Raw genomic sequence first — 86085 nt, 5'->3', positions numbered from 1 at the left:
ATATTGACCCCGGCGGCCACCGCCTGGCGGATGGCGAGGATGCCCGAGTGGAAGTAGGTACCGTCGCCCATGTTGGCGAAGAGGTGGCGCTCTTCGGTGAAAGGGGCTTGACCGACCCAGGGGACGCCCTCTCCGCCCATGTGGGTGAACGTGGCCGTGCGTCGTTCGGGCATCCAGGTGACCATGTAATGACAGCCGATACCGGCCAGCGCCCGGCTTCCTTCTGGCACGTGCGTGGAGGTGTTGTGCGGGCATCCGGGGCAGAAAGTGGGGATGCGCTCAGCGACGGGAGGGCGAACGGTGAGGGCGCGTTCGCTCGCGTCGAGGAAGGCCAGGCGCTCGCGGATGTGCTCGGAGGTGTAGAAACGCGCGATGCGCTGGGCGATCACCCGGGCGATCTGCGACGGGTTGAGCTCCCCCGCGGCAGGCAACAGCCACTGACCGTGGTCCACTTTGCCATCGGGGCGCAGGATGTGCGCCCATTCACCTTTTTCGTCGAATTTGCCGATCACTCGCGGGCGCACGTCCTCACGCCAGTTGTAGAGTTCTTCCTTGAGCTGGTATTCGATGAGCTGGCGTTTCTCCTCGACGACGAGGATCTCCTCGAGCCCTTCGGCGAAGCGGCGCACGCCTTCGGCCTCGAGTGGCCAGACCATGCCGACTTTGTAGACACGAATGCCGATTCGGGCGGCGAGCTCCTCGTCGATGCCCAGATCGTCGAGCGCCTGGCGCACGTCCAGATAGGCTTTTCCGGAGGTGATGATGCCCAGGCGCGGCTGCGGCGAATCGATGACCACGTGATTGAGCCCGTTGGCGCGGCAGTAGGCGAGTGCGGCGTAGAGCTTGTGGTGCAGCAGCCGTTTCTCCTGCACCAGCGGCGGATCGGGCCAGCGGATGTTGAGCCCGTCGGGCGGCAGGGGGAAGTCCTCGGGGATGCGTGTTTCGATGCGGAAGGGATCGACGTCAATCGAGGCCGAGGTTTCCACCGTGTCGGCGAGAGCCTTGAAGGCCACCCAGCAGCCGCAGTAGCGCGACAGGGCGTAACCGTGGATGCCCAGGTCGAGGTATTCCTGCACGCCGGCCGGGGCGAGCACTGGCATCATCAGCGCCTTGAAGACGTGGTCGGTCTGGTGCGGTAGTGTGGAGGACTTGGCGGCATGGTCGTCGCCAGCCACGGCAAGCACGCCACCGAAGCGCGAAGTGCCGGCGGCATTGGCATGGCGGAAGACGTCGCCGCAGCGATCGACCCCCGGTCCCTTGCCGTACCACATGGCGAAGACGCCGTCGTATTTGGCTCCGGGAAAGAGCCCCACTTGCTGGGTGCCCCAGACGGCGGTGGCGGCGAGATCTTCATTGACGCCGGGCTGGAAGACGACGTGATGCGAGCGTAGATGCTCCTTGGCGCGCCACAAAGTCTGATCGAGTCCGCCGAGCGGCGAGCCCCGGTAGCCGGAGACGAAACCGGCCGTGTTGAGCCCGGCGGCTTCGTCGCGCTCGCGCTGGATGAGCAGCAGGCGCACGAGTGCCTGGTAGCCGGTGAGATAGACGCGTCCAGTGACGCGATAGCGGTCGTCGAGCGACGCAAGGGGGGTGGCCACGGCGGGCGTGGTGGCAGGGGTGCTGGCCATCGGTGTCTCCTCCGTTCATCCGCCGGGTTCGCTCGTGGCGAGTCGGCGGGGGTCCATGCGATCGGGCGCGCGGGTAGGCGCCCCTTTGCATTTCAGCTTAGTCGAGGAGTAAGCCTAGTGTCAAATGGTCGATGACGGCAGTCGGGTAAACCCTGAAGGGTTCATTCGCGATGATAGGGATGACCGGTCGTCAGACTCCAGGCACGATAGAGCGCCTCGATCAGGACGACACGGGCGAGCGCGTGTGGCAGCGTCAAGCTGGAGAGACGCACCGTTTCGTCGGCGCTCTGCAAGAGCGTGGGATCGAGCCCGTCGGGGCCGCCGATGAGGAGCGCCACGTCACGCCCGTCGTGGCGCCAGGACTGGAGCCGATCGGCGAGCTGCTTCGTGTTGAGGTCGACACCGCGCTCGTCGAGCGCGACGAGGCGTGCCCCGGTAGGGATCTGCGCGCGCAGGCGCTCGGCTTCGCGGCGCTTGAGCTCGGACACCGATTTGCCGCCGGTGCGCGGCTCGGTCTTGACTTCGACGATCGTCAGTGGCAAATCCGGGGGAAAACGCCGCGCGTATTCAGTGCAGGCCGTCTCGGCCCAAGCGGGCAGGCGCGTGCCCACCGCGAGCAGGGTGAGCTTCATCGTGCGTCGGTCAGGTGCCTTGGCGGGCAGTGGCGCCGTGCTGCCACAGGTCTTCGAGGCGATAGTAGGCGCGCACGGCCGGCTGCATGACGTGTACGACGACCGATCCGAGATCGACGAGCACCCATTCGCCCAGAGCCTCGCCCTCGACGCCGACGATGGGGATGCCGGCCTCCTTGGCGCGCTGGATCACGCGTTGGGCGAGCGCCTTCGTCTGGCGTGTAGACTGGGCGCTGGCGACGACGACGCGATCGAAGAGCGGCGAGAGCGCTCGCGTGTCGAACACGCGGATGTCCTCGCCCTTGACGTCTTCGAGGGCTTCGACGGACAGGGCGGCGATGGCTTCGGCATCGAGCAGGGTGTCGGTGGTGGTCATGGGTTTTTAGGGTCTCCTTGGTACAGTGAATGGGTGGTGATGTAGCGCAGCACCGCCTCCGGCAAGAGATAGCGGGCGCTGCGTCCCTCGTACAGCAGCCGGCGGATCGTGGTGGCCGAGATGGCGAGCGGCGTGTTGCGGAAGAATCCGACGAGGCCGGCCGGCGTTTCGGCCAGCCGCGCGAGTTTGGGCGCGCGCCGCTCAGCGAGCACGTCCTGCAAGGCCGGCGGTAGCCCCGCGCCGGGCTCGGGCGGATCGTCTTCGGGCGGTTCGCTGCCCCAGGGCGGCGGAAAATCTGGCCGCATGGCGACGAGCACGTGGGCCAGTTCGAAGAGCCGCTGCCACTGGTGCCACGAGGGTAGGCCGAAGAAGGCGTCGGCGCCGAGGATCAGCACGAGAGATCGGCGTGGACCGTAGCGGCGCCGCAAGGTTTCCAGGGTGATGACGGTGTAGCTCTTGCCGCTGCGGCGCAACTCCAGATCGTCGGCACGAAAGGCGGCATGGCCACGGAGGGCGCAGCGGACCATGCCGAGCCGATGGACGGCTGGGGTGCCCGGCGCGGGGCGATGCGGCGGGTCGCCTGCCGGGATGAAGAGCACGCGCTCGAGCGCGAGCGCCTCGCGCGCCTCTTCGGCGAGCCGCAGGTGGCCGTAGTGGATCGGGTCGAACGTGCCGCCGAGTATGCCGATCGGCCGCAGTGAGGCGTTAGCGGGGACCGAAGACATCGCGTACTTGCAGGTAGAGCCCGGCGAAGAGCGTCGGCACGAGTACCAGCGGCAGCAGGAACAGAGCGATGCCGAGCACGTAGGGATGGATGAGCGCGGCCAGAAAGGATAACACGAGCACCAGGGCGAAAACGACGGCAGCAATACCTAACGCATATACGAGCAAGGCGCGCCAGTTGCGTAGGGTGGCATAGAAACTGAAAAAGAGCGCCTTGGGCCAAGGTTGCCGGTGCCAGGCGACCAGGGCCGGGGCGAACCAGTAGGCCATGGTCACCGGCAGCGCTATCGCGAGCCAGACGAGCAACGGCCACAGGAGCTGGGGCTCGCTCTCGAGCGAGGCGGGATCGATCGTACCGCGATACAGCCCGAGCATCAGGCCGCCGTCGACGAGGATCGTGGCGAGTACGGCGAGCAGGTTTCCCGCCAGCTGAAAAGCACCCAGCGCGGCGAGCGAGCGCCACGGCCCACGAAAACCGGTGAAGAGCACTTCTGGTCCCGGACGGCGCCCGCCCTCGGCAGCCGCCATGCCCTCGAGCACGCCGATCGAAAGGATGGGCATGAGCAGTGCTGCGAGAAACTGACCGAGGTAGGGCAGGCTCGAGGCGAGCAACAGCAGCAGGACGTAGGCAAAGCTCACGTAACTCGTGAGCGCGGGGGCGCGGCGCCACAGCGCGAACCCTTCGGTGATCCAGCGCCAGCCGTGCGAATATCCAAGGATGTGGGCGTGCATGCGAAGCCGGCGCTCACCAGGACTTGATGATCCACATCGGTACGGAGAGCTCGGGCGTGCCGTCGAATCGCTCCATCACGCCATTGCCGGTACGATCGATCAGATAGTACGGTGTGCCCCCATGGGCCGGTACGACCTTGATCATATAGACGCGCCCTCCGATGCGGTATTCGGTGACTTCGTCTTCCCCTTCCTTGCGAATCGTCACTTGAGGCTCGAGCAGATCCTCTTCGGTGATGGGTCCGGGCAAGGGCGGTGGTTCGGGGATGGGTTCCAGCGGAGGGCGCGCAGTTTGCCCCCAGGCCGAACTGGCCGCGAGCAGTACGGTGAATAGCAATGGGCGAATGCTGGATTTCATGGGTGCGATTCCGGCGGCAAAGCTTCCTGTCGGCATTCTACCTTAGCGGCGGGCAGCCACGCGCTTTTCTTCGATGTTTTCAGAGGTTGAGCATCAGCTCGCGTTCGGTCGGCAGGGGTTCGAAACCGCGGCTCTCGTAGTATCGGAAGATTGCCGCGACGATCTCGTCGGGATCCTCGATGATCTGCACGATGTCGAGATCGCCCGGGTCGATCATGCCTTCTCCCACGAGCCGCTCGCGTGCCCACTCGAGCAACCCTTCCCAGAATGGGCGGTGTACCAGGATCAGAGGGATGCGCCGGCTCTTGCCGGTCTGGATGAGCGTCATGGCCTCGAAAAGTTCATCGAGGGTACCGAATCCACCTGGCAATACGACGTAGGCCGAGGCGAACTTCACGAACATGTATTTGCGCGCGAAGAAGTGCCGGAACGTCTGCGAAATGTCCTGATAGGGGTTGGCGTGCTGTTCGTGCGGCAACTGGATGTTGAGCCCCACCGAAGGGCTCTTGCCGAAGTAGGCGCCTTTGTTGGCCGCCTCCATCACTCCGGGGCCGCCGCCGGAGATGACGGTGAACCCGGCGTCCGAGAGCTTGCGCGCGATGCGCTCGGCGAGCAGATAATAAGGATGGTCCGGCACGACACGGGCGCTGCCGAAGATGCTCACCGCCGGGCGGATGGCGGCGAGCCGCTCGGTGCCCTCGACGAATTCGGCCATGATGCCGAAGATGCGCCAGGATTCGCGCCCGTTGTATTGAATGTCCTTGGGGTCGACGACCGGATTGGGGAGTTTGTCGTTCAACGGCATGGTCTTCCTTTCATCGTGCGCCGAACCGCGGTATAGTTGCCCGTTTGCAAGCCTCTGTGAGAGACGCCATGACGACGCGTCTGCTGCTCGTCGACGGTTCGAGCTATCTTTATCGAGCGTATCACGCTTTGCCCGATCTTCGTACTTCCCGGGGAGAGCCCACGGGCGCCATCCGCGGGGTGCTGTCGATGCTGCGGCGCCTGACGCAGGAATTCCCCGCGCCGTATCGGGCCTGCGTGTTCGATGCACCGGGCAAGACCTTTCGCGACGAGTGGTACCCGCAGTACAAGGCGCAGCGCCCCGAGATGCCCGAGGACCTCGCAGCGCAGATTCCCGTGCTGCACGAGGCGATCGAGGCCGAGGGCTGGCCGCTCCTGGTGATTCCGGGAGTGGAGGCCGACGACGTGATCGGCACGCTCACCCGCCAGGCGCTGGCGCGAGGCTGGGAAGTGGTGATCTCCACCGGCGACAAGGACCTCACCCAACTCGTTGGACCGGGGGTCTTGTGGGTCGACACCATGCGCGGCGAGAAGCTCGACGCCCAGGGCGTGGAGGAGAAATTCGGCGTTCCGCCCGAGCGCATCGTCGATTACCTGGCGCTGGTGGGAGACACGGTCGACAACGTCCCCGGCGTGGCGGGCTGCGGCCCCAAGACGGCAGCGAAATGGCTGCGGCAATACGGTTCGCTCGATGCCTTGCTGGCGCACGCCGACGAGATTAAGGGGCAGGTGGGGGAAAACTTGCGTGCGGCACGCGATTTTCTGCCGCTGGCAAGAAAGCTCCTGACCGTGCGCTGTGACCTCGAACTGCCGGTGCGGCTGGAAGATCTGCAGGCGCGGCCGCCTCAGCGCGAGAAACTCCTCGCGCTCTATGAACGGCTCGAATTCCGCACCTGGTTGAATGAACTGCGGGCACAGGGAGTCGAGGCGGCGGCCGAGTCGAGCGGCGATGACGGGTTCGAATCGCCGGCGCAAGCCGCGGCGCGGCGTTCGGCCTACGCCTGCCTCACCGACTGGGACGAATTCGAGCGCTGGCTCGGTGAAATCGAGCAGGGCGCCCGCGTGGCGTTCGATACCGAAACGACCAGCCTGGACGCGCGCAAGGCTTCCCTCGTCGGCATCTCCTTCGCCGTGGGGCCAGGTCGGGCGTGCTACATTCCGCTCGCGCATCGTGGGCTCGAAGTCGGGCCGCAGCTGCCGCGCGAAGAAGTGCTGCGCCGGCTCGCACCCTGGTTCGCCGCAGCCGAGGGCAAGGTGGCGCAGAACGCGAAGTACGACTGGCACGTGCTCGCGGCGCACGGGGCCGAGCCGGGCGGGATCATCGACGACACGATGTTGATGTCCTACGTGCTCGAGAGCGACGCCCAGCACGACCTCGACCGGCTCAGCCGCCGCTGGCTCTCGCTCGAACCGCTCACGTATGCCGAGGTATGCGGCAGCGGCAAGAAACAGATCGGCTTCGACGAGGTGCCGCCGGCGCGCGCGGCAGCCTATGCCGCCGAGGATGCGGACCTCACCTGGCGGCTTTTCGACGTGCTCTCGGCCAAGCTCGCCGCCGAACCCAAGCTCGAACGCGTCTATCGCGACATCGAGCGTCCGCTCGTGCCGGTGCTGGTGGCCATGGAGCGCGCCGGCGTGGCGATCGACCCCAAGGTACTCGCGGCGCAGTCCCGGGAATTCGAGACCCAGCTGCGCGCGCTCGAGCAAAAAGCCCATGAGCTTGCGGGGCGATCGTTCAACCTCGCCTCGCCCAAGCAGGTCGCCGAACTCCTGTTTGGCGAGCTGGGCCTGAAAGCGGCCAAAAAAACCGCCGGCGGGCAGGCTTCGACCAGCGAGGAAGTGCTCGAGCGCCTGGCACACGAGCATCCCATCGTCGAAGTGCTGCTGCAGCACCGGCAGATCTCGAAACTGAAGAACACCTATCTCGACAAGCTGCCGAAGATGATCGATCCGCGCACGGGGCGGGTGCACACCACCTTTTCCCAGAGCGTGGTGGTCACGGGGCGCTTGTCCTCGAGCGAGCCGAACCTGCAGAACATTCCGATACGTACGGCGGAGGGGCGGCGCATCCGCTCGGCCTTCGTCGCCCCGCCCGGCTGTCTCCTGCTGTCGGCGGATTATTCCCAGATCGAGCTGCGCATCATGGCGCACCTCTCGGGCGACGCGACCCTGGTGGCGGCCTTCCTGCACGGCGAGGACATCCACAAGCACACCGCTGCCGAGATCTTCGCGGTGCCTCTCGATGCGGTCACGCCCGAACAGCGGCGCGTGGCCAAGACCATCAACTTCGGTCTCATCTACGGCATGAGCGCGCATGGCCTGGCGCGCAGCCTGGGGATCGACCGCGCTGCGGCGCAGGAGTACATCGACCGCTATTTCGCACGTTATCCGGGCGTGGCGGCCTACATGGAGCAGGCGCGAAAGACTGCTTATGAGCAGGGCTACGTCGAGACCCTCTACGGCCGCCGGGTGTGGCTGCGCCACATCCGCTCGCGCAACCCGGCCCAACGCCAGGCCGACGAGCGGGCGGCGATCAACGCGCCGATGCAGGGCACCGCGGCCGATCTCATCAAACTCGCGATGATCGGCGTGCATCGTGCCTTGCAGGAGCAAGGCCGCGCGGCGAGGCTCGTCCTGCAGGTGCACGACGAGCTGGTGCTGGAAGTCCCGGAAGCGGAGATAGAGGCCGTGCGTACCCTCGTCACCGACCAGATGCAGAACGTCGCCGAGCTGCGCGTGCCGCTCGTGGTCGACGTCGGCGTGGGGAAAAACTGGGACGAGGCACACTGATGGAACGGAGCATGGATTCTTCCTGGGTGCTCTATCGCCGGCTGTGGGGTTATGTGCGTCCCTATCGTGCGGCCTTTGCCACGGCCCTGCTCGGCTACATGATTTTCGCCAGCGGCCAGCCGATGATGATGGGTGCGCTGAAGTATTTCGTCGATGGCCTGACCGACCCGGCGCGGGCACAGCTGCTGGTGCCGGGCTGGGGGGTAGTCGACACGCTCTATCTCGTGCCGGCGGCCCTGATGTTGGTGGCCCTCTGGCAAGGGATCGGCTCGTTTCTCGGCGCTTATTCCATGTCCAAGGTGTCCGTCGGACTCATCCACGATTTGCGGGCGGCGCTCTTCGCTCACGGGTTGAGGCTCCCTACGGCCTATTACGACAGCCAGGATTCGGGCCGGATCGTCTCTCGGCTCACCTTCGACGTGACCATGACCACGGGCGCCGTGACCGAGGCGGTGCGCGTCGTCGTGCGCGAGGGGCTGACGGTGGTCGCCCTCTTTGGCTATCTGCTGTGGTCGAACTGGAAACTCACGCTGATGTTGGCGGTTCTGCTTCCGGTGCTCGGAGTGATGATGCGCAGTGCTGGACGCAAGCTTCGCTCAGCGTCTCGACGCCTCCAAGAATCGATGGGACGCATCACCACGCTCGCCACCGAGGTGGTGATGGCGCAGCGCGTCATCAAAGCCTTTGGCGGCGAACGGCGGGAACTGGAGCGCTTCACCCGGGCCAACGACGAAGATTTTCAGCGGCAGCTGCGCTTGGCGCGCATCGGAGCAAGAAATAGCTCGACGATACAGCTCGTCACCTTCGTGGCGATCGGCGCTCTGCTGTGGCTCGTGTTGTGGTTGCGCGGAGACGCCACGGCCGGCGACCTGGTGGCTTATGTCACGGCGGCCGGGCTTTTGCCCAAACCGATCCGGCAGCTGACCGAAGTCAATGCCCGTATCGCCCGAGGTTTGGCCGGAGCGGAGAGTATCTTCTCGCTGCTCGACGTGCCACCGGAGCGCGACGAGGGGAGCTTTGCCCTCGAGCGCGCCCGCGGCGAGATCGCCTACGAGGGTGTGCGCTTCCGCTACCCGAATGCTCAAGACTGGGCGCTCGACGGGTTGGATCTACGCATCGAGCCGGGCGCGATCGTCGCCTTGGTCGGCCCTTCGGGCAGCGGCAAGTCGACCATGGCCCAGCTGCTGTTGCGCTTCTACGATCCCACCGAAGGCTGCATCCGGCTCGACGGTGTCCCCTTGCCGCAATGGCGGCTCGCGGCGCTGCGCCGTCAGATCGCCTACGTCGGGCAACAAGTGGTGCTGTTCGACGCGACCGTGGCGGAGAACATCGCCTACGGCGCGGGCGAGCGGCAGGTGTCGCGCGAGGAGATCATTGCGGCGGCGCGAGCGGCGCACGCACTGGAGTTCATCGAGCGCCTGCCGCACGGCTTCGATACCCCCATCGGCGAGAACGGGGCACTGCTCTCCGGCGGCCAGCGCCAGCGCCTGGCGATCGCCCGCGCCCTCCTGAAAGACGCGCCGGTGCTGGTGCTCGACGAGGCTACCTCGGCTCTGGACAACGAGTCCGAGCGCGCGGTGCAAGCCGCGCTGGAGACCCTCATGCAGGGGCGCACGACGCTCGTGATCGCACACCGTCTCACGACGGTAGAGCGGGCCGATCGCATCGTGGTGATGGAGCGCGGGCGCATCGTCGAGAGCGGCACGCACGCACAGCTGCTCGCCGCGGGGGGGCGCTATGCCCAGCTGTACCGGGAGGATTTGGCGGCATGAAGGCCAGCGTGCCCTCTAGGGAGACGCTGAAGAAATGAGCGAGCGGGATGAAGCGCAAGGCGCACGGAGCGCAGCGACCGAGACATATCGAGTGGATAGGCGAGGGAGCGAGCACCGCGCAACGCAGCGATTCGCCCGCGCAGCCAATTATTCAGCGTCTCCCTAGACTTCGGAGATAGACCTCGGCTATTGTGCCGGTGGCAGCTGAACCGCTGGCGGCGCTGGTTTACGCTCGATTGAACCACCGCAGCATGCTCCCCCAGGGCTCGAGGTCGATGCGTGTGGATTGGGCACAACCGAAGTCGAGGGCGAGCCAACGCTCTCGCGGCAGCCCGAGCAGGTGCCCGGCGAGCACACGCAAGGGGCCGCCGTGGGCGACGATCACGATCGCTTCCTCGTCCTGGTGGCGTTCGCGTGTCTCCTGCCACCATTCGAGCACGCGCATGGCCATTTCGGCGGCCGACTCACCCCCCGGCGGCTGAAAACCGAAGGGATTTTTCGCCCAGAGTTCCAGGGCTTCGCCCAGGGACTCGAACGGCTGCAGCTCCCATTGGCCGAAGTGCATTTCCTTGAGACGCTCGTCGAGGATGGGCTGTCCCAGAGACTGGGCCAGCGCGTGTGCTCGGCTCGAAGGGCTGGAGAAGAGGCGAAAGCGCTCTGGCAGCCAGGGGAACAGGCGCTCGGCGGCTTCCTCTGCGGGTTCGGCGAGCGGTACGTCGCTGTGGCCGTAGCACAAGCCCGGGTCGACGGCCACGCGCGGATGTCGGATCAGATGAATTTCCATGCAGCCAAGATTCCTAGCAAAAAGGTGATTTCGCCCGTTTGTTGGACGGCACCGAGCACGTCGCCGGTGTAGCCGCCCAGCCGGCGGGCGCACAGCCGGGTCCATGCGGCGGCGGCGGCCGCGGCGGCGACGAGCCCCGCGAGCGCGACCGGCGGCGGGAGACAGGCTAGCGGCGCGAGTACCCCGGCCGTGGCGGTGAGCTTCGCCGCCTTGTCCAGCCCTGCAACCAGCGGTTTGGCGCGGCTCGTGGTGTCTTCGGCGCGCGCATAGGGCAACACCAGCGTGGGGAATAGTACGGCGCCGCGCGAGACCGCATGCGCCGCCATGAGCGCAGCGAACAGCGATCCCGCTCCGAGCTCGCTGGCGAGCGTGGCGGTGAGCGCCACCCGTGCCCCCAGTGCCAGGATGAGGGCGGTGGCCCCGTAATTGCCCAGCCGTGCGTCCTTCATGATGGCGAGGATGTGCATTCTATCCCAGCCGGCACCGAAGCCGTCGACAGCATCGCTCAGGCCATCCTCGTGCATGGCCCCGGTGAGCAGGACCACGAACGCCACGGCGAGCACCGCGGCGACGGTCGGGGGCCACAGCCAGAGCGCCAACGACAACACCGCGGCCTCGAGGAGCCCGACGACGAGTCCCGCCCAGGGGAAAAAGCCGATGGCACCGCTCTGATGGAACGGTACTTGGGGCAAGTCGCGCGGCAGCGGCAGCCGGGTGAAGAACTGCAGCGCTGCGACGAACCGCCAGAAAAGGGTACGGATCATGGTGGAGCGCGCAGGCGTGGTCGTGCCACCGCTTCAGCTGCCCGAGGCCACGCCGGCGGCCGAGAAACTGGCCATCTCGCGCAGGAAGGCGGCGGCGGAGACGACGAGCGGATAGGCGAGCGCCGCGCCGGTACCCTCGCCCAGGCGCAGGTCGAGTTCGAGGAGCGCTTCGGCGCCGAGGTGTGCGAGCTGCAGGCGGTGCCCCGGCTCCTGCGAGCGGTGCGAGAAGATGCAGTAGTCGAGTACGGCCGGCTCCAGGGCATGGGCGACGAGGAGCGCGGCGGTGACGATGAAGCCGTCGACGAGGATGACGAGACGGCGTTCGGCCGCGGCGAGCATCGCCCCGGCGATCTGTCCGATCTCGAGTCCGCCGTATTCGGCGAGCACGTCGATCGGATCGGCGGGTACGCCGCCGCGCGCGAGCGCCGTCTCGAGCAGCTGGCGTTTCTTCGCCAGTCCCTCGTCGTCGAGCCCCGTGCCGCGGCCAGTGATCGCCGCGAGCGGGGCGCCGGTGAAGCAGTGGGTGAGCAGCGTCGCCGAAGCCGTGTTGCCGATGCCCATCTCGCCCAGCAGCAGGCAGTCGGTCTCGGGTGCCAGGCGGCGCACCAGCTCGGCGCCGGTGGCGAGGCAGCGCACGGCCAATTCCCGGCCGAGCGCGGGCGCCTGGAGATAGTCGTTGCTGCCGAAAGCGAGTTTGGCGTCGATCAGGCCGGGGTGCGGCGCGAACACGTGATCCACGCCGGCGTCGACCACGGCGAGCGGGATGCCGTGCTGCCGGCAGAAGACGTTGATCGCCGCCCCGCCAGCGAGGAAGTTTTCCACCATCTGCCAGGTGACCTCGCGCGGGAAGGCCGAGATGCCGGGCCGGTGCGTGGCGCCGTGATCGGCGGCGAAGACGAGTGCCTGCGGGCGTTCCAGATGGGGGTCGAGGCGGCGTTGGATGAGACCCAAACGCAGCGCCGTGGTCTCGAGCCGCCCCAGCGCACCACGCGGCTTGGTCTTGTCGTCGATGGCGCGCTGCAGCCGGGCGGCGAGTTCCGGATCGTGCGTCGGTGTGAGGGAGAATTCGAGCATGGGGCGGAAAGATCGTGGGCGAAAGCCCGCATTGTACGCAAACGCGATCGCGGGGGAAACGCCGCTTTCCCTCGGGGAAACCTTATTTGAGCTGCAGCGGCAGGCCGGCAACGACAAGGCTCACGGCGGCGGCACGCACGGCGACGTCCTGATTGAGCCGCCCGGCCTCGTCGCGAAAGCGCCGCCCGAGCGAAGTATCGGGCACCAGCCCCAGGCCGACTTCGTTGGCGACCAGCACGAGCGGACCGGGCGGATCGGCCACGAGTTCGAGCAGCGCCGCGCGCTCGGCGGCGAATTCGGTCGGCGTTCGGCGCGGCGGTTCGTCGAGGCAGGCGAGCAGCCAGTTCGACAGCCATAGCGTGAGGCAATCGACGAGGACGAAGCGATCGGGGGCGGCATGGGCGCGCAGGGCGGCGGCGAGCGCGAAGGGGGTCTCCACCGTCAGCCAATGGGCGGGGCGCTCCTGCCGATGGCGGGCGATGCGCTCGGCCATTTCGCTATCGCGGGCTTCGCCCGTGACGATCACCGTCACCGGCAGACCGCTGTCTTCGGCCAGCCGTTGCGCCAGGGCGCTCTTGCCGCTGCGGGCGCCGCCGAGCAGGAAGTGGGTGCTCATATAGGGGCGGGTCCGAAACCTGAAACCGCCTATTATAGAGACCCTGGACGAACCGGTTTGGAGAACATGGTCGTGGAAGAACTCGAACGCTGGGTCGATCGGTGCGTGGCCTCACCCAACTGCGACGATCGCCCGGCGGGCATGCCGATCAGCCTGGTGGTGCTGCACGCGATCAGCCTGCCGCCGGAAGTCTTCGGCGGCGATGCGGTCGAGCGGCTCTTCACCAACACGCTCGATCCGGCCGGTCATCCCGCCTTTGCCTCGCTCGAGGGGCTGCGCGTGTCGGCACACTACTTCATCCGGCGCGACGGCGAAACGATCGAATTCGTTCCTCCGGATCGCCGTGCCTGGCATGCCGGCCTCTCCTGGTGGGAAGGGCGGGAGCGCTGCAACGATTTCTCCGTGGGCATCGAACTCGAAGGCTCCGATCGGCAGCCTTTCACGCCGGCGCAGTACGAACGAACGGGGGCGCTCGTTGCCGCATTGATAAGAAGATATCCTGGGATCGACGCGATTGCAGGCCATTGTCATATATCTCCGGGTCGTAAGACCGACCCCGGGCCTTTCTTCGATTGGTATCGTTTTGCGTCTTCCTTGCCCGCGCCGCTCGCTGCGCGCTCGAGGATCGCCGGTCTTTTTTCGGGGCGTTTTCTTCCTCGACCGCTGTCGTAAGAATGCAACAGGGTCGGGGGAGTTTGCGTCTCGATGGGCCAAGTCCTTGGCTTGTCGAGTTTTTTACGCTATTCTCCGAATTCCTCAATGATCGTTTCTCATCTTTTCTCTGCGGCGGCCTTGCTGCCGTCGCTCAATTCAGCCGCGTTCCGGCTGGTCTGTATGCTTTCGGGGTCGCTTTCGCCTTTGCCGCGTGTGCGGTGAAATTCTTCCCGTCCAGGCGAAGGCATCCGAATCAAGAAGGAGGTCGATGTCATGACCGACGAACGGCGTCATGATGATTCGCTAGAGCCGTCCCGCAAGACGGCGCCAGGGCGTACGGTGTCCACCGTGCTGTTGTTGCTCGCCATCGGTTTCGGTATCTTGGGTCTGGCCGTGGTCTCCGATGCAGGAGTGGCGGCCATGCCTTCCTCGGTCACGGCGTTCCTGTCTTTGTCGCAAGACGAGGACGGCGAGGAATCTTCGGGGGTGGACGTGCTTCATGCCTCGAGCCCCATGGATGCCGTGGTCGAGCGTGCCACAGAAGTGCAGCCGCAAACCCCTGCCGCGGCGGTGAGCGGCAAGCAGAAAGTGGAGGCGCGCAAACCTTCTTCGGCGGGTTTGTCCTCGGCAGATTCGGTGCATGCCCACTTGGGGATTCAGGCGCTCAGCCCCGAGTTGCGCCGGCTGCGTGATCATGTGGCGCGTCGGTATCGGGTGGCTTCCGGGATGCTCACGCCGCTCTTTCTGGCCGTCGAGGAAGAATCGCGTCGGCGAGGGATCGATCCAACGCTGGTGGTGGCGATCATCGCCATCGAATCCGGATTCAACCCCTTCGCCGAAAGCGCTGCCGGTGCTCAGGGTTTGATGCAAGTGATCCCGAAATGGCACGGCGACAAGATCGCCGCCCGTCTCGATCGGGAAGTGCATGCGCGCGCGTTGTTCGATCCGGTGCTCAACGTAATGGTGGGCATCGACGTTTTGGTGGAGGCCATCGAACGGCATGGGGATCTGGAAACTGCCTTGCAGGCCTACAATGGGGCCATCGATGATCCCGATAGGCGCTATGCTCGGCGGGTTTTGTCGATGAAGCGCAGTCTGGAGCAGATCGCCAACCATCAGCAGCGGGGCTGACTCCCCGGCGCAGGGCGGCTGCAGTGTGCCGAGGTCAATCGTCGCGCCTGCTGGCGGGGCAGAGAGTGGTTGGGGTCGTCCTGAGCGAGATGTGCGACGCCTCACGATCCTTCACGATGATGAGCCCAGGGGGTGTTCGCGCCAGGGAACGCTTCGCCCGGCACTCGCGTGGCGGCTCATACGAGGCATGCGTTCGTCGTTGCGATCGTCAGGGTAGCATCTTGGCCAGCCGCTCGATGGCGGCGGCGATGCGCGCTTGTGTGGTGGTATAGGCAAAGCGCAAAAAGTGCTCGGCGCGGTGCTCGCCGAAATCCCTGCCGGGGGTGACGGCCACGTGCGCTTCCTCGATGAAGCGTTGCGCGAGCCGATCGGCCGCCTCTCCCAAGGCCGAGACGTCGGCGTAGGCATAGAAGGCGCCGGTGGGTTCGGCCGGCACGTTCAAGCCCAGGGTATCGAGTCCGCGCAGCAGCAGCGTACGCCGTTGGGCGAACTCGTGGCGTCGCCGCTCCAATTCTTCCCGGGTCTGCGGCAGGAAAGCGGCGAGCGCCGCGTGCTGGGCTACCGTCGAGGGCGAGATGAAGAGGTGCTGGGCGAGCTTTTCCGCCTCGCGCACCCAATCGGCATCGGGTAGCACCAGCCAGCCGAGGCGCCAGCCGGTCATGCCGAAATACTTGGAGAAACTGTTGACGACGAGTACGTCGTGCCGGCGCGAGAGGATGGTACGCATCTCCTCGCCGTACGTGAGCCCCTGGTAAATCTCGTCGACGAGCGTGATCACGCCGCGTGCGGCGGCCGCCTCGGCGATCGCCTCGATCTCCTCGAGCGAGAGCAGGGTGCCGGTGGGATTGGCCGGCGAGGCGAGCATCACGCCGCGGGTGCGCGGCCCGCAGGCCGCGGCGATCATCGTCGCCGTGGGCTGGAAGGCCGTCTCGGGGCCCACCGGCAGCAGCCGCACCCGCCCCTCGAAGGTGCGCACGAGGTGGCGGTTGCAGGGGTAGGAAGGGTCGGGCAGCAGCCACTCGTCGCCGGGATCGGTGGTGATACCCAGCGCCAGCACCAGGGCGCCAGAAGCGCCCGCGGTGACGACGATGCGCTCGGGGGCGACGTCGGCTCCCAATCGCTCGGCATAGAAGGCGGAGATCGCCTCACGCAGCGCCGGCAGACCCAGCGCCGGCGTATAGGCCACGCGCCCGGCCGCGAGGAAGCGCCGGGCCGCGTCCAGCACCGGTTCGGGCGTGGGAAAGTCGGGCTCTCCCACTTCCATGTGGATCACGTCGCAGCCGGCACGTTCGAGCTCGGAGGCGCGGCGCAGCAGCTCCATCACGTGAAACGGCGCGATCTCACCCATGCGGGCGGCGAACCTCGGGGTCATCGCCGCGCTCCTTCGTCGGTCAGTCTTCGTGCAGCATCAGTTCGAAGAGCTCGCGCTTGAGCACCAGCTCGCGCGGCAGGCGCTCGCCGAGCTTGTCGAACCATTCCTTGTGCTCGGAGAGTTCTTTGCGCCAAGCCTCGACGTCGACGCGGGTCAGCGCCTCGAACTCTTCACGGGTGATGTCGAGCCCCGTCCAGTCGATGTCTTCGAACCGCGGCATCCAGCCGAGCGGCGTCTCCTTGGCACCGACTCGCCCTTGGCAGCGGTCGACGATCCACTTGAGCACGCGCATGTTCTCGCCGAAGCCGGGCCACATGAAGCGGCCGTTTTCGTCCAGGCGGAACCAGTTCACGCAGAAGATGCGCGGCGGATGTTCGACCACGCGGCCCATGCGCAGCCAATGGTTGAAGTAGTCGCCCATGTGGTAGCCGCAGAAAGGCAGCATGGCGAAGGGGTCGCGGCGCACCACGCCCTCTTTGCCGGTGGCCGCCGCCGTGGTCTCCGACCCCAGGGTCGCAGCCATGTACACCCCATAGCCCCAGTTGAAGGCTTCGTAGACGAGGGGCACGGTGGTGGCGCGCCGCCCGCCGAAGATGAAGGCGGAGATGGGCACGCCTTCGGGGTTCTCCCATTCGGGGTCGATCGAGGGGCACTGGCTCGCGGGGGCGGTGAAGCGGGCGTTGGGGTGCGCGGCCTTGCGCCCGGTCTCGCGGGCGATTTCGGGCGTCCAGTCGCGCCCTTGCCAGTCGAGGCAGTGCGCCGGAGGCTCGCACATGCCTTCCCACCACACGTCGCCGTCGTCGGTGAGCGCGACGTTGGTGAAGATCACATTGGAGTGCAGCGTGGCCATGGCGTTGGGGTTGGTCTTCACGCCGGTGCCGGGCGCGACGCCGAAGAAGCCCGCCTCGGGGTTGATGGCACGAAACTTGCCGTCGGGACCGGGCTTGATCCAGGCGATGTCGTCGCCCACCGTGGTGACCTTCCAGCCGTCGAAACGCTTGGGCGGGATGAGCATGGCGAAGTTGGTCTTGCCGCAGGCCGAGGGGAAGGCGGCGGCCACGTAGGTCTTCTCGCCCTGCGGGGATTCGACGCCGAGAATGAGCATGTGCTCGGCAAGCCAGCCCTCGTCGCGCGCCATGGTCGAGGCGATGCGCAGCGCGAAGCACTTCTTGCCAAGCAGTGCATTGCCGCCGTAGCCCGAACCGAAAGACCAGATCTCGCGGGTCTCGGGGAAGTGCACGATGTACTTGGTGTGGTTGCACGGCCAGCGCACGTCCTTTTGGCCCGGCGCGAGCGGCGCGCCCACCGAATGCACGGCCGGCACGAAGAAGCCGTTCTCGCCCAGCACGTCGTAGACGGCTTTGCCCATGCGCGTCATGATGCGCATGTTGGCCACCACGTAGGGGCTGTCGGAGAGTTCCACGCCGATGTGCGCGATCGGGCTGCCCAGCGGCCCCATGGAGAAGGGGATGACGTAGAGTGTGCGCCCGTGCATGCAACCCCGGAAAAGCCCCGTGAGCGTGGCGCGCATCTTCGCCGGATCTTCCCAGTTGTTGGTGGGGCCGGCATCGTCCGGGTCCTGGGTACAGATGAAGGTGCGGTCTTCCACGCGGGCGACGTCGGAGGGGTCGGACCAGGCGAGGTAGGAATTGGGGCGTTTCTCGGGGTTGAGCCGGATCAGCGTGCCGGATTCGACCATCTCTTGGCACAGGCGGTCGTATTCTTCCTGCGAGCCGTCGCACCAATGGATTCGGTCGGGTTCGGTGAGCTCGGCGATGTCGGCCACCCAGCGCTTGAGCCCTTCGTGGCGCACGTAGGCAGGCGCCGAGTCGAGCGCCATGCGGCGGAAACGATTGTCGGTCATGGACTTCCTCACGGGTGATGCAGTAAAAAAGCCGGTGGCGTCGCGGCCCGCGGGCGGCGGCGAGGCCATAATTATCGCACGAGTCGATGACGGGGATACTGACCGGCAGCGTATTCATGCCGGCGAATGGCTCGTCTTCCGTCACAAACTGTTATATTTGGCGGATCGTCAGTCGCTCGATCTGCGTCGGGAGGGTGTCATGCTGCGCCGGTTCGTTCAGGGAGGGATCCTTGCGATCCTGTTGGTGGTGTCGTGGGCGCAGGCGGCCGAGCCGCCGCTCAAGTCCGAATCTTTCCTCGTGGCGGATGCGCGCTCGCTCGAGCGCATCGCCCTGCGCGGCGACCCGGCCGAACCCATGCCGATCGCCTCGATCACCAAGTTGATGACGGCCATGGTGGTGCTCGAGAGCCGTCTGCCGCTCGACGAGGAGATCAGCATCGGCAAGGAGGACGTCGATACCATCAAAGGGACCCGCTCGCGTTTGCGGATCGGAGCTCGCCTCACCCGCCGCGAGGCGTTGCTCTTGGCGCTCATGGCTTCCGAGAACCGCGCGGCCATGGCGCTGTCACGCCATTATCCCGGTGGGCGCCCGGCGTTTCTTCGAGCGATGAACGTCAAGGCGCGCATGTTGGGGATGCATCATTCCCGTTTCGTCGATCCGGCAGGGCTGAGTCCCGACAACGTGGCTTCCATGCAGGATCTGGTGAAAATGGTGCGCGCCGCGAACGAGTATCCTTTGATTCGCGACTTTTCCACCAGGGAACGGGCCGAGGTGCTCGTTGGCCGCCAGCGCGTGAGCTTTGGCACGACCAACCGTTTGGTGGGACGCGACGATTGGCGAATCTCTTTGCAGAAAACGGGCTACATCAGTGAAGCTGGCCGCTGCCTGGTGATGCTCAGCGAGCTCTCGGATCGGCCGGTGATCATCGTGCTGATGAACAGTCAGGGCAAGCTCACGCGCGTGGCCGATGCGCAGCGGCTGCGACGCTGGATGGAGGCGGGCGGCGCCGTCGCCGGGTCGAGGCTGGCAGCGCGCAGCGGTTGAGCACGAATGAGGCGTAGCACGGAAACCATCGTGCGGTTTGCCGGAGCGCGCGTCCGGCGCACGCGATGCCCGATCCATGAATCGATGGGCGAGCATCCGAGCGCCGGAGAACGCTGCCGCGTGCAGCCGGTCATTCGAGGCGCCCGCAGGGCGCTCCGGAGTCAGGGTAACGCCTTTTCTCTGATCGCATCGAGGGGTTCGCGCGTGCGGGGGCCGTGCCCGAGCGCGCGCGAGATCGCCTCCGCGGTCCGCCGGATCGGCTCGGCCAGTGTCGGGTCGTAGCGCTCGGTCGGCGTGGAGAGTGAAAGCCCTGCCACGAGCGTGCCATCTTCATCCCGGATGCCGGCTGCAATGCAGCGCACCCCTACTTCTTGCTCGTCGAGGTCGTAGGCGAGCGCTTCACGGCGCACGCGTTCGAGCTCCTCGTACAGCCGCATCGGGTCGGTGATCGAGCGTGGTGTCATGGGGGCGAGTCCCGTGCGGGCGACGTAGCGCTCGACCTCGGCTCGCGGCTCCTCGGCGAGGAAGAGCTTGCCGGTGGCGGTGGTGTGTAGCGGCGCCCGGGAGCCGACGATGTGGACCACCCGAACCGCAGAGCGCCCTCCGCTCGTGCGTTCGATATAGACGATGTGATCGCCGTCGCGGATGCCCAGATTGACGCTTTCGCCGGTGGCGCGATGGAGTTGCCGTAGCCACGGGTGGGCGACCTCGCGCAAGGAAAGGCGTTCCTTGACCAGTGCGCCCAGCTCGAGCAGCCTAATGCCCAGGCGATAGGCCCCGCCTTCGACCCGTTCGACGAAGCCGGCGGCCGTCATGGCCGAAAGGATGCGGTGCGCGGTGGAGGGGTGAAGCCCCGCTTGGTTCGCGAGCACCTTCAGCGGCAGCGAATCGGGATGCCGTGCCAATACGTCGAGCAAAGTGACGAGCCGATCGATCACTTGGATCGAGCTTTTGTTCTCGGCGGGCGTTGGGGCGGGGGCTGCAGGAGGATGTTGTTGTATCATCGGGTCGATCGTCGGAATCGAGCGCATAGTATAGCTCGATTTTTCGTATCGTGAAATGAGGAGGGAGGCAATGAGCGCAAGTGCAATCGTCGCTTTGCCGCTGCTGGGCGCGATCCTGCCGCCACTCTTTGCACGGGCAGGGCGCACGCCGGCGCTGCTCGCGGCTCTGGCGCCGAGTGTGGTGGCGCTCCTATTGTTGTGGGGGCAGGCGGCGTCGGTGTTTTCCGGCGTACCAGAGGAAGTGCGTGTCCCTTGGGTACCCGCGCTCGGCCTGGAATGGGCTTTGCGTATCGATGGCCTGGGTTTTTTCTTCGCTTCCCTGATCCTGGCGATCGGCATCCTGATTTTCATCTATAGTCGCGGCTATCTTGCCGGCAACGAACCCATCGGGACGTTTTATGCGTATCTCCTTCTTTTCCAAGGGGCGATGCTGGGGGTGGTGCTGGCCGACAATCTGCTCCTGTTGCCGGTATTCTGGGAGCTCACCAGCCTTTCTTCGTTTCTCCTGATCGGATTTTGGTGTCATCTGCCCGACGGACGGCGCGGGGCACGGCTTGCACTGGCGATCACCGGGGCAGGGGGGCTCGCTCTGCTCGCCGGCCTGATCCTACTCGGAGAGGTCGCCGGTACGTATCGCCTCTCCGAACTCGCGGCGCGGCAAGAGCTCATTCTCGCCTCGCCCTTGGCGCCGGCGATACTTACGTTGATTCTGTTGGGCGCCTTTACCAAGAGCGCGCAGTTCCCCTTCCACTTCTGGCTGCCGCACGCGATGGCCGCGCCCACGCCGGTTTCGGCCTATCTGCATTCGGCCACCATGGTGAAGGCGGGGTTGTATCTGCTCGCGCGCGTGTGGCCGGTGTTCGGTCAAACCGACGCCTGGGTCGTCTGGGTGACTGGGATCGGGGCGGCGACGATGCTTCTGGGTGCGACGATCGCGCTCTTCAAGGACGACCTGAAGGCACTGCTGGCATATTCGACGGTGAGCCATCTGGGTCTGGTGACGATGCTGCTGGGCTTGGGAACGCCCACGGCGGTGTTCGCGGCCATGCTGCACGTGCTGATGCACGCGACGTTCAAGGCGGCGCTCTTCATGAACACGGGCATCGTCGATCATGAAACGGGCCTGCGCGATTTGCGTCGCCTCTCGGGCCTGGCCAAGGTCATGCCCCTGACGGCGGGATTGGGGACGCTGGCGGCCTTGTCGATGGCCGGTGTGCCGCCGTTGAATGGTTTCGTTTCCAAGGAGGCGATGCTCGTCGAAGTGCTGGCGGCGCGCTGGGGGGGTGGTTGGCCGTTGTGGGGGCTCGTCGGCTTGGCGGCGATCCTCTCCGCGGCTTATGCGTTCCGGTATTTTTCGGCGCTCTTCTTCGGGCCGCTGCGCCTGCCGGAGGGGAGGATCCCACACGATCCGCCGGCACTCCTGTGGGGTCCTCCCTTGGTGTTGGTCGTGGCAGTGGTGGTGTTGGGGCTGTGGCCGAGCCTCGCCGAGCCCTTGCTCGCCGCGGCAAGCGCGGCGGCGGTGGGCGCGCACGCGCCGTGGCCGGAACTCGCGCTATGGCATGGGTTCGGCGCGCCGCTCGTGGTCTCCGCCGTGGCTTTCGTCATCGGCGCGGCCATGGTGTGGCACTATCGAGCGCTGTCGGGCCGGGTGCTTGCCTGGGCTTTGCCGTTCGATGGGCGTAGAGCGTTCTTCTCGGCGCAGGAATGGCTGGTGCGCGGGGCGCATCGCCTCATCGCCCGGGTGCACTCGGGTGTACTGGGGCGCTACGTGCTGCTGCTCGCCGTGGTGAGCCTTGCCGCGCTCGCGCTCGGTTGGGGCATGGGAGAGGGGTGGCGGCCGCAGCGTGCGCCGACGCCCATGAACGGCCTCGGTCTGATCTTCGCCGGGGTCGGTCTCGCCGCGATCGGTCTCGTGGTGCGCTGGCATCACAAGCGGCTGCGAGCAGTATTGCTCACGGGGGCGGTGGGGCTCGTCGTTTCGCTGGCTTTCCTGCATGCTTCGGCGCCGGACCTGGCGCTCACCCAGATTTCGGTCGAGGCGGTGACGACGGTTTTGCTGCTGCTCATGCTGTTCTTCCTTCCTCAGCACGATACCGAGCCCGTGGCCAAGCCGCGGGGTGCGGCGGCCGCCTCCATCCTCATCGGCTCGGTGGTGGGCTTGCTCGCCTGGGTGATGATGCGTAATGACGGGCCTAACCTGGCCGATTACTTCTGGAGCCGTTCGGTATCGGAAGGGGGGGGGAGCAACGTGGTCAACGTGATCCTCGTCGATTTCCGCGGTTACGATACGTTCGGCGAAATTACGGTTCTGGGCATCGCCGCCTTGGTGATCTACGCGCTTTTGCAGGGCATGCAGGAGGGGGTGGCACGGGAGCATCTCCACGCCTGGCGTTTCCCGTTCGCTTTGTCCCCGACGCGCCATCCGCTGCCGTTTGCCGTGACGGCGCGGGTGATGCTACCTTTCCTGCTCATGGCCGTTTTCTATATCTTTTTCCGCGGGCACAATGCCCCTGGCGGTGGCTTCATCGCCGCTTTGCTTTTGGCCCTTGCATTCTTGATCCAGTACATGGCCAGTGGCCTGTCATGGACGATGCATCGCATGCGCCTCGATGCGCACGTCTGGATCGGCACCGGGCTTCTCGTGGCCGGGGCGACCGGGATGGCGGCGATGGGTTTGGGCGCGCCATTTCTACGCAGTGCCCACGGCGAGGTGCATATCCCAGGCATCGGACCGGTGCCGTTGGCGAGCGCCATGGGGTTCGATCTGGGGGTGCTGCTGACGGTATTCGGGGCGGTGACGCTGGCTTTGGTGCAATTGGCTCATTTGGGGCAGCTCGCGGGTTTTCTGCCCAGCCGCACGCCCATGGACCCGGCCCGGCCGAAACCATCGGAAAAGGAGGGGTGAGATGGAAATTTTGTTCGCCGTGCTCATCGCAGCGCTGACGGCTGCCGGGATTTACCTGTGTTGCCTACGACAAGTCTTTCCCGTGGTGCTGGGCCTATCCCTGCTCTCCTACGCCACCAACCTCTTCCTCTTCGTTGCCGGGCGCTTGACCGTCGGCGCTCCCCCGGTCTGGGCTGAGGGGGTGACGCGCTTCGCCGATCCGCTGCCGCAGGCGTTGGTGCTCACGGCCATCGTCATTGCCTTCGGAATGACGGCGCTCCTGGTGGTGCTGGCCATCCGGGCGCGTTTCGAGTCCGGTGTGGAGCGCAGCGACGTGCCGGCGGTGACCGATCGAGTGGAGGTCGAGCGGTGAATGCGCATCTGCCGATTCTGCCCGTCCTGATTCCGGTACTGAGCGCGGCGGTGATGGTGGCGCTCTCGCGTCAGGATCTGGTGCTGGCGCGCGTGCTCTCTTTCATTGCTGCGGCAGCCCAACTCGTCGTGGCCTTGTTGCTGTTCGCGGCGACGGGAGAAGGAGAGATTCTCGTCTACCGACTCGGCGACTGGCCGGCGCCGTATGGCATCGCGCTGGTGGCCGATCGCCTCTCGGCGGCGATGGTGCTGCTCACCGCCATCCTCGGCGCGGTGTTGCTGTTGCACGCGGTCTGCGCCTGGGACCGACGCGGAAGGCACTTCCATCCGCTGTTCCAGTTTCAGCTGATGGGGATTTACGGCGCCTTTCTCACGGGGGATTTCTTCAACCTCTTCGTTTTCTTCGAGGTGATGCTGATCGCTTCCTACGGGTTGATGGTGCACGGCGGTGGTGCGGCGCGACTGACGAATGCGTTGCAGTACATGGTGGTCAACCTCATCGCTTCGTCCCTGTTCCTCTTTGCCGTCGCCCTCATCTACAACGCGGCCGGTACGCTCAATTTCGCCGATCTGGCACAACGAGTGCCGACGATTCCGTCCTCCGATCGGGGCATCCTCATGGCTGGAGGAACGTTGCTGTGCGTCGTTTTCTTGCTGAAAGCGGCGGTGGTGCCCTTGCAGTTCTGGCTGCCGGGAGCCTACGGGCATGCGCCGGGAGTGGCGGCGGCGCTCTTTGCCTTGCTCTCCAAAGTCGGTGCTTATGCGTTGCTGCGCTTTGCCCTCGTCGGCTTGGGGTGGTCGTCGCTCGCGGCGCTGGAGCCGCTCGCCTGGCTCACTCTGTTGGCTGGGGCGCTGGGCGTTCTGGCCGCACCCTCGCTGGGCGTGCTCGCCGGTTTTGCTTCCATCTCGTCGATCGGCGTGCTCTTCGTGGGGCTGGCCGGGGCGGATGCGGCGCGGCTGGGCGCCGGGCTCTACTACCTGGTCCATTCCACGCTGGCTGGGGCCGCACTCTTCGTGCTCGCCGACCTGGTGCGTTCGGTGCGGCGCGAGGAAGGCGATGCGCTGGTCGGTGGCCGGGAATTTAGCGGACGGGCGCTGCTCGGTGGGTTGTTCTTTCTCGTGGCGATCGTTACGGTGGGCTTGCCGCCGCTTTCCGGTTTCGTCGGCAAGCTTGCCGTATTGCGCAACATTCCAGTCACCGTGATCGAAGGGGCGGCGAGCTGGGTGTTCGTGCTCATGGCGTCTTTCCTGCTGCTGCTGGGACTGTCGCGGGCAGGGTCGCGGGTGTTCTGGAAGACGCAGAAGGATGGAGGGCAGGCGTCGCACGGGCCGGCGGCGGGTGGCGTGGCGGCGCTCGCCTTGCTGCTGGCGGGGACGCTCGTCTGGGCGCTCGTCGCCGGCCCGGCGCTTGCCTATTTCACGCAGGCGGCACAGGCGCTGCTCGAGCCGGGTGCTTACGTGCAGGCCGTGATGGGAGCGGGGGTGTACCGATGAGGATGCGATCGAAGTGGCGCCGCTGGGTGCCGCATCCAGCCGTGAGCTTGGCGCTGACCTTGGTATGGGTGGCACTGCAAAACGATTTCTCTGCCGGGCAGTGGCTGATGGGCGTGATTCTGGGCGTGGTGGTTCCTTTGCTCCTGCGCCCGTTCTGGCCGGATCTGCCGCGGGTGCATTCATGGCGTACGGCCATCGTCTATGCGGCGATCGTGTTGTGGGACATCGTCAGAGCCAACATACAGGTGGCCGGCTGGATACTGCTGCGCCGGCCGGAGACGTTGCGCTCGACCTGGCTCGTCGTGCCGCTGCGCCTGCATCGACCCGAGGCGATCACCCTGCTCGCGGGCACGATCACGATGACGCCGGGCACGGTGAGTTGCGATTTGGCCGCCGACGGCTCGGCCCTGCTGGTGCATTGCCTGCATACGGACGATCCGGACGCGACGGTGGCGGGGATCAAGTCGCGCTACGAGGAACGCGTGATGAAGATTTTCGGGGAGGGCGACGCATGATCGAATGGGCGGCTTTGGTGGCCTTGGCGGCATTCGGGTTGGGAGTGCTGCTGTGCGCGTGGCGTCTGTGGCGCGGCCCGGACCTGGTCGACCGGGTGATGGCGTTGGACACCATGATGGTGAACGTGATCGCGCTCATCGTCACGTGGAGCATCTGGCAAGGGAGTTCGGTGTTCTTCGAGGCAGCGCTCTTTTTCGCCATGATCGGGTTCGTGTCGACGGTGGCGTTTTGCCGCTATGTGCTCCGCGGGCTCATCATCGAATAGGAGGGGGGAGATGGCAGATATGCTGATCGCGGCCTTGTTGCTCGTGGGCGCGTTTTTTGGTCTCGTGGGGTCGTGGGGGTTGGTGCGGCTGCCGCAGGCGATGCAGCGGCTGCATGCGCCGACCAAGGCGACGACGCTGGGCGTGGGCGGGGTGTTGCTCGCTTCGATCGCTTATTTCGGCTGGGTGCGCGCAGAGTGGTCGGTCCATGAGCTGCTCATTACCCTCTTTCTCTTTTTGACGGCCCCCCTCTCGGCGCTGATGCTCGCTCGCGCCTGGCTGCATCGCGAACGGGAACGGGTACACGCTGCGCTGCCCCGTCCCGCTGCGTCCGGCGTCGATTGGGGAACGTTCCAGCCGCCGCCGGAGGAATCCGGCAGCGACGGTGCCGAACCTCGGCCCTAGCGTCTCACTGCGTCCCGCGGATCATCCCCGCGGCCACCGTGTCCCAAGTGGCCGGGTCGATGAGGAGGAAACTGCCGGTGTCGCGCAGAACCTCGTAAGGGTCGGCGGCGATCGGCTGGGCGAGCTTGACGCGCACTCGGGCGATGTCGTTCATGGTGAGTTCGTGCGCCGGCTCGCGCTCGAGCGTGGCCACGTCCAGGTTCCATTCGATGGTCTCCACCCGCGCCTGCACTTCGCGCGTGGTGTGGCGCAGCAGGTAGGTGCGCCGGGGGGCGAGAGGGGCCGGGTCGAGCCAGACGAGGTCGGCTTCCACGCCGCGGGTGAGCGCCGGCGCGGATTGGTCGGCGCGCACGAGCATCTCGCCCCGACCGACGTCGAGATCGTCGGCGAGCCGGATCATGACCGAATCGCCGGCGACGGCACGCTCGCGCGGCACGCCGCCCAATTCGATGGCGGTCACGGTGCTGCGGCGCCCGGAGGGCAGCACGACGATCTCCTCGCCCACGGCGATCGTGCCGGCTGCCACCTGCCCCGCCAGGCCGCGGTAATCGTGCAGCAGGGGGTCGGTGGCTTCCCTCGGCCGGCAGACCCATTGCACGGGAAAACGGAAGGGGTGGTCGCTCACGCCCTGGCCGGCGGGGGTGCGTTCGAGCACTTCCAGCAGCGTCGGACCCAGGTACCACGGCAGGTGCTCACCGCGCTCGACCACCATGTCGCCCAGTAGCGCCGACATGGGGATGTAGTGGCGCCGGGCGCGCAGTCCGCTGGCTTCGGCGAAGTCCTCGAAGGCGTAGACCACCGCTTCGAAAGCGGCCGGGTCGTAGTCGACCAGATCCATTTTGTTGACCGCGATCGTCAGCGCCGGGATGCCGACGAGATCGGCGAGCAGGGCGTGGCGCTGGGTCTGAGCCGTGAGTCCCTGGCGCACGTCGACCAGCAGCACGGCGAGCTGGGCGGTGGAGGCGGCGGTGACCATGTTGCGGGTGTATTGCTCGTGGCCCGGCGCGTCGGCGATGATGAAGGTGCGTGCGCCGCTGCGGAAGTAGCGGTAGGCGACGTCGATGGTGATGCCCTGTTCGCGCTCGGCGATCAGCCCATCGGTGACCAGTGAGAGGTCGGGGGCGGTGGCGCCGCGGCGCCGGCTGGTGCGCTCGATTCCCTCGAGGGTGTCGACCAGCAGCGCCCGGCTGTCGTAGAGGAGTCGCCCGATGAGTGTGCTTTTGCCGTCATCGACGCTGCCGCAGGTGAGAAAGCGCAGTACGGTATCCATCAGAAATAGCCCTCGCGTTTGCGTTGTTCCATCGCTGCTTCGTGCGTCTGGTCATCGAGCCGGGTGGCGCCGCGCTCGGAGACGGTGGTCGCGGCGGTCTCGCGCAGGATTTCCTCGATCGTGCGGGCGCGCGATTCCACCGGCGCGGTGCAGGGGATGTCGCCCACCGTGCGAAAACGCACCCACAGCGTCTCCACCGTCTCGCCCTCGCGCGCCGGGGTGAGCTCGGTGACCGGCGCGAGCAGGCCGCCGCGGCGCACGCAGGGGCGAGGATGGGCGAAGTAGATCGAGGGCAGTTCCAAGCCCTCGCGGGCGATGTACTGCCATACGTCCAGTTCCGTCCAGTCGCTGATGGGGAAGGCGCGCACGTGCCCGCCAGCGGGGACCTTGGCGTTGTAGAGCCGCCACAGCTCCGGGCGCTGGTTCTTTGGATCCCATTGGCCGAACTCGTCGCGCACGCTGAAGACGCGCTCCTTGGCGCGGGCCTTTTCTTCGTCGCGGCGCGCGCCGCCGATGAGGCAGTCGAAACCGAACTCCTCGATCGCCTCGCGCAGGGTCACCGACTGATGCCGGTTGCGCGACTCGTCCGGCCGGGCGAGCCGCACCGTGCCGCGGGCGATGGAGTCTTCCACCGAGCGCACGATGAGCCGCTCGCCGAGCTCGGCGGCGCGCCGGTCGCGGAAGGCGATCACCTCGGGGTAGTTGTGACCCGTGTCGATGTGCAGCAGGGGAAAGGGAAAACGGCCGGGGCGGAAGGCTTTTTCGGCGAGCCGCAGCAGGCAGACCGAGTCCTTGCCGCCGGAGAAGAGCAGGGCGGGGTTCTGGCATTGCCCCGCCACTTCACGCAGGATGTGGATGGCCTCGGCTTCGAGCCGGTCGAGATGGGTGCGGGGGGCGATCATCGGGTCTCTCCGGTGAGGACGGGGCGGCGGTGCAGGCCGCATTCCTTGTGTTCGGGCCGTTCCCACCACCAGCGTCCGGCGCGCGGGTCTTCGCCCACGGCCACGGCTCGGGTGCAGGGGGCGCAGCCGATGCTGGGGTAGAAACGCTCGTGCAGGGGGTGGAAGGGCACGCCGTGGTGGCGCAGGTAGGCCCAGACGTCGCGCGCGCTCCAGTCGGCGAGCGGGTTGAACTTCGCCAGCCCGTGCGCTTCGTCCCATTGCTCCGGCGGCAGGTCGCTGCGGGTGGGAGATTGCTCGCGGCGCATGCCCGTGATCCAGGCTCGCTTGCCGGCGAGCGCCCGGGCGAGTGGGCGCACCTTGCGCGCGTCGCAGCAGGCAAGGCGCGCTTCGAGCGAATCATAGAATCCGTTGATGCCATGGCGGGCGACGAAGGCTTCCACGTCCTCGGCCTGCGGGGCGAAGAGCTGCAGACGCAGGCCGTAGTGCGCTTCCACCCGGGCGATCAGGGCGTAGGTTTCCTCGTGCAGACGACCGGTGTCGAGCACGAAGAGGTCGATGGAAGGGGCGTGGCGGGCGATGAGGTCGGTGAGTACCATATCCTCGGCGCCAAGGCTGCTCGCGAGCGCCGCTGGGGCGTGCTCGCGGGCGATGCGCTCGAGCAGGGCGACGGCGGCCTCGGTTTTTTTGTCGAGCGCCGCCAGTTCGGCGGCATCGAGCCGGGGGCGGGTGGGATCGCTCATGGGGTTCGCTCCTCGATAAGCCCCCGCGCCCGGCGACGGAAAAGCGGCTCGGGCACGGCGGCGCTCGCCTGATAGGGTTCGGGGAAGACGGTCAGCAAACGGGTGCCGTCGCGCTCCAGGGTTGCACGGTCGTAGCGGGCCGGGTAGGGAACGAAGCCGTCGAAACCGCAGCGGCGAAGATAATCGAGCTGGTCGAGCAGGAAGGCACCGAAAGCGGTGAGCCGGCCATGCCAGCCGCGCCGACGCAGGCGCGTGGCCTGGCTGAACGCCCGTCCGTCGGTGAATTTGGCAATGGGCAGGATGATTTCCTCGAGCAAGGCGCATTCTTCCGGGCTGAGGAGCGGTTCTTCCTCCGGCGCGAGCCACACCCGCCGCGGCAGCGGCGCGCGGCCCGCGGCGAGTGCCTCGCGCCAGACGGGCAAGGCCAGCACGGCGTCCGCCTCGTCGCGAGCAGCTTCCCAGGTCGATACCAGTACCGCGCGGTAGTCCGAGACGCTACCGTCGAGCTCAAGCTTCCACATCGGCGGCCTCCCGGAGCGCGGGATGACGGGCGGCAGGGGTGCCGGCATAGACGGCTTCTTTGAAAGGCGCCGGCCCCAGACGGTCGAGCGTGTCGAGGAAGGTCTCACCGGGGGCGCGCAGCGCGCGGTAAGTCTCGACCAGGGTGCGCGCCACGCGTGGCATGTCTTCGGCGCGGAAGGCCGGCCCGATCACTTTGCCCAGCCGCGTGTCGTTTCCTTGCCGTCCGCCGATCGTCACCTGGAACCATTCTTCGCCGTTCTTATCGACGCCGAGCACGCCGATGTGCCCCACGTGGTGATGACCGCAGGCGTTCATGCAGCCCGAGACGTTGATCGACAGCGGCCCGATGTCTTCCAGCTCCGCTTCGGTAAACTCGGCAAGCAGCGCCTGGGCCACCGGGATGGAGCGGGCGTTGGCGAGGGCGCAGTAGTCACCGCCGGGGCAGGAGATGAGATCGTGCGCCAGGCGGAAACTGGGATGTCCGAAACCGAGCGCGCGGGCTTCGCGCCACAGTCCCGGCAGTGTTTCCTCGCGCACCCAGGCGAGCGCCAGGTTCTGCTCGTGCGTGACGCGGATCTCGCCGTCGCCGTAGCGCTCGGCCCAGTCGGCGATCGCTGTCATTTCTTCGGCGGAGACGTCACCTGGAGCGCTCGCGGCGCGCTTGGTGGTGAGCACGACGAGGGCGTAGCCGGGCTGGCGCTGCAGGTGTACGTTTCGCTGCCGCCAGCGTGTGAAGGCCGGCCATTCGTGCGCCGTGAGCGGAGCGACGGTGGGCAGGGGTGTTTGCCGCGCCCGTACGCGGCGCAGATCGTCGAAGTGCGCTGCCACGCGTTCGATCTCCTCGCGCGTGAGCAGCAGGGCTTCGCCCTGTGTCGCCAGTTCGGCCCGGTAGGCATCGACTTCGGCGCGAAAGGCGTCGATGCCGATCGCCTGCACCAGGATCTTGACGCGCGCCTTGTAGAGGTTGTCGCGCCGTCCATGGCGGTTATAGACGTGCAGGATCGCTTCCAGCACGGTGAAGAGTTCCTCGGCCGGCACCCCGTCGTAGAGGAGTTTGCCCAGGATCGGCGTGCGTCCCAGACCGCCGCCGACGAAGACGCGCACGCGCGGCAGGAGGGGATCGTCGCCCGGCAAGAGTTCGAGTCCGATGTCGTGGGCCCGGACGAGCACGCGGTCTTCCTCGGCTCCATGAACGGCGATCTTGAACTTGCGCGGCAGGAAAGCGAACTCGGGATGGAAACTCGACCATTGGCGGATCAGTTCGCACCAGGGGCGCGGATCGACGCGCTCGTCCGGAGCCGCGCCGGCAAACGGATCGGTGGTGAGGTTGCGGATGCAGTTGCCGGAGGTCTGGATGGCGTGCAGTCCCACTTCGGCCAGACGTTCGAGGATGTCGGCCGTGTCCTCCAGCCGGATCCAGTTGAACTGGATGTTCTGCCGGGTGGTGAAGTGACCGTAGCCGCGGTCGTAGCGGCGGGCGATGTCGGCCAGCATCCGCAGCTGCCGCGCTTCCAGCAGTCCATAGGGAATGGCCACGCGCAGCATGGGCGCGTGGCGCTGGACGTAGAGGCCGTTTTGCAGGCGCAGCGGGCGGAATTCGTCCTCGCCGAGCTCACCGGCAAGGAAACGGCGCAGCTGGTCGCGATACTGGACGACGCGGGCCTGCACCAGGGCTTGGTCCCAGGAATCGTAGCGGTACATGCAAGTTTCCCCTATGCGATGGCGGCAGTGTAGCGGCCGCCTCTGGCGCATAACAGGCGATTTGCGTTAGACTTCGATAACCGTCGGTTATTAGGAAGCGGTGATGAACCTGCAGCAGATTCGCTACGTCGTCGAAGTGGTGCAGCACAATTTGAACGTGTCCGAGGCGGCCGATGCGCTCTTCACCTCGCAGCCCGGCGTCTCCAAGCAGATCCGCGCCCTCGAGCAGGAGCTGGGCGTGGACATCTTCGTGCGTCACGGCAAGCGCTTCACCGCGCTCACCGAACCGGGGCGCCAGATCGTGGCGATCTGCGAGCGCATGCTGCGCGACATGAACCACCTGCACGCGGTGGCGGAAGAATTCTCGCGCGCCGACGAGGGGGTGCTGTCGATCGCCACCACCCACACCCAGGCGCGCTATGTGCTGCCGACGGTGATCCGCAACTTTCGCGAGCGTTTCCCCAAGGTGCGATTCTCCCTGCACCAGGGCAGTCCTCGGCAAGTGTGCGAGATGGTGATCGCCGGCGAGGCCGATCTCGCCATCGCCACCGAAGGGATCAGCGATTTCCCCGAGCTGGTCGAGCTCCCCTGCTACCAGTGGACGCATGCGCTGGTCGTGCCCAAAGGCCACGAACTCGCCACGCTGGAGCCGCTCACGCTGGAGGCGATCGCCCGGCACCCCGTCATCACCTACGACGGCGCCTTCACCGGCCGCAACCACATCAACAAGGCCTTCCTCGGCCGCGCCCTGCGGCCGGAGGTGATCCTCACCGCCCTCGACTCGGACGTCATCAAGACCTACGTGCGCATGGGCCTGGGCGTGGGGATCCTGGCGAAAATGGCCTTCGACCCCGCGGCCGACGCCGACCTCGTCTGCCGCGACCTGGGGCATCTGATCGAATCGAACACGACGCGCATCGGTATCCTGCGTGATGCCTACCTGCGCGGATTCGTCTTCGCTTTCATCGAAGCCTTCGCGCCGCACCTCAAACGCGACGTGGTGGAGCGGGCGCTACGGGGGGACGGGGAGGATTATGGGTTGTGACGGGCTCCGCCCTCATAGGCCGGCAGATGCCAGCCCCGCGTGATGCCCAGTCCGCGCAGCGCGAGGGCCGTGCCGGCACCGGCGGCGAGCGTGGGATCGTGGGGCCAGCCGGCTCGTAGCCCCAAAACGTAGACCGCGGCCCCGGCCGCGGCGGCGGAGGCGTAGATCTCACGGTGCAAGATCATGGGGATCTCGTTGCAGAGGATGTCGCGCAAGAGCCCCCCAAAGCTCGCCGTCATCATGCCCATGACCACGGCGATGAAGCCGTTGGCCCCGGCCGAGAGCGCCGCCTGCGCGCCGATGAGGGCGAAGACCGACAGCCCCACGGCGTCGGCCCAGTCGAGCAGCCGGCTCCAGCGCACGGGGCGTGCCGGGCGCGGCGCGAAACGTCCCCAGAAGAATACCACCCAGGCGGCGAGCACGGTGATGACGAGGTATTCCCACTGCGTGATCCAGTAGACGGGGCGATCGAGCAGCAGGTCGCGCAGCGTCCCCCCGCCGATGCCGGTCACCGTGCCGATGAGGGCGAAGCCGACGGGATCGAGCCGCTTGCGCGCCGCGGTGATGCCGCCCGAGAGGGCGAACACCGCCACCCCCGCGTAGTCGAGCCATTGAATGAGCGTCATTCAACCCTCATTCAACCCACGGCGGCTTTCGTTTCGACAACCCACTGCTCTACGGTGGCGCGATTGCGATCCAGCCACTCCTGGGTCACCATTTCGAGCGCTTGGCCTTCATCGAGTGCGAGCATCATACGCTGGAGTTCTTCGAGCGGCATCTTGTAACGTCGCAGGAATTCCACGGTCTCAGGTGAGCGTTCCTGAAGGCTCGGATGGATCACGGCATCGATATGCCCTTGCTCACCATAGATGTTCTTGGGGTCGGCGAGTTGTTTGAGTGGGAAACGCGCCCAGATTCCCAAGGGAGTCCAGGCCGTGACCACGATCCACTGCTTTCGAGCCACCGCTCGGGCGAGTTCGGCCTGCATGGCCGGAGTGGAGCTGTTGATCAAACGCAGGTTTTTTATGCCATAAGCTTCGATCGCTTGTTGGGTATTGATCATGATGCCGGCGCCGGCTTCGATGCCGACGATGCGCCGGCCGAAACGATCGGCATGTGCATCGAGATCTTCGATCGAGTCGATCGGGACGTAGTCGGGTACGGCCAGGCCCAACCAGGTTCCCTCGGTGATGGGACCGAGGTTGATCACCTGATCCTTGTAACGTTCCCAGTAGACCTGGTGGGTATTGGGAAGCCATGCCGTCAGCGTGGCATCGGCCCGACCGGTGGCAACGGCTGCCCACATGGGGCCGGCGTCGGTGTTGATCAGCTCCACCGACTGCCCCAGATGTTCACGCAGGATTTGAGCGGCGATATTCGTATTGAGGTTGCTGTCGGGCCAGGACTTCACGTAGGTGATCCGGACGGTGGCGCTTTGGGCGAACGCGCGCGGCACGAACGAGGAAAGCGCAGCCGCGGAGCTCAGGAACAGGAAGTGACGTCGTTTCATCGCGGTTTCCCCTTTTGCTGATAGATTTTCCCCATGGACTGGGTGATGCGATCTAGGACGATGGCGAGAATGACTACGGCAAGCCCGCCGACGAATCCTTTGCCGACGTCGAGCTGGGTGATGCCCTCGAGCACTACGTTACCCAGCCCCCCGGCGCCGATCATGGCAGCGATCACGACCATGGAGAGACCGAGCATGATGGATTGATTGACGCCTGCCATGATGGCAGGAAGGGCGACGGGAACCTGGACCTTGGTGAGCAGCTGCCACCACGTGGCCCCGAAAGCCAGTGCGGCTTCGACTAATTCACGAGGCACTTGCCGAATACCCAAGCTGGTTAGGCGAATGAGGGGTGGGAGGGCGAAAATGGTGGTCGAGATCACGCCTGGCACCAGGCCGAGCCCGAAGAAGATCACCGCGGGCACGAGGTAGACGAAGGCGGGCATCGTTTGCATCACGTCGAGCACCGGGCGCAGAATGCGCTCCACCATGGCGCTTTTGGCGGAGGCGATGCCCAAGGGGATGCCCACGAGCAGCACCAAGGCTTCGCTGGCGAGCACGAGTGAGAGCGTCGTGATGAGATCGTCCCACAAGCGCAGGTTCCATACCAAGCCCAGACCGACCAGGGTGAAAAGCCCCAACCCCCAGCCGCCAGGGCGTCGCCATCCCGCGGCGAGCACGGCGAGCAGAGAAAGGAGAACGATGAACCATGGCGCAGGAATGGCGTGCAGGCCGCTTTGCAAGGCATCGATCAACTCGTAGATCACGAAACTGATCGAGTCGAAGGCTGTGGCGTATTCGCGGGTGAGCCGGTCGATACCATCGCTCACCCACTCACCCAGCGGGATGGGGGCGAATTCCTTCATGATTTGTCCTCGCGTTCCACAGGTACTTGCGACTCCTCGGACGAGGGTTTTCGTTCGGATGCGGGGGGTGTTGGCGGCGCGCAGGCCGGCTGCTCGGCGGTTTGCTCCCCCGTCGCGGCAGTGGATTCGTCCGTCTCTCCCTGTTGTGCCAAGGCTGCCAGCAAGGTGGTTTTGTCGATGACGCCGATGGCCCGTCCCTTGGTATCGCACACGACCATCGGAGAGCCTTCGACGTTGGATCGCCGAATGAGCTCCGACAAAGGCTCCTCGGGAGTGGCACAGGGAAGGGGGCGCAAGGCGGAGCTTTCGAGGCGTGTTTGGTCTCGCATCTCGATTACTTGCCGTAATTCGACGTAACCCAAGGGATGGCGCTGATTGTCGAGCACGATCAGGCCGCTGAAACCGCTATGCTGCATTTTGCGCAACAAGGCCCGGGGCGAATCACGCAAATGGGCGAAAGTGTGCAACGGCAGCATGACGTCGGCGGCGGTGAGCACCTTGGTTCGGTCGGCGCCCCGCACGAAGGCGCTCACGTAGTCGTCGGCGGGTGCAGCGAGGATTTCCTGCGGGGTGCCTACCTGCACCAAGCGCCCATCGCGCAGGATGGCGATGCGCGTGCCGATCTTGATCGCCTCGTCCAGGTCGTGCGATACGAACACCACCGTCGTGCCCATGCGCTCCTGGATCGCGATGAGGTCGTCTTGTAGTTGTCCGCGAATGAGCGGATCGAGCGCGCTGAAAGCTTCGTCCATCAAAAGGATTTGCGGATCGACCGCCAGTGCTCGTGCGAGCCCGACACGCTGCTGCATGCCGCCAGAGAGCTCGTCGGGATATTTGTGCTCGTAGCCGCTCAATCCCACCGTCTCGATGGCCTGCTGTGCCCGTTCTCTCCGTGCCTGGCGGGCCACGCCGTGCAACTCGAGACCGAATTCGACGTTGCTGAGTACATTGCGGTGCGGCAGCAGGGCGAAGCTCTGGAATACCATGCCAAAAGCGTTGCGACGCAGGCGACGCAGCTCACGGGCCCCCATGGCCGTGATGTCTTCTTCGCCGATGAAGACTTTGCCGGTGGTCGGCTCATGCAGGCGATTGATGAGGCGCAACAGCGTGGACTTGCCGCAGCCCGATAGCCCCATGATGACGAAAATCTCTCCTTCGGCGATTTCCAGAGAGATGTCGTAGACCCCCACCACGACTCCGGTACGCTCCTGTACCGTTTTCTTGTCCAACCCTTGGGCCAGTAAATCGAGCGCCTGATCGGCATGTCGCCCGAAGATCTTGCTGACTTTTTCCAGGCGAATCTTGGGTGCGAGCGCTTGGTGCGAGGAATCGGTCGGCATCGGTGCTTCGGAGCTCATTTCAACTGCAACCCTTCGCCATCGAAGACGCTGAGCATCACCGGGATGCCGGCGGCCACGCTCTGGCCGACGACGCAGAATTCCTCGAATTGTCCCAGGATGCGGTCCAGATGCTGCAGGGTGGCGGCGGGGGCGCCGATTTCGAGGCGCACGTCGATGCGGCGCACGCGTAAACGGCCCGCTTCGTTGCGTCCCAGCTCGGCACTCGCCTCGGCGCGCACTCCTTTCGGGTCGTTCTTGAACTTCGTCAGGGCGAAATAGAGGCTGGAGGCCATGCAGTTGCCCACGGCCGAGAGCAGTAGATGGGTAGGCGTGGGACCCGTGCCCTTGCCCAGCGGGGGCGGCTCGTCGGTGAGTAGCACCGGCATATCTTCGCCAAAACGCACTTCGAACTGGAACCCTTCGATCTGGCGCAGGCTGACACTGGGCGGGTTTTTTTCTTCCATGATCGCTCCTTCCGATGAATGGGCGGAGTCAATGGTAGCACCGACGGGCGTCAGAACCGGTGAATCAATCTGCTGCGCGGTGCTCGCTCCTCGTTCGTCTACGCAGAAAGGCCCAGTCACTGCACTTCGTGCGCCTCGCTATTGCTCCGCTCGCGACGATTACCTCACGAGCGCTCAGCTTTTCCGGCATTTCCTTCCGGCATCAACCCTGCCCAGACGAGAATTTCGTCGAGATGGTCATTCCAGCGCGTGAAACTGTGATCCCCCCCTTCGAGTACCGTCTGCTTTGCGCCTTGATAGAAGGCGATGGTCTGTCGGTGATCGAGCAGTTCGTCGCCTAGCTCCACCATCAGCCAGATCCGTTCGGGATGTTCCAGACGGTCGCGCTCCAGCGCACGCAGCTGCGCGACGTGCTCGGGCGTCCACTCGAAGGGCTCGCCGGTGTAGAGGTTGGTGAGCCGGCCGACGTAGGCGGAAAGCCCCCGCGAGGGATGGACGACCGGATTGACCGCCACCGCCCGCACGCCCAGTTCTTCGGCGAGCCGGGTGGCGTAGAAACCGCCCAGTGAGCTCCCCACCACCGTCGGCAGCCGTCCCGCCTGCTCGGCGAGTCGTGCCACTTCCTCGCGCAACATGGCCATCGCCTCGGCCGGGGCGACCGGCAGCTGGGGACAGCGGAACGAGTCGGCGAGCCCTTTGGCCGCCATGTGCGCGGCGAGCGCGCGCGCTTTCACCGACTGGGGCGAGGAACGGAAACCGTGGAGATAAAGAATCATGGTGCAACTCCTTGGTCTTGCGCAACCACCTGCGCATAGCGTGCCAGGTTGGTCTCATGGTGCAGGCCGACGTGCACCGCGCCCACGACGACGAAGATCGCCACGGCAGCGCGGGCGCACCGGGCGGAGGGGATCGCCTCGCGACCGTAAAAGGCATGGAGTAACGCCACGAACGTGACCCAACAGAGGCCGAAAGCGAGGCCGGCGAGCACGTCGGAGCACCAATGTACGCCGAGATAGAGCCGGGAGAAAGCGATGAGTGCGAGCAGCAGTACGGTCAGCGCGATCGTCGCGGTCCGTAACCGGGTGCCGGCCTGGTGGTAGATGAACCAGGCGAGTAGGCCATAGACGGTCACCCCCATGAGCGCGTGACCACTGGGGAAGGAATACTGCTCGACGCCGCTGAAGAAGGCCCCGGGACGGGGCCGGTGCAGGACGAGCTTGAGCGCCGCCGTGGCGAGCTCGGCCCCGCCGACTGCCAGCAGCCAGCAGGCCGCACTGCGCCATAGGCGATGCGCCGCCAGCCAGGCGAGTACCAGCGCCGCCACCGGCAGGATCATGCCCTGATCGCCGAACCCGGTGAAGAGCACCATCACGCCGTCGCGCCCCGGCGTGCGCCAGCCTTGCAGGGTGCGGAACACTGCCTCGTCCATGGCGGGGGGCACGCCGAAGACCAGTGTGCCCAGCAGGCCGAGAAAAATCAGCGCCGCGCCGGCGGCGAACCCAAGCGCCGGTCGCGGTGCCTCCTCATGCAACCAAACCCCGAATTCCTTGACTCGATAGGTTCCCGTTCCCATCGATGCTCGCCCTTCCACCCTGGACCGGACTCGGTCGGATGGGGCGATTGTAGACGCGACACCGATTCCCCCGAAGTGGGGGTCACCTTCCGTGCAGTCAGCGGTCCGACGGAGCGGCAAGACCCGCCTCCATCGCCGCGATACGGGTGAGCGCCGCCCAGTCGAGCGCCTCGCCGCCTTGGGCCATCAGGGCGAGGAAGCGGTCACGCACGAGGCTTGCGATCGGCATGGGCGCCGCGGCGCGTTCGGCCGAAGCGAGCACGAAGCGCACGTCCTTCAGCCCCAACTTGGCCGTAAATCCAGCAGGAGAGAATCGCTCTTCGGCCACGAGGCGACCGTAATTCTCGTAGACTGGTGAGCGGAAGAGCCCGTTGATGATTTCAAGAAACTGGAGCGGTTCGACGCCCGCTTTGCGCATCAGAGCATAGGATTCGCCTAGCGCCTCGATGAGCGCCATGATCATGAAGTTGCCCGCGAGTTTGACGACGTTGGCCAGTTGCGGTTGCGTGCCGACGACATGTACCGCTTCCCCGATCGCCTCGAAAATCGGGCGACAAGGTTCGACGAACTGCGGTGCGCCGGCTACCACCACCCGCAGCTTGCCCGCCGCGGCCGCCTCGGGGCGACCAAACACGGGTGCGGAGACGAAACCGTGCCCAGCACGGGCGTGCTCTTCGGTGAGGCGGATGACGAAGGCTTCACTCAAGGTGCTCGACGAGACGTGGATCGCGCCGGCAGGTAGCGCGGCAAAGGCGCCATTCGCACCGAAGAGCATCGTTTCCACGGCCGCATCGTCGGCGAGCATCGTCACCAGGGCATCCACGCCCTGAACCGCTTCCGCGGGACTAGGCGCCGGCTTGGCGCCTTGCGCTACCAGAGCTTGCATCCGTTCCGGCGTGCGGTTATAGACGACGAGCGTATGGCCGGTACGGAGCAGGTTCTGTGCCATGCCGGATCCCATCCGGCCGAGACCGAGAAAAGCGATCTTCATGACGACGATCTCCTCTGGAGAGAGTGAAATCATGATAGCCGAACGGGGGAAGGTTTGCTGGTGAGGAACGGATACGAACACGGGAACGCAGCCATTGAGGACTGTTATTGGTCGTGCGGGTTGTGCGGTGATTATTGCCTCTGCGTCTTCTGGCTGCTAGAGTGCTAAAAGCGACGTGCCTCATGCGATGTTTGCCGAATAAGGGGAGACGACCGATGCTCAAGAACATAGTGTTTGCCTGCGCCTTAGCGGTTGCCACGGTAGCGATTGCTGCTGCCGAGCCTCTGCGCTGGACCCGTTCTGCCGACGGTTTGACATTGGATCCTCACGCCCAGAACGAAGGCCCGACCCATGCGCTCAACCACCAGATCTTTGATACCTTGGTTTTCCGGGACATGGATTTGATTCTACAGCCTGGGTTGGCCACCAAATGGTACATTCAGCCGGACAACCCCCGTGTGTGGGTATTCGAGATCCGTCGAGGGGTGAGCTTTCATGAAGGCCAGGCGCTGACCGCTCACGACGTGGTTTTCTCGTTGAATCGGGCGCGTCACGAGTATTCCGACATGCGGGGTTTGCTCACTTCCATCAAGGAGGTGCGTGCAGCTGACGACTACACGGTGCACGTGGAGACCGAGGCACCCAACCCCCTGTTGCCCAACAATCTCACGAACCTCTTCATCATGAGTCGAGAGTGGGCCAAACAGCATGGCGTCGAAAATCCGCAAAACTACGCCGCCGGAGAGGAAACCTATGCAGTACGCAATGCCAACGGCACCGGTCCCTTTCGTGTGAAGAGTCGCGAGCCCGACGTGCGCACGGTGTTGGTTCGTAACGATAGCTATTGGGGAATCAAGCACTTTCCAATGGAGATTTCTGAGCTGATCTTCACCCCCATCGAGTCGGCGGCGACCCGAGTGGCGGCCCTCCTCTCCGGGGAGGTGGATTTGCTTCAGGAGACGCCGGTGCAGGACATTGGGCGTCTGGGGAACGTGCCTGGAATCAGGAATGAGCAAGGAGCGGAAAACCGCACCATTTTCTTGGGCATGGATATGGGCTCCCCCCGATTGCGCACTAGCAATGCCAAGAACAACCCTTTTGCCGACCGTCGAGTACGCGAAGCGATCAACCTGGCCGTGGACGCTACGACCATTCAGCGAACGGTGATGCGAGGTAACTCTCAACCCGCCGGAGTGATCGTTCCCCCCTTCGTTAACGGTTACCCCAAAGATCTCGACCGAGTGGTTCCTGCGGATCTCGATCGGGCGCGGAAATTGATGGCAGAGGCAGGTTACGGCAATGGGTTCCGCGTAACTTTGCACTGCCCCAATGATCGCTATGTCAACGACGAGCAGATTTGTCAAGCGGTGGTTAGTATGCTTTCCCGCATCGGGATTACGGTGGATCTTGTGGCTCAGACCCGTTCCCTCCACTTTGCTGAGTTGGCGCGAGGTGAATATGATTTTTACTTGCTGGGCTGGGGAGTGCCAACCTTGGATTCCGAGTACGTCTTCAATTATCTCTACCATACGAAAAAAGGAGACCGCGGCACCTGGAACTTCACGGGTTATTCCAACCCGAGGGTGGACGAACTAACTGTGGCCATGGGGCGTGAGATCGATGTCGATGCACGCAACGCCATGATGGAGGAGGCATGGCGGATCGTCCATGCCGATATTGTCTACATTCCCATTCACCACCAGATGCTCACCTGGTCGATGCGTGACAACATCGACTTCAAGGTGCAAAGCGAAAATACGCCGCATTTCAAGTACCTGAAGTTCAAACGCTGATCGGCGCAATACCCCCTCGGGCCGCCCCCGGTTGGGGGCCGACACGATGATCCCATGCTAGCATTTCTCATCCAGCGCGTATTGCAGGCCATCTTCGTGATGTTGATGGTCTCCCTTTTCGCTTTTTCTTTGTTTCACTACGTCGGTGATCCGGTACTCAACATGTTGGGCCAAGAGGCGACGGAGGCCGATCGCGCTGCGCTGCGTGCCCAGCTCGGGCTCGACCAACCGGTAGTGGTGCAGTTCTGGAATTTCATCGTCAATGCAGTTCAGTTGGAGTTCGGCATTTCTTATCGTTCGGCGCGGCCGGTGACCGAGATGATCCTCGAGCGCCTGCCTGCCACCTTGGAGCTGGCCATCGTTTCGGCCATTTTTGCTGTGGTGCTGGGTATCGTGTTCGGCGTCTACACGGCCATCGCGCGCGGTAGCTTGTTGTCGAAATTCATCATGGCCGTGTCGCTGATCGGCGTCTCGCTGCCCACTTTTCTGATCGGTGTTCTGCTGATCTACCTTTTCGCCGTCAATCTGGGCTGGTTACCCGCCTTTGGTCGCGGCGAGACGGTGCGCATCGGGTCCTGGTGGACCACCGGGCTGCTCACTGCTAGTGGCCTCCGCTCATTGATTCTGCCAGCCATCACCCTGGGGCTTTTTCAGCTGACCTTGATCATGCGTTTGGTGCGGGCCGAGATGCTCGAGGTATTGCGTACCGACTACATCAAGTTTGCTCGAGCACGTGGACTGCCCCAACGGGTGGTCAACCTGCGCCATGCGCTGAAAAATACCCTGATTCCCGTGATTACGATCATCGGCCTGCAGCTCGGCACCATCATCGCGTTCGCCATCATCACCGAGACGGTCTTCCAGTGGCCCGGGGTGGGGGCCTTATTCATCACCGCCGTGCGTTTCGTCGACATCCCGTTGATGGCCGCCTACCTGATGATGATCGCTTTGGTCTTCGTGCTCATCAATTTGGTGGTGGATCTGCTCTACTACGTAGTCGATCCTCGCCTTAGGGTACCAGGAGGGAGCAAATGAGCCGCTCGGACGACCCCGCGCACGGTTTGAAGGGGCACGAGGCGCCCAGCCGACTGCAGGCGTTTTTGGCGAGCGACATCGTCTACTCCTGGAAGCGGCAACCGGTGGTGATCGTGGCAAGCTTGGTAACCCTTTTGATGTTTGCTGGCGCCGTCTTCGCGCCCTGGATCGCGCCGCAAAACCCTTTCGATCCGAGACAGCTGCATCTGATCGACGCTTTCACCCCGCCGCTGACTACTTCGGAGTTGACCGGAAACTTCTACTTGCTGGGTAGTGACGGCCAAGGGCGCGACGTCTTTTCGGCGATCCTCTATGGTTCGCGCATTTCGCTGCTGGTGGGCTTCGCCTCGGTGCTCTTCGCCTTGGTGCTGGGAACCACTCTAGGTCTGGTGGCAGGCTTTCGCGGTGGTTGGCGTGACGCCTTGCTCATGCGCATTGCCGACATCCAGCTCACTTTTCCGTCGATTTTGATGGCTCTGCTGATCTTTGGGGTGATCCGTGGCTTTCTCCCGCGTTCCCTGCATGCCGAAGCCGCCATCATCGTGCTGATCATTGCCATCGGTCTTTCCGACTGGGTGCAGTTTGCCCGCGCCGTGCGCGGCACCACCATGGTGGAGAAAAACAAGGAATACGTGCAGGCGGCGCGCGTGATCGGTCTGCCGGACGTGCGCATCCTCTTCCAGCACATCCTGCCCAATGTACTGCGTCCAGTCCTGGTGATCGCGACCATCGGCTTGGCGCTCGCCATCATTGCCGAAGCGACGCTGTCGTTTTTGGGGGTGGGTATGCCACCCACCCAACCGAGTCTGGGTACCTTGATCCGGGTCGGCCAGGATTACATGTTTTCGGGAGAATGGTGGATTCTCCTCTTCCCCGGCTTGGCTCTCTTGATGCTGGCGCTCTCCGTCAACCTGCTGGGAGATTGGTTGCGTGATGTCCTCAACCCCAAGCTCCGATAAGCCGAATTCCACGAACCGCACTGAGGATCGCCAAAGTGCCAGCAGCGAAGGGCCCATTCTGAGTGTGCGCCATCTGCGGGTGGAGTTCCCCGTCCGCCATGCCAATTTGGTGGCGCTCGACGATGTTTCCTTCGATATCGCCCCGGGTGAAGTCCTCGGTGTGGTGGGCGAATCAGGGGCTGGTAAGTCTATGATCGGCAACGCGGTGATCCGTTTGCTCGAGCCCCCCGGGCGTATCGCCAGCGGTGAGATTCACCTGGCCGGGCGACGCATCGACAACCTGCCAGAAGATGACTTCGTTCGGTTGCGTGGCCGTCATATCGGCATGATTTTCCAAGATCCTCTGACCAGCCTCAACCCTCTTTTCTCCATCGGTGACCAGCTGGTGGAAACGATCCGTACCCATCTGCCCCTGAATGAGAAGCAGGCCCGAGCGCTCGCCCTTGATCTGCTCGCCGAGGTGGGTATTCCTGCTCCGGAGACGCGTTTCGACAGCTATCCGCATCAGTTGTCTGGCGGCATGCGCCAGCGGGTGGTGATCGTTTTGGCGCTGGCGGCCCAACCGCAGCTGATCATCGCCGATGAGCCCACCACGGCACTGGACGTGTCGGTGCAGGCGCAGATCCTGGGGTTGCTCAAACGGCTTTGTGCCGGGCGGGGCGCGGCAGTGATGTTGATTACCCACGACATGGGGGTGATTGCCGAAAACGCAGATCGGGTTGCCGTGATGTATGCGGGTCGGTTGATCGAGATCGGCCCTGTGAATGAGGTGATCCATCGTCCCCGTCATCCCTATACCGAAGGGCTGATGGCGGCCATTCCCCGGCTCGATGGGCGGCGCGAACGCCTCTACCAGATCGAAGGGGCCATGCCCCGTTTGGCAGCGATCCCTTCTGGCTGTGCTTTTCACCCTCGTTGTCCCCATGCCGCCGAGCGTTGTCGCCGCGAGCGCCCGGAATTGATTCCTTCGGGTGACAGCCTGACCGCTTGTTGGCTCCATGATCCAGAAGCCCCCGTTGTGCGTCGTCAGCCACAGGGGGGTGAGCGTGTAGTACTGGTTTCATCGACACCGAGACCCGCCGGCGAGGTGTTGGTGAAGGCCATCGACTTGGTGCGTCATTTCGATGTCTCCAAACCGTGGATCAATCGGGTGCTGGAGCGTACCGGGAGGGTAACGCTGAAGGCCGTGGATGGCGTGAGTTTGGTTATCCGCCGCGGTGAGACCTTGTCTTTAGTAGGGGAGTCTGGCTGCGGGAAATCGACTTTGGCACGCTTGATCGTGGGTCTCTACGACTTGACGCGCGGTCGGCTGTTTTACGCCGGCGAAGAGATCACCGATCTGGCTCGCCGTTCTGGGCGTCGGGCCGCGGCGGTTCGTAAGCGTTTCCAGATGATTTTCCAGGATCCTTACGCCAGCCTCAATCCGCTGTGGCGGGTGGGTGCCATCATTGGCGAGCCGTTGCGCTATTTTCGTCCGGAAATGTCCGATGTCGACCGCCGTCGCCGCGTCGGCAAACTGCTCGAGCAGGTAGGGCTGTCAGCGGCGGATGCGCTACGTTATCCTCACGAGTTCTCAGGCGGCCAGCGCCAACGCATCTCCATCGCCCGCGCCTTGGCCAACGAGCCGGAGTTCTTGGTGTGCGATGAGCCTACCTCTGCATTGGACGTTTCGGTCCAAGCGCAGATCCTCAACCTGATGAAGGATCTGCAGCAGCAGTATGGTCTCACCTATTTGTTCATCAGCCACGACATGGCAGTGGTCAAACATATGGCTGACCGCATTGCCGTGATGTATTTAGGACGCATCGTCGAGGTTGCTGCATCGGATCGGCTCTTTGCCACCGCCTATCACCCTTATTCGCGGATGCTGTTAGACGCGGTGCCCTCCCTGGAGGGGACGGGCAAGCGGCGCACCATGATCGAGGGCGAAGTACCCAATCCGATACATCCCCCTTCAGGTTGTGCCTTCCATCCGCGATGCCCCCACGCCTTCGATCGTTGTCGGCGCGAAGTACCAGTTCTGACCATCAGGAGCGAAGGCAGTGAGGTGGCTTGTCACGCCGTGGCGGAGGGGCGTATCGTCTGACAACCCTGGCGAAAGACCCATGGATCATCGTCTGCATGCGGCCGACCCGTTGTGATCCTTCCACCACGGGTCGCACCAGGGACGGTTCACCCGTAGAGTTTTTCTTTTCGGATCAGATTGCGCGCAATCACCAGCTGCTGAATCTGCGTCGTTCCTTCGTAGATGCGAAACAGCCGCACGTCGCGGTAGAAACGCTCGATGCCATACTCGGCCATGTAGCCGGCGCCGCCGTGGATCTGCACCGCCCGGTCGGCCACTCGACCGCACATCTCGGTGGCGAACATCTTGGCGCAGGCCGCCTGCAGGTTGACGTTCTCCCCGGCGTCGCGCCGGCGCGCGGCATCGAGCACCATGCAGCGCGCGGCGTAGATCTCGGCCTGGCTGTCGGCGAGCATCGCTTGTACCAGCTGGAATTCGGCGATCGGCTTGCCGAACTGCTCGCGTTCGCAAGCGTAGCGCAGCGCATCCTGCAGCATGCGCTCGGCCACGCCGACCGCCGTCGCGGCGATGGCGATGCGCCCTTTGTCGAGTACTTTCATCGCCGTTTTGAAGCCTTGGCCCTCGACACCGCCGATCAGGTTTTCGGCCGGCACACGGCAGTTTTCGAAGACGACGTCGGCGGTGTGCGCTCCGCGCTGACCCATCTTGACATCGGGCGGGCCGACCCACAGACCCGGCGTGTCGCGCTCGACGATGAAGGCCGAGATGCCGTCGGCTCCCTTTTTCATCGGGTCGGTGCGCGCCATGACGGTAAAGATGCCGGCTTCCGGCGCGTTGGTGATGAAGCGCTTGGTGCCGTTGAGCACGTAGTGGTCACCTTCGCGCACCGCCGTCGTCTTCAGGCTTGCCGCGTCCGATCCGGCACCTGGCTCCGTCAAAGCGAAGGAGCCGATGAGCTCACCCGAAGCGAGGCGGGGCAGATAGCGCGCTTTCTGCTCGGGCGTCCCGTCGATGACGATCGCCTGGCTGCCGATGCCGCAGTTGGTGCCGAAGTAGGAGCGGAAGGCCGGTGAGGTGTGCCCCATTTCGAAGTACACCTGTACCTCTTCTTCCATCGTGAGCCCCATCCCACCGTACTCCTCGGGGATCGTCAGGCCGAAGAGCCCCAGGCGGCGCATCTCGGCGACGATCTCCTCCGGAATGTGGTCGGTGCGCGCCACTTCCGCCTCGGCCGGTACCAAGCGCTCGCGCACGAAACGCGCGACCGTATTGAGCAGTAGCGACAGGGTTTCCTGGTCGCGAACCATCGCGTTTCTCCCTTTTCAACCCACCATCGTCAGACCACCGGAGACGCTGATGACCTGACCGGTGATGAAAGAGGCTTCGTCGCTGCCGAGGAAAACGACGATGCCTGCGAGATCTTCCGGTTTCCCGAGACGGCCGAAGGGAATGGCACGGATCAGGGCCGCGCGTAGCTTTTCCCCTTGCTCGCCTTCACCGAAGCTACGAAAGAGGGGCGTGTCGGTGGGACCTGGGCAGACGACGTTGACATTGATCTGCTGTTTGGCGAGCTCACGGGCGATCGTCTTGGAGAACGCGACCAACCCGCCTTTACAAAACGCATAGACCGATTCGCCCGATGAACCCACGCGTGCCGCGTCGGAAGCGATGTTGACGACACGCCCTCTGCCGCGTTGTGCCATACGGCTCAGCACGGCATGGTGCATGTTGAGTGGGCCGTAGAGATTGATCGCCACGACTTTGTCCCACAGGGCCTTGTCGGTTTTGAGGAAGGGCGCCGCGCGATCCCAGCCGGCGTTATTGACGAGGATGTCGATGGGGCCAAGCTCTGCTTCGACCGCCTCGATCGTGCGTTGTACCTGGTCTTGCACGCTGATGTCGACCGTGTAGGCTTTGGCCTTGCTTCCGCTGGCACGAATTTCCGCCGCCACTTGCTCGGCGGCATCCCCATTGAGGTCGAGTATCGCCACCACCGTTCCTTCTTCGGCGAAACGGCGACAAATGGCTGCCCCGATCCCGCTGCCACCGCCGGTGACCACTGCGATTTTGTCGCGTAAGCCTTTCATACCCATGCTCCTACTCCTCATTGTTGTGTTGGTGACCGAAAACTTTATCCTGTTGCCACGAGAAACCGATTGTGCTTCAATGCCGCGTTTCGTTATTCGGCTTTTTTTACGATGAAAGACCTCAGCCTGGAAAAAACCCTCGCGACCGTCGAAATCAACAACCGTCTGTTCTTCCGTTTCTTTCAGACGGCCAACACTTTGCACACCAAGGGCACGCAAGCGTTGAGCGAGTTTGGCGTGACGACCCAGCAGTGGTCGGTGCTCGGTGCGCTTTCTCGGCCACAGGCAGCCGATGGCATGACGGTTGGAGAGCTCAGCCGCTATCTGCTGGTGAGTCGGCAGAACCTCTTTGGCATCCTCAATCGCCTGGAGCGCCAAGGTTACCTTGAACGAGTGACTGGCGAGGAAGATCGCCGCTCACGCAAGGTACGCCTCACCCCTGCAGGGGAAAAGTTGTGGGCCGATCTTGCCGAGCCCATCCACGACTTCTACGACAAGGCACTCAAAGGTTTGTCGTTCGATGACCGCATCACTTTTATTCATTATCTCAATGTCCTGCACAATAACATGGCCAAACTCTAGGGAAACGCTGAATAATTGGCTGCGCGGGCGAATCGCTGCGTTGCGCGGTGCTCGCTCCCTCGCCTATCCACTCGATATGTCTCGGTTGCTGCGCTCCGTGCGCCTTGCGCTTCATCCCGCTCGCTCATTTCTTCAGCGTCCCCTTAGGTGCGATGCCGAGCGAGCATTTGCCGGGCGATGATCATTTTCATGATGTTGGCAGTGCCGTCGCCGATCTGCAAGCCAAGGACGTCGCGATAGCGTTGCCCGAACGGCAGATCGTTGCTATAGCCGCCGTGGCCGTGTGCGATCAGGCATTGCTGGATGATCTCACAGGCAAGCTTCGGCGCCCACCATTTGCACATCGCCGCTTCGGCCGTGTGCGGCAATCCCTGGTCTTTCAGCCACAACGTGCGCAAGCACAGCCAGCGACAGGCTTCGTACTGCGTCTCGGCTTCGGCCAAAGGGAAAGTTACCCCCTGAAACTCGGCGATCGGACGACCGAAGGCCTGGCGCTCTTGGACGTAGCGCCATGTCTCATCCAGCGAGACGCGGGCCACTGCCATGCACTGTAAGCCGATCAGAGCCCGGCTGAAGTCGAACCCTTGCATGACCTGCACGAATCCTTGACCTTCGTCACCGAGCATCATCTCCGCGGGTACGCGCACCCCATCGAAGAAGATCGACCCTCGACCCACAGCACGCGAGCCCACGTCATCGAAAGCGGTACGCGTGATCCCAGGGGCATCGAGCGCCACCAGGAAAGCCGAGATGCCTCGAGCGCCAGCCTCTTCGCTGCCGGTGCGGGCGAATACGACGGCGATGTCCGCTTGGGTTGCCATCGAGATGGAGGTTTTTTCACCGGAGAGGACGTAATGATCTCCCTCGCGCACTGCGCGCAGCCTGATGTGCGCCGCATCGGAACCTGCACTCGGCTCGGTCAAGGCCAGAGCGATCAGTTTGTGCCCGGCAACTACGTCGCGCAGCCAGTCACGGGCCTGTTCGCAGCGGGCATGATCGACAATGATCTGACCACACAAGGAAGTGAGCAGGTTGAGATAGGAGACGTTGAAATCGCCCCGTGCGATCTGCTCGGTAATGAGTCCGCTGGTGAGTCGATCGAGCCCTGCGCCACCATACTCGGGCGCGAGCTCTGGGGCGAGGAAACCCAGTTCGCCCATCTGCCGTGCAATGTCGCGCTCGATCGATCCACGCTGTTCTCGGTCGCGGTAGCCTGGTTGTAGTTTCTGCACGGCAAAGCGCTCTGCGGCTGCGAGCAGCGCTTGCTGTTCCTCGCTGAGTGCGAAATCCACGGCGTCTCCTCCCCCTTTATCGTGTGGACTCAGTCTAAAGAGCGCCCCATTTTCTGTCAATACCTTTACGCTTATAATCGAAGCCGTGGCGAGCACGGAGTGATCGGATGGCCGACATGAATTGATGCTATGATGATTTAAACGATGAGATCGTCGCACAACAAGGTGCCCCGTTCAAGGGCGAAGACTGAAGGAGGAGACTGCAATGGACTTTGCGCCCATCTTGGTAGAACAACGCAAAGCGGTGATGAAGGCCGCTGGCCTGTGGCGTGACAGAACCATCGAACCGGCCCTGCAGCGGGCTTTACGGGAATGTCCCGACAAAATCGCGGTGGTCGATTATCGACAAGGGCGCGACGAGCCTCTGCGTCTCACCTACCGTGAGCTGGACGATCGGGTTGATCGCATTGCCCGGGGCTTAGTCACGAGTGGCGTAGGGCCGGGGGACGTCGTCAGCTTTCAGTTGCCCAACTGGTGGGAATTCATTGCCCTATGGCTAGCCTGCGGCCGCATCGGAGCCTGCGCCAATCCCGTCATGCCAATCTTCCGTGAACGCGAATTGGAATTCATGCTCGGTTTGGCCGAATCCAAGGTGTTCGTGGTGCCAAAGTCTTTTCGTAACTTCGATCACGAAGTCATGGCACGAGATCTTCTTTCTCGGCTCCCCACATTGCAGCGCGTCGTCGTCATCGGCGGGGAAGGGGAAGACGCGTTCGAGCAAGCTTTGTTGGGTGTGGATACGCAGCCGCTGAGCCATCGTGGTATCGAACCCGACGAGGTCATGCTGCTGCTCTACACCTCTGGTACCACGGGCGAGCCCAAAGGGGTGATGCATACCTACAATACGGTCTATGCCGGCATCGATCCCTATGTGGAGATGATGCATCTGGGCAAAGAAGACATCATTCTTGGGGCTTCACCCTTTGCCCATGCGACGGGTTTTTTCTATCTGGCAATGATGCCCATCGAGCTCAATGCAACCACGGTGTTGCTCGACGTGTGGGACCCAAAGCGTGCGCTCGAAATCATCCGGCGCGAACGAATCACGTTTAGCATGGCCGCGGCAGTGTTCGTCAGTGACATGTGCCACGCAGTGGAGCAAGGGGCGGCGCCTCCCGAGACCTTGCGTTGTTTCGTCAGCGCGGGTGCGCCCATTCCCTCTGTGCTCATCGAGCGCGCGCACCGGCTCCTGGGAATGACTTTGTGTTCAGCCTGGGGTATGACCGAGTGCGGCGCAGCCACCTTGACCGAACCAGAGCGTGCCCTGGAAAAATCGGCGATCTCGGATGGCCGACCCATTCGCGGCGTGGAAGTGAAAATCGTAGACGGGCAAGGGACGCCTTTGCCCACTGGCCAGACCGGGCGACTTTTAATTCGAGGTTCGGTGCTCTTCGGCGGTTATCTGAAGCGGCCGCACCTGAACAACGTCGACGCTGAAGGTTGGTTCGACACGGGGGATTTGGCTTTTGCCGATGATGAAGGCTATATTCGCATCAATGGACGTAGTAAAGATATCATCATCAGAGGCGGGGAAAATCTACCCGTGATGGAGATCGAAAATATTCTTTATGCCCACCCTGCCATTGCCGCCTGCGCGGTAGTGGGTTACCCCGACGAGCGACTGGGAGAACGCGCTTGTGCGTTCGTCATTCTCAAGCCTGGCACTAGCTTCGATTTCGCCGAAATGGTGCGTTGGTTCGAAAGTAAGCAGACGGCTCGGCAGTACATCCCCGAGCGTCTAGAAATCGTAGAAAATATGCCAACCACGCCGAGCGGTAAAATACAAAAATTCAAATTGCGTGAATGGGCGAAGGAACGAGTCAACGCTAAGGAGGCATAGGAAACGCTGACTTATTCCCTTTGTTCATGCTAAAAAGATAGTTTTGAACAGATTTGCGATACGATTTCCCTGGGCGGCGGGCAATACGACGATGGAGCCTGCCGTGCTTTTTATGGGATCGCGGCCGGAGATGAGCCTGTTTGCTAGGGGCGAGTCCTGTCTTTGTTGGTGCTGGGCGGCTGACCTTGTTCCGACTGACATCTCGAGCTCATGAGCAATCCGGTGGGGATGCGAGGGCTCCCGAGGAAAGACGCGCAAGTCGATCGCAAACCTTGCCATATCCGATCCGCTCCTGCTCCAGACGCAGCCGGGGCTGGAGCCGATCGAATCTGAGATCGTCATAGACGGCTGCCTCTTTGGTAGTGAGACGTGACAAATCGTGGCGCACGGGCTCGGGTTCCTCGCCCCAGTGCGGGCGATGCGCAAGCAAAGTCTCCCGGTCCATGAGGAAGGATTCCGCGCGGGGAAAGTGGCCGCGTAATTGGTCGAGGATGGCGAAGCCGTGGGTGTCGATGTCGCCCCAGTAGAGCAGCTGGCAGCGATGCAGCCACGCGGCGCGCGCCAGCGCCTCCCAGCCGTAACCCGCGCCGAAGACGACGATGGATCCCGCCACGGCGGGGAAAGCGAGAAAGTTGATCTCGTTCTCGGTGATGAAGACGCGCTCGATGGGTAAGGTCATCGCCGCGAAGCTGGCTGCATCCAGCGTAATGTCAGCCAGTACCCCGGGCAAGGCTTGGCAGCCCGGCAGACCGGGTAGCGCCGGATCGAGCAGACGAAACCGGATGCGCACGGGCTTGTCCAGAAAACCAAACCGACGCGGGAACTGCGCAACGCCCGTCGCGCTGGTCTCGATGGCCTCGGGAGGAAGGGACAAGTCCAGCAGCTCGGTGAGCACGCCGCGGTGGGTCTCGATGAACTTGCTGTCGACGCCGGGCACATCCACTTGGCGCAGGTACACGCCCGGGCGCGGATGGGCCTGCAGCCAGGCCACCACCGCCAGAAGGCGTTCCCAACGGTCGGCCAAGTCGAGCGCTTGAAGCGGCCGCCGGGATAGCCACGCCAGCAGCGCTGGCTGCATGACGGCCGTCTGCTGCCACAAAGCCGCGAAGCGTTGCGCCTGACGAACCTTGCCGATGAAGGCCAAGGCCGCCTGCAGCGTGTCGAGCCAGACCGCGGCAGGAAGACGCTGCACGCCTTGCACGCGGTGGTTCCATTCCCGCCACTCGATCCGAACCTGCGGGGTCTCGCCAAGCGCACACACCCAGTCACGCACCGCCTCGAAGTGATCGGACAAGTCAGCAGCCGAAGGCGCCTTCAAACTCAGGCGCAAGGGCCACGCCATGGCGTCCGTGACCGTCGCACGCAGTAATTCGCCACGGTCCCACAAGCGTTGCACCTGGGCGCGGAGATCTGCCGGCGTGGTCCAGCTCATGGGATATCGCAGGTTTCGACCCAAATCTTCGCCAATTCCATCAGATTCAAAGGTTTTCGTAGTAAGCCCTGATTTTCGCTGCCATCAACTTTCGGCGCTGCTTGAGAAATTCCTCATACTGGGCGACATCCATGTCCACGATGGATTCCGGCACGCAATTGGTCGCAAGATTGGCTTTGAGCGTGGCCTCGTCGTTGATCGCGCCGTATTTGAGTGCGCCGCCCCGACACTGCTGCAGTATTTCAGCGAAATAGTCGCGCGGCGACTTGCTGCCGATTTTGATGTTGATCTCTTGCTGGGTATAAGCGAAGTTGGCGATCTGATTGTACTGGCTTGGCCCTAGCCCGGCTTTTTTCAGTAAATCGCGCGGGAAGATGTGATGGATGTCGCCCCTGTGGCTGACCAGCTCGCGTACCGTGATGTCCTTCGATAATAAGCCGGTGTCGTTCGCACGCACCTGCGCCGCAATGAACACCCAGAAATAGGGGCTGTTGGTGCCGGAGGTTTCCAGCTGCTGCACCAGGCCCACATCCCAAAATGTCGGCGACAGGTCGGCTTGTTCCACCTTGGCTAGGATGTCACCGAAATCGCCCTCCGCGATCCGACGAATGTCTTGGTCGAACTGTGTCTCGGAAGAAGCAGTGTAGCGGTTTGTCAGTATCGACATGACGAACCAGCGTCGCACGAAGGATTCGATCCTTCCGTCATGGACGCCCTGCGCGCGCAACCGCAGGTAAACGATGTAGGCAAAGTTCAGGGCGCTTCGGGTGCGAATCATCGCACGGGTGATGAAGCCCGCCGACTTGATGATCATCACGAAGCGCTTGAAGTGGGACTCATTGATGAAGTTGAGCACCCCCTCGTTCAGCTTGGCGAAAGACGCTTCGGCGATGGCATCTTCGTAGTTTTTGGTTTCGAAATTTCGGCCCGAGAGCAGGCTGACCAGATCGGCCAGCTTGCCGCGCCCAAACTGACTGGTGAATGCCACCCTTAGCAGATCGTTGTAATTGGGATCGTAAAGGTCGTCGTTCTCGTGGCGTAGCCAAGCCATTTTCTGAAAGTAAGGTGACGCCGCGAATTCGGCATCGTTTTTCTTGATGTGGTCGTAAAAATCGGGCGCTACCGCTAAATGACAGAAGTAGTCGATGCACTTTCTGAGCATCTGGCCGCCATAGCGCGTGTCGGCGGCGATTTTGGACATGGCGAAGTCCGCTTGGGACAGCACCGTGCCTTTGGAATTGATGCGGATGAAGATTTCCGTAACGGTCTCGATGTCCAAGTCGTGGGATAACTCGATGAGGCCGATCTGCTTCTTGGCAATGTCGGTGAGGTTGGCGAGCGCCTCCTCCACCTTATCCTCGTCGGCCTGCGGATTGGCATCGAGATAACTGCGAACCGCTTTGGTCAACTTGATCTCGCCGCATACCATGGGCGCAATGTCAGCGATCCACGCCGTGTTTTTGGCGATGGCGGCGTTGCTCACCTCAAAGCGCTCCTCGATGGGGTGGAAGGCAATCGAGATGCGTACCTTCCGATAATCTTTGTTGATGACCGTCTGCCCGAGTATTGCGGCCGTCAGCGCCGTGACGCGCTGCTGACCGTCGATTAGGATCATCTTGCCCGCAGCCGTGCTGCCATCTTTGAGTTTCACGTCCGGATTGCGCCAGGCGATCAGATAACCCACCGGAAAGCCCTGATAGAGCGAATCCATGAGATCACGCACTTGGGAGGCATCCCAGACGAAAGGCCGCTGGATTTCCGGGATGGCGATCTCGCCCTCGCGCACCTTGGCGAGCAGGCTTTCGATCAGGTACTGGTTGACAGCGTATTTCTGGGTTTTCTTCATGGGCCGCCTCCGTGTGGGCTTGATTCAGTTGTGAGGGATACGCATTGCCGCCCTTTTACGTCATGACCCGGGCTTTTCACTTCTTTCCGCGCTGCCTTTATCGGCCTTCTGCGCCCGGTATTCCTCGATCGACAGGCAACGCAGCCGCGAGTCGCGCCCGCCTTCGTTGTGCACGAAACCGACGCTGGCAACGAAGGGCTCGATGATGTGGATTTTCTGCAGCGGCGTGACGATGAGCAGTTGCAGGTTGAGCTGCTGGAAGAGGCGCAACCCGTACTGCGCCGACTCGTCCGAGCCGCGCCCGAACGCTTCGTCGATCACGACGAAGCGAAACGAGCGCGAACGCACCGCGCCCCACTCCAGCCCGAACTGGTAGGCCAGGCTCGCCGCCAGCACGGTGTAGGCGAGTTTCTCCTTCTGGCCGCCCGATTTGCCGCCCGAATCCGAGTAGTGCTCGTGCTCGGCGCCGTCGGCGCGCCAGCGCTCGCTGGCGGAAAACAGGAACCAGTTGCGCACGTCGGTGACCTTGGCGGTCCAGCGCCGGTCGGCGTCCGCCAGTCCTTCGCGGCCCCGGAAGCGGTCGATGATGGCCTTGACCTGCAGGAACTTGGCTTCCGAATACTGTTCGTCGGCCGAGCCCGTTAGCGCGCCCTCGGTGCACGCACGTAAGTCCTGCTGGAAATCGCGGATCTCGGCATCGGGGCTCGGCTGCGCCACCAGTTTGATGTAGCGGCCGGGGTTGTAGTCGATGGCAGCGAGCGACTGGTTGATGAAGTCGACGCGCTCCTTGATCGTCTCCCGCTCACGGGCGAGCTGGGCGTTGAAGTTGGCGATCTCGTTGATGGTGTTGACGTTGAGCAGTTCCTTGAAGCGGGCCTCGAAGCGCGGCAGGTCGTCGCTCTTCAAGCCGGCGAGCAGGCGCTCGTACTCCGGCAATGCCGCGAGCGCAACGTCCATCTCGACGGTCTCGGCCTTGAATTCTTCCTTGAAGCCGCGCATGGCGTTGACGATGCGCTCGGTGAGCCGCGCGAGGCGCCTGTCCTCCGCGTCGATGCGCTGCTGGAGCCACTGGCGCAGCTCCTGCTCGCGGTTGTCGCAGGATTCGACCGTGAGTTGATGCTCGCCCAGCGCCTGTGCACGCCAGGCATCCAGACGCACGATCTGCGCGTCGGTGAGCGGCGCAGCGGCCCACACCGCGCGGGCCTCTTCGAGTAGCGTTTGCGCCGCTTCTCGCTTGGTCGCCACCGCCGAGCGTTTGTCGCGCACCGCGTCGCGCTGGCGCTCCACTTCCGCGAGCCGCGCTTGCGCCGCTTCGAGCCGGCGACCCAGCTCCTGCAGCGCGTCGGAAGCGGACTCCAGCCGTGCCCGTTCCTCGGTGAGCTCGGCGATTCTCCGCGCCGGGCTCATCCAGTCGATGTCGGCAAAGCGCGTGAATTCTTCCAGTTTGGCGAGTGCATCCAGCCGGCCCCGCAGTTCGTTGCGCGCCTGCTGGATCTCGCCGATGCGTTGCCCGAGCAGGGCGAGTCTCGCCTCCAGACGTTCCCGCCGATCCCGCAGCGCCCGCAGTTTGTCGGCATTGCTCCAGCCGAGCACGTAGTGGCTGCGATCGTCGATGCGGCTGCGGTCGTCCTTCTCGTGTCGTCCGCTCGGGTCCTTGATCTGTCCTGCGCGGGTGATGGCGCGCGTCTCGCGGCGAAACTGCGCGCCGGTGTCGCAGCAAGCCACATCGAAGCGGCTCCGAAGCTTCTGCTCCAACCACTCGTAGTGCGGCGAATCCGGCTTGATTTGGAGCTTTCTCACCAGCGACTGCGGATGCAGCGCCGCGCTCTGCGTTGCCTCCCGTGGTCGCACATGGAAGTACACCAGCCTCCCGCCCAGGTGCTGGCGGTCCACCCAGTCGGCCACGGCTTCGTAGTGCGCATCCGGCACCAGCAGCGACAGACCGAAGCCGCGTAGCAGCCGCTCGGCGGCGCCTTCCCAATCGCGCTCGTCCTCACGCACCTGGATGAGCTCGCCCGCGAACGGCAGTTCGTCCTCGTCGATCGAGAGCGCCGCGCACAGCGCCTCGCGGATGCGGATCTGGGCAGCGTCGATGTTGCTCTTGCGCCGAGAAAGACTCTCGATCTCGTCGGACAGGGCGGCGTGCTCTTCGCGGCCCTTGCGGAAGGCAAAGTCCTCCTCGCGCTCGCGGTTGTCCAGGTCGGCAATGCGCTCGCGCAAGCCTTCGGCACGCTGGGCGATGCTTTGCTGCTGGGCGAGAAAGCCGGCTTCATCGGCCGGCGCCGCCTCGTCGATGCGGGCCAGCAGCGCCTGGAAGCGATCCGACTTCTGCTGACGTTGCGCCTTTTCCTGTTCCAGACGGCGGATCTCGGCCGCCAGCTCCTCCAGGCGGTCGCCGCCGTTGTCGCGTAGCGCCCGCTCCAGGCGGCCGACTTCGAGGCGCTCGGTCTCACGCTGGGCATCCAAGCGCTCGATCTGCGCGTCGAGCCGGGCGGCCTCTTCCGCCAGCAGGCCGAGCCGGCGGTTGAGCAGCTCGCCCTTGAGCCGCGCGAAGTACGGCCGAAGCTGGTCGCGCGCTTCCCGCCAGTCCTGGATCTCGGCCATCAACGCCTGGTGGCGCTTGCCGTCCTCGACCAGCGGCGTGAGCAGATCGACCTGCCGCTTGGCCTTGAGCACCGCCTGGTGCGCACGGTCCAGGTCGTCGAAGTGGCGGATCAGCGCTTCGATGCGTTGCCCCGAATCGAACGGTTCCAGCATGTGGTTGCGCACGAAATCGGTGAGATTGCCCACCGACTTCATCGAGACGGTCTGGTGGAAAAGCTCCAGGGCTTGCTCGTGCTCGATGCCGAAGCGCCGGCGGAACCAGGCGCCGTAGGGCGGAAAGCTCTCGAACAGCTCGCAGCCTTGCGCCCGCAGCTTCTTGCGTAGCGCAGTGATGTCGGCTCCGAAGCCGCTGAAGTCGTCGGCGATGGCGAGTTCCCGCTCGGCGGCCACGAACAGGCGCGCGGGCTGGCCTTGCGGGTCTTTCAGCCAGAAGACCTGGGCCAGCGTCACCGCCTGATCAAAGCCCTCGTTGCGAAAGACGCCGAGGATGACCGAGTAGCTCGACGCATCGCGCAGCGCCACGGGCTTGCTGCTGCCCGTGAGCTCGTTGCGTTCGCTCTTGTAGTGGCCCAGCACGTAGGAGCGCAAGGAGCGCTCGCGGGCATCCGCGCCGGCCGCCTTGTTGTAGGCCACGCGATGCGCCGGCACCAGCAAGGTGGTGATGGCATCGACCAGCGTGGACTTGCCCGAACCGATGTCGCCCGTGAGCAGACCGTTGCGCCCGTCGAGCGGGTAGCGCGAGATCCGCTTGTCGAAGGTGCCCCAGTTCAGCACCTCCAGCCGGTGCAGCCGAAAGCCTACCCGGCTGTCGTCGGCCACGAAGTCCAAGCTCAACGTCGCCGAATCCAGCGGTGATTCAGGCATCGCCTCCCTCCTTGCCCGCGTTGCCCGACAGCGCCGTCCGGTAGACTTCCAGCCGCGCATCGAACTCGGCCAGCCACTGTGCGTCCACGAAGGCCTTCAGGATGCGCCGCACCTCGTAATGCCCTCGGTCCTGAGCGCTGCCGGCAGCGGGCTTGAGCCGGCGCAGAAACCCCAGATCGACTACCTTGGCGATCGTCGCGTCCACCTGGTCGATCAGCCGCGCCTCGTTCGTGCCATCGGGCAGGAACACGCGCATCAGCTCGGCAATCTCGTCGCGCGAGAGCACCAGCCGCGTGTCGCCGCCGCCGGCGTCGAACTCGGCCATGCGCTTCCTGAGCAGCGCCAGCATCAGGCTCAGCGGATAAGACAGCGGTCGGCGCGCGACGAGCCGCGGCAGGCGGGGCGCACCTTCGGACTCGTCCGGGTCGGGGCGGCTCTTGAGGAAGGCGTGGCCCTCGGCCTCGTCCAGCACCAAATCGAGCAGCAGCACGGCGGCCTGCTCCCTGACGCGCGCCTGCAGGCGCAAGAGGCTCTCCCACAAGCGCTCGTCATCGTCCCGGTAGAGCACGCCCTTGAGCAGGTGCACCATCAGCTGCGACAGCTCGGGCACGGCCGGCAGCGCGCTGGGCGGGGTCTCCATCGGATCGTCCTCGTACAGCGCCTCGTTCATGTGCTTTTCCTCCAGGCCGTTTGGCGCCGTCAGCGCGTGAAGATCACGCGCGGCAATCGCGCCTCGCGCGTCACGGCATTGCCCGCTGCATCGCGGGCCTGCCAGCGCACCGGCTCGATTACGGCGTCATCGACGAGGGCGCGAAAATCCGCAAGCGCGCTATCTTCGGCGTGGGCGAGTTCCAGATAAGCCACCAGTTCGACGAGGCCCTGGTGTAAAGGCTCATCCTCCAGCAGTTCGCGCAGCGTGATCTGCGGCTGGCGGCGCAGTGCGCGTTGAACGGCCGAGCGCAGGCGCGCCTTATCCACCACGATCTGGTCGAACAAGCGCGCGGTGTCGACCTCCTCCTCGCCGGCCACGAGGGCCAGATCGGCCAGGCGTGGCTTCACGCTCGGCGTGAACAAGGGGCGTTCCAGCGGCAGGTCGATGTCCGCGCCCATCGCGTCGATGTGCATCACCGTGCCGCTGGGCAGAGCCTCGCGCAGAGCCAGCGCCTTGCTCTCGATGCCGTGTAGCAGGTCCAGGATGCGGCGGTTTTCCAGAAAGGCCCGGTCGTCCAGAAAGCGGCGAAGTTGCTGCGACAGTTGAGCGACGGTGCGCTGCGTGTGTTCGCCGGCTTCCAGCCAGTCGTGATGCACGCGGCGGATGCGCGGCTCGGGCGAAAGCTGAACCACGGCAGGCAGTGCCAGCACCTGATCCAGCCGCTCGGAGAGCTCCTCCTGACGCCGGCTGGACATGAGGAAGTCCCAGAAAGCGCGGAAGCTGCGCCCCTGGTCGGAGTCGCCGATGGCGTCGCGCTCGCCCATGATCTCGTCGAGCAGCGCGCCCTTGCTGCCTTCCCACAGCGCGATCTTCTCGCGCACTTTGCGGTCGAGCCGGCGGAAGTTGTGTTCCACCTCGCGGAAGTCGGCCAGCAGCTCGCGCGCCAGCTGCTGGAACTGCAAAAAGCGGTCCTTGACCGCCGTGTCCTCCAGCAGCGGCACCTCGCCGGCCAGCACGCGGGCAATCTCGGCGTCGAGCGCGTCGCGTTTTTTGCGCAAATCCTCGATGCGCTTGATCGGGTCGGCCTCGGTGCCGGCGCTGATCTGCTCCAGCAGCGCGAACAGCGTCAGCAAGCGCGACTCGGTGCCGACGAAGGGCCGCTCGGTGAGCGACAGCAGCCAGGCGATGGCCTTCTCGGTGGCCGGCGTCAGGTCGAACTGCGCCTCGTCCGTGCCCGGCTTGTAGAACTTGCGCAGCCAGCCCTTGTCCGGCGCGGCCCAGTCGTTCAAGTAGTCCTGCGCGCCCTTGGGGTACGCCTCCGGTCCCAGCTGCTCGCGCAGGGTGAACAGCTCGTCTTCCAGCGCCTCGGCCAAATCGGCCTCGCTCATCACCCGCACGTTGGGCGCCACGAACACCCGGTGCAGGAAGCTTGCCACCAGCAGCGCGTGCGGCGAGGCCAGCAGCCGCCAGGCGGGGTGGTGGTCGCGCAGGGTGGAGAGGGTGGCGTGGTCGAGCAACACTGGTCAGGTCATCCCTAAATGTCAGGTCTCGGATGATTATGCGGTGTTCGGTGTTGTTATGAAAAGTTCAGGTTTGTCCGCGTACCGTTTTGTCATGGCATCGATGGGTGTGATGTGTCCCAGAGTCTTCTGAGGGATATGGTGATTGTACAGCCAGACGCAGCGCTGAATCGTCTCCCCCAGGGCAATCGCATGAATCACATCGTCGTTGAACGTCCGAAATAGTCTTTCACGATCAACGCCTTGAAGAATGGTCTGTTCCTAGTGGCTTGATTTGAGTGTTTTTTGTCTTTTTGGGTGGGCATAGAGACGGGAAACACGCTGCGCTTGGCCGACATATTCGTCACGATCCACGATCCGAGACAGTCAGGGAAGGTCGAACACGACCTCGTCGAACTGCTGGTGGTGGCCGTCAATGCCGTGCTGGCGGGCGCAGGCATCTTCGTCGAGATCGAATTGTGGGCGAAAGAGAAGCTGGAATGGCTGCGCGGTCATCTGCAGCTCGAGCACGGCATCGCGTCCCATGACACCTTCGGGCGCTTGTTCGGGCTGATTGACCCGGACGAATTCGATGCGGCCTTCCGACGCTGGGTGGGCACGCTGGTGCCGGCCTTGGGCGCCGATGCCGTGGTGGCGATCGACGACAAGACCAGTCGCCGCTTGGGCAAGCTCGATGCCACGCTTTTGCATCTGGTCAGAGCTTCTGCGGCGGTGCCGGGTTGGTGCTGGAGCAACGGGCGAGAGCGGAGAAATCGAACGAGAAGACGGCGATTGCGCAGTTGTTGATCACCTTGGCGCTCGAGGGCTGCATCGTCACGATCGATGCAATGGGCACGCAAGTGAACATTACCCGGGCCATTCGGGATCGCGGCACCCACTACGTCCTGGCGTCGCTCAAGGACAATCAGCCAAGCCTGGCCGCCTCGGTGCGGGAATTCGTTGTCCAGTACCAGTCTGCGCTCGAACGTACCCCGCATACCGTGGTGCAAACCATCGTGAAGGATCATGGCCGCATCGAAACGCGTCGCTGTTTCGCCTTCGATCGATTCGATTGCCTAGCCCAGCCAGAACGATGGCCCGATATGACACCCTTCGTGGTGATCGAGTCGGAACGAACGATCAATGGCAAGACCTCGCTCGAACGCCGTTTCTACCTCAGCAGTCTGCCGGCCGATGCCCATTGCCTGGCCCAGGCAGTACGGGCGCACTGGGCTGTCGAGAACAGTCTTTCGTCTTCCGCTGCTTTTTCCTTTGAAGTCAAGGAATTATGCGAATGTGTTGGTGGAGCCGGGGTCCGCCATTCCCATGTAATGTGCAATTTCTCGTCGTTTCAAATAGTATTGTAAATCAAGGCACCTAGGCTATAATCTGTCTCATCGTGTTTCGTCATGCGTCGTAAAATGATAAGGCAAGCGATAAGGCAGAATTTATGCCAAAGGTAATCAACCGGCTCGCCCCACGGGCGCTGGCGAGGTTGCCGGACGGCTACCACGCCGACGGCCGCAATCTCTATCTGCGGGTGCGCGGTGTCTCGCGTAGCTGGGTACTGCGCTACCGGTTCAACGGCAAGATCAACGAGCTAACCCTTGGGCCGGCTGATGTGCTGGCGCTGGCCGATGCGCGGGAAAAGCGCGACGAGCTCTTGCGCGTGCTCAAGCTCGAAAAGCGTGACCCGGCCGAGACGCTGCGCGTGAAACGTCATGTCGCGCTCACCTTCGCCGAATGCGCCGCCAGGCTCATCGAGGCCAAGCGCGCCGAATGGACGAACGCCAAGCACGTGCAGCAATGGGAAAATACCCTTGCGCAGTTCGCTTTCCCCATCATCGGCCACCTGCGCCCCGCCGAGGTCGAGACGCGCCACGTGCTCGCCATCCTCGAGCCGATATGGACGACGAAGACCGAGACGGCATCGCGCTTGCAGCAACGCATCGCGGCCGTGCTCGACTGGGCGGCGGCTCACGGACTGCGCAGCGGCGAAAACCCGGCGCGGTGGAAAGGTCATCTCGACAAGCTGCTACCGGCCCCGTCCAAGGTGGTCGAAGGCGAGAACATGCCTGCGCTCGACTACGCCGAGGCCGCCGACTTCTGGCGGGTGCTCGACGCCAAGACGAGCACGGCCGCCCGGGCGCTCGCGCTGCTCATCCTCACGGCCGTTCGTCCCCTCAATGTGCGCTTTGCCCAATGGCAAGAATTTGACTTCGAGGCGCGCGTCTGGCGCATCCCCGGCGCCAGCGACTACGGGCAACGCATGAAGACCAAGCGACCCCACGCCGTGCCCCTGTCGGCGGCCGCACTCGAGCTGCTGCACGCCCTGCCACGCTTTACCGCTTGCCCTTGGGTGTTCCCATCGCGCGGCGGCAAGCCTTTGTCGGACATGGCGCTGACGAAACTATTGCGCGACCTGCACGCGGCCAAGCACGCGGCCGACGGCGTAGGTTGGATCGACCGGCGCCAGGGTGGGCGCGTCATCGTGGCCCACGGCTTTCGCGCCACCTTTCGCACCTGGGGCGAGAACGAGACCCACTATCCCCGCGCACTGCTCGAAGACGCGCTCGCGCATGACTACAAAGGCGAGGTCGAAGCCGTCTATGCCCGCGGCGACCTTGTCGAGAAGCGGCGGCCGCTGATGGAGCAATGGGCAAGGTTCGTCACTACAGGAGCAAACGACGATGGTCGATGACTTGAAACGGTGGCGCAACATCCCCGACGACTTCGTTTTGCCGGTGCCCGAGGTGGCGCGCATCTTGGACGTGTCGGAAGAGGCGATCTATGCGGGCGCGCTGAGCGGGTTTTATGTGCTGCTGGCGCCGAATGATCGGGAGATGACCGTTTTTTGCATAGACTTAAAAGGTGCCCCGTTCTTATGCGACCCCGTGGACGTACTGCAAGCACGCGGGCATTGGGTGAATCGCGGCATTGAACTTGAAAACGACTACGAGACCGGGGCAGGGGCATGGCCCCCGTGGTCGGACGTCGGGCATCATGAACTGTTGCAATGGTTGCGCGACGGAACCGTTCCTCCCAACTTTTTCGCCTACGACGAAGCGAAGAGCCCCGTTAATGGTGTCTCCCCATCGAAGAAGTATTTGTCGCCAAAAGATGACGATTCCCCGCCGCGCAAGCCCCCATTCCTTGGCGTCTCTGGCGCTCTTCTCAAGCGATTCATCAACGAAGGATTCCCCCCGCCTGCCGATTCCCCCAGAGTGCAGGAAATTGAACCGCCCCCGCGGGAAGATGTCCGCGAGACGATGCGCGCCATCGTCGCCGGACTGCTCGAAGAGGCGGGCGCGGCGTTTCTGATCGGGCGCCCTACCGAGGCCGAAGTGTCCAAGGCATCGGCCTTGCTCGAGGCCATCGGGCAGCACCGCGGGAAGACCATCGCCCCCAAGACGCTATCGCGCTACCTGAGGAATTGGCTACGCGCCGAGGATTGATCACGTTTGAAACCGGACATGTCCAAGCGGCGGCGGACATGTCCAGAAAACCCGGCTCTTGGTGAAATATCTTTGGTGTCGCATTCATTCCTTATGGAGCGGCACCATGCAACGTGTTTTATCCCAATCCGAAGTCTGCGAGCTCATCGGCCGCTCGCGTGTGTGGGTGTATCGCCACGCGCGCAACGGCACTTTCCCCGCGCCCCGTATGGCCGGTTCCCGGCTCTTTTGGCTGGCCGAAGAAGTCGAAGAATGGCTGCGCACGGCCCCCGTTCCCACGTGGGCGGCCCGGAAGAGGGCGTGAGCGATGGAGGCCCAAAACGAAACGGCCGCCCCGGGTGGAGCTCCCGAGACGGCCGACAAGAACGAATGCACGCTCGCCCAGTATAGCACCCCTTTGGCCGTTACCGTCTTCGAGGCCGACCACCCCATCACGAAGACGGTGCGGCTCGACGGTAATGGCGAGCTCGACAAGAAAACGCCCCCGCAAATGGCGCGCGGCAAGGCGCGACGTTACCGGCTCGAGAACGTCGGCGAGTTCGTCGAGCTGCTCGAATGCCTGGAACCCCGGCACGCGCTCGCCTTTGGCGAACCTTGCGACCCGGCGCGCGACGAGTTCGTCGTCGTCACCAAGGGCAAGCTGCCCGCCGTGCCTTCCCCCGGCGTCATCGCCCGCTCGCGCGAGTTCTTCCAATGGGCGAACGCCCCGGGCGTGCTGCTGCTCGACTTCGACGCGCCAAAGGACGGCGAGCCCTTGGGGATCGACGCGGCGCTCGACGCCCTCTTCGCGGCGGTGCCCGAGCTCGAGGCCGCCCCGATGGTGATTCGTCCAAGTTCGTCGAGCTGCATTTGGCATGGCGAACGCGAGCTTGCCGGGTTGCGCGGCTTTCACATCTACGTCATCGTTGCGGACGCGCGGCGCATCCCCGAGCTGGGCGAGACAATCAAGGGGCGGCTGTGGCTGGCGGGCTTCGGGCGCTATGAAGTGTCGAAGTCTGGCGCCCTGCTCGAGCGAACCTTGGTCGACGCCAGCGTGTGGCAACCCGAGCGACTCGTCTTCGCGGCGGGTGCGCACTGCATCGCCCCGCTCGAACAGCGGCGCGGCCCGCCGATCGTGCGCCACCCCGAGGCGCCCCCACTCGACTTCCTGCCCCCGCTCACCCAAAGCGAGCGGAAGCGGATCGGCGAGGTGCAGCACGTGGCCCGCCAAGCCGTCGCCCCGCTGGTGCGCGAGAAACGCGAAGCCTTCGCGCAAGAGCTCGCGGACGAGCTCACGGACGGCAGCGACTTAGAGCACGCGGCGCATCTCGCGCATCAGGCAATCGAACACAAAGTCTTGTACGGCGACTTTCCCCTCACCCTCAAGGACGGGCGCACCGTCACCGTCGGCGAGGTGCTCGACAATCGCGCCAGATACCACGGCGCCTTGTGCCATGACCCGCTCGAACCCGACTACGACGGCGGGCGGCTGGTCGGCAAGCTCTTTTTGGTCGGCATGCGACCGACGCTAAAATCGTTTGCTCATGGTGGCTCCACTTACAGGCTCATTCGCGCCCCGCGGCGTGTCGAGATCGTGGGCGGGCGCACGCGCGAGCTTGCCGACTGGCTGCTCGAGTATCTGCGCAACGCCCCGGACGTCTTTGATTTTGGCAGCGAGCTCGCCACCGTCAGCGACGGCCGCGTGATCCCCTTTCGACGCGAGCGGCTGGCGTACTATCTCGGCGGCGAGTTCCAGTTCTTCGGCAAAAAGAAACAGAGAGACGGAAGCATCGTCGATGAAGACCGCGACCCGCCCCCCAAGGTCATCGACACCCTGCTCGCGCTTGGCGCCGAGCGCAAGCTGAAACCGCTCGAGGCCGTCGTCTCGGCCCCGTTGGTGCGGCTGGACGGCCAGGTGCTCACGGCCCCCGGCTATGATCACGTCTCGCGCTTGTTCTACGACCCCGGCGCCGAGACGCCCCCGATCGTGCCCGAGGCGCCCACGGCCGAAGAGATCGACGCGGCGCTCGACGCGATCATGGCGCCCTTCGAGTATTTCCCCTTTGCCGGGGTGCTCGACCGTAGCGTGCTGCTGGCGGCGCTACTCTCGGCCGTCGAGCGCCCCGTCCTGCCGACGTGCCCCGGCTTTGGGTTCGACGCGCCCGTGCAAGGCAGCGGCAAGACGCTATTGGCAAGCGCCCTGTGCGTGCTCGCCACGGGCGAGCCCCCGACGGTATGGCCCCACGTCAAGAGCGAACGCGGCGACGACGCCGAAGTGCGCAAGCGCTTGACGACGGCGCTAATGTCGGGCGAGCGGGCGATCGTGTGGGATAACGTGGTCGGCACGTTCGACAGTGCGGCGCTTGCGGCCGCGCTCACGGCCCCCATCTATCGCGACCGCATCCTTGGCGTGAGCGAAGCGGCGAGCGTACCCAATCGCGCCCTATTCTGCGTGACGGGAAACAATCTCATCCTTTCCGGCGACCTGCCCCGGCGCTTCCTGGTCTGCCGGATCGACCCGCAGACCGAACGCCCCTTCGCGCGGCGCTTCGCCTTCGACCCGGTGGAGCGGGTGCAGCGACAACGCCAGCGACTCGCGGCGGCCGCCTGCGTGATCATTCGCGGCTGGCTGAGCTCGAGCGACTACCGCGACGGCATCCGCGCCCCCGGCAGCACGGCATCGTTCGAGCGCTGGGATGACCTGGTGCGCCAACCCGTCGCATGGCTCGCCCGGCGCGACCCGCAACAATGGCGCGACCCGATGGACGCCATCACGGGCGCGACGGCCGCCGACCCCGAGCTCGACAGTCTCGGCGACCTGCTCGAGGCGCTGGCCGCGGCCTTCGGCGAAAAGCCCTTCATGACGCGCGACGTGTTCCAGCGGCTCGAAGGCTACGGGCGCGACCCCGAGCTTGCCGAAGCTATCGCCGGGTTCCTGGGCGGCGAAGCGCGAAACGCGAAACAAGTCGGCCGCCTGCTGCTCAACCGTCGCGATCGCATCGCCCGCGGCCTGGTGCTGCGACGCTTTGACGACGACCGCCACGAAAAGGTCGCGCGATGGATCATTCAGCGGGTGGAATAACCCCGTTTGCGGGGTTTGACGGGTTTTGCGGGGATTGGTGCACTCCAAAAACTTTTTCTCGCAAAAAACCCGTGCGGGTTATGGCGGGATATTGCGGGGAAGTTTGCCACCTTCGCGCGAGACCAAAAATACCATTTCTATGGTGTGGTTATTGGGCGTTACGTGAAAAAAGTTTTGGACTGTCAGAATCCCCGCCAAACCCGGCAAACCCCGCAACGGCTCACCCAAGAGGCAAGCATGACCACGCTTGACGAGCTCTTCATGCGATCCCGGCGCACCGGCGCACGGCCCGCGGACGACGCCCCGAAGCGCACCGGCGACGGCGCACGTGCCCACGGCGACGGCAGCACCGACGGCACCGACGCCCCGCAACGCCCCGGCGGCCCGACGATGGCGCCCACGCCCCGACCCGCACGCTCCGCGGCCACCATCGCCGAGGCACGCTCCGCGGCCACCGACGCCACCCCAAACGCCCCGACGCCCCGGCCTGCCGACGACGCCCCCGCCACCACATGGCGCATTCGCTACATCGACGGCACCGAGCGCGTCATCGCCTTTTCCCCTGCTAGAACGCGCGCCGAGGTGCTGCACGCCGAGACTGGCGCGGTGGAGGTGGTGGCGCACTCGCCAGGAAAAACGCCACCCGATCGGCCATTGCTCGAGGACGAACGAACCCGCATTCTTCGCTGGCTTGAGCTGATCGGCGAGACCGACCCGGCGACCATCGCCAAGGTGTTGGCGGCGGCGGCCGAGGATTCGACGGCGCGGCATTACTACCTGGAGCGATTCCGCGATTGGGAAGAGCGCGCGGCCGTGGCCGAATTCGACGGCGGCTTGCCACGCCAAGAGGCCGATCGGCTGGCGGCGGCGCAATCGTTCGAGGCCACCGAGGAATCACGCGCGGCACTACGAGCGGCGCGCCAGGCGTTTGGCGATCCCCTGCCAAGGCCTTGATCAACCCCGTGAAGCGCGCTTGCTGTGGTGTAAGCGCACTTCACGGCCACGCCAAGCGGCGGCAAAGGTACTCCCGACGATCCACGCGATTAGGGTGATGCAATCCGCGTTGTTCGGCAGTTTTCGCATCCCGTGACTTGAATAAGCCAACGGCATTAATGCCTTTAGCGTAACGCTTTCGCCTGGTTAAGCGCGGCGCTTGCGGCGGTGCGGCCAGAAAGCTCGAGCACGGCCACGCGCACCCGGCGGCGCCACCACGCGCACCCTGGAAGAACGCCACCACCCCGCCAGGAAGGGGAAGCGGCTTGCGTGGCGGCCTTCTACGGCTTTTTCTCTGGCGGGGATAGGCCACCCTATAGGCCACCACGGAAAACGGCTTACAAGGGCGCTATGGCGGCGCAAGGCCAAGCGCACCTTTTAACTATGGTTGCGGCCGGGTTTAACTATGGTTGAAGCGGCGGCAAGGCTTGCGTGGCGGCTTTCTGTGCCGTTTCTCTGGCGAGGGGCAAGCTCCCCCCTACTGGCGCACCACGAAAACGGCCTACAGCGGCTCTATGGCGGCGCTGCGGGGGACCCTGGGGGATTGGCTGGGGTGCGGGTGCGCAAACCCGCGAAATCGCGCTAGGGCGCGCGGTGGGCGCATATGCAACTGTACGAACTGGCGTCTTGGCTTGCCGGACGTGCGGCGCAGCTAGCGCGGCTTGGCGAGGGTTGCGGCGGCGGCCGGAAGGCGGCTCATGCCGACCACATCAAAAAAACGGGACGCGCTGCAAGACGATAAGGCAGGAAAAACGATAAGGCAAGTGATAAGGCAGAAATTTTTTGCTTGCCGTTTTTCCCTTTGAAATCAAGCGCTTATGCGAATGTGTTGGTGGAGCCGGGGGGAGTCGAACCCCCGTCCGGAAGCCCTCCACAGCCAGGTCTACATACTTAGCCTACCGTTTGGGTTTAGCGCCGGTGTTGGTGGGTAGGCTCACCGCACCGACGCGAGCCGCCTTGGTTTTAGGCCCCGAGCCAAGCGGCCCGACTCGGGGACGAGCCTCTGTGAATGACGCTGCGAGATGGCTTACGCCATCATCCGGCCCAGAGGCCAGCCGGTGCAGCGCTCGCCGCCCTCAGGCGGCGAGAGCGAAACGCTCGTCGTTGGCGTTTGTTTGCTTTCCAGTGGATTTACGAGGGGACTGGTCCTCGGTATGCGCTGTGCTGCTTTGCGACCCCCGTCGAAGCCAGGTACGGCCCCAGTGGGTTTGCATTGTATTAGTGCCTCGTGCAGCGAAAAAGTTCCGCCGATCGGTACACTTTTTTACGCCACCTTGCGGGTAGCGAAAAGGTAGTTTACCGCAGTTTCTTCGATCAGACGATAGGTTTTCGTGAGGGGGTTGTAGCCCAGCCCTTGCAGAGCGACCGGTTCGAGCCCGTTCGCCCGTGCCCAGTGGGCGAGTTCGGAGGGGCGGAGGAATTTGGCGTAGTCGTGCGTGCCGCGCGGCAGTAGCCTCAGCAGGTATTCCGCCCCCAGAATCGCGTGTAGGTAGGCTTTGGGCGTGCGGTTGATGGTGGCGAAAAAGGCCCAGCCGCCGGGGGTGAGCGCCTTGGCGCAGGCGGCGACGATGGATTCGGGCTCGGGGACGTGTTCGAGCAGCTCCATACAGGTGACGATCTCATAGGCGCCGGGATGAGCGGCTGCGTGGGCCTCGGCGCTCTCGAGGCGGTAGTCCACCGATAGGCCGGATTCGAGGAGATGGAGTTTGGCGACTTCCAGGGCGGCAGCGGAGAGATCGATTCCAGTGACCTTGGCGCCACGCCGCGCCATGCCTTCGGAGAGGATGCCGCCGCCGCAGCCGACGTCGAGCACGCGCTTGCCGGCGAGCGTGACGTGGGATTCGATCCAGGAGAGCCGTAGTGGATTGATTTCGTGCAGTGGCCGGAATTCGCTCGTCGGATCCCACCAGTGGTGGGCGCGCTCCTCGAATTTGGCCAGTTCCAGCGGATCGACGTTCGTCATGGGGAATCCTCCAAAGAAAAACCCCGCCAGGGCGGGGTTTTCCGCAGACCTCGGACGACCAGGATTACTTGTCGGTACCGATGACTTGGATTTCGACGCGACGGTCGGGTTGCAGGCAGTCGATGAGTTTCTTGTTGTTCCGGTTTTCCGGACCCATGTTCTTGCACTTGTCACCGGTGACGGGCATCGTCTCGCCTTTGCCTTCGGTGTAGATGCGATTAGCCGGGACGCCTTTGCTGGTCAGATACGCTTTGACGGCATCGGCACGGCGCTCGGAGAGTTTCTGGTTGTAGGCGTCGCGGCCGATGCGGTCGGCGTGGCCCACGGCGAGGATGACTTCGACGTTGTACTTACCGAGCTGGGCGACGACTTCGTCGAGCTTGGCTTTGCCTTCGGGGCGAAGCGTGGCTTTGTCGAAATCGAACAGCGTGTCGGTGGAAATCTTCACTTTCTGTTCGGCCGGCTTGGGCGCGGGGCGCGGGGCGGCCACGGGCTTGGGCGGTTCGCATTTTTCTTTGGCGATCAGGTCGGGATCGCAGCTGCAGGCAAGCGGCTTGCCATTGGTGTCCGTGGCCTGTTCGGCAGCCGCCGGCGACCAGCTGGCGCCCGCGCGGACGCAGGCACCTGCGCCACTCGTGACGACGACATTGCGGGAGTCGGTGACATAGGGAATGACGCCCTTGCGATCGACCACGACGTCGGCGGACATTGCGCTCATGGAAAACCCGATCGTCCCAAGGACGACGGCGAGGAGCTTGAAGCGGGTGTTTTTGGTGGTCATGGTAGCATCCTTTCTTGGGAAAACGGTTGGGACAAGGTCTAGGATCGTATCCTTGGATTCATTATACAAGCACTTTTTCAGCGGATTTGCAACTGGATTCGTTGCCGCCAGTTTTGCGCCAGAGCGGACAAAGGTCTGTTGTTTTCCTGCAACAGCAAGATTTTTCCGGAGACACGACGGCGTCCGGCGACCCAGACGTCGCTGACGTGCTCGCGTCCGGCGACGAAGACGAGGTGCGAGCAGGGGTCATAACAGGGCTGGGTTTCGACGGCATCGAGGGCGACGGCGACGAGGTCGGCGGCTTTGCCCGGGCGGATCGAGCCGAGGCGATGTTCCAGCCCGAGGGCGCGGGCGGCGTCGATCGTGGCGAGTTCCAAGATTTGCATGGCTGGCAGCACGTCGGCACGCCCCTGGCCGACCTTGGCGAGCAAGGCCGCGTGGCGCATTTCCTGAAAGAGGTCGAGCCGGTTGTTGCTCGCCGCCCCGTCGGTGCCTAGGCCGACGGGGATACCGGCTTCGAGCCACCGGGGTACGGCGGCGATGCCGCTGGCGAGTTTCATGTTGGAGGTGGGGCAGTGCACGAGGGCGGCGCCGCGCTCGGCTAGCAGCGCGATTTCGCTTTCGGTGAGGTGTACGGCGTGCACGCCGATGAGTCCCTGCCCCAGGAGGCCCATGCGATCGAGCCGCTGCAGGGGGGTCTCGCCGTGACGTGCGAGCGATTCTTCCCGCTCCTGCGCCGCCTCGAGCAAGTGGATTTGGACTGGCAGGTCGAGCTGGGCGGCGAGGGTGGCGATGCGCTCGAGGGTCTCGTCGCTCACCGAATAGGGGGCGTGCGGCGCGAGCACGAAAGAGACGAGGGGTTCTTCGCGCCAGGCATCACGCACGGCGAGCCCCTTGGCGAGCGCCTCGTCGGCATCGGCCGCGTACGGCGTGGGAAAGTCGATGGCGGTAATGCCGAGCACCGCCCGCATGCCCAGGGCGGTGAAGGCGCGCGCGGCGGCTTCGGGATAGAAGTACATGTCGACGGCGGTGGTGATGCCGCCGCGCAGCATCTCGGCGGCGGCGATGAGCGTGCCGTCGTGGACGAATTCTTCGCTCATCAGGGCGGCCTCGCGCGGCCAGATCGCTTCTTCGAGCCATCGCCGCAGCGGCAGGTCGTCACCCACGCCGCGCAGCAGGGTCATGGCCGCGTGGGTGTGCGCGTTGATGAGGCCGGGAAGCAGCACGTGCTCGGGTAGTTCGACGCGCTCGCGGGGCCGCCAGCGGCGCTCCAACTCATCGGCAGGACCCACGTCGAGGATCGTGTCGCCGCGGACCGCGACGGCGTGACCGGTGAGCAGCGCCCCGGCTGGTTCCATCGGCAGCAGCCAGCGGGGCAGGATGAGAGTGTCGGCGGACTGAAGCGCGGTCGGCTCGGGCATCGGCGGGCTCCGGAAAGGGGGTGAGTGGCGTGATAAAATAATGAATTCTACGGATTTGTACGGCGGTTTTTGCTCAATGGATTCTTTTGCCCGCGAAACCTTGCCCGTGCCCCTCGAAGAGGAGATGCGGCGCTCTTATCTCGACTATGCCATGAGCGTCATCGTCGGCCGGGCGCTGCCCGATGTGCGCGATGGCTTGAAGCCCGTGCACCGGCGCGTGCTCTACGCCATGCACGAATTGGGTAACGACTGGAACAAGCCCTACAAGAAATCGGCGCGCATCGTCGGCGACGTGATCGGTAAATATCACCCGCACGGCGATACGGCCGTCTACGACACCATCGTGCGCATGGCCCAGGATTTTTCCCTGCGCTATCCCCTCATCGACGGTCAGGGCAACTTCGGCTCGGTCGATGGCGACAGCCCGGCGGCCATGCGCTATACGGAAATCCGCATGTCGCGCATCGGGCACGAGATGCTCGTCGACATCGACAAGGAAACCGTCGATTTCGGTCCGAACTACGACGGCAGCGAGCGCGAGCCGCTGGTGCTGCCCTCGCGCATTCCCAATCTGCTCATCAACGGTTCGAGCGGTATCGCCGTGGGCATGGCCACCAACATTCCGCCGCACAATCTCGGGGAGGTGGTTCGGGCGTGCCTGGCGCTGCTGGAGAACCCCGGGCTGTCCGATGACGATCTGATGCAGTACGTGCCGGCGCCGGATTTTCCGACCGCCGGGCTCATCGTCGGGCTCGAGGGCGTGCGCGAGGGCTACCGTACCGGGCGCGGGCGCGTGGTGATGCGGGCGCGCACCCATTTCGAGGAGATCGGCCGTGGCGACCGGCAGGCGATCATCGTCGATGAGCTGCCCTACCAGGTCAATAAGAAGACCCTGCTCGAGCGCATTGCCGAGCTCGTCAATGAAAAGCGCATCGAGGGCATCAGCGAGATCCGCGACGAGTCGGACAAGTCCGGCATGCGCGTGGTCATCGAATTGAAGCGCGGCGAGCATCCCGAGGTGATCCTCAACCAGCTCTTCAAGCACACGCAGATGCAGGACACCTTCGGCATGAACCTGGTGGCGCTCGTCGATGGTCGGCCGCAGACGCTCACGCTCAAGGCCCTCGTCGGGCACTTCCTCGCGCACCGGCGCGAGGTGGTGACGCGGCGCACCGTGTTCGAGCTGCGCAAGGCGCGCGAGCGCGGGCACATCCTGGAAGGTCTGGCGGTGGCGCTGTCCAACGTCGACGAGATCGTCGCGCTCATCAAGGCCTCGCCTACGCCGGCCGCGGCGAAGGAAGCGCTGCTCGCGCGCCGTTGGCATTCGCCGGTGGTGGCCGAGCTGGTGGCGCGCGCGGGCGAAGACGCGGGGCGGTTCCGGCCCGAGGGGCTGGGGGCCGAGTTCGGCTGGTCGGCAGAGGGCTATCGTCTCTCGGAAGCCCAGGCGCAGGCGATCCTGGATCTGCGCTTGCAGCGCCTCACGGGGCTCGAGCAGGACAAGATCGTGCAGGAGTACCGCGAGGTGATCGAGCGCATCGCCGATCTGCTCGACATCCTCGCCAGGCCCGAGCGCGTCTCGGCCATCATTGGCGAGGAATTGCGTCAGATCGCGGCGCAGTACGCCGATCCGCGCCGCAGCGAGCTGGTGCTGGAAGCCGACGAGATCCGCCTCGAAGACCTGGTGGCGCCCCAGGACATGGTGGTCACGCTGTCGCACGCCGGCTACGTCAAGCGCCAGCCGCTCGACGACTACCGGGCGCAGCGCCGCGGCGGGCGCGGCAAGCAGGCGGCGGCGGTCAAGGAGGAGGATTTCCTCGAGCAGGTGTTCGTGGCCAATACCCACGACTGGGTGCTGTGCTTCTCCAGCCGCGGACGCGTCTATTGGCTGCGCGTCTTCGAGCTGCCCGAGGGGGCGCGTGGCGCGCGCGGCAAGCCCATCGTCAACCTGGTTCCCATGGGGCCGGACGAGCGCATCCAGGCGGTGCTGCCGGTGCGCGAGTTCGACGACGCGCACTACGTCTTCTTCGCCACCGCGTCGGGCGTGGTGAAGAAGACGGCACTGTCGGCTTTTGCCAATCCGCGCAAGGCCGGGATCGTGGCGCTATCGCTCGACGACGGCGACCGCCTCATCGGCGTGGACCTCACCGACGGGACCTGCGACGTGATGCTCTTCTCCGATGCGGGCAAGGCGGTGCGCTTCGCCGAGGATGACGTGCGCCCCATGGGGCGCGAGGCGCGCGGCGTGCGTGGCATGACGCTCGAGGACGGCCAGCAGGTGGTGTCGATGCTGGTGGTGCGCGACGAATCCGGCTCGGTGCTCACGACCACCGAGGCAGGCTACGGCAAGCGGACGCCGGTGGCCGAGTTCACGCGTCACGGCCGTGGCACCAAAGGGATGATCGCCATCCAGACCACTCGCCGCAACGGTCGGCTCGTGGCCGCCTGCCTGGTGCAGCCGGGCGACGAGATCATCCTCATCTCGCAGAACGGCGTGCTGATCCGCACTTCGGTCGACGACATCCGCGAGATGGGGCGCTCGACGCAAGGGGTGACCCTGATGGCGCTGGACGAGGGTGACCGCCTGGTAACGGTGGTGAAAGTGGCGCGCACGCCGGTGGTCGGGGACGAAGGCGAAGGGGAATCCGATGCGGGTGTATAACTTCAGCGCCGGACCGGCAATGCTGCCGGAGCCGGTCTTGCGTACGGTGCAGGACGAACTGCTCGATTGGCACGGAATCGGTTCGAGCATCATCGAGGTGAGCCATCGCGGCAAGCACTTCTCGGAGGTGATCGCGCGGGCGGAGGCCGATCTCAGGAAGTTGCTCTCCATTCCCGAGGACTACGCCGTGCTCTTCCTCCAGGGAGGGGCGACGCTGCAGTTCTCCGCCATCCCCATGAATCTGCTCGGCGGTGGTTCGGCCGACTACGTCGTTACCGGCGCCTGGTCGCAGAAAGCCTTCGTGGAGGCGCAGCGCATCGCACCCATGCTCGGCGGCCGGGTCCGTCTGGCCAGCTCCACCGAGGAAAGCGGTTTCACCCGCGCGCCGCGCCCCGAGGAGCTTTCGCTCGATCCGCAGGCGCGCTACGTGCATGTATGCACCAACGAGACGATCCACGGGGTGGAGTGGCTGGAGCTCGAGGCGCTGCAAGCCTCTGGCGTGCCCCTCGTCGCCGACATGTCCTCGCACCTGCTGTCGCGCCCCATCGATGTGCGCCGCTTCGGTCTCATCTATGCCGGGGCGCAGAAAAACATCGGTCCGGCGGGACTGACGCTCGTGATCGTGCGCCGCGATCTCATGGCTTCGCCCTGGGAGGGCACCCCGCCGGTGCTGCGCTACGACCGCATGGCCGAGAACGGTTCGATGCTCAATACGCCGCCCACTTTTGCCATCTACGTGGCCGGTCTCGTGCTCCAGTGGCTCGAATCGCTCGGCGGCTTGGCGGCGATGGCGCAGCGCAACGAAGCCAAGGCGCGTCTGCTCTACGAGTGCATCGATGCCACGCCCTTTTACCGCAATGCCGTCGAGCCGCGCTGGCGCAGCTGGATGAACGTGCCGTTTCGCCTCGCCGACGAGTCGTTGAACGAGCGCTTTCTGCAGGAGGCCGAGGCCGCCGGGCTCAAGTACCTCAAAGGGCACAAGATGGTGGGCGGGATGCGGGCGTCGATCTACAACGCCATGCCGCGCGAGGGCGTGGAGGCGCTCGTCGCTTTCCTGCGCGATTTCGCCGCACGGCACGCCTGAAGAAAGGGGAGGGGGATGGACGAGTCGGAACTCTTGGCGCTGCGTCGGCGCATCGACGCCATCGACGAGGAGATCCTCAAACTGCTTGCGGAGCGCGGGCGCTGTGCGCGGCGCGTGGGGGAGCTCAAACAGGGTGCGCTCTACCGCCCCGAGCGCGAGGCGCAGGTGTTGCGCCGTATCGCCTCGCTCAACCCGGGGCCGCTGCCCGAGAGCGCCGTGCGCACGATCTTTCGCGAAATCATGTCGGCCTGCCTCGCGCTCGAACAGCCGCTCAAGGTGGCCTATCTCGGCCCGGCCGGGACTTTCTCCGAGGCGGCGGCGCGCAAGCATTTCGGCAGCGCGCCGCAGTTCCTGCCGCTCGTCTCGATCGACGAGGTCTTCCGCGAAACCGAGGCGGGTAACATCGACTATGGCGTGGTGCCCATCGAGAACTCGGTCGAGGGTATGGTCGGCGTCACGCACGATCTGCTTCTGCTGCATCCGCTGCAGATCTGCGGCGAGGTGATGTTGCGCATCCATCAGCACCTGATGTCGCTCGCTCCGAGCCTCGCAGCGGTCAAGCGCGTCTATTCCCACGCCCAGTCACTCGCACAGTGCCACGAATGGCTCGCGCGACACCTGCCCGATGTCCCCTACGTGCCGGTGGCGAGCAATGCCGAGGCGGCGCGGCTCGCCGCCCAGGATCCGGACGCGGCAGCCATCGCCGGCGAGGCTGCGGCCGAGCGCTATGGGCTCACGGTGCTCGCGGCCAACATCGAGGACGATCCGAACAACACCACGCGCTTCCTCGTCATCGCCAAGCACGACGCCGCCGGCCCTTCGGGGCGGGACAAAACCTCGCTCGTGTGCTCCACGCCGAACAAGCCTGGTGCCATGCACCGCCTGCTCGAGCCTTTGGCGCAGTATGGCGTGAGTATGACCAAGCTGCAATCGCGCCCCGCCAAGAGCGGTCTGTGGGAGTACGTCTTCTACATCGACCTGGAGGGGCATCGGCTCGACGAGCCGGTTCGCCAGGCGCTCGCGGCGCTCGAGGAACGCGCGACCTTCCTCAAGCTGCTCGGTTCCTATCCGGCCGCGGCGTGGTGACATCGGCCAACAACGGGAGGAGAAGAGATGCGCGTCATCGATCACGTTCCAGCGGCGATCCGCTCGCTCGCCCCTTATCAACCGGGTAAGCCCATCGAGGAACTCGCCCGCGAGCGCGGTCTGCGGGAGGTCGACATCGTCAAGCTCGCCTCGAACGAGAATCCGCTCGGCATGAGTCCGAAAGCGCGGGCCACCTTGGATGCGACGGCGGCCGAAGGAGCCCGTTATCCCGACGGCAATGGTTTCGTGCTCAAGGAGGCGATCGCGCGCAAGTTCGGCGTCGCACCCGAGCGTCTGGTGCTCGGTAACGGCTCGAACGACGTGCTGGAGCTGGCCGCGCGCATCGTGCTGCAACCGGGTACCGAGGCGGTGTATTCCCAATACGCTTTCGCGGTCTATCCGCTGGTGACGCAGGCGTTGGGCGCACGGCCGGTCGAAGTGCCCGCCAAGGACTACGGGCACGACCTCGAGGCGATGCTCGCCGCGATCACGTCGCGCACGCGCGTGGTCTTCCTCGCCAATCCGAACAATCCCACCGGCACCTTCGTGCCCGGCGAGGCGCTGGAATCCTTCCTTTCGCGGGTGCCCGAGGACGTGCTGGTGGTGCTCGACGAAGCCTACGGCGAATACCTCGATCCCGCCGAACGCTACGAGTCGCTTGCCTGGGTCGATCGCTTTCCCAACCTGCTCGTGTGCCGGACGTTTTCCAAGATCTATGGGCTCGCCTCGCTGCGGGTGGGCTACGGTGTGGCGCGTCCCGAACTCGTCGATGTGATCAACCGCATCCGGCAGCCTTTCAACGTCAACGCCTTCGCGCTCGCGGCGGCGGCCGCCGCCCTCGAAGACGAGGCGTTCGTCGCGCGCAGCGCCGAGCTCAACCGCCAGGGGCTGCTGCAGCTCTACGAAGGATTCGCGCGGCTGGGTCTGCGTTGGGTGCCGTCGCGCGGCAATTTCGTGATGGTGCACGTGGGCGACGCGGGTGCGGTGAACGAGGCGCTGCTCGATCGCGGCGTGATCGTGCGTCCGATCGCCGGCTATGGCCTGCCCGAATGGCTGCGCGTCACCGTGGGTCTGCCCGAAGAGAATGCCCGCTTCCTCGAAGCGCTCGCCGACATCCTTTGCACCTGAAAGGGGGCTTTCATGAAGACGAAACCGGTGGGACGGCTGGTCGTGTGCGGTGTCGGGCTCATCGGCGGTTCCTTCGCCCTGGCGCTCAAGGCGGCCGGCATGGTGCGCGAAGTGGTGGGCATCGGTCGTTCGCGGGTTTCACTCGAACGGGCGCTCGCCTTGGGCGTGATCGATCGAATCGCCGCAGACTGGGGCGATGCGCTCGCCAGGGCGGAAGTCGTGCTGCTCGCCATGCCGGTGGGTCAGACGGAAGCGGTGGTCAAAGCCATGGCGCCACATCTGGCCCCAGGCACCCTCGTCACCGATGCGGGCAGTACCAAGCGCAACGTGATCGAAGCTTTTTACCTGCACTTGGAGCCACACCTGGCGCATACCGTACCGGGGCATCCCATCGCCGGTGCGGAGAAGAGCGGCTGCGAGGCGGCCGATGCGACGCTCTTCCGCGACCGTAAAGTGGTGCTCACACCGCTGCCGGAGAACGAGCCTGGCAGCGTGCTGCGGGTGGCGCAGCTCTGGCAGGCCTGTGGTGCGCTCATTCGCGAGATGTCACCGCAGGAGCACGACCGGGTCTTCGCCGCCGTGAGTCATCTGCCGCACGTGCTCGCCTATGCGCTGGTGCACGACCTCGCCGAGCGTGCGAATGCCGAGCAACTCTTCGAGTATGCCGCCGGGGGGTTTCGCGATTTCACCCGCATCGCCGCGAGCCACCCAGAGATGTGGCGCGACATCTGCCTCGTCAATCGCCAGGCGATCCTGGCTGAGCTCGACCAGTATCTCTCCGAACTCGCCTTCATCCGCGCGCTCTTGCTCTCGGCCAACGGCCCGGGTCTGGAGGATGTCTTCGCCAAGGCGCGCGCAGCCCGCATGGCCTGGGGCGAACGCTACGTCAACGGAGGAGGGTCGGACGAATGAGCGGGTTTCTCGATCTACCGCCCCTACTGCACGCCCGGGGCGGGGTGCGGCTGCCGGGCAGCAAGAGCATCTCCAACCGCGTGCTGCTGCTCGCGGCGCTCGCCGAGGGCGACACCCACATCCGCGATCTGCTGCACTCCGACGACGTCGCGCGCATGCTCGAGGCGCTCGAGGCGCTGGGCGTGCGCTGGGAGCGCACCGGCGAGCAGGACTACGTGGTCCATGGCACGGGTGGCGCTCCCTTTCCGGTGCGCAAGGCCGAGCTCTTTCTGGGCAATGCGGGTACGGCGTTCCGGCCGCTCACCGCCGTACTCGCCTTGATGGGCGGGGAATACCGCTTGCGTGGGGTGCCGCGCATGCACGAGCGGCCCATCGGTGATCTGGTCGAGGCCTTGCGTCAGCTGGGGGCGCGTATCGAGTACCTGGAAAACGACGGCTATCCGCCGCTCGCGATCCACTCGCCCGTACCCACTTCCGTCGAGACCGTTCGTATCCGGGGCGACGTCTCCAGTCAATTCCTCTCGGCGCTGCTCATGGCGCTGCCCCTGCTCGGCCGGCCGATCACCGTCGAGGTCGTGGGGGAGCTCATTTCCCGCCCCTACGTGGCACTCACGCTCGCGCTGATGGCGCGCTTCGGGGTGGAACTCGCCGAACGCGACCGGCGGTTCTACTACGATGGCCGGGCGCGCTACCGCTCGCCAGGGGAAATCTACGTCGAAGGGGATGCTTCTTCCGCGTCTTATTTCCTCGCCGCCGGAGCCTTGGGGGGAGGACCGGTGCGCGTCGAGGGCGTGGGTCGAGCGAGCCTGCAGGGCGACGTGCGCTTCGCCGAGGCCCTGGAGGCGCTCGGCGTCCGTATCAGTATGGGAGAGAACTGGATCGAGGCCTGTGCCCCTGCAAACGGCCGACTGCGGGCGTTCGATCTCGATCTCAACCACATTCCGGATGCGGCCATGACGCTGGCGGTCGTGGCGCTCTTTTGCGAGGGGCCCTCGCGCCTGCGCCGCATCGGCAGTTGGCGGGTGAAAGAGACCGATCGCATCGCCGCCATGGCCACCGAGTTGCGCAAGCTCGGTGCCTCGGTCGAAGAGGGGCCGGATTTTCTCGTCATCACCCCGCCCGAGCGGCTACGGCCGGCGGCGATCGCCACCTACGACGATCATCGCATGGCGATGTGTTTTTCGCTCGCCGCTTTCGGCGACATCTACGTGCGCATCCTCGATCCCGAGTGTGTCAACAAGACGTTCCCTCAGTATTGGCAGGCATACCGCTCGGTCGTGCGGCCGGTGCCCGTGGTGGCGATCGACGGTCCGACGGCAAGCGGCAAGGGCACCGTGGCGGCGCGCCTGGCCGAACGGCTCGGCTGGCACTATCTCGACAGCGGCGCCCTCTACCGACTGGTGGCGCTGGCGGCGCTGCGCCGCGGGGTGCCCGCCGAGGAGGTTGCGATGCTCGCGCGGCTCGCGCGCGAACTGGAGGTGCGCTTCGCCGGCGATCGCATCTTTCTCGCCGGTGAAGACGTGACCGAGGCCATTCGGACGGAAGAGGTCTCCGCTGCTGCCTCGCGCATCGCCGTGCACGGCGCCGTGCGCGAGGCGCTGCTCGAGCGTCAGCGGGCCTTCCGCCGCCGCCCGGGGCTAGTGGCCGAGGGGCGCGACATGGGCTCGGTCGTCTTTCCCGATGCCGAGCTCAAGGTCTTTCTCACCGCTTCCGTCGAGGTGCGCGCCGAGCGACGCTTCAAGCAGTTGATCGACAAGGGAATGTCTGCTAACATTGAAAGATTGCGCGAAGAGCTCGAGGCACGCGACCTGCGGGACCGGGAACGTGCCATCGCTCCTTTGCAGCAATGCCCCGACGCTCTGCGGCTCGATACGTCCCTCATGGGCGTGGAAGAGGCCGTGGAGGTCATTTTCGATTGGGTCCGGACACGTGGGCTCGCGTGATCCGGGAATGTTTATTCATACTTTTTGTCTTGCGTTTTTCCTGAGGGAGAAACGTCTTTGGAAACCGAACCGATGAACTCAACCGCCGTAGCCACTCAACCTACCGAAACCCAAGAAAGCTTCGCCGATCTCTTCGAGCAGAGTCTCGTGCTTCAGGAAATGACGCCGGGGCAGGTGATCACCGCCGAGGTCGTCGGCATCGACGACAACTTCGTGATCGTCAATGCCGGCCTGAAATCCGAGAGTTACATCCCCAAAGAAGAATTCATGAACGACCGCGGCGAGCTCGAAGTCAAGGTCGGCGACTTCGTGCACGTGGCGATCGAGGCCCTCGAAGACGGCTACGGCGAAACGCGTCTGTCGCGCGAGAAAGCCAAGCGCCTGGAAGCTTGGAACGAACTCGAACAGGCCTTCGAAGAAGGCCGTATCGTCAAGGGCGTGGTCACCGGCCGCGTCAAGGGCGGCCTCACGGTCATGCTCAACGGGCTGCGTGCCTTCCTGCCCGGCTCCCTGGTCGACATTCGTCCGATGAAGGACACCACCCCGATCGAGGGCAAAGAGCTCGAGTTCAAGGTCATCAAGATCGATCGTAAGCGCAACAACATCGTCGTGTCGCGCCGCGCCGTGCTCGAAGAGACCATGGGCGAGGATCGCGAAAAACTCCTCGAGTCCCTGCAAGAGGGCTCCATCGTCAAGGGCGTGGTCAAGAACATCACCGATTACGGTGCTTTCGTCGACCTGGGCGGCATCGACGGTCTGCTCCACATCACCGATCTCGCTTGGCGGCGTGTGCGTCATCCGTCCGAAGTCGTCAATGTGGGCGACGAGGTCGAGGCCAAAGTACTCAAGTTCGACCGCGAGAAGATGCGCGTTTCCCTGGGTCTCAAGCAACTCGGCGAGGATCCCTGGGTCGGTATCGCCCGCCGCTATCCCGCCGGTACCCGCCTCTTCGGCAAGGTCACCAACCTCACCGACTACGGCGCCTTCGTCGAGATCGAGCCGGGCATCGAGGGTCTGGTGCACGTCTCCGAGATGGACTGGACCAACAAGAACATCCATCCGAGCAAGGTCGTGCAGGTCGGCGACGAAGTCGAAGTGATGATTCTCGAGATCGACGAAGATCGTCGTCGCATTTCGCTCGGCATGAAACAGTGCCAGCCCAACCCCTGGGAAGAGTTCGCTCAGAACCACAAGAAAGGCGACAAGGTTCGCGGCCAGATCAAGTCGATCACCGACTTCGGCGTTTTCATCGGCCTGGATGGCGGCATCGATGGCCTGGTGCACCTCTCCGACCTCTCTTGGACCGAGCCGGGCGAGACGGCCGTGCGCCGCTACAAGAAAGGCGACGAAGTGGAGGCCGTCGTGCTCGCCGTCGACGTCGAGCGCGAGCGCATTTCGCTCGGTATCAAGCAGCTCGAGGGCGACCCGTTCACCAACTACATCGCCACGCACGAGAAAGGCTCCGTGGTCACCGGGACCGTCAAGTCGGTCGAGCCGAAAGGGGCCGTGATTCAGCTCGACGATGAGGTCGAGGGCTATCTGCGCGCCTCCGAAGCGGCGGCGCACCGCGTCGACGATCTCACCCAGCTCCTGCACGAAGGGCAGCAGGTGGAAGTGGTCATCATCAACGTCGATCGCAAGAACCGCAGCATCAACCTGTCGATCCGAGCGAAGGAGCAGGCCGAGCAGGCCGAGGCGCTCAATCGGCTGACGGGTGAAGGTGCCTCCGCCAGTGGCACGACTAGCCTCGGTGCGTTGCTCAAAGCCAAACTCAACGAACAGAAACAGTCGTGAGTGACCTGCGGCCATGACCCGTTCCGAACTGATCGAACGGCTGGCCGCGCGCTTTTCGCAGCTGCCGCCGAAAGACGTAGAAATCGCGGTCAAGATGATCTTGCAGGCAATGAGCGAGACGCTCGTTGCCAACGGGCGCATCGAAATCCGTGGTTTTGGTAGCTTTACGCTCACGTACCGTCCTCCGCGTATGGGGCGCAATCCGAAAACCGGTTTGCCTGTGCCGGTTCCTGGGAAGTACGTTCCGCATTTCAAGGCGGGCAAAGAGCTGCGCGAGCGCGTGGATCGGCACAAGGAGCCAGAGCCGGCGGCAGTGTGTTGAGGGTGCCTGCGAATCACCTGCCGCGTGGCCCCCATGGCGGCGGTTTCTGGTACTCGGGTGCTCGTCAGTCATTCGATATGCCGTGCATCCTGATCTCTGGTCGCATCGTCCTTCAGTCGCTCGCGGCGGCTTTTGAAGCCCCTGCGAGCGTTCGGCGCTCGTCCCGATGGAAGTGGCCCTCGTGGGCCGCTTCTTTTTTTTCGTTTGGCTTGGGATAATTCGTACGGTGCGGAACGCAGAGTTCCACCAACCCATGGGGAAAAGAGATGCGGATCTTTGTCTGGGTGCTCCGGCTCGTCATCTTTGCCGTGCTCGTCGCTTTTGCGGCACAAAATCATGTGCCGGTGACGCTGAAGTGGTTTGGTCAAGAATGGCAGGCCCCGCTCGCCGTCGTCCTGCTCGCGACGGCCCTGGTGGGGATCCTGCTTGGTCTGAGCTTCACGGTCGGCACCCTCGTGCGCCAGAGATGGACGCTGTCGCGTCTGCGTCGCCGGCTCGAAGCGACGGAGCGCGTGAGCGAATCCTCTGATCGTACCCTTCCCCCCGTATGAGCGAGCTCCAATTCTGGTGGTTGCTGCTCTTGCCCCTTTTCTTCGGCTTGGGGTGGGTGGCTGCGCGTATCGACATGCGCCAAGTCGTGCGTGCCTCGAGTCGCCTGCCGCGCATCTACCTCACCGGTCTCAATCATCTCCTGCACGACGAACTCGACCAGGCGATCGAGGCCTTTCTCTCGGCGGCGAGGGAGAATCCGGCCACGCTGGAGTTACAGTTGGCGCTGGCGGTGCTCTTTCGCCGACGGGGAGAGTTCGATCGAGCGATTCGCATTCACCAGGAATTGCTCGCGCGCGAGGATCTGCCGGAAGATCGTCGCGGCGAGATTCTCGCCGAACTGGCGCTCGATTATCACAAGGCTGGTTTCTTCGACCGTGCCGAAGAGCTCTACGCGGCACTTCAACAGACCGCGCGCAAGCATTGGGCACTTGCCCAGCTGCTCGAGATTTATCAGGTCGAAAAGGATTGGCGCAAATGCATCGATGTAGTAGAGCGTCTGGTGCGGGACGATAGTCCCGCCTGGCGAGTCCGACTCATCCATTACCACTGCGAACTCGCGGCGCTCGCGCTCACGGCCGAGCGCTGGGAAGAGGCCGCCAGACACATCGAGCAGGCACGCGCGCTCGATCGGCACGCCGTTCGCCCAATCCTGCTCGAAGGGGAACGGCATTTCCTACAGGGGCGGTTCGAGGTGGCATTCGAAGAATGGCTCACGCTCGAGCGCATCGCCATAGAGCATTTGCCGCTGGCGGCCGACCGGCTCATGGCGGTGGCCGAGCGCTGCGCCTGGCAGGCGAAACTCTTGCATCGTATGCATCAATGGCTGCACCGGCATCCCCAGCTCGATTTGGTCGACCATTACGTGGAGTTCGAGTCACGTCATGGGGATGTGGCGCGCGCCCTGCGTCTGCTGCAATGGATGTTACGCCAGCAGCCCAGCCTCATCGTGCTCGACGAATACTTGCTCTTGGTGGCGCGGCAGGTCGAACCCGCCTGGGTCGCCGACGTCGAACACGTGCGCGAAGTGGTGCACGGTTACGTACAACGGCTGGCGCGCTACCGATGCGCCCAATGTGGTTTCAAGGCGCGGCGGCATCTGTGGCGCTGTCCTGCCTGTGGCCAATGGGAGACGTTCGGCCCGGCGCGCGTCATCGAGATCGACGCGATCGCCGGTCATTGAGAGGAAGGTGCGATGTTCGAGACGATAGAATCCTGGGTAGGGAAGACTCCGCTCGTGCGCTTGCAGCGTTTGGGTGCAGGGCGGAACAACGTCCTGCTCGCCAAGCTCGAGGGCAACAATCCCGCCGGTTCGGTGAAGGATCGCCCGGCACTGGCCATGATCCGCGGCGCCGAAGCCCGTGGCCAGATCAAGCCGGGCGATACGCTTATCGAGGCCACCAGCGGCAACACGGGCATCGCGCTCGCGATGGTGGCGGCGATCCGGGGCTATCGCCTGATTCTGGTGATGCCGGAAAACCAGAGCGTCGAGCGGCGCCAGATCATGAAAGCCTATGGGGCCGAACTCGTACTCACGCCCAAGAGTGGTGGGATGGAACTCGCCCGCGACGTCGCCGAACAGATGCAGCGTGAGGGCAAAGGGGTCATCCTCGACCAATTTTCCAATCCCGACAATCCCCGCGCGCACTATGAGAATACCGGCCCCGAGCTGTGGGAACAAACCGAGGGGCGCATCACCCACTTCGTCTCCAGCATGGGCACGACCGGCACCCTCATGGGCGTGGCGCGCTACCTCAAGGAAAGGAATCCTGCCATCGTCACCGTCGGCTGCCAGCCGGAAGAAGGGTCGCAGATTCCGGGTATCCGTAAGTGGCCGCCGGAATACCTGCCGCGGATCTATCGTCCGGAACTCGTCGATCGCATCGAGCCGATCTCCCAGGCTGAGGCTGAGGAAATGGCGCGGCGGCTGGCGCGTGAGGAAGGGATCTTCGCCGGCATCTCCTCGGGCGGGGCGCTGGCTGCGGCTCTACGTGTGGCCGCCGAGGTGCGCGATGCCGTCATTGTCTTCGTCGTGTGCGATCGCGGTGATCGTTATCTTTCCACCGGCGTTTTTCCTGCCTGACGATGAGCACGCCGACTCTGGCCTTCGATCTCGAGACGATTCCCGACGTGGCCGCGCTGCGGCTGCTCCACGAACTTCCGGAATCCCTACCGGACGACGAAGTGGTGGAATACGCCGCCCAGCGCCAGCGCGCCCGCAACGGCAGCGACTTTCTGCCGCATCACCTGCAGCGCATCGTGACGCTCGCCGGCGTGTGGGACAATGGGCGCGAGGTGAAGGTGTTTTCGCTGGCCGCGCCGGAGCTCGAAGAAGCCGAGATCCTGAGGCAGTTCTTCGTCGCCATCGACAAGAAGCGTCCCCAGCTCGTCACCTGGAACGGCGGCGGGTTCGACTTGCCGGTACTGCACTACCGCAGCCTATTGCACGGTGTGCAGGCGAGTACCTACTGGGAAGTCGGTGAGCGGGAGGCGGAATACCGCTACAACAACTACCTCGGGCGTTTTCACTGGCGCCATCTCGACCTGATGGACGTGCTCGCCGGCTATCAGAGCCGCGCCGCCGCGCCGCTCGATCAGATCGCGCGGCTGCTCGGTTTTCCCGGCAAGCTCGGCATGGACGGCGGACAGGTGTGGAGCGCTTGGTGTCGGGGCGAGGCCGCGGCGATTCGTGCCTATTGCGAGACCGATGCGGTCAATACCCATCTGGTTTTCCTGCGCTTCCAGTGGTTGCGCGGTAAGCTCGGCGCGGTAGGGCTGAAGTCCGCACTCGAGCGGGTGCGCGAACATCTCGAAAAACTTCCCGGTGCACACTGGCGCGAATTCCTTGCGCAGTGGTCACCGGCCACCGATTGATTGAACGTCTGGGTACCCGACGAACCGTCGCGAGCGGCTAAAAGGTCTGGTGGGGGCGTACAGGATGCGCGACCCATGCCGAAGATGGGCGAGCATGCAAGAGCCGTGCAACCCTGCCGTGCGGTGATTCGCGCACTCGATGGGCGCTTCGCGCACACTTCTCTGGCACTCATCGGGTACATCCCCGGCCATTTCATGAAAAACAATATGATTCGCGCTGCACGCGTGGTCGGGTTTGAGGGGTTTATTCGTTTGCTACACAAGAAACTTGTTTTTTGTGCTCAGAGCATCTATAATGCAAATCCACCTGCTGCGGCATACTGCACCGTGTGTACCGTGGCTTGGTAGGAAGGAAGTTGAGGAAGTGCGTTCGGACTGTTGACACGGGTCGTGAAGTAAGGAATAATGCTGGTTCTGCCGCGCCACTGAGGTGGTGTGGGGTTGGAAGAAGTTCTTTAAGAATTTGGGGACAGTCGAGCGGTGTGGGTGTTGGCGCGGGATGGGTGCGCTGGCACGCGCATCGCTAGATGCGTGCGAGGTTTTATGGATTGAACCTGAGAGTTTGATC

The 86085-nt window shown here is 64.5% G+C and carries 73 protein-coding genes, 1 other RNA gene and 2 pseudogenes; 37 read left to right on the top strand and 39 right to left on the bottom strand.

Translation table 11 applies throughout. From position 1 onward, the window contains the following. The 7 genes and pseudogenes from EPD80_RS10265 to EPD80_RS10235 all read right to left on the bottom strand — a co-directional run. Positions 1 to 1628: pseudogene (locus EPD80_RS10265) on the bottom strand (indolepyruvate ferredoxin oxidoreductase family protein); the annotation flags it as partial. A 161-nt stretch (positions 1629 to 1789) separates the two neighbouring features. Next, positions 1790 to 2260, bottom strand: coding sequence for a 23S rRNA (pseudouridine(1915)-N(3))-methyltransferase RlmH (gene rlmH / locus EPD80_RS10260; protein ID WP_142811563.1), 471 nt, complete (start codon positions 2258 to 2260; stop codon positions 1790 to 1792). A 10-nt stretch (positions 2261 to 2270) separates the two neighbouring features. Then, on the bottom strand, positions 2271 to 2636 hold the full coding sequence (gene rsfS, locus EPD80_RS10255) for a ribosome silencing factor (RefSeq protein ID WP_142811560.1): 366 nt from the start codon (positions 2634 to 2636) through the stop codon (positions 2271 to 2273). Continuing rightward, on the bottom strand, positions 2633 to 3361 hold the full coding sequence (gene nadD, locus EPD80_RS10250) for a nicotinate-nucleotide adenylyltransferase (RefSeq protein WP_142811558.1): 729 nt from the start codon (positions 3359 to 3361) through the stop codon (positions 2633 to 2635). The genes rsfS and nadD overlap by 4 nt, the downstream gene beginning before the upstream one ends. Beyond that, entirely contained in the window at positions 3342 to 4091 is a 750-nt protein-coding gene (locus tag EPD80_RS10245) for a BPSS1780 family membrane protein (protein WP_142811556.1), read from the bottom strand. The genes nadD and EPD80_RS10245 overlap by 20 nt, the downstream gene beginning before the upstream one ends. A 13-nt stretch (positions 4092 to 4104) precedes the next feature. Next, positions 4105 to 4437, bottom strand: coding sequence for a DUF2782 domain-containing protein (locus EPD80_RS10240; protein ID WP_370456497.1), 333 nt, complete (start codon positions 4435 to 4437; stop codon positions 4105 to 4107). Between the two features lie 91 nt (positions 4438 to 4528). Next, the gene (locus EPD80_RS10235; RefSeq protein ID WP_142803872.1) at positions 4529 to 5254 is read right to left on the bottom strand and encodes an LOG family protein; all 726 of its coding nucleotides are present in this window, start codon (positions 5252 to 5254) and stop codon (positions 4529 to 4531) included. A gap of 68 nt (positions 5255 to 5322) precedes the next feature. Here EPD80_RS10235 and polA point away from each other — a divergent pair, with 68 nt between their 5' ends. Both polA and msbA read left to right on the top strand, forming a co-directional pair. Next, a complete protein-coding gene (gene polA / locus EPD80_RS10230; RefSeq protein ID WP_142811553.1) occupies positions 5323 to 8043 on the top strand; it encodes a DNA polymerase I in 2721 nt (906 codons plus the stop codon). Positions 8044 to 8054: 11 nt separating this feature from the next. After that, the gene (msbA, locus tag EPD80_RS10225; RefSeq protein WP_221928956.1) at positions 8055 to 9815 is read left to right on the top strand and encodes a lipid A export permease/ATP-binding protein MsbA; all 1761 of its coding nucleotides are present in this window, start codon (positions 8055 to 8057) and stop codon (positions 9813 to 9815) included. Between the two features lie 226 nt (positions 9816 to 10041). Here the strand turns inward: msbA and EPD80_RS10215 are convergent, their stop codons facing one another. The 4 genes from EPD80_RS10215 to cobU form a co-directional block, all read right to left on the bottom strand. After that, positions 10042 to 10599 (bottom strand): histidine phosphatase family protein, encoded by a 558-nt coding sequence (locus EPD80_RS10215; RefSeq protein WP_142811550.1) that lies wholly within the window; start codon positions 10597 to 10599, stop codon positions 10042 to 10044. Then, positions 10584 to 11363: an adenosylcobinamide-GDP ribazoletransferase gene (locus EPD80_RS10210; protein ID WP_142811548.1), complete on the bottom strand. Its 780-nt coding sequence runs from the start codon at positions 11361 to 11363 to the stop codon at positions 10584 to 10586. The genes EPD80_RS10215 and EPD80_RS10210 overlap by 16 nt, the downstream gene beginning before the upstream one ends. Before the next feature lie 33 nt (positions 11364 to 11396). After that, a complete protein-coding gene (gene cobT / locus EPD80_RS10205) occupies positions 11397 to 12437 on the bottom strand; it encodes a nicotinate-nucleotide--dimethylbenzimidazole phosphoribosyltransferase (RefSeq protein WP_142811545.1) in 1041 nt (346 codons plus the stop codon). 82 nt (positions 12438 to 12519) lie between these two features. Next, positions 12520 to 13053 carry a bifunctional adenosylcobinamide kinase/adenosylcobinamide-phosphate guanylyltransferase gene (gene cobU / locus EPD80_RS10200; RefSeq protein ID WP_142811543.1) on the bottom strand — a complete coding sequence of 178 codons (534 nt, stop codon included), beginning with the start codon at positions 13051 to 13053 and terminating at the stop codon, positions 12520 to 12522. Between the two features lie 66 nt (positions 13054 to 13119). Here cobU and ampD point away from each other — a divergent pair, with 66 nt between their 5' ends. Beyond that, positions 13120 to 13725, top strand: coding sequence for a 1,6-anhydro-N-acetylmuramyl-L-alanine amidase AmpD (gene ampD, locus EPD80_RS10195; protein ID WP_142811541.1), 606 nt, complete (start codon positions 13120 to 13122; stop codon positions 13723 to 13725). A gap of 255 nt (positions 13726 to 13980) precedes the next feature. Beyond that, on the top strand, positions 13981 to 14838 hold the full coding sequence (locus tag EPD80_RS10190) for a lytic transglycosylase domain-containing protein (RefSeq protein ID WP_142811540.1): 858 nt from the start codon (positions 13981 to 13983) through the stop codon (positions 14836 to 14838). A gap of 208 nt (positions 14839 to 15046) precedes the next feature. Here EPD80_RS10190 and EPD80_RS10185 read toward each other — a convergent pair whose 3' ends face one another. Next, positions 15047 to 16210: a pyridoxal phosphate-dependent aminotransferase gene (locus EPD80_RS10185; protein WP_142811538.1), complete on the bottom strand. Its 1164-nt coding sequence runs from the start codon at positions 16208 to 16210 to the stop codon at positions 15047 to 15049. A 19-nt stretch (positions 16211 to 16229) separates the two neighbouring features. Then, positions 16230 to 18074, bottom strand: a complete 1845-nt coding sequence (locus EPD80_RS10180; RefSeq protein WP_178086756.1) for a phosphoenolpyruvate carboxykinase (GTP) — start codon at positions 18072 to 18074, stop codon at positions 16230 to 16232. Between EPD80_RS10180 and pbpG the strand changes: the two genes are divergently transcribed. Then, on the top strand, positions 18073 to 19119 hold the full coding sequence (gene pbpG, locus EPD80_RS10175) for a D-alanyl-D-alanine endopeptidase (protein ID WP_221928955.1): 1047 nt from the start codon (positions 18073 to 18075) through the stop codon (positions 19117 to 19119). The genes EPD80_RS10180 and pbpG overlap by 2 nt on opposite strands. Before the next feature lie 161 nt (positions 19120 to 19280). On the opposite strand, the gene EPD80_RS10170 is transcribed toward pbpG, so the two are convergent. Next, positions 19281 to 20150, bottom strand: coding sequence for an IclR family transcriptional regulator (locus EPD80_RS10170; protein WP_221928954.1), 870 nt, complete (start codon positions 20148 to 20150; stop codon positions 19281 to 19283). A gap of 43 nt (positions 20151 to 20193) precedes the next feature. Here EPD80_RS10170 and mbhE point away from each other — a divergent pair, with 43 nt between their 5' ends. The 6 genes from mbhE to EPD80_RS10140 are packed head-to-tail and all read left to right on the top strand — an operon-like array spanning position 20194 to position 26057. Further along, positions 20194 to 23028 carry a hydrogen gas-evolving membrane-bound hydrogenase subunit E gene (mbhE, locus tag EPD80_RS10165; RefSeq protein WP_142811534.1) on the top strand — a complete coding sequence of 945 codons (2835 nt, stop codon included), beginning with the start codon at positions 20194 to 20196 and terminating at the stop codon, positions 23026 to 23028. A 1-nt stretch (position 23029) separates the two neighbouring features. Continuing rightward, positions 23030 to 23380: a Na+/H+ antiporter subunit C gene (locus EPD80_RS10160; RefSeq protein ID WP_142803855.1), complete on the top strand. Its 351-nt coding sequence runs from the start codon at positions 23030 to 23032 to the stop codon at positions 23378 to 23380. Then, complete coding sequence (locus EPD80_RS10155; RefSeq protein WP_185957763.1) at positions 23377 to 24873, top strand: monovalent cation/H+ antiporter subunit D; 1497 nt, start codon at positions 23377 to 23379, stop codon at positions 24871 to 24873. Before EPD80_RS10160 ends, EPD80_RS10155 begins: the two co-directional genes overlap by 4 nt. 2 nt (positions 24874 to 24875) lie before the next feature. After that, positions 24876 to 25388, top strand: coding sequence for a Na+/H+ antiporter subunit E (locus tag EPD80_RS10150; RefSeq protein WP_142811532.1), 513 nt, complete (start codon positions 24876 to 24878; stop codon positions 25386 to 25388). Further along, positions 25385 to 25654: a K+/H+ antiporter subunit F gene (locus EPD80_RS10145; protein WP_142811530.1), complete on the top strand. Its 270-nt coding sequence runs from the start codon at positions 25385 to 25387 to the stop codon at positions 25652 to 25654. The genes EPD80_RS10150 and EPD80_RS10145 overlap by 4 nt, the downstream gene beginning before the upstream one ends. A gap of 10 nt (positions 25655 to 25664) precedes the next feature. After that, positions 25665 to 26057: a Na+/H+ antiporter subunit G gene (locus EPD80_RS10140; protein ID WP_142811528.1), complete on the top strand. Its 393-nt coding sequence runs from the start codon at positions 25665 to 25667 to the stop codon at positions 26055 to 26057. Between the two features lie 4 nt (positions 26058 to 26061). Here the strand turns inward: EPD80_RS10140 and EPD80_RS10135 are convergent, their stop codons facing one another. From EPD80_RS10135 to EPD80_RS10115, 5 genes are read right to left on the bottom strand one after another with little or no spacing between them, the layout of a single operon-like run. After that, positions 26062 to 27327, bottom strand: a complete 1266-nt coding sequence (locus EPD80_RS10135) for a sulfate adenylyltransferase subunit 1 (protein WP_142811526.1) — start codon at positions 27325 to 27327, stop codon at positions 26062 to 26064. Continuing rightward, positions 27327 to 28229, bottom strand: a complete 903-nt coding sequence (gene cysD, locus EPD80_RS10130) for a sulfate adenylyltransferase subunit CysD (protein ID WP_142811524.1) — start codon at positions 28227 to 28229, stop codon at positions 27327 to 27329. The genes EPD80_RS10135 and cysD overlap by 1 nt, the downstream gene beginning before the upstream one ends. Continuing rightward, on the bottom strand, positions 28226 to 28969 hold the full coding sequence (locus tag EPD80_RS10125; RefSeq protein WP_142811522.1) for a phosphoadenylyl-sulfate reductase: 744 nt from the start codon (positions 28967 to 28969) through the stop codon (positions 28226 to 28228). Before EPD80_RS10125 ends, cysD begins: the two co-directional genes overlap by 4 nt. Beyond that, positions 28966 to 29490: a DUF934 domain-containing protein gene (locus EPD80_RS10120; RefSeq protein WP_185957762.1), complete on the bottom strand. Its 525-nt coding sequence runs from the start codon at positions 29488 to 29490 to the stop codon at positions 28966 to 28968. Before EPD80_RS10120 ends, EPD80_RS10125 begins: the two co-directional genes overlap by 4 nt. Further along, positions 29477 to 31192: a nitrite/sulfite reductase gene (locus EPD80_RS10115; protein ID WP_142811518.1), complete on the bottom strand. Its 1716-nt coding sequence runs from the start codon at positions 31190 to 31192 to the stop codon at positions 29477 to 29479. The genes EPD80_RS10120 and EPD80_RS10115 overlap by 14 nt, the downstream gene beginning before the upstream one ends. A 103-nt stretch (positions 31193 to 31295) precedes the next feature. Here EPD80_RS10115 and EPD80_RS10110 point away from each other — a divergent pair, with 103 nt between their 5' ends. Then, positions 31296 to 32237, top strand: a complete 942-nt coding sequence (locus EPD80_RS10110) for a CysB family HTH-type transcriptional regulator (RefSeq protein WP_142811516.1) — start codon at positions 31296 to 31298, stop codon at positions 32235 to 32237. Here EPD80_RS10110 and EPD80_RS10105 read toward each other — a convergent pair. The 8 genes from EPD80_RS10105 to EPD80_RS10070 form a co-directional block, all read right to left on the bottom strand. Then, complete coding sequence (locus tag EPD80_RS10105; RefSeq protein WP_142811514.1) at positions 32225 to 32863, bottom strand: trimeric intracellular cation channel family protein; 639 nt, start codon at positions 32861 to 32863, stop codon at positions 32225 to 32227. The genes EPD80_RS10110 and EPD80_RS10105 overlap by 13 nt on opposite strands. 11 nt (positions 32864 to 32874) lie before the next feature. Then, positions 32875 to 33747, bottom strand: a complete 873-nt coding sequence (locus EPD80_RS10100; RefSeq protein ID WP_142811513.1) for a glycine betaine ABC transporter substrate-binding protein — start codon at positions 33745 to 33747, stop codon at positions 32875 to 32877. Next, positions 33744 to 34613: an ABC transporter permease gene (locus tag EPD80_RS10095; protein ID WP_142811511.1), complete on the bottom strand. Its 870-nt coding sequence runs from the start codon at positions 34611 to 34613 to the stop codon at positions 33744 to 33746. Before EPD80_RS10095 ends, EPD80_RS10100 begins: the two co-directional genes overlap by 4 nt. Then, positions 34610 to 35953, bottom strand: coding sequence for a quaternary amine ABC transporter ATP-binding protein (locus EPD80_RS10090; RefSeq protein ID WP_142803843.1), 1344 nt, complete (start codon positions 35951 to 35953; stop codon positions 34610 to 34612). The genes EPD80_RS10095 and EPD80_RS10090 overlap by 4 nt, the downstream gene beginning before the upstream one ends. 14 nt (positions 35954 to 35967) lie before the next feature. Further along, positions 35968 to 36417, bottom strand: coding sequence for an OsmC family protein (locus EPD80_RS10085; RefSeq protein ID WP_142803842.1), 450 nt, complete (start codon positions 36415 to 36417; stop codon positions 35968 to 35970). A gap of 164 nt (positions 36418 to 36581) precedes the next feature. Beyond that, positions 36582 to 37193 carry a YqiA/YcfP family alpha/beta fold hydrolase gene (locus EPD80_RS10080; protein WP_142811509.1) on the bottom strand — a complete coding sequence of 204 codons (612 nt, stop codon included), beginning with the start codon at positions 37191 to 37193 and terminating at the stop codon, positions 36582 to 36584. Then, positions 37190 to 37990, bottom strand: a complete 801-nt coding sequence (locus tag EPD80_RS10075) for a phosphatase PAP2 family protein (RefSeq protein WP_142811507.1) — start codon at positions 37988 to 37990, stop codon at positions 37190 to 37192. Before EPD80_RS10075 ends, EPD80_RS10080 begins: the two co-directional genes overlap by 4 nt. 97 nt (positions 37991 to 38087) lie before the next feature. Continuing rightward, positions 38088 to 38981 (bottom strand): NAD(P)-dependent oxidoreductase, encoded by an 894-nt coding sequence (locus EPD80_RS10070; RefSeq protein WP_142811505.1) that lies wholly within the window; start codon positions 38979 to 38981, stop codon positions 38088 to 38090. A 215-nt stretch (positions 38982 to 39196) separates the two neighbouring features. Here EPD80_RS10070 and EPD80_RS10065 point away from each other — a divergent pair, with 215 nt between their 5' ends. From EPD80_RS10065 to EPD80_RS10050, 4 genes are read left to right on the top strand one after another with little or no spacing between them, the layout of a single operon-like run. Beyond that, positions 39197 to 40774, top strand: a complete 1578-nt coding sequence (locus EPD80_RS10065) for an ABC transporter substrate-binding protein (protein WP_142811504.1) — start codon at positions 39197 to 39199, stop codon at positions 40772 to 40774. A 54-nt stretch (positions 40775 to 40828) separates the two neighbouring features. After that, on the top strand, positions 40829 to 41809 hold the full coding sequence (locus EPD80_RS10060; protein WP_142811501.1) for an ABC transporter permease: 981 nt from the start codon (positions 40829 to 40831) through the stop codon (positions 41807 to 41809). Next, positions 41806 to 42768 (top strand): ABC transporter permease, encoded by a 963-nt coding sequence (locus tag EPD80_RS10055; protein WP_142811499.1) that lies wholly within the window; start codon positions 41806 to 41808, stop codon positions 42766 to 42768. The genes EPD80_RS10060 and EPD80_RS10055 overlap by 4 nt, the downstream gene beginning before the upstream one ends. Next, complete coding sequence (locus tag EPD80_RS10050; RefSeq protein ID WP_142811497.1) at positions 42743 to 44854, top strand: dipeptide ABC transporter ATP-binding protein; 2112 nt, start codon at positions 42743 to 42745, stop codon at positions 44852 to 44854. The genes EPD80_RS10055 and EPD80_RS10050 overlap by 26 nt, the downstream gene beginning before the upstream one ends. Positions 44855 to 44940: 86 nt before the next feature. Here the strand turns inward: EPD80_RS10050 and EPD80_RS10045 are convergent, their stop codons facing one another. Beyond that, positions 44941 to 46101: an acyl-CoA dehydrogenase family protein gene (locus tag EPD80_RS10045; RefSeq protein WP_142811495.1), complete on the bottom strand. Its 1161-nt coding sequence runs from the start codon at positions 46099 to 46101 to the stop codon at positions 44941 to 44943. A gap of 15 nt (positions 46102 to 46116) precedes the next feature. Further along, entirely contained in the window at positions 46117 to 46881 is a 765-nt protein-coding gene (locus tag EPD80_RS10040) for a glucose 1-dehydrogenase (protein ID WP_142811493.1), read from the bottom strand. 111 nt (positions 46882 to 46992) lie between these two features. Here EPD80_RS10040 and EPD80_RS10035 point away from each other — a divergent pair, with 111 nt between their 5' ends. Then, entirely contained in the window at positions 46993 to 47463 is a 471-nt protein-coding gene (locus tag EPD80_RS10035; protein WP_142811491.1) for a MarR family winged helix-turn-helix transcriptional regulator, read from the top strand. 143 nt (positions 47464 to 47606) lie between these two features. Here EPD80_RS10035 and aliB read toward each other — a convergent pair whose 3' ends face one another. Then, positions 47607 to 48755, bottom strand: coding sequence for a cyclohexanecarboxyl-CoA dehydrogenase (aliB, locus tag EPD80_RS10025; protein ID WP_142811489.1), 1149 nt, complete (start codon positions 48753 to 48755; stop codon positions 47607 to 47609). A 205-nt stretch (positions 48756 to 48960) separates the two neighbouring features. Between aliB and aliA the strand changes: the two genes are divergently transcribed. Then, positions 48961 to 50595, top strand: a complete 1635-nt coding sequence (aliA, locus tag EPD80_RS10020) for a cyclohexanecarboxylate-CoA ligase (RefSeq protein WP_142811487.1) — start codon at positions 48961 to 48963, stop codon at positions 50593 to 50595. A gap of 208 nt (positions 50596 to 50803) precedes the next feature. Here the strand turns inward: aliA and EPD80_RS10015 are convergent, their stop codons facing one another. Genes EPD80_RS10015 through EPD80_RS09995 form a run of 5 tightly spaced genes read right to left on the bottom strand, consistent with a single transcriptional unit; the run spans position 50804 to position 59513 of the window. Next, positions 50804 to 52027 (bottom strand): DUF3322 domain-containing protein, encoded by a 1224-nt coding sequence (locus EPD80_RS10015; protein ID WP_142811485.1) that lies wholly within the window; start codon positions 52025 to 52027, stop codon positions 50804 to 50806. Positions 52028 to 52073: 46 nt separating this feature from the next. Further along, positions 52074 to 53873 carry a DUF262 domain-containing protein gene (locus EPD80_RS10010; protein ID WP_142811483.1) on the bottom strand — a complete coding sequence of 600 codons (1800 nt, stop codon included), beginning with the start codon at positions 53871 to 53873 and terminating at the stop codon, positions 52074 to 52076. 60 nt (positions 53874 to 53933) lie between these two features. Continuing rightward, a complete protein-coding gene (locus EPD80_RS10005; RefSeq protein WP_142811481.1) occupies positions 53934 to 57341 on the bottom strand; it encodes an ATP-binding protein in 3408 nt (1135 codons plus the stop codon). Beyond that, on the bottom strand, positions 57334 to 58011 hold the full coding sequence (locus tag EPD80_RS10000) for a DUF4194 domain-containing protein (RefSeq protein WP_142811479.1): 678 nt from the start codon (positions 58009 to 58011) through the stop codon (positions 57334 to 57336). Before EPD80_RS10000 ends, EPD80_RS10005 begins: the two co-directional genes overlap by 8 nt. Positions 58012 to 58040: 29 nt before the next feature. Then, positions 58041 to 59513, bottom strand: coding sequence for a DUF3375 domain-containing protein (locus EPD80_RS09995; protein ID WP_142811477.1), 1473 nt, complete (start codon positions 59511 to 59513; stop codon positions 58041 to 58043). A 303-nt stretch (positions 59514 to 59816) separates the two neighbouring features. Between EPD80_RS09995 and EPD80_RS11595 the strand changes: the two are divergent. From EPD80_RS11595 to EPD80_RS09960, 6 genes and pseudogenes are all read left to right on the top strand, one after another. Then, positions 59817 to 60859, top strand: a pseudogene (locus EPD80_RS11595) (ISAs1 family transposase). An 83-nt stretch (positions 60860 to 60942) separates the two neighbouring features. Then, positions 60943 to 62193: a tyrosine-type recombinase/integrase gene (locus tag EPD80_RS09980; protein WP_142811471.1), complete on the top strand. Its 1251-nt coding sequence runs from the start codon at positions 60943 to 60945 to the stop codon at positions 62191 to 62193. Continuing rightward, positions 62183 to 62947, top strand: a complete 765-nt coding sequence (locus EPD80_RS09975; protein WP_142811469.1) for a hypothetical protein — start codon at positions 62183 to 62185, stop codon at positions 62945 to 62947. The genes EPD80_RS09980 and EPD80_RS09975 overlap by 11 nt, the downstream gene beginning before the upstream one ends. A gap of 106 nt (positions 62948 to 63053) precedes the next feature. Then, positions 63054 to 63251, top strand: a complete 198-nt coding sequence (locus EPD80_RS09970; protein ID WP_141056590.1) for a helix-turn-helix transcriptional regulator — start codon at positions 63054 to 63056, stop codon at positions 63249 to 63251. A 3-nt stretch (positions 63252 to 63254) separates the two neighbouring features. Next, positions 63255 to 66008 carry a hypothetical protein gene (locus EPD80_RS09965; RefSeq protein ID WP_142811468.1) on the top strand — a complete coding sequence of 918 codons (2754 nt, stop codon included), beginning with the start codon at positions 63255 to 63257 and terminating at the stop codon, positions 66006 to 66008. A gap of 237 nt (positions 66009 to 66245) precedes the next feature. After that, the gene (locus EPD80_RS09960; RefSeq protein WP_142811466.1) at positions 66246 to 66962 is read left to right on the top strand and encodes a hypothetical protein; all 717 of its coding nucleotides are present in this window, start codon (positions 66246 to 66248) and stop codon (positions 66960 to 66962) included. A gap of 869 nt (positions 66963 to 67831) precedes the next feature. On the opposite strand, the gene ssrA is transcribed toward EPD80_RS09960, so the two are convergent. The 4 genes from ssrA to EPD80_RS09940 all read right to left on the bottom strand — a co-directional run bounded on the left by ssrA (position 67832) and on the right by EPD80_RS09940 (position 71166). After that, positions 67832 to 68202, bottom strand: a transfer-messenger RNA (tmRNA) gene (gene ssrA / locus EPD80_RS09955). A 63-nt stretch (positions 68203 to 68265) separates the two neighbouring features. After that, positions 68266 to 68964 (bottom strand): bifunctional 2-polyprenyl-6-hydroxyphenol methylase/3-demethylubiquinol 3-O-methyltransferase UbiG, encoded by a 699-nt coding sequence (gene ubiG / locus EPD80_RS09950; RefSeq protein WP_142811464.1) that lies wholly within the window; start codon positions 68962 to 68964, stop codon positions 68266 to 68268. A gap of 64 nt (positions 68965 to 69028) precedes the next feature. After that, the gene (locus EPD80_RS09945) at positions 69029 to 69745 is read right to left on the bottom strand and encodes an OmpA family protein (RefSeq protein WP_142811462.1); all 717 of its coding nucleotides are present in this window, start codon (positions 69743 to 69745) and stop codon (positions 69029 to 69031) included. A gap of 77 nt (positions 69746 to 69822) precedes the next feature. Then, positions 69823 to 71166, bottom strand: coding sequence for a TRZ/ATZ family hydrolase (locus EPD80_RS09940; protein ID WP_142811460.1), 1344 nt, complete (start codon positions 71164 to 71166; stop codon positions 69823 to 69825). Positions 71167 to 71242: 76 nt separating this feature from the next. Between EPD80_RS09940 and gyrA the strand changes: the two genes are divergently transcribed. From gyrA to EPD80_RS09875, 13 genes are all read left to right on the top strand, one after another. Beyond that, entirely contained in the window at positions 71243 to 73825 is a 2583-nt protein-coding gene (gyrA, locus tag EPD80_RS09935; RefSeq protein ID WP_142811432.1) for a DNA gyrase subunit A, read from the top strand. Further along, positions 73812 to 74909 carry a 3-phosphoserine/phosphohydroxythreonine transaminase gene (serC, locus tag EPD80_RS09930; protein ID WP_142811430.1) on the top strand — a complete coding sequence of 366 codons (1098 nt, stop codon included), beginning with the start codon at positions 73812 to 73814 and terminating at the stop codon, positions 74907 to 74909. Before gyrA ends, serC begins: the two co-directional genes overlap by 14 nt. A gap of 15 nt (positions 74910 to 74924) precedes the next feature. Then, positions 74925 to 75995, top strand: coding sequence for a prephenate dehydratase (pheA, locus tag EPD80_RS09925; protein WP_142811428.1), 1071 nt, complete (start codon positions 74925 to 74927; stop codon positions 75993 to 75995). A 27-nt stretch (positions 75996 to 76022) separates the two neighbouring features. Continuing rightward, positions 76023 to 77123: a histidinol-phosphate transaminase gene (hisC, locus tag EPD80_RS09920; RefSeq protein ID WP_142811426.1), complete on the top strand. Its 1101-nt coding sequence runs from the start codon at positions 76023 to 76025 to the stop codon at positions 77121 to 77123. A 12-nt stretch (positions 77124 to 77135) separates the two neighbouring features. After that, a complete protein-coding gene (locus tag EPD80_RS09915) occupies positions 77136 to 78035 on the top strand; it encodes a prephenate dehydrogenase (protein ID WP_142811424.1) in 900 nt (299 codons plus the stop codon). Beyond that, positions 78032 to 79978, top strand: a complete 1947-nt coding sequence (locus EPD80_RS09910) for a bifunctional 3-phosphoshikimate 1-carboxyvinyltransferase/cytidylate kinase (RefSeq protein ID WP_142811422.1) — start codon at positions 78032 to 78034, stop codon at positions 79976 to 79978. Before EPD80_RS09915 ends, EPD80_RS09910 begins: the two co-directional genes overlap by 4 nt. Positions 79979 to 80050: 72 nt before the next feature. Beyond that, a complete protein-coding gene (gene rpsA / locus EPD80_RS09905; protein WP_142811420.1) occupies positions 80051 to 81772 on the top strand; it encodes a 30S ribosomal protein S1 in 1722 nt (573 codons plus the stop codon). A 13-nt stretch (positions 81773 to 81785) separates the two neighbouring features. Continuing rightward, positions 81786 to 82094 carry an integration host factor subunit beta gene (locus tag EPD80_RS09900; RefSeq protein ID WP_142805171.1) on the top strand — a complete coding sequence of 103 codons (309 nt, stop codon included), beginning with the start codon at positions 81786 to 81788 and terminating at the stop codon, positions 82092 to 82094. Positions 82095 to 82360: 266 nt separating this feature from the next. After that, entirely contained in the window at positions 82361 to 82645 is a 285-nt protein-coding gene (locus EPD80_RS09895; protein WP_142805172.1) for a LapA family protein, read from the top strand. Next, positions 82642 to 83826 (top strand): tetratricopeptide repeat protein, encoded by a 1185-nt coding sequence (locus EPD80_RS09890; RefSeq protein WP_142811418.1) that lies wholly within the window; start codon positions 82642 to 82644, stop codon positions 83824 to 83826. The genes EPD80_RS09895 and EPD80_RS09890 overlap by 4 nt, the downstream gene beginning before the upstream one ends. A gap of 12 nt (positions 83827 to 83838) precedes the next feature. Beyond that, positions 83839 to 84726, top strand: a complete 888-nt coding sequence (cysM, locus tag EPD80_RS09885) for a cysteine synthase CysM (RefSeq protein WP_142811416.1) — start codon at positions 83839 to 83841, stop codon at positions 84724 to 84726. A gap of 2 nt (positions 84727 to 84728) precedes the next feature. Beyond that, positions 84729 to 85517, top strand: coding sequence for a 3'-5' exonuclease (locus tag EPD80_RS09880; RefSeq protein ID WP_142805175.1), 789 nt, complete (start codon positions 84729 to 84731; stop codon positions 85515 to 85517). A 75-nt stretch (positions 85518 to 85592) separates the two neighbouring features. Then, complete coding sequence (locus EPD80_RS09875) at positions 85593 to 85865, top strand: hypothetical protein (RefSeq protein WP_142805176.1); 273 nt, start codon at positions 85593 to 85595, stop codon at positions 85863 to 85865. Positions 85866 to 86085 lie beyond the last annotated feature (220 nt).

The organism is Tepidiphilus olei, assembly GCF_006980705.1.
GTDB lineage: Bacteria > Pseudomonadota > Gammaproteobacteria > Burkholderiales > Rhodocyclaceae > Tepidiphilus > Tepidiphilus olei.
The sequence above is the reverse complement of the archived record's forward strand: the minus strand, read 5'-3'. Positions and strand labels throughout refer to the sequence as shown.

What these genes read in the sequence shown, in the direction of transcription:
- rlmH (WP_142811563.1), bottom strand. Translation starts at nt 2,260, where the DNA reads ATGAAGCTCACCCTGCTCGCGGTGGGCACGCGCCTGCCCGCTTGGGCC.
- rsfS (WP_142811560.1), bottom strand. Translation starts at nt 2,636, where the DNA reads ATGACCACCACCGACACCCTGCTCGATGCCGAAGCCATCGCCGCCCTG.
- nadD (WP_142811558.1), bottom strand. Translation starts at nt 3,361, where the DNA reads ATGTCTTCGGTCCCCGCTAACGCCTCACTGCGGCCGATCGGCATACTC.
- EPD80_RS10245 (WP_142811556.1), bottom strand. Translation starts at nt 4,091, where the DNA reads ATGCACGCCCACATCCTTGGATATTCGCACGGCTGGCGCTGGATCACC.
- EPD80_RS10235 (WP_142803872.1), bottom strand. Translation starts at nt 5,254, where the DNA reads ATGCCGTTGAACGACAAACTCCCCAATCCGGTCGTCGACCCCAAGGAC.
- polA (WP_142811553.1), top strand. Translation starts at nt 5,323, where the DNA reads ATGACGACGCGTCTGCTGCTCGTCGACGGTTCGAGCTATCTTTATCGA.
- msbA (WP_221928956.1), top strand. Translation starts at nt 8,055, where the DNA reads ATGGATTCTTCCTGGGTGCTCTATCGCCGGCTGTGGGGTTATGTGCGT.
- EPD80_RS10215 (WP_142811550.1), bottom strand. Translation starts at nt 10,599, where the DNA reads ATGGAAATTCATCTGATCCGACATCCGCGCGTGGCCGTCGACCCGGGC.
- EPD80_RS10210 (WP_142811548.1), bottom strand. Translation starts at nt 11,363, where the DNA reads ATGATCCGTACCCTTTTCTGGCGGTTCGTCGCAGCGCTGCAGTTCTTC.
- cobT (WP_142811545.1), bottom strand. Translation starts at nt 12,437, where the DNA reads ATGCTCGAATTCTCCCTCACACCGACGCACGATCCGGAACTCGCCGCC.
- cobU (WP_142811543.1), bottom strand. Translation starts at nt 13,053, where the DNA reads ATGAGCACCCACTTCCTGCTCGGCGGCGCCCGCAGCGGCAAGAGCGCC.
- ampD (WP_142811541.1), top strand. Translation starts at nt 13,120, where the DNA reads ATGGTCGTGGAAGAACTCGAACGCTGGGTCGATCGGTGCGTGGCCTCA.
- EPD80_RS10190 (WP_142811540.1), top strand. Translation starts at nt 13,981, where the DNA reads ATGACCGACGAACGGCGTCATGATGATTCGCTAGAGCCGTCCCGCAAG.
- EPD80_RS10185 (WP_142811538.1), bottom strand. Translation starts at nt 16,210, where the DNA reads ATGACCCCGAGGTTCGCCGCCCGCATGGGTGAGATCGCGCCGTTTCAC.
- pbpG (WP_221928955.1), top strand. Translation starts at nt 18,073, where the DNA reads ATGGACTTCCTCACGGGTGATGCAGTAAAAAAGCCGGTGGCGTCGCGG.
- EPD80_RS10180 (WP_178086756.1), bottom strand. Translation starts at nt 18,074, where the DNA reads ATGACCGACAATCGTTTCCGCCGCATGGCGCTCGACTCGGCGCCTGCC.
- EPD80_RS10170 (WP_221928954.1), bottom strand. Translation starts at nt 20,150, where the DNA reads ATGCGCTCGATTCCGACGATCGACCCGATGATACAACAACATCCTCCT.
- mbhE (WP_142811534.1), top strand. Translation starts at nt 20,194, where the DNA reads ATGAGCGCAAGTGCAATCGTCGCTTTGCCGCTGCTGGGCGCGATCCTG.
- EPD80_RS10160 (WP_142803855.1), top strand. Translation starts at nt 23,030, where the DNA reads ATGGAAATTTTGTTCGCCGTGCTCATCGCAGCGCTGACGGCTGCCGGG.
- EPD80_RS10150 (WP_142811532.1), top strand. Translation starts at nt 24,876, where the DNA reads ATGCGATCGAAGTGGCGCCGCTGGGTGCCGCATCCAGCCGTGAGCTTG.
- EPD80_RS10145 (WP_142811530.1), top strand. Translation starts at nt 25,385, where the DNA reads ATGATCGAATGGGCGGCTTTGGTGGCCTTGGCGGCATTCGGGTTGGGA.
- EPD80_RS10140 (WP_142811528.1), top strand. Translation starts at nt 25,665, where the DNA reads ATGGCAGATATGCTGATCGCGGCCTTGTTGCTCGTGGGCGCGTTTTTT.
- EPD80_RS10135 (WP_142811526.1), bottom strand. Translation starts at nt 27,327, where the DNA reads ATGGATACCGTACTGCGCTTTCTCACCTGCGGCAGCGTCGATGACGGC.
- cysD (WP_142811524.1), bottom strand. Translation starts at nt 28,229, where the DNA reads ATGATCGCCCCCCGCACCCATCTCGACCGGCTCGAAGCCGAGGCCATC.
- EPD80_RS10125 (WP_142811522.1), bottom strand. Translation starts at nt 28,969, where the DNA reads ATGAGCGATCCCACCCGCCCCCGGCTCGATGCCGCCGAACTGGCGGCG.
- EPD80_RS10120 (WP_185957762.1), bottom strand. Translation starts at nt 29,490, where the DNA reads ATGTGGAAGCTTGAGCTCGACGGTAGCGTCTCGGACTACCGCGCGGTA.
- EPD80_RS10115 (WP_142811518.1), bottom strand. Translation starts at nt 31,192, where the DNA reads ATGTACCGCTACGATTCCTGGGACCAAGCCCTGGTGCAGGCCCGCGTC.
- EPD80_RS10110 (WP_142811516.1), top strand. Translation starts at nt 31,296, where the DNA reads ATGAACCTGCAGCAGATTCGCTACGTCGTCGAAGTGGTGCAGCACAAT.
- EPD80_RS10105 (WP_142811514.1), bottom strand. Translation starts at nt 32,863, where the DNA reads ATGACGCTCATTCAATGGCTCGACTACGCGGGGGTGGCGGTGTTCGCC.
- EPD80_RS10100 (WP_142811513.1), bottom strand. Translation starts at nt 33,747, where the DNA reads ATGAAACGACGTCACTTCCTGTTCCTGAGCTCCGCGGCTGCGCTTTCC.
- EPD80_RS10095 (WP_142811511.1), bottom strand. Translation starts at nt 34,613, where the DNA reads ATGAAGGAATTCGCCCCCATCCCGCTGGGTGAGTGGGTGAGCGATGGT.
- EPD80_RS10090 (WP_142803843.1), bottom strand. Translation starts at nt 35,953, where the DNA reads ATGCCGACCGATTCCTCGCACCAAGCGCTCGCACCCAAGATTCGCCTG.
- EPD80_RS10085 (WP_142803842.1), bottom strand. Translation starts at nt 36,417, where the DNA reads ATGGAAGAAAAAAACCCGCCCAGTGTCAGCCTGCGCCAGATCGAAGGG.
- EPD80_RS10080 (WP_142811509.1), bottom strand. Translation starts at nt 37,193, where the DNA reads ATGATTCTTTATCTCCACGGTTTCCGTTCCTCGCCCCAGTCGGTGAAA.
- EPD80_RS10075 (WP_142811507.1), bottom strand. Translation starts at nt 37,990, where the DNA reads ATGGGAACGGGAACCTATCGAGTCAAGGAATTCGGGGTTTGGTTGCAT.
- EPD80_RS10070 (WP_142811505.1), bottom strand. Translation starts at nt 38,981, where the DNA reads ATGAAGATCGCTTTTCTCGGTCTCGGCCGGATGGGATCCGGCATGGCA.
- EPD80_RS10065 (WP_142811504.1), top strand. Translation starts at nt 39,197, where the DNA reads ATGCTCAAGAACATAGTGTTTGCCTGCGCCTTAGCGGTTGCCACGGTA.
- EPD80_RS10060 (WP_142811501.1), top strand. Translation starts at nt 40,829, where the DNA reads ATGCTAGCATTTCTCATCCAGCGCGTATTGCAGGCCATCTTCGTGATG.
- EPD80_RS10055 (WP_142811499.1), top strand. Translation starts at nt 41,806, where the DNA reads ATGAGCCGCTCGGACGACCCCGCGCACGGTTTGAAGGGGCACGAGGCG.
- EPD80_RS10050 (WP_142811497.1), top strand. Translation starts at nt 42,743, where the DNA reads ATGTCCTCAACCCCAAGCTCCGATAAGCCGAATTCCACGAACCGCACT.
- EPD80_RS10045 (WP_142811495.1), bottom strand. Translation starts at nt 46,101, where the DNA reads ATGGTTCGCGACCAGGAAACCCTGTCGCTACTGCTCAATACGGTCGCG.
- EPD80_RS10040 (WP_142811493.1), bottom strand. Translation starts at nt 46,881, where the DNA reads ATGAAAGGCTTACGCGACAAAATCGCAGTGGTCACCGGCGGTGGCAGC.
- EPD80_RS10035 (WP_142811491.1), top strand. Translation starts at nt 46,993, where the DNA reads ATGAAAGACCTCAGCCTGGAAAAAACCCTCGCGACCGTCGAAATCAAC.
- aliA (WP_142811487.1), top strand. Translation starts at nt 48,961, where the DNA reads ATGGACTTTGCGCCCATCTTGGTAGAACAACGCAAAGCGGTGATGAAG.
- EPD80_RS10015 (WP_142811485.1), bottom strand. Translation starts at nt 52,027, where the DNA reads ATGAGCTGGACCACGCCGGCAGATCTCCGCGCCCAGGTGCAACGCTTG.
- EPD80_RS10010 (WP_142811483.1), bottom strand. Translation starts at nt 53,873, where the DNA reads ATGAAGAAAACCCAGAAATACGCTGTCAACCAGTACCTGATCGAAAGC.
- EPD80_RS10005 (WP_142811481.1), bottom strand. Translation starts at nt 57,341, where the DNA reads ATGCCTGAATCACCGCTGGATTCGGCGACGTTGAGCTTGGACTTCGTG.
- EPD80_RS10000 (WP_142811479.1), bottom strand. Translation starts at nt 58,011, where the DNA reads ATGAACGAGGCGCTGTACGAGGACGATCCGATGGAGACCCCGCCCAGC.
- EPD80_RS09980 (WP_142811471.1), top strand. Translation starts at nt 60,943, where the DNA reads ATGCCAAAGGTAATCAACCGGCTCGCCCCACGGGCGCTGGCGAGGTTG.
- EPD80_RS09975 (WP_142811469.1), top strand. Translation starts at nt 62,183, where the DNA reads ATGGTCGATGACTTGAAACGGTGGCGCAACATCCCCGACGACTTCGTT.
- EPD80_RS09970 (WP_141056590.1), top strand. Translation starts at nt 63,054, where the DNA reads ATGCAACGTGTTTTATCCCAATCCGAAGTCTGCGAGCTCATCGGCCGC.
- EPD80_RS09965 (WP_142811468.1), top strand. Translation starts at nt 63,255, where the DNA reads ATGGAGGCCCAAAACGAAACGGCCGCCCCGGGTGGAGCTCCCGAGACG.
- EPD80_RS09960 (WP_142811466.1), top strand. Translation starts at nt 66,246, where the DNA reads ATGACCACGCTTGACGAGCTCTTCATGCGATCCCGGCGCACCGGCGCA.
- ubiG (WP_142811464.1), bottom strand. Translation starts at nt 68,964, where the DNA reads ATGACGAACGTCGATCCGCTGGAACTGGCCAAATTCGAGGAGCGCGCC.
- EPD80_RS09945 (WP_142811462.1), bottom strand. Translation starts at nt 69,745, where the DNA reads ATGACCACCAAAAACACCCGCTTCAAGCTCCTCGCCGTCGTCCTTGGG.
- EPD80_RS09940 (WP_142811460.1), bottom strand. Translation starts at nt 71,166, where the DNA reads ATGCCCGAGCCGACCGCGCTTCAGTCCGCCGACACTCTCATCCTGCCC.
- gyrA (WP_142811432.1), top strand. Translation starts at nt 71,243, where the DNA reads ATGGATTCTTTTGCCCGCGAAACCTTGCCCGTGCCCCTCGAAGAGGAG.
- serC (WP_142811430.1), top strand. Translation starts at nt 73,812, where the DNA reads ATGCGGGTGTATAACTTCAGCGCCGGACCGGCAATGCTGCCGGAGCCG.
- pheA (WP_142811428.1), top strand. Translation starts at nt 74,925, where the DNA reads ATGGACGAGTCGGAACTCTTGGCGCTGCGTCGGCGCATCGACGCCATC.
- hisC (WP_142811426.1), top strand. Translation starts at nt 76,023, where the DNA reads ATGCGCGTCATCGATCACGTTCCAGCGGCGATCCGCTCGCTCGCCCCT.
- EPD80_RS09915 (WP_142811424.1), top strand. Translation starts at nt 77,136, where the DNA reads ATGAAGACGAAACCGGTGGGACGGCTGGTCGTGTGCGGTGTCGGGCTC.
- EPD80_RS09910 (WP_142811422.1), top strand. Translation starts at nt 78,032, where the DNA reads ATGAGCGGGTTTCTCGATCTACCGCCCCTACTGCACGCCCGGGGCGGG.
- rpsA (WP_142811420.1), top strand. Translation starts at nt 80,051, where the DNA reads ATGAACTCAACCGCCGTAGCCACTCAACCTACCGAAACCCAAGAAAGC.
- EPD80_RS09900 (WP_142805171.1), top strand. Translation starts at nt 81,786, where the DNA reads ATGACCCGTTCCGAACTGATCGAACGGCTGGCCGCGCGCTTTTCGCAG.
- EPD80_RS09895 (WP_142805172.1), top strand. Translation starts at nt 82,361, where the DNA reads ATGCGGATCTTTGTCTGGGTGCTCCGGCTCGTCATCTTTGCCGTGCTC.
- EPD80_RS09890 (WP_142811418.1), top strand. Translation starts at nt 82,642, where the DNA reads ATGAGCGAGCTCCAATTCTGGTGGTTGCTGCTCTTGCCCCTTTTCTTC.
- cysM (WP_142811416.1), top strand. Translation starts at nt 83,839, where the DNA reads ATGTTCGAGACGATAGAATCCTGGGTAGGGAAGACTCCGCTCGTGCGC.
- EPD80_RS09880 (WP_142805175.1), top strand. Translation starts at nt 84,729, where the DNA reads ATGAGCACGCCGACTCTGGCCTTCGATCTCGAGACGATTCCCGACGTG.
- EPD80_RS09875 (WP_142805176.1), top strand. Translation starts at nt 85,593, where the DNA reads ATGCCGAAGATGGGCGAGCATGCAAGAGCCGTGCAACCCTGCCGTGCG.